This is a genomic window from Streptomyces sp. NPDC019890 (assembly GCF_044903445.1).
Taxonomy (GTDB): Bacteria; Actinomycetota; Actinomycetes; order Streptomycetales; family Streptomycetaceae; genus Streptomyces.
Genome location: NZ_JBJDQK010000004.1, coordinates 1 through 111,679 on the forward strand (window position 1 = coordinate 1; position 111,679 = coordinate 111,679).

107 protein-coding genes, 1 tRNA gene, 1 pseudogene and 1 riboswitch are annotated in these 111,679 nt (G+C 70.2%); of the genes and pseudogenes, 62 read left to right on the forward strand and 47 right to left on the reverse strand.

The window, feature by feature from the left end:
• Together ACI2LP_RS12275 and ACI2LP_RS12280 are read left to right on the forward strand one after the other, a co-directional pair.
• On the forward strand, positions 1 to 206 hold a 206-nt coding region (locus ACI2LP_RS12275), incomplete at its 5' end, for a DUF1416 domain-containing protein (RefSeq protein ID WP_404724459.1).
• A gap of 139 nt (positions 207 to 345) precedes the next feature.
• Complete coding sequence (locus tag ACI2LP_RS12280; RefSeq protein ID WP_404724460.1) at positions 346 to 606, forward strand: DUF3099 domain-containing protein; 261 nt, start codon at positions 346 to 348, stop codon at positions 604 to 606.
• Between the two features lie 23 nt (positions 607 to 629).
• Here ACI2LP_RS12280 and ACI2LP_RS12285 read toward each other — a convergent pair whose 3' ends face one another.
• Positions 630 to 992, reverse strand: coding sequence for a DsrE family protein (locus ACI2LP_RS12285; protein ID WP_404724461.1), 363 nt, complete (start codon positions 990 to 992; stop codon positions 630 to 632).
• Between the two features lie 376 nt (positions 993 to 1,368).
• Here ACI2LP_RS12285 and ACI2LP_RS12290 point away from each other — a divergent pair, with 376 nt between their 5' ends.
• From ACI2LP_RS12290 to ACI2LP_RS12305, 4 genes are all read left to right on the forward strand, one after another.
• Positions 1,369 to 1,758: a hypothetical protein gene (locus ACI2LP_RS12290; RefSeq protein WP_404724945.1), complete on the forward strand. Its 390-nt coding sequence runs from the start codon at positions 1,369 to 1,371 to the stop codon at positions 1,756 to 1,758.
• 36 nt (positions 1,759 to 1,794) lie between these two features.
• A complete protein-coding gene (locus ACI2LP_RS12295; protein ID WP_404724462.1) occupies positions 1,795 to 2,367 on the forward strand; it encodes an FABP family protein in 573 nt (190 codons plus the stop codon).
• 84 nt (positions 2,368 to 2,451) lie between these two features.
• Entirely contained in the window at positions 2,452 to 2,889 is a 438-nt protein-coding gene (locus ACI2LP_RS12300; protein ID WP_404724463.1) for a Fur family transcriptional regulator, read from the forward strand.
• Positions 2,890 to 2,899: 10 nt separating this feature from the next.
• Positions 2,900 to 3,880 carry a YgfZ/GcvT domain-containing protein gene (locus tag ACI2LP_RS12305; protein ID WP_404724464.1) on the forward strand — a complete coding sequence of 327 codons (981 nt, stop codon included), beginning with the start codon at positions 2,900 to 2,902 and terminating at the stop codon, positions 3,878 to 3,880.
• 46 nt (positions 3,881 to 3,926) lie between these two features.
• Here ACI2LP_RS12305 and dtd read toward each other — a convergent pair whose 3' ends face one another.
• A complete protein-coding gene (gene dtd, locus ACI2LP_RS12310) occupies positions 3,927 to 4,352 on the reverse strand; it encodes a D-aminoacyl-tRNA deacylase (protein ID WP_404724465.1) in 426 nt (141 codons plus the stop codon).
• A 148-nt stretch (positions 4,353 to 4,500) separates the two neighbouring features.
• Between dtd and ACI2LP_RS12315 the strand changes: the two genes are divergently transcribed.
• Together ACI2LP_RS12315 and ACI2LP_RS12320 are read left to right on the forward strand one after the other, a co-directional pair.
• Complete coding sequence (locus tag ACI2LP_RS12315; RefSeq protein ID WP_404724466.1) at positions 4,501 to 5,220, forward strand: hypothetical protein; 720 nt, start codon at positions 4,501 to 4,503, stop codon at positions 5,218 to 5,220.
• Between the two features lie 72 nt (positions 5,221 to 5,292).
• The gene (locus ACI2LP_RS12320; RefSeq protein WP_404724467.1) at positions 5,293 to 6,537 is read left to right on the forward strand and encodes a GNAT family N-acetyltransferase; all 1,245 of its coding nucleotides are present in this window, start codon (positions 5,293 to 5,295) and stop codon (positions 6,535 to 6,537) included.
• A gap of 38 nt (positions 6,538 to 6,575) precedes the next feature.
• Here the strand turns inward: ACI2LP_RS12320 and ACI2LP_RS12325 are convergent, their stop codons facing one another.
• A complete protein-coding gene (locus ACI2LP_RS12325) occupies positions 6,576 to 6,743 on the reverse strand; it encodes a hypothetical protein (RefSeq protein WP_404724468.1) in 168 nt (55 codons plus the stop codon).
• A 219-nt stretch (positions 6,744 to 6,962) separates the two neighbouring features.
• Here ACI2LP_RS12325 and ACI2LP_RS12330 point away from each other — a divergent pair, with 219 nt between their 5' ends.
• From ACI2LP_RS12330 to ACI2LP_RS12345, 4 genes are all read left to right on the forward strand, one after another.
• A complete protein-coding gene (locus tag ACI2LP_RS12330) occupies positions 6,963 to 7,850 on the forward strand; it encodes a winged helix-turn-helix domain-containing protein (RefSeq protein WP_404724469.1) in 888 nt (295 codons plus the stop codon).
• Positions 7,851 to 8,003: 153 nt separating this feature from the next.
• Complete coding sequence (locus tag ACI2LP_RS12335) at positions 8,004 to 8,726, forward strand: HAD family hydrolase (RefSeq protein ID WP_404724470.1); 723 nt, start codon at positions 8,004 to 8,006, stop codon at positions 8,724 to 8,726.
• A 255-nt stretch (positions 8,727 to 8,981) separates the two neighbouring features.
• The gene (locus ACI2LP_RS12340; RefSeq protein ID WP_404724471.1) at positions 8,982 to 9,794 is read left to right on the forward strand and encodes a GntR family transcriptional regulator; all 813 of its coding nucleotides are present in this window, start codon (positions 8,982 to 8,984) and stop codon (positions 9,792 to 9,794) included.
• Positions 9,795 to 9,885: 91 nt separating this feature from the next.
• Complete coding sequence (locus tag ACI2LP_RS12345; RefSeq protein ID WP_404724472.1) at positions 9,886 to 10,983, forward strand: phosphotransferase; 1,098 nt, start codon at positions 9,886 to 9,888, stop codon at positions 10,981 to 10,983.
• A gap of 78 nt (positions 10,984 to 11,061) precedes the next feature.
• On the opposite strand, the gene ACI2LP_RS12350 is transcribed toward ACI2LP_RS12345, so the two are convergent.
• Together ACI2LP_RS12350 and ACI2LP_RS12355 are read right to left on the reverse strand one after the other, a co-directional pair.
• Positions 11,062 to 11,568 (reverse strand): DinB family protein, encoded by a 507-nt coding sequence (locus ACI2LP_RS12350; protein ID WP_404724473.1) that lies wholly within the window; start codon positions 11,566 to 11,568, stop codon positions 11,062 to 11,064.
• 60 nt (positions 11,569 to 11,628) lie between these two features.
• Positions 11,629 to 12,636, reverse strand: coding sequence for a helix-turn-helix transcriptional regulator (locus tag ACI2LP_RS12355; RefSeq protein ID WP_404724474.1), 1,008 nt, complete (start codon positions 12,634 to 12,636; stop codon positions 11,629 to 11,631).
• Positions 12,637 to 12,724: 88 nt separating this feature from the next.
• Between ACI2LP_RS12355 and ACI2LP_RS12360 the strand changes: the two genes are divergently transcribed.
• Both ACI2LP_RS12360 and ACI2LP_RS12365 read left to right on the forward strand, forming a co-directional pair.
• Positions 12,725 to 13,588, forward strand: coding sequence for an NAD(P)H-binding protein (locus tag ACI2LP_RS12360; RefSeq protein WP_404724475.1), 864 nt, complete (start codon positions 12,725 to 12,727; stop codon positions 13,586 to 13,588).
• Between the two features lie 309 nt (positions 13,589 to 13,897).
• On the forward strand, positions 13,898 to 16,255 hold the full coding sequence (locus ACI2LP_RS12365) for a putative bifunctional diguanylate cyclase/phosphodiesterase (protein WP_404724476.1): 2,358 nt from the start codon (positions 13,898 to 13,900) through the stop codon (positions 16,253 to 16,255).
• Between the two features lie 98 nt (positions 16,256 to 16,353).
• Here the strand turns inward: ACI2LP_RS12365 and ACI2LP_RS12370 are convergent, their stop codons facing one another.
• Complete coding sequence (locus ACI2LP_RS12370; protein WP_404724477.1) at positions 16,354 to 18,747, reverse strand: hypothetical protein; 2,394 nt, start codon at positions 18,745 to 18,747, stop codon at positions 16,354 to 16,356.
• Positions 18,748 to 18,943: 196 nt separating this feature from the next.
• On the opposite strand from ACI2LP_RS12370, the gene ACI2LP_RS12375 reads away from it, so the two are divergent.
• The gene (locus ACI2LP_RS12375) at positions 18,944 to 19,453 is read left to right on the forward strand and encodes a hypothetical protein (protein WP_404724478.1); all 510 of its coding nucleotides are present in this window, start codon (positions 18,944 to 18,946) and stop codon (positions 19,451 to 19,453) included.
• 63 nt (positions 19,454 to 19,516) lie between these two features.
• Here the strand turns inward: ACI2LP_RS12375 and ACI2LP_RS12380 are convergent, their stop codons facing one another.
• The gene (locus tag ACI2LP_RS12380; protein WP_404724479.1) at positions 19,517 to 21,922 is read right to left on the reverse strand and encodes an ATP-binding cassette domain-containing protein; all 2,406 of its coding nucleotides are present in this window, start codon (positions 21,920 to 21,922) and stop codon (positions 19,517 to 19,519) included.
• A 154-nt stretch (positions 21,923 to 22,076) separates the two neighbouring features.
• Positions 22,077 to 22,433, reverse strand: coding sequence for a VOC family protein (locus ACI2LP_RS12385; protein WP_404724480.1), 357 nt, complete (start codon positions 22,431 to 22,433; stop codon positions 22,077 to 22,079).
• A gap of 441 nt (positions 22,434 to 22,874) precedes the next feature.
• Between ACI2LP_RS12385 and ACI2LP_RS12390 the strand changes: the two genes are divergently transcribed.
• From ACI2LP_RS12390 to ACI2LP_RS12400, 3 genes are all read left to right on the forward strand, one after another.
• Positions 22,875 to 23,282 (forward strand): helix-turn-helix domain-containing protein, encoded by a 408-nt coding sequence (locus ACI2LP_RS12390; protein ID WP_404724481.1) that lies wholly within the window; start codon positions 22,875 to 22,877, stop codon positions 23,280 to 23,282.
• A gap of 44 nt (positions 23,283 to 23,326) precedes the next feature.
• Positions 23,327 to 23,908, forward strand: coding sequence for a hypothetical protein (locus ACI2LP_RS12395; RefSeq protein ID WP_404724482.1), 582 nt, complete (start codon positions 23,327 to 23,329; stop codon positions 23,906 to 23,908).
• A 128-nt stretch (positions 23,909 to 24,036) separates the two neighbouring features.
• The gene (locus ACI2LP_RS12400) at positions 24,037 to 24,375 is read left to right on the forward strand and encodes a DUF2516 family protein (RefSeq protein ID WP_404724483.1); all 339 of its coding nucleotides are present in this window, start codon (positions 24,037 to 24,039) and stop codon (positions 24,373 to 24,375) included.
• A 173-nt stretch (positions 24,376 to 24,548) separates the two neighbouring features.
• Here the strand turns inward: ACI2LP_RS12400 and ACI2LP_RS12405 are convergent, their stop codons facing one another.
• The 3 genes from ACI2LP_RS12405 to ACI2LP_RS12415 form a co-directional block, all read right to left on the reverse strand.
• Positions 24,549 to 25,853: a PP2C family protein-serine/threonine phosphatase gene (locus ACI2LP_RS12405; protein ID WP_404724484.1), complete on the reverse strand. Its 1,305-nt coding sequence runs from the start codon at positions 25,851 to 25,853 to the stop codon at positions 24,549 to 24,551.
• A gap of 211 nt (positions 25,854 to 26,064) precedes the next feature.
• A complete protein-coding gene (locus ACI2LP_RS12410) occupies positions 26,065 to 27,144 on the reverse strand; it encodes an NlpC/P60 family protein (RefSeq protein WP_404724485.1) in 1,080 nt (359 codons plus the stop codon).
• 199 nt (positions 27,145 to 27,343) lie between these two features.
• The gene (locus ACI2LP_RS12415; protein ID WP_404724486.1) at positions 27,344 to 28,126 is read right to left on the reverse strand and encodes a class I SAM-dependent methyltransferase; all 783 of its coding nucleotides are present in this window, start codon (positions 28,124 to 28,126) and stop codon (positions 27,344 to 27,346) included.
• Between the two features lie 181 nt (positions 28,127 to 28,307).
• Here ACI2LP_RS12415 and mshA point away from each other — a divergent pair, with 181 nt between their 5' ends.
• The 3 genes from mshA (at position 28,308) to ACI2LP_RS12430 (ending at position 32,347) form a co-directional block, all read left to right on the forward strand.
• Complete coding sequence (gene mshA, locus ACI2LP_RS12420) at positions 28,308 to 29,648, forward strand: D-inositol-3-phosphate glycosyltransferase (RefSeq protein ID WP_404724487.1); 1,341 nt, start codon at positions 28,308 to 28,310, stop codon at positions 29,646 to 29,648.
• Positions 29,641 to 30,141 carry a YbjN domain-containing protein gene (locus ACI2LP_RS12425; protein ID WP_404724488.1) on the forward strand — a complete coding sequence of 167 codons (501 nt, stop codon included), beginning with the start codon at positions 29,641 to 29,643 and terminating at the stop codon, positions 30,139 to 30,141. Before mshA ends, ACI2LP_RS12425 begins: the two co-directional genes overlap by 8 nt.
• A gap of 532 nt (positions 30,142 to 30,673) precedes the next feature.
• On the forward strand, positions 30,674 to 32,347 hold the full coding sequence (locus ACI2LP_RS12430) for a glycosyl hydrolase family 28-related protein (RefSeq protein ID WP_404724489.1): 1,674 nt from the start codon (positions 30,674 to 30,676) through the stop codon (positions 32,345 to 32,347).
• A gap of 47 nt (positions 32,348 to 32,394) precedes the next feature.
• Here ACI2LP_RS12430 and ACI2LP_RS12435 read toward each other — a convergent pair whose 3' ends face one another.
• Positions 32,395 to 33,657: an MDR family MFS transporter gene (locus ACI2LP_RS12435; RefSeq protein WP_404724490.1), complete on the reverse strand. Its 1,263-nt coding sequence runs from the start codon at positions 33,655 to 33,657 to the stop codon at positions 32,395 to 32,397.
• Positions 33,658 to 33,816: 159 nt separating this feature from the next.
• On the opposite strand from ACI2LP_RS12435, the gene ACI2LP_RS12440 reads away from it, so the two are divergent.
• The 3 genes from ACI2LP_RS12440 (at position 33,817) to ACI2LP_RS12450 (ending at position 36,641) form a co-directional block, all read left to right on the forward strand.
• Positions 33,817 to 34,578, forward strand: coding sequence for a phosphoglyceromutase (locus ACI2LP_RS12440; protein WP_404724491.1), 762 nt, complete (start codon positions 33,817 to 33,819; stop codon positions 34,576 to 34,578).
• A 384-nt stretch (positions 34,579 to 34,962) separates the two neighbouring features.
• The gene (locus ACI2LP_RS12445) at positions 34,963 to 35,520 is read left to right on the forward strand and encodes a dihydrofolate reductase family protein (protein ID WP_404724492.1); all 558 of its coding nucleotides are present in this window, start codon (positions 34,963 to 34,965) and stop codon (positions 35,518 to 35,520) included.
• Between the two features lie 518 nt (positions 35,521 to 36,038).
• On the forward strand, positions 36,039 to 36,641 hold the full coding sequence (locus ACI2LP_RS12450; protein ID WP_404724493.1) for a hypothetical protein: 603 nt from the start codon (positions 36,039 to 36,041) through the stop codon (positions 36,639 to 36,641).
• A gap of 508 nt (positions 36,642 to 37,149) precedes the next feature.
• On the opposite strand, the gene phoU is transcribed toward ACI2LP_RS12450, so the two are convergent.
• Positions 37,150 to 37,827, reverse strand: coding sequence for a phosphate signaling complex protein PhoU (gene phoU / locus ACI2LP_RS12455; protein WP_404724494.1), 678 nt, complete (start codon positions 37,825 to 37,827; stop codon positions 37,150 to 37,152).
• Positions 37,828 to 38,026: 199 nt separating this feature from the next.
• On the opposite strand from phoU, the gene ACI2LP_RS12460 reads away from it, so the two are divergent.
• Both ACI2LP_RS12460 and ACI2LP_RS12465 read left to right on the forward strand, forming a co-directional pair.
• Positions 38,027 to 39,283, forward strand: coding sequence for an ATP-binding protein (locus ACI2LP_RS12460; RefSeq protein ID WP_360878018.1), 1,257 nt, complete (start codon positions 38,027 to 38,029; stop codon positions 39,281 to 39,283).
• Entirely contained in the window at positions 39,280 to 39,960 is a 681-nt protein-coding gene (locus ACI2LP_RS12465) for a response regulator transcription factor (RefSeq protein ID WP_206960217.1), read from the forward strand. The genes ACI2LP_RS12460 and ACI2LP_RS12465 overlap by 4 nt, the downstream gene beginning before the upstream one ends.
• Positions 39,961 to 40,032: 72 nt before the next feature.
• On the opposite strand, the gene ACI2LP_RS12470 is transcribed toward ACI2LP_RS12465, so the two are convergent.
• A complete protein-coding gene (locus ACI2LP_RS12470) occupies positions 40,033 to 40,710 on the reverse strand; it encodes a DUF461 domain-containing protein (protein WP_404724495.1) in 678 nt (225 codons plus the stop codon).
• Positions 40,711 to 41,364: 654 nt separating this feature from the next.
• On the opposite strand from ACI2LP_RS12470, the gene ACI2LP_RS12475 reads away from it, so the two are divergent.
• From ACI2LP_RS12475 to ACI2LP_RS12500, 6 genes are all read left to right on the forward strand, one after another.
• The gene (locus ACI2LP_RS12475; protein ID WP_003953493.1) at positions 41,365 to 41,847 is read left to right on the forward strand and encodes a CarD family transcriptional regulator; all 483 of its coding nucleotides are present in this window, start codon (positions 41,365 to 41,367) and stop codon (positions 41,845 to 41,847) included.
• Between the two features lie 287 nt (positions 41,848 to 42,134).
• The gene (ispD, locus tag ACI2LP_RS12480; protein WP_404724496.1) at positions 42,135 to 42,881 is read left to right on the forward strand and encodes a 2-C-methyl-D-erythritol 4-phosphate cytidylyltransferase; all 747 of its coding nucleotides are present in this window, start codon (positions 42,135 to 42,137) and stop codon (positions 42,879 to 42,881) included.
• Positions 42,871 to 43,404, forward strand: a complete 534-nt coding sequence (ispF, locus tag ACI2LP_RS12485) for a 2-C-methyl-D-erythritol 2,4-cyclodiphosphate synthase (protein WP_404724497.1) — start codon at positions 42,871 to 42,873, stop codon at positions 43,402 to 43,404. Before ispD ends, ispF begins: the two co-directional genes overlap by 11 nt.
• A gap of 230 nt (positions 43,405 to 43,634) precedes the next feature.
• Positions 43,635 to 45,035, forward strand: a complete 1,401-nt coding sequence (cysS, locus tag ACI2LP_RS12490) for a cysteine--tRNA ligase (RefSeq protein WP_404724498.1) — start codon at positions 43,635 to 43,637, stop codon at positions 45,033 to 45,035.
• 130 nt (positions 45,036 to 45,165) lie between these two features.
• Positions 45,166 to 46,116, forward strand: a complete 951-nt coding sequence (gene rlmB / locus ACI2LP_RS12495) for a 23S rRNA (guanosine(2251)-2'-O)-methyltransferase RlmB (protein ID WP_360878001.1) — start codon at positions 45,166 to 45,168, stop codon at positions 46,114 to 46,116.
• Positions 46,117 to 46,307: 191 nt separating this feature from the next.
• Complete coding sequence (locus ACI2LP_RS12500) at positions 46,308 to 48,035, forward strand: DoxX family membrane protein (protein WP_404724922.1); 1,728 nt, start codon at positions 46,308 to 46,310, stop codon at positions 48,033 to 48,035.
• Positions 48,036 to 48,135: 100 nt separating this feature from the next.
• Here the strand turns inward: ACI2LP_RS12500 and ACI2LP_RS12505 are convergent, their stop codons facing one another.
• From ACI2LP_RS12505 to ACI2LP_RS12515, 3 genes are all read right to left on the reverse strand, one after another.
• Positions 48,136 to 48,858 carry an NDP-sugar synthase gene (locus tag ACI2LP_RS12505; protein WP_404724499.1) on the reverse strand — a complete coding sequence of 241 codons (723 nt, stop codon included), beginning with the start codon at positions 48,856 to 48,858 and terminating at the stop codon, positions 48,136 to 48,138.
• 38 nt (positions 48,859 to 48,896) lie between these two features.
• Positions 48,897 to 49,322, reverse strand: a complete 426-nt coding sequence (locus ACI2LP_RS12510; protein WP_404724500.1) for a hypothetical protein — start codon at positions 49,320 to 49,322, stop codon at positions 48,897 to 48,899.
• A 247-nt stretch (positions 49,323 to 49,569) separates the two neighbouring features.
• Complete coding sequence (locus tag ACI2LP_RS12515) at positions 49,570 to 50,706, reverse strand: ABC transporter ATP-binding protein (RefSeq protein WP_404724501.1); 1,137 nt, start codon at positions 50,704 to 50,706, stop codon at positions 49,570 to 49,572.
• Between the two features lie 179 nt (positions 50,707 to 50,885).
• Between ACI2LP_RS12515 and ACI2LP_RS12520 the strand changes: the two genes are divergently transcribed.
• Together ACI2LP_RS12520 and ACI2LP_RS12525 are read left to right on the forward strand one after the other, a co-directional pair.
• Positions 50,886 to 50,959: transfer RNA gene (locus ACI2LP_RS12520), tRNA-Thr, on the forward strand.
• A 480-nt stretch (positions 50,960 to 51,439) separates the two neighbouring features.
• Entirely contained in the window at positions 51,440 to 52,366 is a 927-nt protein-coding gene (locus ACI2LP_RS12525; protein ID WP_404724502.1) for a hypothetical protein, read from the forward strand.
• A 318-nt stretch (positions 52,367 to 52,684) separates the two neighbouring features.
• Here ACI2LP_RS12525 and ACI2LP_RS12530 read toward each other — a convergent pair.
• A pseudogene (locus tag ACI2LP_RS12530) lies at positions 52,685 to 52,864 on the reverse strand (transposase); the annotation flags it as partial.
• A gap of 218 nt (positions 52,865 to 53,082) precedes the next feature.
• Here ACI2LP_RS12530 and ACI2LP_RS12535 point away from each other — a divergent pair.
• Entirely contained in the window at positions 53,083 to 54,324 is a 1,242-nt protein-coding gene (locus ACI2LP_RS12535) for a serine hydrolase domain-containing protein (RefSeq protein WP_404724503.1), read from the forward strand.
• A 39-nt stretch (positions 54,325 to 54,363) separates the two neighbouring features.
• On the opposite strand, the gene ACI2LP_RS12540 is transcribed toward ACI2LP_RS12535, so the two are convergent.
• Positions 54,364 to 55,761: an NAD(P)/FAD-dependent oxidoreductase gene (locus ACI2LP_RS12540; protein WP_404724504.1), complete on the reverse strand. Its 1,398-nt coding sequence runs from the start codon at positions 55,759 to 55,761 to the stop codon at positions 54,364 to 54,366.
• Between the two features lie 211 nt (positions 55,762 to 55,972).
• Here ACI2LP_RS12540 and ACI2LP_RS12545 point away from each other — a divergent pair, with 211 nt between their 5' ends.
• Positions 55,973 to 56,443: a GNAT family N-acetyltransferase gene (locus tag ACI2LP_RS12545; RefSeq protein WP_404724505.1), complete on the forward strand. Its 471-nt coding sequence runs from the start codon at positions 55,973 to 55,975 to the stop codon at positions 56,441 to 56,443.
• On the opposite strand, the gene ACI2LP_RS12550 is transcribed toward ACI2LP_RS12545, so the two are convergent.
• A complete protein-coding gene (locus tag ACI2LP_RS12550) occupies positions 56,440 to 57,465 on the reverse strand; it encodes a zinc-binding dehydrogenase (protein WP_404724506.1) in 1,026 nt (341 codons plus the stop codon). The two genes, ACI2LP_RS12545 and ACI2LP_RS12550, sit on opposite strands and share 4 nt — an antisense overlap.
• A 46-nt stretch (positions 57,466 to 57,511) precedes the next feature.
• Positions 57,512 to 58,042: a hypothetical protein gene (locus ACI2LP_RS12555; RefSeq protein ID WP_404724923.1), complete on the reverse strand. Its 531-nt coding sequence runs from the start codon at positions 58,040 to 58,042 to the stop codon at positions 57,512 to 57,514.
• Positions 58,043 to 58,239: 197 nt separating this feature from the next.
• Between ACI2LP_RS12555 and ACI2LP_RS12560 the strand changes: the two genes are divergently transcribed.
• Positions 58,240 to 59,646, forward strand: coding sequence for a M1 family metallopeptidase (locus ACI2LP_RS12560; protein WP_404724507.1), 1,407 nt, complete (start codon positions 58,240 to 58,242; stop codon positions 59,644 to 59,646).
• 78 nt (positions 59,647 to 59,724) lie between these two features.
• Here ACI2LP_RS12560 and ACI2LP_RS12565 read toward each other — a convergent pair whose 3' ends face one another.
• Complete coding sequence (locus ACI2LP_RS12565) at positions 59,725 to 60,300, reverse strand: TerD family protein (RefSeq protein ID WP_404724508.1); 576 nt, start codon at positions 60,298 to 60,300, stop codon at positions 59,725 to 59,727.
• 152 nt (positions 60,301 to 60,452) lie between these two features.
• Here ACI2LP_RS12565 and arfB point away from each other — a divergent pair, with 152 nt between their 5' ends.
• Positions 60,453 to 60,878 (forward strand): alternative ribosome rescue aminoacyl-tRNA hydrolase ArfB, encoded by a 426-nt coding sequence (gene arfB, locus ACI2LP_RS12570; RefSeq protein ID WP_404724509.1) that lies wholly within the window; start codon positions 60,453 to 60,455, stop codon positions 60,876 to 60,878.
• A 111-nt stretch (positions 60,879 to 60,989) separates the two neighbouring features.
• Here the strand turns inward: arfB and ACI2LP_RS12575 are convergent, their stop codons facing one another.
• Positions 60,990 to 61,544, reverse strand: a complete 555-nt coding sequence (locus tag ACI2LP_RS12575) for a flavin reductase family protein (protein ID WP_404724510.1) — start codon at positions 61,542 to 61,544, stop codon at positions 60,990 to 60,992.
• A 283-nt stretch (positions 61,545 to 61,827) separates the two neighbouring features.
• Between ACI2LP_RS12575 and cdgB the strand changes: the two genes are divergently transcribed.
• Positions 61,828 to 63,468 (forward strand): diguanylate cyclase CdgB, encoded by a 1,641-nt coding sequence (gene cdgB / locus ACI2LP_RS12580; RefSeq protein WP_404724511.1) that lies wholly within the window; start codon positions 61,828 to 61,830, stop codon positions 63,466 to 63,468.
• A gap of 88 nt (positions 63,469 to 63,556) precedes the next feature.
• The gene (locus ACI2LP_RS12585; protein WP_404724512.1) at positions 63,557 to 64,534 is read left to right on the forward strand and encodes a CBM35 domain-containing protein; all 978 of its coding nucleotides are present in this window, start codon (positions 63,557 to 63,559) and stop codon (positions 64,532 to 64,534) included.
• A 146-nt stretch (positions 64,535 to 64,680) separates the two neighbouring features.
• Here ACI2LP_RS12585 and ACI2LP_RS12590 read toward each other — a convergent pair whose 3' ends face one another.
• From ACI2LP_RS12590 to ACI2LP_RS12610, 5 genes are all read right to left on the reverse strand, one after another.
• The gene (locus tag ACI2LP_RS12590) at positions 64,681 to 65,526 is read right to left on the reverse strand and encodes a ketose-bisphosphate aldolase (protein WP_404724513.1); all 846 of its coding nucleotides are present in this window, start codon (positions 65,524 to 65,526) and stop codon (positions 64,681 to 64,683) included.
• Between the two features lie 96 nt (positions 65,527 to 65,622).
• The gene (locus ACI2LP_RS12595; RefSeq protein WP_404724514.1) at positions 65,623 to 66,549 is read right to left on the reverse strand and encodes a 1-phosphofructokinase family hexose kinase; all 927 of its coding nucleotides are present in this window, start codon (positions 66,547 to 66,549) and stop codon (positions 65,623 to 65,625) included.
• A gap of 125 nt (positions 66,550 to 66,674) precedes the next feature.
• Complete coding sequence (nagA, locus tag ACI2LP_RS12600; RefSeq protein ID WP_404724515.1) at positions 66,675 to 67,820, reverse strand: N-acetylglucosamine-6-phosphate deacetylase; 1,146 nt, start codon at positions 67,818 to 67,820, stop codon at positions 66,675 to 66,677.
• Complete coding sequence (locus ACI2LP_RS12605) at positions 67,820 to 68,734, reverse strand: ROK family protein (protein ID WP_404724924.1); 915 nt, start codon at positions 68,732 to 68,734, stop codon at positions 67,820 to 67,822. Before ACI2LP_RS12605 ends, nagA begins: the two co-directional genes overlap by 1 nt.
• Before the next feature lie 499 nt (positions 68,735 to 69,233).
• On the reverse strand, positions 69,234 to 70,127 hold the full coding sequence (locus tag ACI2LP_RS12610; RefSeq protein WP_404724516.1) for an SIS domain-containing protein: 894 nt from the start codon (positions 70,125 to 70,127) through the stop codon (positions 69,234 to 69,236).
• 283 nt (positions 70,128 to 70,410) lie between these two features.
• Here ACI2LP_RS12610 and ACI2LP_RS12615 point away from each other — a divergent pair, with 283 nt between their 5' ends.
• The 3 genes from ACI2LP_RS12615 (at position 70,411) to otsB (ending at position 72,854) form a co-directional block, all read left to right on the forward strand.
• A complete protein-coding gene (locus ACI2LP_RS12615) occupies positions 70,411 to 71,637 on the forward strand; it encodes an extracellular solute-binding protein (RefSeq protein WP_404724925.1) in 1,227 nt (408 codons plus the stop codon).
• Positions 71,638 to 71,747: 110 nt separating this feature from the next.
• Positions 71,748 to 71,984, forward strand: coding sequence for a DUF3263 domain-containing protein (locus ACI2LP_RS12620; RefSeq protein ID WP_404724517.1), 237 nt, complete (start codon positions 71,748 to 71,750; stop codon positions 71,982 to 71,984).
• A 9-nt stretch (positions 71,985 to 71,993) separates the two neighbouring features.
• Positions 71,994 to 72,854: a trehalose-phosphatase gene (gene otsB, locus ACI2LP_RS12625; protein WP_404724518.1), complete on the forward strand. Its 861-nt coding sequence runs from the start codon at positions 71,994 to 71,996 to the stop codon at positions 72,852 to 72,854.
• Between the two features lie 86 nt (positions 72,855 to 72,940).
• Here otsB and ACI2LP_RS12630 read toward each other — a convergent pair whose 3' ends face one another.
• From ACI2LP_RS12630 to ACI2LP_RS12640, 3 genes are read right to left on the reverse strand one after another with little or no spacing between them, the layout of a single operon-like run.
• A complete protein-coding gene (locus ACI2LP_RS12630; protein ID WP_404724519.1) occupies positions 72,941 to 74,341 on the reverse strand; it encodes a trehalose-6-phosphate synthase in 1,401 nt (466 codons plus the stop codon).
• Between the two features lie 53 nt (positions 74,342 to 74,394).
• Positions 74,395 to 74,571, reverse strand: coding sequence for a hypothetical protein (locus ACI2LP_RS12635; protein ID WP_404724520.1), 177 nt, complete (start codon positions 74,569 to 74,571; stop codon positions 74,395 to 74,397).
• A gap of 38 nt (positions 74,572 to 74,609) precedes the next feature.
• Positions 74,610 to 75,548 carry a glucosyl-3-phosphoglycerate synthase gene (locus ACI2LP_RS12640; protein ID WP_404724521.1) on the reverse strand — a complete coding sequence of 313 codons (939 nt, stop codon included), beginning with the start codon at positions 75,546 to 75,548 and terminating at the stop codon, positions 74,610 to 74,612.
• Between the two features lie 143 nt (positions 75,549 to 75,691).
• Positions 75,692 to 75,819: riboswitch (SAM riboswitch) on the forward strand.
• A 17-nt stretch (positions 75,820 to 75,836) separates the two neighbouring features.
• Between ACI2LP_RS12640 and thrC the strand changes: the two genes are divergently transcribed.
• The 5 genes from thrC to ACI2LP_RS12665 all read left to right on the forward strand — a co-directional run bounded on the left by thrC (position 75,837) and on the right by ACI2LP_RS12665 (position 81,713).
• Positions 75,837 to 77,117: a threonine synthase gene (thrC, locus tag ACI2LP_RS12645; protein WP_404724522.1), complete on the forward strand. Its 1,281-nt coding sequence runs from the start codon at positions 75,837 to 75,839 to the stop codon at positions 77,115 to 77,117.
• Positions 77,118 to 77,143: 26 nt separating this feature from the next.
• Complete coding sequence (locus ACI2LP_RS12650) at positions 77,144 to 77,419, forward strand: MoaD/ThiS family protein (RefSeq protein ID WP_360868126.1); 276 nt, start codon at positions 77,144 to 77,146, stop codon at positions 77,417 to 77,419.
• A gap of 430 nt (positions 77,420 to 77,849) precedes the next feature.
• Positions 77,850 to 78,053, forward strand: a complete 204-nt coding sequence (locus ACI2LP_RS12655) for a cold-shock protein (protein ID WP_005315736.1) — start codon at positions 77,850 to 77,852, stop codon at positions 78,051 to 78,053.
• Between the two features lie 386 nt (positions 78,054 to 78,439).
• Entirely contained in the window at positions 78,440 to 80,062 is a 1,623-nt protein-coding gene (groL, locus tag ACI2LP_RS12660; protein ID WP_360868123.1) for a chaperonin GroEL, read from the forward strand.
• Between the two features lie 190 nt (positions 80,063 to 80,252).
• Positions 80,253 to 81,713, forward strand: a complete 1,461-nt coding sequence (locus ACI2LP_RS12665) for a sigma-70 family RNA polymerase sigma factor (protein ID WP_404724523.1) — start codon at positions 80,253 to 80,255, stop codon at positions 81,711 to 81,713.
• Between the two features lie 30 nt (positions 81,714 to 81,743).
• Here ACI2LP_RS12665 and ACI2LP_RS12670 read toward each other — a convergent pair whose 3' ends face one another.
• Positions 81,744 to 82,136 (reverse strand): CAP domain-containing protein, encoded by a 393-nt coding sequence (locus tag ACI2LP_RS12670; protein WP_404724524.1) that lies wholly within the window; start codon positions 82,134 to 82,136, stop codon positions 81,744 to 81,746.
• Positions 82,137 to 82,825: 689 nt separating this feature from the next.
• Between ACI2LP_RS12670 and ACI2LP_RS12675 the strand changes: the two genes are divergently transcribed.
• Complete coding sequence (locus ACI2LP_RS12675; RefSeq protein WP_404724525.1) at positions 82,826 to 83,479, forward strand: DUF4232 domain-containing protein; 654 nt, start codon at positions 82,826 to 82,828, stop codon at positions 83,477 to 83,479.
• Between the two features lie 99 nt (positions 83,480 to 83,578).
• Here ACI2LP_RS12675 and ACI2LP_RS12680 read toward each other — a convergent pair whose 3' ends face one another.
• On the reverse strand, positions 83,579 to 83,929 hold the full coding sequence (locus ACI2LP_RS12680) for a DUF1036 domain-containing protein (RefSeq protein WP_404724526.1): 351 nt from the start codon (positions 83,927 to 83,929) through the stop codon (positions 83,579 to 83,581).
• Positions 83,930 to 84,401: 472 nt separating this feature from the next.
• Here ACI2LP_RS12680 and ACI2LP_RS12685 point away from each other — a divergent pair, with 472 nt between their 5' ends.
• Both ACI2LP_RS12685 and ACI2LP_RS12690 read left to right on the forward strand, forming a co-directional pair.
• On the forward strand, positions 84,402 to 85,382 hold the full coding sequence (locus ACI2LP_RS12685; protein WP_404724527.1) for a hypothetical protein: 981 nt from the start codon (positions 84,402 to 84,404) through the stop codon (positions 85,380 to 85,382).
• Positions 85,379 to 86,377 (forward strand): hypothetical protein, encoded by a 999-nt coding sequence (locus ACI2LP_RS12690; RefSeq protein WP_404724528.1) that lies wholly within the window; start codon positions 85,379 to 85,381, stop codon positions 86,375 to 86,377. Before ACI2LP_RS12685 ends, ACI2LP_RS12690 begins: the two co-directional genes overlap by 4 nt.
• Positions 86,378 to 86,497: 120 nt before the next feature.
• Here ACI2LP_RS12690 and ACI2LP_RS12695 read toward each other — a convergent pair whose 3' ends face one another.
• From ACI2LP_RS12695 to ACI2LP_RS12710, 4 genes are all read right to left on the reverse strand, one after another.
• Entirely contained in the window at positions 86,498 to 87,802 is a 1,305-nt protein-coding gene (locus tag ACI2LP_RS12695) for a hypothetical protein (RefSeq protein WP_404724529.1), read from the reverse strand.
• A gap of 112 nt (positions 87,803 to 87,914) precedes the next feature.
• Positions 87,915 to 89,378, reverse strand: coding sequence for a PTS transporter subunit EIIC (locus ACI2LP_RS12700; RefSeq protein ID WP_404724530.1), 1,464 nt, complete (start codon positions 89,376 to 89,378; stop codon positions 87,915 to 87,917).
• A gap of 43 nt (positions 89,379 to 89,421) precedes the next feature.
• Complete coding sequence (gene murQ / locus ACI2LP_RS12705) at positions 89,422 to 90,378, reverse strand: N-acetylmuramic acid 6-phosphate etherase (protein WP_404724531.1); 957 nt, start codon at positions 90,376 to 90,378, stop codon at positions 89,422 to 89,424.
• Positions 90,379 to 90,427: 49 nt separating this feature from the next.
• Positions 90,428 to 91,345, reverse strand: coding sequence for a MurR/RpiR family transcriptional regulator (locus ACI2LP_RS12710; protein ID WP_404724532.1), 918 nt, complete (start codon positions 91,343 to 91,345; stop codon positions 90,428 to 90,430).
• Between the two features lie 130 nt (positions 91,346 to 91,475).
• On the opposite strand from ACI2LP_RS12710, the gene ACI2LP_RS12715 reads away from it, so the two are divergent.
• Together ACI2LP_RS12715 and ACI2LP_RS12720 are read left to right on the forward strand one after the other, a co-directional pair.
• Positions 91,476 to 91,832, forward strand: coding sequence for a hypothetical protein (locus ACI2LP_RS12715; protein WP_404724533.1), 357 nt, complete (start codon positions 91,476 to 91,478; stop codon positions 91,830 to 91,832).
• Positions 91,829 to 92,095: a DUF4031 domain-containing protein gene (locus tag ACI2LP_RS12720; protein WP_404724534.1), complete on the forward strand. Its 267-nt coding sequence runs from the start codon at positions 91,829 to 91,831 to the stop codon at positions 92,093 to 92,095. Before ACI2LP_RS12715 ends, ACI2LP_RS12720 begins: the two co-directional genes overlap by 4 nt.
• A 20-nt stretch (positions 92,096 to 92,115) precedes the next feature.
• Here ACI2LP_RS12720 and ACI2LP_RS12725 read toward each other — a convergent pair whose 3' ends face one another.
• The gene (locus tag ACI2LP_RS12725) at positions 92,116 to 92,760 is read right to left on the reverse strand and encodes a hypothetical protein (protein WP_404724535.1); all 645 of its coding nucleotides are present in this window, start codon (positions 92,758 to 92,760) and stop codon (positions 92,116 to 92,118) included.
• A gap of 58 nt (positions 92,761 to 92,818) precedes the next feature.
• Between ACI2LP_RS12725 and ACI2LP_RS12730 the strand changes: the two genes are divergently transcribed.
• Positions 92,819 to 93,250, forward strand: coding sequence for a DUF6479 family protein (locus ACI2LP_RS12730; protein ID WP_404724536.1), 432 nt, complete (start codon positions 92,819 to 92,821; stop codon positions 93,248 to 93,250).
• 400 nt (positions 93,251 to 93,650) lie between these two features.
• Positions 93,651 to 94,340, forward strand: coding sequence for a copper homeostasis protein CutC (locus ACI2LP_RS12735; protein ID WP_404724537.1), 690 nt, complete (start codon positions 93,651 to 93,653; stop codon positions 94,338 to 94,340).
• 114 nt (positions 94,341 to 94,454) lie between these two features.
• Here ACI2LP_RS12735 and ACI2LP_RS12740 read toward each other — a convergent pair whose 3' ends face one another.
• Both ACI2LP_RS12740 and ACI2LP_RS12745 read right to left on the reverse strand, forming a co-directional pair.
• Complete coding sequence (locus ACI2LP_RS12740) at positions 94,455 to 95,252, reverse strand: hypothetical protein (RefSeq protein ID WP_404724538.1); 798 nt, start codon at positions 95,250 to 95,252, stop codon at positions 94,455 to 94,457.
• Between the two features lie 205 nt (positions 95,253 to 95,457).
• Positions 95,458 to 97,515, reverse strand: coding sequence for a HelD family protein (locus tag ACI2LP_RS12745; RefSeq protein WP_404724539.1), 2,058 nt, complete (start codon positions 97,513 to 97,515; stop codon positions 95,458 to 95,460).
• A 339-nt stretch (positions 97,516 to 97,854) separates the two neighbouring features.
• Between ACI2LP_RS12745 and ACI2LP_RS12750 the strand changes: the two genes are divergently transcribed.
• Both ACI2LP_RS12750 and ACI2LP_RS12755 read left to right on the forward strand, forming a co-directional pair.
• Positions 97,855 to 98,049, forward strand: a complete 195-nt coding sequence (locus ACI2LP_RS12750; RefSeq protein WP_404724540.1) for a hypothetical protein — start codon at positions 97,855 to 97,857, stop codon at positions 98,047 to 98,049.
• 41 nt (positions 98,050 to 98,090) lie between these two features.
• Positions 98,091 to 99,269, forward strand: coding sequence for a glycosyltransferase 87 family protein (locus ACI2LP_RS12755; protein WP_404724541.1), 1,179 nt, complete (start codon positions 98,091 to 98,093; stop codon positions 99,267 to 99,269).
• 7 nt (positions 99,270 to 99,276) lie between these two features.
• Here the strand turns inward: ACI2LP_RS12755 and ACI2LP_RS12760 are convergent, their stop codons facing one another.
• Positions 99,277 to 100,914, reverse strand: a complete 1,638-nt coding sequence (locus tag ACI2LP_RS12760; RefSeq protein WP_404724542.1) for a DNA repair helicase XPB — start codon at positions 100,912 to 100,914, stop codon at positions 99,277 to 99,279.
• Positions 100,915 to 101,138: 224 nt separating this feature from the next.
• Between ACI2LP_RS12760 and ACI2LP_RS12765 the strand changes: the two genes are divergently transcribed.
• Positions 101,139 to 101,642, forward strand: a complete 504-nt coding sequence (locus ACI2LP_RS12765) for a VanZ family protein (RefSeq protein WP_404724543.1) — start codon at positions 101,139 to 101,141, stop codon at positions 101,640 to 101,642.
• On the opposite strand, the gene ACI2LP_RS12770 is transcribed toward ACI2LP_RS12765, so the two are convergent.
• The gene (locus tag ACI2LP_RS12770) at positions 101,605 to 104,214 is read right to left on the reverse strand and encodes a helicase-associated domain-containing protein (RefSeq protein WP_404724544.1); all 2,610 of its coding nucleotides are present in this window, start codon (positions 104,212 to 104,214) and stop codon (positions 101,605 to 101,607) included. The genes ACI2LP_RS12765 and ACI2LP_RS12770 overlap by 38 nt on opposite strands.
• A gap of 93 nt (positions 104,215 to 104,307) precedes the next feature.
• On the opposite strand from ACI2LP_RS12770, the gene ACI2LP_RS12775 reads away from it, so the two are divergent.
• Together ACI2LP_RS12775 and ACI2LP_RS12780 are read left to right on the forward strand one after the other, a co-directional pair.
• The gene (locus ACI2LP_RS12775) at positions 104,308 to 105,336 is read left to right on the forward strand and encodes a hypothetical protein (RefSeq protein ID WP_404724545.1); all 1,029 of its coding nucleotides are present in this window, start codon (positions 104,308 to 104,310) and stop codon (positions 105,334 to 105,336) included.
• Positions 105,337 to 105,378: 42 nt separating this feature from the next.
• Positions 105,379 to 106,017, forward strand: a complete 639-nt coding sequence (locus ACI2LP_RS12780) for an HAD family hydrolase (protein ID WP_404724546.1) — start codon at positions 105,379 to 105,381, stop codon at positions 106,015 to 106,017.
• Positions 106,018 to 106,029: 12 nt separating this feature from the next.
• Here ACI2LP_RS12780 and ACI2LP_RS12785 read toward each other — a convergent pair whose 3' ends face one another.
• Positions 106,030 to 106,266, reverse strand: coding sequence for a hypothetical protein (locus ACI2LP_RS12785; RefSeq protein ID WP_404724547.1), 237 nt, complete (start codon positions 106,264 to 106,266; stop codon positions 106,030 to 106,032).
• 181 nt (positions 106,267 to 106,447) lie between these two features.
• Between ACI2LP_RS12785 and ACI2LP_RS12790 the strand changes: the two genes are divergently transcribed.
• Positions 106,448 to 106,831, forward strand: coding sequence for a cold-shock protein (locus ACI2LP_RS12790; protein WP_404724548.1), 384 nt, complete (start codon positions 106,448 to 106,450; stop codon positions 106,829 to 106,831).
• A gap of 3 nt (positions 106,832 to 106,834) precedes the next feature.
• Here ACI2LP_RS12790 and ACI2LP_RS12795 read toward each other — a convergent pair whose 3' ends face one another.
• The 4 genes from ACI2LP_RS12795 to ACI2LP_RS12810 all read right to left on the reverse strand — a co-directional run bounded on the left by ACI2LP_RS12795 (position 106,835) and on the right by ACI2LP_RS12810 (position 110,365).
• Positions 106,835 to 107,674, reverse strand: a complete 840-nt coding sequence (locus ACI2LP_RS12795; RefSeq protein WP_404724549.1) for a 1,4-dihydroxy-6-naphthoate synthase — start codon at positions 107,672 to 107,674, stop codon at positions 106,835 to 106,837.
• The gene (locus ACI2LP_RS12800; RefSeq protein ID WP_404724550.1) at positions 107,671 to 108,354 is read right to left on the reverse strand and encodes a futalosine hydrolase; all 684 of its coding nucleotides are present in this window, start codon (positions 108,352 to 108,354) and stop codon (positions 107,671 to 107,673) included. The genes ACI2LP_RS12795 and ACI2LP_RS12800 overlap by 4 nt, the downstream gene beginning before the upstream one ends.
• A gap of 14 nt (positions 108,355 to 108,368) precedes the next feature.
• Entirely contained in the window at positions 108,369 to 108,845 is a 477-nt protein-coding gene (locus tag ACI2LP_RS12805; protein WP_360868051.1) for a DUF2771 domain-containing protein, read from the reverse strand.
• Between the two features lie 170 nt (positions 108,846 to 109,015).
• A complete protein-coding gene (locus ACI2LP_RS12810; protein WP_404724551.1) occupies positions 109,016 to 110,365 on the reverse strand; it encodes an MFS transporter in 1,350 nt (449 codons plus the stop codon).
• Positions 110,366 to 110,667: 302 nt separating this feature from the next.
• On the opposite strand from ACI2LP_RS12810, the gene ACI2LP_RS12815 reads away from it, so the two are divergent.
• Positions 110,668 to 111,603 carry a DUF3027 domain-containing protein gene (locus tag ACI2LP_RS12815; RefSeq protein ID WP_404724552.1) on the forward strand — a complete coding sequence of 312 codons (936 nt, stop codon included), beginning with the start codon at positions 110,668 to 110,670 and terminating at the stop codon, positions 111,601 to 111,603.
• The last annotated feature ends 76 nt before the right edge of the window (positions 111,604 to 111,679 follow it).

A 111,679-nucleotide genomic window follows, 5' to 3' on the forward strand; every position in this document is an offset into this window, starting at 1 on the left:
ACGGCGAGCCCGTCACCGGCTACGTCCGCCTGCTGGACTCGACCGGCGAGTTCACCGCCGAGGTCCCGACCTCGGCGACCGGACAGTTCCGCTTCTACGCGGCCGAGGGCACGTGGACGGTGCGCGCCCTCGTCCCGGGCGCCACGGCGGACCGTACGGTCGTCGCGCAGACCGGTGGCCTCGCCGAGGTCGCCATTGCCGTCTGACGGCACTGAATACCGGCCGAAGGGCCGCACCCCAGGGGGTTGGACGCTTCCTGAAGCGGGGTGCGGCCCTTCGGTCGCTCGCGTTCCCGGCGGCCTGCGCTCGCGTTCCCGCGCGCCTTCCCGGTCGTACGCTGAAGGTATGTACGCGCGGCGCCGTCACGCCTACTTCCTGCTGATGGGCGGATGCCTGGTCCTGTTCGTGTCCGCCTGGGCATTCGTACGCCTGTGGTCGGTCCCCGCCGCCGTCGTCATGTGCGTCGTCGCGATGGTGATCCCGCCGGTTGCCGCGATGGTCGCCAATGCGCGCGGGCCCGAGGACCGCTGGTGGGACGATCCGTCGGGCGACCCGAAGTCCGACGAGTGGTGGGACGAGCTCGACGGCAAGAAGAAGCCTCAGTAAGTGTCAGTGAGCTCCGGTAAGCGTTAGTAGACGAGCGCCTGGACACCGTCCGGCATGACCTCGCTCACGAAGACCTGCGCCCCCGCGATCCGTACGCCGTCGAGCACATCCTTCTCCGTGATGTCCCGCCGCGCCGCGCACTGCGTGCAGAGCGTGATCTGCCCGGCCGCCAGGATCGAGTCGATCAGATCGGGCAGCGGCGCGGCATGCGGCAGTTCGAACGCGGCCGCGCGGCCCGGCAGCGCGAACCACGCGGACTCGCCGGTCAGCCAGAGGGACACCTCCACACCGCTGGCGACGGCGACGGCCGCCACCGTGAAGGCCTGCGAGCAGCGCTCGGGCGCATCGGCACCGGCAGTTACCTTGATCACGAGCTTCTTCGACATGCCCGAACTTTAATCCCGGGCCGCACAACCGCGTCCTCCCGTCGGTGGTCTGTGCTGTGCACAGGTAACGAAGTCTGTGCCTCATGTCCCGTGGGGGGGACCTTCGTCCCCGGCCTCAGCACCAGGGGCGACGGCCGCTGGGTCTATCCGAAGCTGACGATGCCGGTGCTTCCGGCGGGTGCCGAGCTGCCGTTCGACAAGGCCAACACCGGCCAGATCCACTACGCGAGCCAGAGCGCGCTGCTGCTTCCGGCGCCCGAGGGCGCGAAGGTTGCCCCCGCGGCGGGCGGCGGCAAGAACCTGGTGTCGGCGGACCGTTTCCTCGCGCAGTACCCCGAGGAGGACCGGGCCGACCTGAAGGAGGACCTCACCGACGGTGGTCTGCTGGACATCGCAGTCCGCACCCCGCGGCCCCCTTCACGTCCGGCACGCGTACATCACGGCGGGCGACACGATCGCGCTGATCGTCCAGTCGAAGAAGGGCACGGCCGCCGCCGTCCCCTTCCACCAGACCGTCGTCCTGCAGAACCAGCTCCTCGGCTGGAGCGCCGGCGCGGCCGAGCGCCGGCCCGCTTGCCGCACCTCACGGAGAGCGCCGGGCGCCCACCCATTAGGCTGGGCCCCGGCCCTTTACCGCCCACACTGCTCATCCGAGGAGCACCCCGTGCTTGAGGCATTCTTCGAAGCCCTGCTGGTCCTGGTCTGCGTCGGCGTCGCCGCCTTCGCGGGTCTGACCGTGAAGAAGCTGTACCAGGGTCAGCGCTAGTCACACTCGTATCTCTACAGATCGCCAGAGCTGCTCATGATCGAGATTCCGTCCGACCTGAACCCGGGCCTCGTCCCGCTCGCCTTTCTCCTGGGTACCTGGGAGGGCGTAGGCGTGTCCGACTTCCCCGGCGCCGAGAAGTGCAACTTCGGCCAGTCCGCCACCTTCAGCCACGACGGCCGGGACTTCATCGAATACGTCTCGCACTCCTGGGTCCTCGACGCCGAGGGCAACAAGGTCAGGCCGCTGGAGTCCGAGTCCGGCTACTGGCGTATCGACTCCGAGCGCAAGCTCGAGATCGTCATGACGCGTGACCAGGGCATCGTCGAGGTCTGGTACGGCGAGCTCGCCGAGAAGAAGCCGCAGATCGACCTGGCGACGGACGCGGTCGCGCGCACCAGTGCCTCGGCCCCGTACAGCGGTGGCAAGCGGCTCTACGGCTATGTGAAGGGCGACCTGATGTGGGTGGGCGAGAAGGCCACCCCGGAGGTCCCGCTGCGGCCGTACATGTCGGCGCATCTGAAGAAGGTCGTAAGCCCCGAGCAGGTCGAGGCGTGGGCCAAGGACCTCGGTGACCTCCCGGACGACGGCATCGCCTTCTTCAAGTAGTTCCGCGGGGGCCGCTCAGGGGCCTTGGGGGCTGTGCCGCTTGATTTTCAGCCCCTACGGAGACCGCCTGCCTACACTGGGGGCGTGGTGAGCACCGACTGGAAGAGCGATCTGCGGCAGCGCGGCTACCGGCTGACTCCGCAGCGCCAGCTTGTCCTCGAGGCCGTCGACACTCTTGAGCACGCGACACCCGACGACATCCTCTCCGAGGTCCGCAGGACCGCGTCCGGTGTGAACATCTCCACCGTGTACCGCACCCTGGAGCTCCTCGAAGAGCTCGGCCTGGTCTCCCACGCCCACCTCGGCCACGGCGCCCCCACCTACCACCTCGCGGACCGTCACCATCACATCCACCTGGTCTGCCGGGACTGTACGAATGTGATCGAGGCGGACGTCGAGGTCGCCGCCGACTTCACCGCCAAGCTGCGCGAGACCTTCGGCTTCGAGACGGACATGAAGCACTTCGCGATCTTCGGCCGCTGCAAGAAGTGCACGGCCGAGGCGTCAACCACCGAGTCGTAGGCTTACCCCCATGCAGCGACACTCAACGACCAGCCCTCTGTTGTCCCTGCCCGGTGCCGTGGCCGCCGAAGGCACCGACGAAGGCGTCGCCGCGCACTACGGCGATCTGTTCCGTGAACAGCGCGCCCTCGCGAACGGCACCGGCCTCGTCGACCTCTCGCACCGCGGCGTCGTCACCGTCACCGGCGACGACCGGCTGAGCTGGCTGCATCTGCTGCTCACCCAGCATGTGAGCGAGCTCCCGGCGGGCCAGGCCACCGAGGCGCTGATCCTCTCCGCGCACGGCCACATCGAGCACGCCCTCTATCTCGTCGACGACGGCGAGACGGTCTGGGCGCATGTCGAGCCGGGCACGCAGGAGGCGCTGATCGGCTATCTGGAGTCGATGAAGTTCTTCTACCGGGTGGAAGTGGCCGACCGCACCGAGGAGTTCGCGGTGGTGCATCTGCCCGCCGGCTCCATCGCCCAGGCGCCGGACGGCGTTGTCGTACGGGAGACCGCGCACGGCCGCGATCTGTTCCTGCCGCGCGCCGACCTCGAGTCGTACGCCGCCGCGAACGGCCCGGCCGCCGGGATCCTCGCGTACGAGGCACTGCGCATCGAGTCCCACCGCCCTCGCGTCGGCTTCGAGACCGACCACCGCACCATCCCGCACGAGCTGGGCTGGATCGGCTCCGCGGTCCATCTGGAGAAGGGCTGCTACCGCGGTCAGGAGACCGTCGCGCGCGTCCACAACCTGGGGAAGCCGCCGCGCAGGCTGGTCTTTCTGCACCTGGACGGCAGCGAGGTGCATCTGCCCGGCCACGGCACGCCGATCCGGCTTGCGGCGGAGGGTGCGGAGGGCCGACAGCTGGGCTTTGTGACCACGTCCGCGCGCCACCACGAACTCGGCCCGATCGCGCTGGCGCTGGTCAAGCGGAACGTGCCGCTGGACGCGGAGCTGCTGGCGGGGGACACGGCGGCGGCGCAGGAGCTGGTCGTCGAGCCCTGATCAATACGGCTGGTCAGTACGGCTCGCACCGCCGGACAGGGCCTGGCTAGACCTCGATCAGGACGGTGAACGGGCCGTCGTTGGTGAGCGAGACCCGCATCTGCGCACCGAACCGGCCCGTCTCCACCGTCGCGCCCAGCGCCCGCAGCTGCGCCACCACCTCGTCGACCAGTGGCTCTGCCACATCGCCGGGTGCCGCCGCGTTCCAGGTGGGCCGGCGGCCCTTACGGGCGTCCCCATAGAGAGTGAACTGCGAAATCACCAACAAGGGCGCGTTCACGTCCGAGCAGGACTTCTCCCCCTCCAGGATCCGCACCGACCAGAGCTTGCGGGCCAGCTGCGCCGCCTTCTCCCGCGTGTCCTCGTGGGTGACTCCCACCAGCACACACAGCCCTTCGCCGACGATTTCGCCGACTGTCCCGCCCGCCACGACGACGCTCGCGCCGTCGACCCTCTGCACCACTGCACGCATACAGACCAACCTATCTGGGGCTGAACGGGTGCAGAGCACCTGCGTCAGGACCTTCTGGGGTGGCACGATGCACCAAGGCGGTGCTTCCCCTCGGCCCTTCGGGCCCAGGGAGACCCGATGCACCGGTCGAGGGGACGGACAGAAGCACATGAGCACACCTGGCGCCGGGCAGTCGCCCGGCCCCGTATCGATTCCGACGTCGGCGATTCCTGCGTCGGTTCCCGGGTCGGTTCCCGCGTACCCGGTACCGGCGGCGGCCTGTGCCGCGCTGCCGCCCCAGCAGCGCACCGCGGGCCCGCTGCCGGAGCCCGCGCAGCACGACCTTCCTGCGCTGCGGCTGCCGGAGCTGCGCACCCTGCGCCGCGACTCGCAGCGTGACGAGGCGGATCTCAGCTATGTACGACGGCTGCTGCAGGGGCGGATCGACATCCTGCGGGCGGAGCTGGCGCGGCGTACGCCCCCAGGGGCGCCGGCCTTCGGCCGCCCGGACGGCCCGGAGAGCAGGGACGGCTCGCACCGCCTCGTTCATGCGGATCGTGCCGGGACCGCAGTGGTGGCCCGTCTTTCGGAGATTCTCGCCGACGCCCCCTCGCGGCACCGCTCGTCCGCCCGCCATGTGACGCTGTCCACGCCGCACAGCGAGGAGTACCGGCGGGTGGTCGCCGACATGCTCGCCGAGGTCGAGCTCTCGGACCTCGACGCCCGCACGGACGAGGAGCTGAACGCAGCGATGGGGCGGCTGATCCGCTACGAGCAGCAGGTCTCGCGCCGCCGCCAGCTGCTGCAGCGCACGGCGGACGACTGCAGTGGGGAGATCGCCCGCAGGTACCGCGATGGAGAAGCGCAGGTGGACGACCTGCTCACCTGAACCGAATGAGCCGTGGAGCGCCCACGGAAACTCGGATGCGGGCCGGTCGGCGCACGGCCTAGCGTGAGGCGCATGAGCGTCGAAACCCGCATCATCACCGAGTCCGAGTTCCCCGACTGGCTGCGAGCCGTGTGGACGGGATTTCTGCGGCCGCCGGTGATCTCGGACGAGGAGATCGCCGCGCGCTGGGCGAACAACGACCCGGCGCGGGTGCGTGGCGCGTTCGACGACGGCCGCTGTGTGGCGACGTACCGCTCCTTCGCCCAACAGCTCACGGTGGTGGGCGGCGCGGTGCTCGACTCGGATGCCGTCACCAATGTGTCGGTCTCGCCGACGCACCGCCGCCGCGGCCTGCTCAGCCGGATGATGAGCGAGAACCTGGCGGTGGCGAAGGAGCGCGGCGACGTCGTGTCCACGCTGATCGCCGCCGAGTACCCGATCTACGGGCGGTACGGCTACGGCCCCGCCGCCTGGACCACCGAGTGGGCGATCGACGTCCCGCGCACCGGCCTCGACCCCCGCTGGTCGGGCCCGCGCGACGGCGGCCGTATCGACCTGGTGGACGGCGAGGACATCCGCAAGATCGGCCCGGAACTGCATGCGCGGCTCGCGGCCCGGCAGCCGGGAGTGGTGAGCCGCAACGAGCGCTGGTGGCAGCTCAACACGGGCCAGGTGCAACTGCCCAGCCAGCCCTGGACGGAGCCGTTCTACGCGGTCTACCGCTCGCCGTCCGGAGAGGTCGAGGGCCTGCTCGCCTATGTGGCGGACGACAAGTGGGGCGATGCCAAGCAGCCGCTGAACACGGCGAGTGTCCGCGACCTGCTCGCCCTGACCCCGGCGGCGGAGCGGGCGCTGTGGCACTACGTCTGCTCGGTCGACTGGATAACCACGGTCAAGTCGGGCTACCGGGCACCGGACGACCTGCTGCCGCTGCTGCTGCCGGATCCGCGCGCGGCGCGGATTCTGACGCAGGCGGACTTTCTGTGGCTGCGGATCCTGGATGTCGTACGGGCGCTGGAGGCGCGTACGTACGGGACCTCGGGAAGCCTGGTCCTGGACATCCACGACGCGGGTGGCCTCGCGGGCGGCCGCTTCTGCCTGGACGCCTCACCCCAGGGCGCGACCTGCGTCCCGTCGAAGCAGTCGCCCGATCTGACGCTGGACGTAAGGGAGTTGGGCGCGCTGTACCTGGGCGACGAGTCGGCGGTGCGGCTGGCTGCGCTGGGCCTGGTGGACGAGGGAACGGCGGGGGCGGCGGGGGTGGCGGACGCGCTGCTGCGGACTTCGCGGCGGCCGTGGTGCCCGGACATCTTCTGACGTCTTTCCGATGCCCGGGCGGACGGGCGGGCCGCCGCTCAGGAACCGGCGGTCATGGCCGGCGCGACCAGCAGGACGCCACCGATGCTTGCGCAGGTGGGGTTCTCGGCCTTCACCCCGATGGTGAGGAGGGTGAGTCCCAGCGCGGCCATGAAGCCGAGACGCCATTGCACGTACTGCTCGAGAACAAGGGTGATCAAGGGCACGGCGATCCCTCCTCAGTAGAGCGGCACAGAAAGGTGCGGACAGATCCGCGTGCGGCACCCGTACGACGGTGGACGGGCGAGCAGGGGGTGCGCGATAACGCTTCAGCAGGTTGGTCAAGTTGGTCGCCAACTTCAATAAAGTTGTCCCCACTTGGTTGCGATTCATAAACAACTTCCTGAGAACTCCCGCTAGTTAGCAAGAAGTTGTAGCGTTCTGCTGTGACCCACGATCAGGCTGCAGTGAACGGCATCAGGAAGCAGCCCTCACCCGCCGAGGTGGCAGACATCCTGACCGAGCGCATCCGCACCGGCCGTCTGAGGGCAGGTGACCGGATGCCGACGCAGGAGAGCCTGGCCGATGAGTTCGGCGTGGAGCGGGCGGCGATCCGCCAGGCGCTCCAGCTCCTTGAAGACGCCGGCCTGCTGGCCGGCAGGACCAGGGGAGCCCCGGCGCGCATCGCACTTCCGCCCGAGGCGGACCCGTCCGTGGAGGAGCCTCAGCAGACGGCCGCGGGACTCGGGCCTCGCATCATGGAGGCTTTCGAGGCACCCCATGTCCGTATAGACGCGATCTGCTTGACCGCGGAGTCTCTCAACATGGCACTCGCCGAGCCGCTCCAGCTCATCCGCACGGGGCAGATCACCCCGGAAACAGTGAAGGTCCGGCTCTTGCTGCCTTCGCGCAATCTGGAGCTGGCCTTTCCCCGCCCGGTCGAGAAGTCCGGTGACGAGAGGCTGGTGCACGAACACTGGCTGTCGCTGCGCAACAGTCACGGCCAGGTACTGCGGTCCAGCCTCCGGGCCTTGCGCAGCACGCGCGGCATCGATGTCGAGGTGACGCTGAAGGCCCTGCCGTTCACCCCGCCCGTGAAGCTCTATCTGCTGAACGGCTCCGAGGCGCTGTTCGCGTACTACACGGTCAAGAGGCGGGAGGAGCAGATCGACGACACGCCTACCGAAATCTATGACGCGCTCGGCAGCGACTCGATGCTCTTCCCCTTCGAGCGGGGCGGGGGAGCAAGGGACGAGGCATTTGTGACGCAGTCGCAGGCGTGGTTCGACGGCTTGTGGGGCACCATCGCCACAGAGATCACCCTCGGGAGCTGATCGGTCAGTGGTGCCGTAGCTGCCGGGCCCGGGGAACGCCACCCCTGAGCATGGCCGCACCGCCCCAACAGAGCAGCCGACCCTCGCCATTGAGGGCAAGATGAGGGGCGAAGGCATCGGCCATTTGTTCTCTGCCCCGATGGACGGAGCGACGTGACGCATCCGCACGCGACCGAACTGCGCGACCTCCTTGCCGCCACCAAGTGCGTGCTTTTCGACTTCGACGGCCCGGTCTGCCGGCTGTTCGACGGGCACCCCGCCGCGGCGGTGGCTGCCGGTCTCAGAGCCTGGATCGCGCGACATGCCGCCTATGACATTCCTGTGCCCAACGGCTCTGTCGACGATCCCCATGCCGTCCTGATCGAGGCCGGCCAAACATATCCGGACAGTGAACTCGTTGCGCAGCTGGAGCAGTTGCTCACTGACGAGGAGCTTCGGGCGACGTCGACGGCGCGACCGACCGAGGGCGCCGACCGGCTGATAGGCCGACTCGGCACGGCCGGTTTCCGCCTGGCCATTACGACGAACAACTCCCCGAGCGCGGCGCGGCGGTATCTCGAACGTGAGGGGCTCGCGGAGTTCTTCGGTGACCACATCCACGGCCGTACGCCCGATCCCCGACTCCTCAAGCCGGATCCGCACTGCCTGAGGCGGGCTCTGGAGACCACCGGTTCGACCGCGGTGGAGTCGCTCATGATCGGGGATTCCCCTGCGGACTATCTGGCCGCCAATCAGCTCGGGGTTCCGTTTCTTGGTTACGCGCGTAACGAAGCGAAGCGCCGGCGCCTGGTGAATGAAGGGGTGGCGTCGTCGATGTGCGTCTCCTCCCTCGAGTCGCTGCTCGATGTCCTTGAGCCGGGTCTCTCGGTGGAGTGAGGGTGAGGTGTTTCGCATGACTTGTCCTCCCGTGCACTGTTTCCCTGTGGCCGAAGCTACGCCCACCCTCTGCGGTCTTGGCAGTCCTCAAGTTCCTGATACATGGCTTTTCAAGTGACCTGTCTTCGTCCGAAGTTGACTGCATCGACAGGGCAACTGACGCATGATGGACGACTGTTGTAGCTTTCTTGAATGGGTGTGAGGGAACGCCACGGGGAGCAGGACGGCGTTTCCCGCCAGCCCCGGTACTTGCGCGTGGCCGAGGATCTCCGTGGGAGAATTGGCAACGAGTACAAGGTGGACCAGCCGATTCCCACGCAACAGGCGCTGATGGCGCGCTACGGCGTATCGCGGGTCACCGCTCAACGTGCCATGGAGACCCTGCGCTCCTGGGGGCTGATCGACGAGGGCGGCCGTGGCAGGCGCTCGCGCGTCATCGTCATGAATATGGCTCCTCCGACACTGGCTGAGCGGGTCGCAGTCGCATTCACGGCCCCGCATGTGTCACTTGATGTCTGGTCCCTGACTACCGAGAAGCTGAGCAAGGTCGTCGCTCAGCAGGTGGAGCTCATCGAGCGGGGGGAGGCCCGGGCACCCGAGTCGATCAAGGCCCGAATCCTGTTGCCGAGTCTCGATGTGGACTATCCGGTGCCGTGGTTGATCGGCGATCGCGCGGATCCGCGTCCCTTGAGGAGACTCCGGAGTCTGATCAAGACATTCGCGCGGCAACTGGAGCACTCGCTGCTCGTTGCGGGGGAGTACCAGCGGGAGGCCAGTGTGCGAGTGGAAATACGCTGCGTGCGGGCACTACCGCTGCAGAAGTGCTACATCCTCAACGGATCGGAGGCGCTGACCAGCCTCTATCGCGTCAGAAAGGAGCAGGTGCGGGAGCGCGCGGACAGTGCACCCATGTCGATCTTCGACCTGCGAAGCGGTTCCGAAGTCTTCATGTGGGTGCCGTCGGCCGACGGCGGCAGCGAGCGCGAGGGCGCCTACTTCGAGGAACTGCGACTGCTGTTCGAGTCATGCTGGTCGGATGTTGCCGAGCCTATGGATTTGGGCGAGTGACATCGTCGTAAAGCTTCACCCTCCGCACCGGCAGGAGCGGTAACTTCCTCAGTCAGTTCTTGATCCGGGCAGACCACCGAGGGCACGCGAAATGACAGTCGAGGCGACATCCGAGGTTCGCCGGCGTGCAGCCGAGTTGAGCCGGGACGACCGGTTCGTGGAGGGGCCGCTCAAGGGCTACCACCATGAGACGTACGCCTTTCCGGTCCCGCAGGAGAACCCGCTGGCCCCTCGCTTCAAGCGCGGCAAACTGCGCTCGCCGCGCGAAGGGCTGCTCTGGTTCGACCGGCGGTACTTCGCCTCGGAGGATCGTCTGCTGATTGCCCTGCGCGGTCGGATCACACGTATTCCGGAGTGCCTCGAGATCGCGGAAGGCCTCTGTCTGCAGGGTTTTATCGAGGGGCGGACGCTCGGTAGCCGGTCACTTACCAACAGGCCGCTCGCCGCCCATCACGTCCATCAACTCGGCCGGCTCTTCGAGGAGCTCGTGGCAATCAAGCCCGATGAACTCGAGGCGGTGGAGCGGATCTGCGCAAGCGAGGACCGGCCGGTGGACGGGGACTCTTCCGCCTTCCTGCGGAGGTTGATCCACTTCACCGAGCATCAGGTGTACCGCAGCCTTGCCGACAGGTTCGGGACCCTCTTCAGTGAACTTGGTATCCGCGACAACGCGTTGGACGGGCTGAAGACGGCGTCGGCGGATCTTGTGGCACGTCCGTCCGCGCTCCTCCACGGCGATCTCCACCGGGAGAACTTCATCGTCGACTCCGCGGGCGACCTGTGGACCATCGACTGGGAGCTCGCCATGATCGGCGATCCGCTCTATGACCTCGCGACACACCTTCACCTGATGCGTTACTCGAAGATGGAGGAAGGCCGAATCGTCGATGTGTGGCGGGCGGCCGTGGAGAGCGCGCGGCCCGGCAGCTCCGAGGGGTTGGAGCGGGACCTCCCGGTGCTCGTCTCGTACAAGAGGGCGCAGTCCCTCTACACGGATGTCATCCGCACGGCTGTGGCACTGGCGCCCGGCTCCAAGCCGAACTGGCAGTTGCTGCCCCGAGCCGCGTGGCGGATCCATCACGTACTCAAGGCAGCCGCCGAGCCGCTGGACCTGCACGCAGTGCCGACGCCCTGGCAGATCGCGGCGGTCTACCAGCACTGGCTCCGCACCCAGCTCAGGTCGCCTTGACCCCGAACGGCACCCGCGACAACCCCATGCCTACCGAAACATGCATTTCGTTCACTCCCCACGACGCATGCTTGCGCTTCACGCCCCGACAGTCCCGTCGATCGCCTCACGGAGGAAGTCTGCGTGACCGTTGTGCCGGGCGTACTCGTGGATCATGTGCAGCATCACCAGCCGGAGCGAGACGTCCTCGCCCCATCTGGGCTGGTGGCCGGTCACATCGAGGGACTCCGCCTGTTCCTCGATGCGGCGCGCGTGCTCGACCTCGGCCTGCCAGGCTTCGAAGGCCTCCGCGCGCGTGGACTCGCTTGCGTCGTACGCGACTTGATAGTCGCCCTCGTCCGACCAGACGAGCGGGATGTCCTCCCCGTTGATCACCCGCCGGAACCAGGTGCGCTCCACCTCCGCCATGTGCCGCACCAGGCCGAGCAGGGAGAGCGTCGACGGCGGCATGGACTGCAGGCGCAGCTCCTCGTCGGACAGGCCTTCGGCCTTCATGGCGAGCGTGGCGCGGTGGAAGTCGAGGAAGGCACGCAGCGTCTCGCGCTCGCCTCCGGTCAGGGGCGGGCCTATTCGTTCGACGGTCACTGCGGATTCCCTCCGGCGGTCGGTCGGTCGGTTGGGCGGTCGTTTGGTTGGTTGGTCGGTTCAGGTGTCCTGGTCGGTCTGACGGTCCCATTGATACTCCGGTTCTTGATCGGCGGGGGACCGGTCGGGCCCATAGAGAGCGGCCAGTTCGGCGGCCAGTTGCGCCAGCCGTGCCCTCGCCTCCGGTGGGGACAGGATCTCGACACGTCCTCCAAGGCCCGCCAGCTGCGCGGCCACGATCTGCGGTGACGGGCCGTCGATCTCCACCTCCAGCCAGTCGGCGGCGAGCGGCCGGCCGATCCGCAGCCGCCCGCCGAACAGGCCCTGAAGGAGCGGCTCGGCGCTTCGCTCGGCCCGGGCCCGTACGGTCGCGGCAAGCAGGCGGTCCTCCATCCGCGCGGCGAGCGAACGCCAGGTGGTGGCGAGGTCGAAACCCTCGGGCCGTACGACGGGTTCGCCGGTCGCCTCGACCGAGGTGACGCGGCTGAGGCGGAAAGTCCGCAGGCCGTGCGCGGTGCCGGCGACGAGATAGCCGACGCCTGCCTTGGACGCGAGGCCGAGCGGATGAACCGTCCGCTCGCCCGCGGGCCTGCCGGGCCGTTCGTACCCGAGCCGGATCTGCGTGCCGTCGACCACGGCACGCTGGAGTGCTTCGAGGTGGGGCGTGGCGGCCGTGACGGGGGAGCGTGACCAGTCCGTGCCGTCGGTGACGCGGGCTCGCGATGCGGCCTCGGCCTCGGACCGGAACGTCGCCGGCAGGGCCTTCACCAGCTTGCGCAGTGCCGTCCGCAGCTCCGGGCCGGCCGATGCGGGGCCCGCGACGAGGAACAGTGCCCGGATCTCGCCGGCGGTCAGCCCGGTGAGATCGGTCCTGGCCCCGCCGACCAACGACCAGCCGCCGCCGCGGCCGCGCTGCGAGTAGACGGGGATGCCGGCAGTGGCCAGCGCCTCCAGGTCGCGTCGCGCCGTGCGTTGCGACACTTCGAGCTCGGCGGCCACCTCGCTCACGGTCACGCGTCCGCGGGATTGCAGGAACAGCAGGGTCGCCACCAGACGATCGGCTCTCATGGCGGATCATTCTCTCCCGGAAACTGGCCAGGAGATGGCCAGTTAAGTCTCCAGCATGGGGTCAGACACCTCGGAACGGGAGCTGACCATGATCGTAGTAACTGGAGCCACCGGAAACGTCGGACGGCCGCTCGTGCAGGCCCTTGCCGCCGCGGGCGAGCAGGTGACGGCGGTTTCCCGACGCCCTGCGGACGTACAGGCGCAAGCGGATGTACTGACGCCGGCGGGCGTACACCACCGGAAGGCCGACCTGGCCGATCCCGCGAGCCTCACCCCCTTCCTCGACGGAGCCGACGCGCTCTTCCTCCTCGTCGCCGCCGGCGGCGAGACCCTGAACCCGCACGACATCGTCGACGTCGCGAAGGCCGGCGGGGTCGGGCGGATCGTGCTGCTGTCCTCCCAGGGCGCCGGGACGCGACCCGACTCCCCTGCCCATGCCCACCTCCGGGCGTTCGAGGACGCCGTCCGGCAGTCCGGCCCGGACTGGACGGTTCTGCGGCCGGGCGGCTTCGACTCCAACGCCCTGTGGTGGGCGGAGCCGATCCGCTCGTACGGTTCGGTCGCTGCGCCGTTCGCCGACATCGGCCTGCCGACCGTCGACCCGGCGGACATCGCGGAGGTCGCGGCCGCCGTCCTGCGCGACGGCAGCCATGCGGGCCGTACGTACGAACTCACCGGCCCTGCGCCGATCTCGCCGAGGCAGCAGGTCGGGGCGATCGGGGACGCGTTGGGGACATCTGTACGGTTCGTCGAGCAGAGCCGCGAAGAGGCCAGGTCGCAGATGGTCCAGTTCATGCCGGAGCCTGTTGTGGACGGCACGCTCGCCATCCTGGGCGAACCGTCGGCCGCGGAGCAGCGGGTGAGCCCGGACGTGGAGCGGATCCTGGGGCGCGCGCCCAGGACCTTCGCCGAGTGGGCGGCACGCAATATCGCTGCCTTCGGTAAGGGGTGAAGGAGTATTCGGGTAAGGAGGGAGTGACGCCGGTGGCCGGGCCGGGCCACCGCCTCGTCACCCGCGAGGCGCTCCACGCTGCCGTCGCCGCATCCGCTGCCGTCGCCGCATCCGCCCCATCCAGGCGCTCCGGCGGCGGCAGCATGGCAGCGGTTGCGGCACCCGAGTCGATTTGCGATCTTCCGTGGTCCGGTCTTCGCTGGAAGTGACCGTCTGAGGCCCTGGAACGAACCGCTCACCCCTCTGTCTGCCCCAGGCCAGGCGCGCGGCACCCGCACGTCGCGCGTGCCGGTGCCGCATAGGAGGCTCATGGACGAGGTTCACGGCCAGGTAAGGGCCGGTCGTCAAGCCGCATGGTGGCTGTACCTTGCAGCGGGTGCGGCGGTGATCGTCGTCTATCTCCTCATCACCGCCGACGTTCGTCACCTGTTCTCCCCGCTGGTGTCTGCCTCGGCCACCGTCGCCATCGTGGTGGCGGTTTTCAGGAAGCGGCCGCGGCCGGCCGCTCCGTGGTATCTGTTCGCCGCGGGGATGGCTCTGTACACCGCGGCGGACTCGCTCTTCGGCATTTACCAGGTCGAGGGCACAGCGGTGCCCTTCCCCTCCCCGGCCGACGCGCTCTACCTGGCCGCCTACCCCTTTTTCACCGCGGGCCTGATCGCCCTGACAACGGTGCAGAACCGTGGCCTGGGCTGGGCGGGCCTGCTGGACGCGGGCATCATCACGTTGGGTGCCACCACGCTGGCCTGGGTCTTCATCATTGGCCCCTACCTGTTCAGCCAGCTGTCCGCGCTGCCGCTGACGGTCTCCTTGGCCTACACGCTGGTCGACCTGGTGCTGCTGTGCATGGCCGCCCGGCTGGTGCTCACCACCGGCACGCGCACCCCGTCCTTCCTGCTGATGACCGCCTGGTTGTGCGCCACGCTTGGCGCCGACGGCCTCTATTACTCCACCCTGGCCACGACTGGCGCCCCGATCGCACCGGAGGTGTCCTACGCCGTCTGGATGGCCTCCTACCTCTTCCTGGGCGCAGCCGCCCTGCACCCGTCGCTCGGCAGAACGCCACGGTTGGTGGAGGGGGGCCAGGCGGCCCTGTCCGGCCCTCGCCTCGTGCTTCTCATCCTGCTCGCCCTCATGGGGCCGGTACTGCTGATCGTCGACGCCGGTCATGTCCGCGACCGGCCCGCGCACGTAGGGATCATCTCCGCCATCGTTGGATGCCTGACCCTGCTGCTGGTCCTGCGGGTCACCCTCCTCGCCCGGTACGCCCAGGGCCAGGCCGCCCAGGCGCGCACGCGTACCCAAGCCCTGGAGAGGTCCCTGCGTGACCAGACGTCGCTGCAGAAACAGCTCAGCCATCAGGCGTTCCACGACCCGCTGACGGGCCTGGCCAACCGGGCACTGCTGGCCGAACGGCTGGAGCACGTCCTCAGCCGCCCTTCGGCAGTCGGCACCACGGGCCTGATTCTGATCGACCTCGACCGTTTCAAGGACATCAACGACAGCCTGGGCCACCCGGTCGGTGACGAAGTGCTGATCGCGGTCGCCCACCGGCTGCTGGGCGGGGTGCGTCAGCAGGACACCGTCGCCCGGCTGGGCGGGGACGAGTTCGCCGTACTCGTGGAAGACCTGCCGTCCGACGGCGTCCGCGACTACGCCCAGCGGCTTCTCGGCCGGTTCAAAGACCCCTTCGCGCTCTCGGGCGAGCGCTCCGTGTACGTGGCGGCCAGCATCGGCATCGTCGCGATAAGGGAGCTGATGCCACCCTCCGAAGCGCTGCGCGACGCGGATCTCGCCCTCTACGTCGCCAAGGACCAGGGCCGCAACCGTGCGGTCATGTTCGAACCGAGCATGAGCACCGCCCAGCAGGACCAGTCGCGCATCGCCCAGGATCTGCGCTACGCGCTCACCCGGAACGAACTCTCCGTCTACTACCAGCCCGTGGTCGAGATGGACACCGGCGAGACCACCGGGGTGGAGGCACTGCTCCGCTGGAGGCCGCGCGGCCGCGACCCGATCCAACCCGAGCAGTTCATCCCCATTGCCGAGGAGACCGACCTCATCCTCCCCATCGGTGCCTGGATACTGCGCGAGGCCTGCCTCCAGGGACGGCGTTGGCACGACCAGACTCCGGACCGACGGGCGCTGACCATCGCCGTCAACGTCTCCGGCCGTCAGCTCAAGGACCCCGACTTCCCCGAGACCGTCACCCGGACCCTGCTCGAGACCGGTTTCCCCGCCTCCTCACTGGTCGTGGAGATCACCGAGAACGTGCTCATCGCCGACGCCGAAACCACCACGGCCCACATCTCCTCCCTGCGCGGTCTCGGTGTCCGCATCTCCATCGACGACTTCGGCACCGGCTACTCGTCGCTCTCCTACCTGCGCAACCTGCCCGTCGACATCGTCAAGATCGACCAGAGCTTTGTGAACACCGCCGCCGCGAAGGACAACGGCATCATCCAGGCCATCCTGTACCTCAGCCGCGCCCTCGGCGTGGACACCGTCGCCGAAGGCATCGAAACCTCGGCGCAGGCCGACCGTCTCCGCACCCTCGGCTGCCCCCACGGCCAGGGCTTCTACTACGCGGAGCCCATGAGCGCACAGGCACTGGAGGAACACCTCGCCGCCCACCCCGTTCCGGAACTGCGTCACCCCACCGGGTAGGCACCCCACCGGGTAGGCGTGGCGGCGCCGGAGCGGTGCGGCCCCGTCCCCCGGTGGGGGACGGGGCCGCTGCCGTTACCGGTCGGTGGGGTGGAAGGTCAGCTTCCGGCGTTCTGGCGGCGGCGCCACCAGACCAGGGCTCCACCGGCAGCGGTGAGGGCTGCCGCAATGGCGGCGATCATGCCGACCTGGGCGCCGGTGTGGGCCAGGCCGCCACCGTCAGCGTTGTTGTCGTTGGGCGGCAGCGGGCTGCTGCTGCCGTCCGGCGAGGGGCTGTTGCCCGGCTCGGGCGTATGGCCGGCCGGAGGAGTGGCCGGGTCGGTCGGCTTGCCGGTGTGGGTCGGGGTCGGCTTCGGGTCGGGGCCGGTGTCGACCTGCCCGGATCCGTTGCCGCCGAGGAGGGCGGTGTTGGTGTTGCGGTAGGTGACCTCGGTCTTCACCGACGTCTTGGTGGTGGTGTCCAGGCGCGGGTGCTCGGCGTTGAAGGCGACCTTGCTGATGTTGCGCTTGGGGGCCTTGGAGAAGTCGACGCCGCCCATGATGCAGATCTTCTGCTCCCCGGCGTACTCGCACGGGTAGCTGTAGTCGCCCTTGGTGTAGGACGTCATGTAGTCGTCCCAGGTCTTACGCGGGGTCCAGCCCTTGTTGCCGTCGCGCAGGGGCCACCGGCTGATCTTGTTGCTGTTGATGATCGGCCGGAAGTCGGTGGCGTGGTGCTGGTCCTGCTGGCGGATGTACTCGGCCGCCACGCGGGAGTTGTAGACGCGGCGCAGGTCGGAGTAGGCCGGCGCCGTGTTGATCTTCTTCTCGACGTCGGGGATGGCGTACTGGTTGACCAGCCGCTGGGAGGTCTGGATCTGGGCCTCGGTCAGGGTGCAGTTGCCGTTGGGGTTGGGGTGGTTGACCTTCAGCGGCTCGGACTGGACCTTGAGGGGGGCATCCAGGATGTAGATGCCGCCGTCGTCGAAGCGGACCTTGGCGGTCTTGGGGGTGATCCACAGGCGCAGGCTGTGTCCGCACGGGATGCCCGCGGCCTTCATGGCGTCCCAGTACTGCTTGCCGATGCCCTGACGGGGGTCCATGTCCTTGGCGTAGTCGTGCTTCATCTCCAGGTCGGCCTGGAGCAGCACGCGGCCGGCGTCGGTCTTGCCGAACGTCTTGTCCATGATCTTGTCGGGCTGGTCCGGGTTGAGGTTGACCCAGAACTTGTCCGGCGTCAGGGCGAGCCAGGTGAACATGGCGTCGGAGGCGAGCTGGAGCTTGGCCTTGCCGCCCCAACCGGGGTTGTTGTCCGGGTCCTTGGCGTAGTCGGCCTTGAACGAGTAGTCCAGGCCCCTGCCCTTGACGGGGTTGCCGATGTACTGGAGTTCCAGCGTGGAGAAGTCGATACCGCCCGGCCCTCCACGGCCGAAGACGCCGTTGCCGTTGTAGCGGGCGTAGTCGTGCTGGATCTGCCGGGCGTTGCCGGGGGTGGATCCGGAGCGGAAGGCGGCGTCGCTGATCGGGCCGACCGAGCCGACCCTGCGGGGGTCGGGGTTCATGATCGGGTTGTAGCGGGTGTACTGGTTGGGCTTCCAGCGGGGGGCGCCGGTGGAGCGGTGCTCGCGGATGGTGGCCTGGGGGCGCCCGGGTGTGCCGCGCTCCTTCTCCAGTTGCTCGTTGAGCTTGGCGTACTGCTCGACCGTGCCCTTCTTGGTCTCGGTGCCGGTGATCAGCCGCAGCTTGTGGTCCCGGTAGTCCGGCATCCGCATGACGTGCTGGTCATGGCGGAGCTGCTTGGCGATGTGAGAGCCGGGCGACTTGAACTCGACGAGCTCTTTGGTCTTGGCGTTGTAGGCGTCGTACTTGCGGACGGCCTGCTTGGGGCGGCCCTGGCTGTCCTTGCCGTCCATGACCGGCTTGCCGTTCTTGTCGAAGACCGGCACTTCCTTCTGGCAGATCCAGTCCGGGCCGACGAGCTTGAAGTCACGGATGACCTTGGCTTCGTAGCCGTCCCCCTTGAGCCGGTTGGCCTCGTTTCCGATCAGCCGCTGGTCCAGCCAGGTGCCCCAGTCCTTCTTGCCCGAGGGCTTCTTGAGCTGTGCGCCGTAGCGGGCGTAGATCTCCAGGACCCGGTACTTGGTGTCCCCGGTCTTCTCGTAGAGCTTCTTCCACTTCTGGGCGTCCTTGTCGGTGTCCCCGGCAAGGTCGCGCTGCGCCTGGCTGGGCGCATTCAGCCCGTCGAAGGCGTGGGAAGGGTTCTCGTACCAGTAGTCGTCCCACTGGCTTTCCGGCCGCTGGCTGAAGGGCGCGTTCTTGCCCGGGATGCCGCGGGCCTCGTCGACGTTGTACTTCTTGCCCAGCCACTTCTCGTCGCACCGGATGGGCGCGGGCGCGGCGTCGGCCTCGCCCTGGAAGACGGGCAGGCCGGTGATCAGCAGCCCGGTGGCCGCGGCGACGGCGAAGCAGGCTGCCAGCCGTCCGCGGATGCGTGCGCGTATGGACGTACTCATGCGTGTCCCTCGTGGGGGGCGCGTGGGACATGGGTGTGGGCGGTGTGGGCCCCCGTGACATGTCACCGCCAGAACGCACACATTAGAGGTTCCTGTGCCGACCGGGACAACAGGTTGTTGACGCGGCGTGTCTCAACTGGCGTGGAAGGAGAGTCAGTTCGGCCCGCTGTCGGCAGCCCTCTCTACAGTGGCGGCCATGAACACAGCGATTGAAGAGTGCGAGGCGCATCCGGAGCTGCTGGCGTGGCTTCGGGAGATGTCCGCGGGGTTTGCGCAGTGGGCCGGGGAGACCGGGACGCCGGAACGCTGGGACTTCTCTCCTGAGTCGCTGGATGCGCTGGAGGACTTGGTGCGGGCGCGGTTCGCCGACGAGGAGGACGTCTTGGCGGCGAAGGGCAGCGCGTTCGTGCACGGGGCGACCTGGTACATCGGGGAGGTGATGAGGCGCGAGCGTCCGGAGATGACGTGGGGGTACGACCCGACGCCACCGACCCGCCATGCGCCCTCGGCGTTCTTCGATCCGGCCACGCGCATGGTGGTCGATACCCCGTTTCTGGGCCTCCCGGGTTCGGTGGACGGCGAGTGGCTGTACCCGATGGGTGCGCTGAACGAGCTGTACGCCACGGTGGATGAGTTCGATGAGCCGGTGGAGTGGCATCTGCGCCAGGTGCTGGGCGATGACGACGAGGACGCAGACGACGACTGAAGGCGCCGCTCAGCACCCCTCTACAGGCTCAACACTCCTCTACCGCAACAAGTTGAGCGATTGTCAGGTGCCGACGTAGGCCGCGAGGTGCTCGCCGGTGAGGGTGGAGCGTGCGGCGACGAGGTCGGCGGGTGTGCCCTCGAAGACGATCCGGCCGCCGTCGTGGCCGGCGCCGGGGCCGAGGTCGATGATCCAGTCGGCGTGCGCCATGACCGCCTGGTGGTGCTCGATGACGATGACCGACTTGCCGGAGTCGACGAGCCGGTCGAGCAGGCCGAGCAGCTGCTCGACGTCGGCGAGGTGGAGGCCGGTGGTCGGCTCGTCGAGGACGTAGACGCCGCCCTTCTCGGCCATGTGGGTGGCCAGCTTGAGCCGCTGCCGCTCGCCGCCGGACAGCGTGGTGAGCGGCTGGCCGAGGCTGAGGTAGCCGAGCCCGACGTCGGCGAGCCGGTCGAGGATGCGGTGCGCGGCCGGCGTGTGCGCCTCGCCGGCGCCGAAGAACTCCTCGGCCTCGGTCACCGACATCGCGAGGACCTCGCTGATGTCGCGGCCGCCGAGGTGGTACTCGAGCACCGATGCCTGGTACCGCTTGCCCTCGCACTCCTCGCAGGTGCTGGCGACGCCGGCCATCATCGCCAGGTCGGTGTAGATGACGCCCGCGCCGTTGCAGGTGGGGCAGGCGCCCTCGGAGTTGGCGCTGAACAGCGCCGGCTTCACATCGTTGGCCTTCGCGAACGCCTTGCGGATCGGGTCGAGCAGTCCGGTGTACGTCGCCGGGTTGCTCCGTCGCGAGCCGCGGATCGCGCCCTGGTCGACCGACACCACACCCTCGCCGGCGGCCCCCGGCTGGTGTGGCAGTGACCCGTGCACGAGTGAGCTCTTGCCGGAGCCGGCGACACCGGTGACGACGGCGAGCACGCCGAGCGGGATGTCGACGTCGACGCCCCGCAGGTTGTTCGCCGTCGCGCCGCGGATCTGCAGCGTGCCGGTGGGCTTCCGTACCGTCTCCTTGACGGCGGCCCGGTCGTCGAAATGGCGACCGGTGATGGTGCCGCCGGCCCGCAGCCCCTCGACGGTGCCCTCGAAGCAGACGGTGCCGCCCGCCGTACCGGCGCCGGGGCCGAGGTCGACGACGTGGTCGGCAATCGCGATCGTCTCCGGCTTGTGCTCCACGACGAGCACCGTGTTGCCCTTGTCCCGCAGCCGCAGCAGCAGGTCGTTCATCCGCTGGATGTCATGGGGGTGCAGGCCGATGGTGGGCTCGTCGAAGACGTAGGTGACGTCGGTGAGCGAGGAGCCGAGGTGGCGGATCATCTTGACGCGCTGCGCCTCGCCGCCCGACAGCGTGCCCGACGGCCGGTCGAGCGCGAGGTAGCCGAGGCCGATCTCCGCGAACGAGTCGAGGGATTGCTGCAGCGCGGTGAGCAGCGGCGCCACCGACGGCTCGTCGAGGCCGCGGACCCACTCGGCCAGGTCGCTGATCTGCATCGCGCAGGCGTCGGCGATGCTGATCCCCTTGATCTTCGAGGACCGGGCCCCCTCGCTGAGCCGGGTGCCATCGCACTCGGGGCAGGTGCTGAAGGTGACCGCCCGCTCCACGAACGCCCGGATGTGTGGCTGCAGCGCCTCCTTGTCCTTGGACAGGAACGACTTCTGGATCTTGGGGATCAGCCCCTCGTAGGTGAGGTTCACGCCCTCGACCTTCACCTTGGTCGGCTCCCGGTAGAGGAAGTCCTGCATCTCCTTCTTGGTGTACTCGCGAATCGGCTTGTTCGGGTCGAGGAGGCCCGACTCGGCGTAGACCCGCACGGTCCAGAAGCTGTCCGACTTCCAGCCGGGGATGGTGAACGCGCCCTCGGCGATCGACTTGGAGTCGTCGTAGAGCTGGGTGAGGTCGATGTCGGAGACCGTGCCCCGGCCCTCGCAGCGCGTGCACATGCCGCCGGTGCGGCTGAAGGTCGCCTTCACCGCCTTCTTCGCACCGCGCTCGACGGTGATCGCACCGCTCGCCCGGACCGAGGGGACGTTGAAGGCGTATGCACTGGGCGGGCCGATGTGCGGCTTCCCGAGCCGGCTGAAGAGGATGCGCAGCATCGCGTTGGCGTCGGTGGCGGTGCCGACGGTGGAGCGGGGGTCGGCACCCATCCGCTGCTGGTCGACGATGATCGCGGTCGTCAGCCCGTCGAGGACATCGACCTCGGGCCGCGCCAGCGTCGGCATGAAGCCCTGCACGAAGGCGCTGTAGGTCTCGTTGATCAGCCGCTGCGACTCCGCGGCGATCGTGTCGAACACCAGCGAGCTCTTGCCCGAGCCGGAGACGCCGGTGAACACCGTCAGGCGTCGCTTCGGGATCTCGATGCTGAGGTCCTTGAGGTTGTTCACGCGCGCGCCGTGCACGCGGATCAGGTCGTGGCTGTCGGCAGCGTCCACCGCAGGCGACTGGGTGCCCGTCCTCTTGGCCGTGCTCATCGTCTCTCCATCTGTTGCGCGGGGCCGCCTTCGCGGTCTCCGTCGGCGTCGCCCGGCTCGATCTGGCCGGCTTCGAGCAGTACGTCGGATTCTTCTTCGCTTCGGCCCGTGAAGCCGGTGGGCCACGACCCGCGGTACGGGGTGGCCGGGGCACTCATCGGTCCTGAAGCAGCCCGAGGACGTTGCCGTCGGGGTCGGTGACGGTGGCCACCAGGCGACCGCCACCGACGTCGTGCGCGGGCTCCTTCACGGTGGCACCCGCGGCGGTCACCTCGGCCAGCTTCGCCGCGAGGTCCGGCACGTGCCAGTAGGCCACCGGTGAGGTCATGCCCTGCGTTCCACCGCCCGGCACCAGCCCGATGTGCTGGCCCGCGGCCTCGAAGCCGACGTAGTAGGACTCGTCGGTCTGCGGCGGTACGCCGAGCAGGGCGGCGTACACCTCCTTGGCCGCCGCCAGGTCGGAAACGGGATGCAGCACGGTCTTGATTCCCTGGGTGGAAGAGCCGGTCATGGTCGCTCCTGAAGTTGTGGGTCCGGTCGGGATTGTCTGGCTCAAAGATGAACGGGACGTCCGGAAATCGACAGCCTGATCGCTCGGGACGGCGATTTCGCCGTTGGCCGTTGGAAGAAGCTCGCGTGAATGGCGACGTCCATGGCAGTCACGCTAGGTGCGGCTCGGGGGCCGGCGCTTCTCGATTCCTGATCAGTCTGTGTCCCGGCTCGCTGATGCTGAGGCAGGGTAGAGCTCTGACCTGGGGTGCATCGGGGATCATGAAGCGTGCGCCCGGATGACTGGTACGCCTCGGCATCCACCAGTCACTCCCCACTCGGCGCTGACCAGGTAAGACGACCGTAGGTGCGGCGGATGTCCGGGGGCGGTGGGCCTGTTGCGTGGAACACTATTGCAAGCGGGTGCTTGCAATAGTTAGCGCCGACAGGGCACCATCGGTACATGGCATCACTCAACGTCGGCAATCTCGGCGAGTACCTCCGCGAGCAGCGGCGTACCGCGCAGCTCTCGCTGCGGCAGCTCGCCGACGCCGCCGGGGTGTCCAATCCGTATCTGAGCCAGATCGAGCGCGGCCTTCGCAAGCCGAGCGCGGAGGTTCTGCAGCAGGTCGCCAAGGCCCTGCGGATCTCCGCGGAGACGCTGTACGTACGGGCCGGGATTCTCGACGAGCGGGAGCGGGACGAGCTGGAGACGCGCGCCGTCATACTCGCCGACCCGTCGATCAATGAGCGGCAGAAGCAAGTGCTGCTGCAGATCTACGAGTCCTTCCGCAAGGAAAACGGCGTGGACACCCACGATGACGGCCCCCGCACGGCCGACAGCAGTGATGCAGAAACACCCTCAGTCTGACCCTCAGTACCACCTCTGACCTGCGATCCGGGAGGACCACAGTCATGGCCATCACCGATGACCTGCGTAAGACCCTCACCGACCCGACCCCCCTCTACTTCGCGGCCGGCACCGCGGACCTCGCCGTTCAGCAGGCGAAGAAGGTCCCCGCGCTGATCGAGCAGCTCAAGGCCGAGGCTCCGAGCCGTATCGAGGCCGTGCGCAACACCGACCCCAAGTCCGTTCAGGAGAAGGTGACCATCCAGGCCAAGGAGGCCCAGGCCGCCGTCCAGGCCAAGGTCACCGATGTGATCGGGAACCTCGACACGGATCTCAAGAAGCTGGGCGAGACCGCTCAGGATCTGGCGCTGCGCGGCGTCGGCGTGGCCGCCGAGTACGCCGTCAAGGCCCGTGAGGCGTACGAGAAGGTCGCCGAGCACGGCGAGCAGACCGTGAAGGCGTGGCGTGGCGAGGCGGCCGAGGAGATCGCCGAGATCGCCGTTGCCGTCGAGCCCGAGCCGACGACCGCGGAGAAGGCGGAGCCGACGACGGAGGCCAAGGCCGAGCCGAAGAAGCCGGTCCCGGCCACCCGCAAGGCCCCCGCGCGCAAGCCCGCGGCGAAGAAGAGCACCCCGCCGGCCAAGTAGGCAGGCAAGCAAGCACGCCGCGGACGGGCCGGGCACCTTTTGGGGTGCCCGGCGCGTTCTCCCGGTGCCTCATCGGCCGGTACCTTGGCCGCGAGGCGCTACAAATCACTCACTAGGCGGTGCTCAGCATGTTGCGCGCGGGATTCGACTTCACACTCTGGCTGGTGCTCGACCTCGTCTTCCTGGTCACCTCCGTGACCGCGCTGTTCATGGCCGCGTTCGCCCGCGAGGACGCCTACCGCGCGGCCGACAAGCAGACCAAGGCGTTCTGGCTGATCATCCTGGGCATCACGGTCGCGGTGAACCTGTTCGTCTCCGTGCTGTTCCTGTCGATCGCCGGGCTGATCGCCAGCATCGTCTTCTTCGTGGATGTGCGGCCCGCGCTCAAGCAGGTGTCGGGCGGTGGACGGCGCGGCGGCGGCTCCAGCAGCGACGGTCCCTACGGTCCGTACAACGGCGGCCGGTAGGGCATCCGCCGGCATCCCGGCTGCGAGCCCCCGGCATACGGGCGCCCCTGCCTCCCATCCCGGCATCTGCGAGCCGCCGTGCGCCCCGGCATCTGCGAGCCCCCGAATCCGCCCGCCCGGCAGGCGCGAGCCCCGCAGCCGCGCACCCCAGCGTCCCGGCTTCGCGGCATCCGCTAGCTTCGTGAACCGCTTCTGCTCAGCAGCAGCACCGCCACATCGTCCGTGAGCTCCCCGCCGTTCAGCTCGCGCACCTCCGCGACCGCCGACTCCAGCAGTTCCTCGCCCTCAAGACCCGCCGCCAGCTGCCGGTTGATCATCTCGACCATCCCGTCCTGGCCGAGGCGCTGCTTCGTATCCGGTCCCGTGCGCCCCTCTATCAGCCCGTCCGTGTACATCATCAGGCTCCACGCGCCGCCCAGCTCGACCTGGCGGCGTGGCCAGCGGGCGCGCGGCAGCAGGCCGAGCGCCGGGCCGCCGTCGTCGTACGGAAGCAGCTGTGCCGCCCGCCCCTGCCGGGCCAGCAGCGGCGCCGGGTGGCCCGCCAGGCACAGCCCCGCCCGCCGGCCGTCCGGCGCGATGTCGACCGTGCAGAGCGTCGCGAAGATCTCCTCGCTCTCCCGCTCGTGCTCCAGAACCCGCTGGAGCGTCGACAGCAGCTCGTCACCGCACAGTCCCGCGAAGGTCAGCGCCCGCCAGGCGATGCGCAGCTCCACGCCGAGCGCCGCCTCGTCCGGGCCGTGCCCGCAGACGTCGCCAATCATCGCGTGGACCGTGCCGTCCGGGGTGCGGACCGTGTCGTAGAAGTCGCCGCCGAGCAGCGCCCGCGAGCGGCCCGGCCGGTAGCGGGCGGAGAAGCGCAGATTGGAGCCCTGGAGCAGGGGAGTGGGCAGCAGGCCGCGCTCGAGGCGGGCGTTCTCCTGGGCGCGCAGTCTGGACTCGGCGAGTTTCACCTGGGCCCTGTCGGCGCGCTTGCGCTCCACGGCGTAGCGGATGGCGCGGCTCAGCAGCCGCTCGTCGAGCTCGTCGCGGAAGAGATGGTCCTGGGCTCCCACCCGCACCGCTTCCGCGGCGCGCTCGGCGTCGCCCGATGTGGTCAGGGCGAGGACCGCGTGCCGCGGCGCAAGGCGCAGTACGTGCTTGAGCGGGCCGAGCTCCTCGTCCCCGGCGCCGGGCAGCGCGAGGTCGACGAGGATGCAGTGGACGTCGTCCGTCAGCAGTCGCTCCGCCTCGGTGAGATTGCGGGCGGTGCGGATGCGGATCCGGGTCCCGGCCGCGTCGAGCAGCTGGGGGACGGAGAAGGTGCCCGCCGGGTCGTCCTCGATCACCAGAAGTGTGAGATCACCACTGCTGACGCCGCCGCTGACGCCGCGAGCGCCGACGCTGCTCACGCCACCGCCACCGGCGGCGTTGCCGTCGGCGCCGTCGCCGGTGGTCTCCACGGCCGGCGCATTGCGCTGCCGCGGTACGGGTACGGGCATTCGTCTGGTTCCTTCCCTCCCCCCGAGGGCGCGGCGGGACGCCGATCGACGTCCTACCAGACGGGGACCATAGCGGTAGCTCCTGGTGTTGCGGAATGCCGAACGACGAACAGCCGATGGCATATGCCGCGCATAGGGAGGTAGTTGCCCGCCGAGCCATGACGAACATCACCCCCGGCGGGGATTTCAGCCGGTCCGGTTGTGGGCCCGGTCACTTGTCGGGGCGTACGACTCCGAGGATTGCCATCGAACCCGCGCCCGTAATCGTCACATTGCGCCCGGGACGCGGCGCATGCACGATCGCGCCGTCGCCGATGTACATCCCCACATGGCTGGCGTCCGCGTGGTAAATGATCAGGTCCCCGGGCCGCATGTCCTTGATGTCGATATGCGGCAGCAAGCGCCACTGCTCCTGCGAGGTACGGGGGATGCCCTTCCCTGCGGCCGCCCACGCCTGTGAGGTCAGTCCCGAGCAGTCGTACGACTTCGGGCCCTCCGCACCCCACACATACGGCTTGCCGATCTGCGCCGTCGCGAACTGGACCGCACGCTTGCCCTGCACGCTCGCCCTGCCGTTGATCTCCTTGAGCACGCCCGAGCTCAGCCAGGCCGTCTGCGCCTTGTACTCCGCCTGCCGCTCCAGCGCGACGAGCCGCTCGAGCTCCTCCTTCTGCAGCCGGTCCTCTATCTTCTTGGCCGCGGCCAGTTGGGCGTTGATCTCCTTCTTGGCCTTCTCCTGCTTGACGCGGTTGGCTTCCAGCTTCTGCCACTGGGCGCTCGCGTCCTTGGTGTACGAAGCCAAGTCGGCCTGCGTCCTGCTCAGTTCGCCCAGCAGATCCCTGGTCGCCTTCTGGCCCTCGCGGATCCGGCCCGCGCTGTCCAGGAAGAGCTGCGGATCGCCCGTGAGCATCAGCTGGGCCTCGGGCGGCAGTCCGCCGTCGCGGTACTGGGCGCGGGCGGCCGCGCCCGCGCGGTTCTTGAGCGTGTCGATGCGCGCCTGGCCCTTCACTATCTCCTGCGCCAGCCGGACGATTTCGGCCGATTGCTTGTCGGCCTGCTCCTCGGCGAGGTTGTACGCGTCGGTCGCGGACGCCGCCTTGCGGTAGAGGGCCTCGATCTCCAGGCGCACCTCTTCCAGCGACTTCTTGGGCACGTCCCCCAGGGCGTCCTTGGGCGCGCCGGGCCGGGCACTTGGCGGCTCGGGGGCGGCGAATGCCTGGCCGGGTGACGCCAGCACGGTCAGAGCGCAGACCAGAGTGATCGCGGCAGTGGCACAGCGGCGTCGGTTCACGACTCCCCCTTCGACTCCGGGCGAACGCCAGATCGCCTAAATGTGATTTACCGTCAGTAACTTACGGACGACGTCGCGATGGTGCCACGACGTCCGCAAAAGCGACAGGGTCAACGGGTGTTGATCTGCCGACTGGAGGATCAATCCCACCCGTCAGGGACGAACAACGCGCCCTCTGCGTTCCCTTGTGCGCACCTGTTCATCGGGAATTGGGGGCGAGCGCCGCCCAGTTCACCGTGACTTCCCCCTGCCGCCACCGCCGCGGGCCGTCCGTCAGCGGCCAGTCGCCGGCCAGGTCCTGTGCCGCCCGGATCCAGCGCTGCCGGGCGCCCAGTGAGGCGTACGGAGCCGCCGCAGCCCACGCCCGGTCGAAGTCCCGCAGGAACGCGTGCACGGGCTCGCCCGGCACATTGCGGTGGATCAGCGCCTTGGGCAGCCGTTCCGCCAGGTCGGAGGGGCGCTCCAAGGAGCCGAGCCGGGTCGCGAAGGTGACGGTGCGCGGACCCTCGGGGCCGAGCGCCACCCAGACGTGCCGCCGTCCGATCTCGTCGCAGGTGCCCTCGACGAGGAGCCCGTCGGGGGCCAGTCGCGCGCACAGCCGCGCCCAGACGGCCGCGACCTCGTCCTCGTCGTACTGGCGCAGCACATTGGCCGCCCGGATCAGCGCCGGCCGCGTCGTGAGGGGCACCTCGAAGCCGCCGTGGCGGAAGCTCAGCCCCTCGCGCTCGTACGGCTTCGCTGCCGCGACCCGCGCCGGGTCGATCTCGATGCCGACGACCGCGCAGCGGGGGTCGGCGGTGCGCAGCCGCTGCAGCAGCTCCAGGGCGGTCCAGGGGGCGGCGCCGTATCCGAGATCGACGGCGACCGGCGCGTCACCGCGGCGCAGCGCGGTGCCGTGGGTGGCCGCGATCCAGCGGTCCATGCGGCGCAGCCGGTTGGGATTGGTCGTCCCGCGGGTCGCGGTGCCGACGGGGCGAGTCATAGCAGCGAGGGTATGTGAGCGCCGGGCGGCGGTTGAGCCAGCATGACACGGTGCACCTACGGTAATGGTTTGGCAAAGTGGCGGTCCGATGGAAATGGAAGTGGCGACTCCGCTGTTGAGCGCCTTGGTGGGTTGCTAGCGCCCGCAGTTTGTTGTGCCCGGAGCGAGGAGGACCTTCGACGTGAGCCAGTACGTCTCCCGCCTCGGCAGTGGTCTGGTGGCTCCGCGCCTCAGGTTCCCCGGCGGCCATCGCAAGCCCCGCCGGATCGCCATGCTCAGCGTCCACACCTCCCCGCTGCACCAGCCGGGCACGGGCGACGCGGGCGGCATGAACGTCTACATCGTCGAGCTGGCCAAGCGCCTCGCGGCGATCAACATCGAGGTCGAGATCTTCACGCGGGCGACCGCGGGCGGGCTGTCGTCGGTGGTGGAGCTCGCGCCCGGCGTGCTCGTACGGCATGTCGACGCCGGGCCTTACGAGGGCCTCGCCAAGGAGGACCTACCCGGCCAGCTGTGCGCCTTCACGCACGGTGTGATGCAGGCCTGGGCCGGCCACCGCCCCGGCCACTACGACCTCGTCCACTCCCACTACTGGCTCTCCGGTCATGTCGGCTGGCTCGCGGCCGAGCGGTGGGGCGTCCCGCTCGTGCATGCCATGCACACCATGGCCAAGGTCAAGAACGCCGCGCTCGCCGACGGCGACACTCCCGAGCCCGCGTCGCGCGTCATCGGCGAGATGCAGATCGTCGCCGCGGCGGACCGGGTGATCGCCAACACCGCCGAGGAGGCGGACGAGCTCGTACGCCACTACGACGCCGATCCGGCGAAGGTCGCCGTCGTCCACCCCGGCGTGAACCTGGACCTGTTCCGGCCCGCCGACGGCCGCGCCGCCGCGCGGGCCCGGCTCGGGGTGCCCCAGGACGCCTTCGTGCCGCTCTTCGCGGGCCGCATCCAGCCCTTGAAGGCTCCCGACATCCTGCTCCGCGCGGTCGCGCTGCTTCTCGAAGAGGATCCCTCGCTGCGCTCCCGGCTCTATGTGCCGATCGTCGGCGGCCCGAGCGGCAGCGGCCTCGCCAAGCCGGAGGGCCTGCAGAAACTGGCCGCCCGCCTCGGCATCGCGGATCTCGTCCACTTCCAGCGGCCGGTCGGCCAGGACCGCCTCGCGGACTGGTTCCGCGCGGCCTCCACACTGGTCATGCCCTCGTACAGCGAATCCTTCGGCCTGGTGGCCATAGAGGCGCAGGCGGCGGGCACACCGGTGGTGGCGGCGGCGGTCGGCGGCCTTCCGGTGGCGGTACGCGACGGGCAGACCGGCATCCTGGTCCCCGGCCACAACCCGGCGCACTACGCGGACGCGCTGCGCCGCTTCGTGGCCGACCCCACCCTGACCGACCGGATGGGCGCGGCGGCGGCCCGGCACGCCGAATCCTTCGGCTGGGACACGGCGGCGTCGGCGACGGCGGACGTCTACACGGCCGCGATGCACGAACACCGCCGCCGGGTACGCTCGCACCATGGCTGACGTGGACGTACAGCAGATTTCGCAGGTCATCGAGGAGACCCTCAAGGACGCGGAGCTCGAGTGGGAGAGCCCGGAATCCGGCTCGTACGTGGTCAAACTCCCCGGCACCCGCAAGCTGTCGACGACCTGCTCACTGCGGGTGGGCAAGCACTCGTTGTCGGTCAACGCCTTCGTCATCCGCCACCCGGACGAGAACGACGCGGCGGTGCACCGGTGGCTGCTGGAGCGGAATCTGCGTCTGTACGGGGTGAGTTACGCGATCGACCACCTCGGCGACATCTACCTGGTCGGCCGCCTGCCGCTGTCGGTGGTGACCCCGGAGGATCTGGACCGCCTGTTGGGGACGGTGCTGGAGGCGGCGGACGGGTCGTTCAACACGCTGCTGGAGCTGGGGTTCGCGAGCGCGATTCGCAAGGAGTACGCGTGGCGGGTGTCGCGGGGTGAGTCGACGCGGAACCTGGACGCGTTCACGAATCTGACCGGCGGCAGCTGAGCCGGGGGCCTGTTCCCCACCCCGCCCGTTCCCTCAACCGGGCTCGGCCCCGGACCCCGTGCGGGGCCCCGGACCCGCCCCCTGCGCCCTGCGGGCGGGGGACCCTCACGGGGCTTGATTTGCCCGGGCCGTTGTCGGGGCTCTGCCCCGAACCCCGCGCCTCAATCGTCGGCGGGGCTGAATTTCGCACCCGGGACAGTGCCTCAAACGCCAGTGGGGCTTGACTTGCCCGGGCTGGCTGCATGTTCCGGACGGGCGGAAATTCAAGCCCGTCCGGCGATTGAGGACACTCCCCTACGCCCTGGGGGCGTGGGGCGACCCCCAGCGGGCGTCCGGGGTCTGGGGCGAAGCCCCCAGTTGCGGGATGGGGGTACATCCCGCGGCCGCCGAGCCGTAAAGGGAGGGCGGGGTGGGGAAAACCCGCCCGCGCCACGAACCCCCGCACAAACCCTTCCCGCGCCCCGCAACCCATGGCATGCTCGCCCGCGACGCACACCTGAACACCGTTCACATCCATGGAAAGGGCGGGCTCATGGACACCGGTCGACGCGCCATCAGCAGACGCACTCTGCTCGGCAGTGCCGCAGCCGTCGCGGCGGCCTGCGTCACAGGGACGGGCACCGCAGGCGCCGCCGCGAGGACAACCCCCGCGTCCCCCCTCTGGGCCGAGTTCCGCCGCAACCCCTACGACCACCCCCAGATCCCGTACGTCGGACGAGCAGGCCGCCGCGGCGGCGCCGCACACTTCCCCCGGCGCCCCGTGCTCGCCAACGTCCTTGCCTACGGCGCCGAACCGGACGGCTCCGCCGACGCCGCCCCCGCGATCAACCGTGCCGTCGCCGCTGTGGGCGAACGCGGCGGCGGCACGGTCCACATACCCCCCGGCACCTACCGCATCGACGACCTCATCCGCATCGGCCACAGCAACGTCGTACTCAAGGGCGCCGGCAGCACCCGCACCAAGCTGTACGCCACCAAGAACCTCACCGAGCTCATCGGCCCCTACGGCAGCCGCTACGGAGGCGACAAGTCCTCCTGGTCCTGGGCCGGCGGACTCATCTGGCTCTGCCCGACGGACCGTTGGTACAGCCTCACCGCCGCCATCAAGGCCAAGGCCTGGCCCTTCGAGGGCTGGACCGGCAACAAGCGCGACGAGTGGCGCACCCTCGCCACCATCCGGCCCGCCAAGCGCGGCGACTGGTCCGTCACCGTCCCCGACGCCTCACAGCTCCGCCGCGGCGACCTCGTACTCCTCCGTCTCGCCGACGACGCCGACCACACCCTCCTGGAACACATGGCCGGCGGCGGCCCCGGCCCCGAGGCGTATCTCTGGGCCGACAAAACCAAGCTGACCAGCTACGTCCCGTACGAATGGCCCGTACGCATCGCCCACATCAAGAAGAACCGGGTCACCTTCGAGCGTCCGCTGCCCCTCGACGTACGTCCCGAATGGGACCCCCGCATCGTCACCCTCGTCACTCCGCTCACCGGCTCCGGCGTCGAGGGGCTCACCCTCGAAGCGATGGAGACTCCGCAGTCCCAGCACCTCCTCGACAAGGGCTACAACGGCGTCACTTTCCAGTGTGCGTACGACTGCTGGGCCGACGACATCACCGTCCGCCATGTCGACAACGGCTTCGGCCTGGTCGCCGCCTCCGCCTGCACCCTGCGCCGCACCCGCGTCGAGGGCCGCGGCTCCCACCACCCGTACTTCTGCCGCGAGGGCTCGCACGACAACCTCATCGAGGACTTCACCATCGCGCAGCGCAGCGTCCCGGCCCCCGCGAACACCCAGCTCCACGGCATCAATGTGGAGGGCCTGTCCAGCTACAACGTCTGGTCGCGCGGGCAGATGGAGATGGGCACCTTCGACACCCACCGCGGTATGCCCTTCGCGAACGTACGCACCGAGATCACCGTCAACAACAACGGCCGCCACGGCGGCGACGCCAGCGCCGGCCCGCTCTACGGCGCCCGGTTCACCCACTGGAACGTCATCGTCGCCAATGAGCGCGCGGGCCTGATCAAGATCGACGAGATCGCCCCGTACAGCGCCACCGTCGGCATCTCCACGGTCCGTGAGTTCGACCAGACCGATGTGCCGGACTTCAGCGGGGCGCTCAACTCCCGGCTGGAGGCGTACGGTTCGCCCGGCGACGTATGCCCCCGGAATCTGTACGAGGCCCAGCGGGCGCTGCGCACCTGAGCGCCGCGGGCACGGCGTGGTGAGTCCGGATCAGTGGTGAGCGCGGATCAAGCGACCTGTTCCGCCCGGCTCGTGGGCGCGGCCATGTCGTCCTTCTCCACGGCCTCGGTCGGCAGCCCCCGCATCAGCAGCCAGTATCCGAGCCCGGCCACCGTCCCCAGCACCGCGCACATGCCCCACAGCCACTGGGCACCGAACCGGTCGATGACGAAGCCGGCCAGCAGCGGGGCGACCAGCGCCGCCACCGACCAGGACAGTGTGTACATGCCCTGGTAGCGGCCGCGCCCGTGCAGCGGCGAGAGGCGCACCACAAGTCCGGTCTGGGTGGGTGCGTTGACGATCTCGGCCAGTGTCCAGACGCAGACGGTCAGCGCGTAGACGGCGATCGACCCCGCGAAGGCGGTGAGCCCGAAGCCGTACCCCGCGAGCAGCGAGGAGATGATCAGCAGCCGGCGCGGGTCGCGGTGTTCGATGAAGCGTGTGACGGGGATCTGCAGGGCCACGATCAGTACGCCGTTCACCGCGATCGCCATGCCGAAGTCCGCGCTGGAGAAGCCGTCCGCGCCCATCGCGAGTGGCAGTCCGACATGCCCCTGCATAAAGATCAGCGCGATCAGGAAGGAGAGGCCGACGACGCTCATGAACCGCCCGTCGCGCAGGACGGTCCCCATGCTGATGTGGGGCTCCACCGGCGCGCCCTTTGTCTCCACCCGCTCGGGCCGGGACTCCGGAAGCTTGACGAAGATGACGATCGCGCAGATCAGCGTCGTCGCGGCCTCGCCCAGGAAACCTGCGAGATAGCTGTACTCGGCGATGAAGCCCGCGCCCGCCGAAGAGAGAGCGAACCCGAGGTTGATCGCCCAGTAGTTGAGCGAGAAGGCCCGCACCCGGTCCTCGGGCCGGACGATGTCCGCCATCATCGCCTGCACGGCGGGCCGGGACGCGTTCGACGTCATGCCCACCACAAAGGCCACCGCGGCGATGGCCACCGGATGCTGCACAAAGCCGAGCACCGCCACGGAGACGGCCGTCGAGCTCTGGGCGATCAGCAGGGTCGGGCGCCGTCCGAGCCGGTCGGCCATCACGCCAGCGCCGAGCGAGGAGACGACGCCGCCGAGCCCGTGGAGTGAGGCCACGAGTCCCGCGTACGAGGCCGAGTACCCCCGCTCGACGGTCAGATACAGCGCCATGAACGTCGCGACGAACGCCCCGAGCCGGTTGATCAGCGTGCTCGTCCACAGCCACCAGAACGCACGGGGCAGCCCCGCGACGCTCTCCCTCGCAGCACGGCGCAGACCGGCTATGGACATACGGATTCCCCCACGGAGTGCATGTAAGTGGCTGAACAGGCATACGCAACTTACAGACGGCCGGGCCCGGGCCGCCAGTCAATTGACGGCGACCGTCAAACGAGTCCGCTCTGCGGGCACCAGAGCGGCGCCCGGGGAACGTCGATTAGTCTCGTACGCATGGCCGACGCACCGTACAAGCTGATCCTCCTCCGCCACGGCGAGAGCGAATGGAACGCGAAGAACCTGTTCACCGGCTGGGTGGACGTCAACCTGACGGAGAAGGGCGAGAAGGAGGCAGTCCGCGGCGGTGAGCTGCTGAAAGACGCCGGCCTGCTCCCCGACGTACTGCACACATCGCTCCAGAAGCGCGCCATCCGCACGGCGCAGCTGGCCCTGGAGGCCGCGGACCGCCACTGGATCCCGGTCCACCGCTCCTGGCGGCTGAACGAGCGTCATTACGGGGCGCTGCAGGGCAAGGACAAGGCACAGACGCTGGCGGAGTTCGGCGAGGAGCAGTTCATGCTCTGGCGCCGCTCCTACGACACCCCGCCGCCGCCCCTCGCGGACGGCGCGGAGTTCTCGCAGAGCGACGACCCGCGCTACGCCACGATCCCGAGCGAGCTGCGCCCGCGCACCGAGTGCCTCAAGGACGTCGTCGAGCGGATGCTGCCGTACTGGTACGACGGCATCGTCCCGGACCTGCTGACCGGCCGCACCGTCCTGGTCGCCGCCCACGGCAACAGCCTGCGCGGCCTGGTCAAGCACCTCGACGGCATCTCCGACGCCGACATCACGGGCCTGAACATCCCGACCGGCATCCCGCTGGTCTACGAGCTCGACGCCGACTTCAACCCGGTCAAGCCGGGCGGCACCTACCTCGACCCGGACGCGGCCGCGGCGGCGATCGAGGCGGTCAAGAACCAGGGCAAGAAGAAGTAAGAATGGCGATCAGGCCCCTGACCTGCGCTTACGGTGCAGATCAGGGGCTGTCGTTTGCTCTGGGCCCACGCTGGGCCCTCAGCGCGGAGGTTCGTCCGGCCGCAGAGCCTTGCCGAGAGCCATCCGCGCGCGGTTGCTGCTGCTGGGCATGAGGTGGGCGTGCACCTTCAGCGTCAGCCCCGGGTCGGAGTGCCCCAGGTACTCACTGTCGGAGCGCAGTGTCAGGCCGGGTGTCAGTACGGAGCCGCCCGTCGGGGTTACTGAGGTTTTCTCAACGGAATGATCTCGTGTGGTGACTCGGCCCAGGGGGTCCCGCGAGCCGCGATGAGTCCTGCGGCGTCCGGCGGTCGTACTGTCGAAACCCGTTACCGAGGAGGGCTTCTGATGCGCAGCGTGACCTATGCGATGAACGTCTCACTTGACGGCTACATCGTCGGGCCGGACGGCGACTTCGACTGGACGGCGCCCGACGAGGAGGTCTTTCGCTTCTGGATCGACGAGATTCGACAGGTCGGCGTCCACCTGTTGGGACGACGGCTGTACGAGACGATGCTGTACTGGGAGACCGCCGACCAGGATCCATCGCTCGACGACCTCGAGTGGGCCGCGCTCTGGAAGCCGCTGCCAAAGGTGGTGTTCTCCACCACGCTGTCGGCGGTGCAGGGCCATGCCCGCCTGGCCTCCGGCGGCCTGGCGGAGGAGATCGAGCGGTTGCGAGCCGAGCCGGGGGAGGGCGACATCGCGATCGGCGGCGCGACCCTCGCCGCCGAGGCGGCCGCGTTGGGTCTGATCGACGAGTACCGGGCCATGGTCTACCCGGTGCTGGTTGGCGGCGGCATCCCGTTCTTTCCCCAACGCGAGCGCCGGGTGGATCTCGAACTCGTCGAGACCCGCACCTTCAGCTCGGGAGTCGTCTATCTCCGCTACCGCGTGGCGCGTTAGCCGGCTCGTCCGCCGAGCCCTGGGAAGAACGGGCCAGTCTGGCTACCGGCTAGTGGCTACCGGCTACCGGCTAGTGGCAAGGCGAGGCGCCTTCCTCAAGGCGGAATACCGGCTGGTGAGCCCCTTCTACTGGCCAGTGGCAAGGTTGCCAGTAGCCAGTAGCCAGTAGCCAGTAGCCCGATCCGGGAATCCGGCCAGCGGCCGGACGAGAGACGGCATTGATGAGGATCTCTGAAAAGGGCCAGTGCTGCTCTTCACTGCCCAGACGGTCGTCGCAGGCAACGGGGGCGGGCTGCCTGCCCCCCGGCCGGTCGGGCACAGTGCAGTCTTAGGGTTCTGGCATGCCTTTCTCTGCTGCTCCGAAGCAATCCACGTCTGGGGGCGTGTTCTCGTCGCTGCCGCGACAGCGCACACGCCGGCGGCGGCTCGCCACGGCTACCGGAGCTGGTCTCGTCGTGATCGCCGAAGGCATATGGCTTCTGTTGGGCACCGGGCCCAAACCAGGCGACCATGCACCCATGGCCATATGCGCCGTCGACAGCAGCACCCTGCGCGCCGACGTAGACGCGGACGGACAACTGGACGAGATCCACGACCCATACGGCGACGGCACCAGCTCAGTGGTCTTCCAGAGAGACGATCACCGCACCACTGTCAGCGTTGGCGATGCCCGCGGGTTTTGGCAGAAGCTGGGAGGCGCATCGAAGGAGGACATGGAGACACGGGGAACCTTCGGCGACTTCGACGGCGACGGGTACCTCGATCTGGCCCTCTTCTACAGTCAGCGCGACGAGGGCGACACTCCGCGGGACAACATGGTGGTGCATGAGGTGCACTACGGGCCTCTCGCCCGCGACCTGAGCAGTGACCAGACCGGCACCATCCGTATGAAGCACTCGACGTTCGTATACGGGGTGCGGGCCACCGACACCAATCACGACGGCCGCGCCGAGCTCCAGGTCTTCCAGTCAGGCGGGGATGGCTCCGTTTCCCGCTATATCGGTCGGCAGTACGGCGGCGGGGTCTCTGTGAGCCATGAGGAGACCGACTTCTACGGGGTGTCGGACTGGCCCGAACTCAAGCTCGGCTGGCTCGACTTCGGTGCCTGCGCAGATCGCTAGTGCTCCAGTGCGCGGCAGCATCACGGGCGGCTGCACAACCGCCCGACCGCAGGGCAGTGGGGGTACGCGGTCGGCTGACCAGGGACGAAAAACGGGCCCGCCAGACCCAGGGCAAGAAGTAACCCGCTACGTAGCCGAAAGGGCCCCGTCCTTCGTGGACGGGGCCCCTCTCGCATACGTACGAAGGATCGGCTATCCGCAGCAGCCGCCGCATTGGCAGGGCGCGCCCGACTGGCAGCCGCAGCCACAGCCCGAGCCGCAGCCGCAGGCGCCGAGCACGGGCAGGAGCACCACCCCGACGGGGTTTTCCTGCTGGGCGTCGGTCGTGGGGGATTCGGCCATGGGTCCCTCCTCATCGGCGTACGAGATGTACCGCCTCTGCCCATTGCATGCCCGCTTCTGCGGGCGCATCAACAGCGCGTAGAGGCACGCCGCGAGTCGCTCCACGACGGGCGGCCGCCGGCCGGGGTGCGGTCGGCCCGCACCCCGGCACCTGCCCGGTGGCGCCCTACGCTCCCTCGACCGTCGTCGGCGGCTGGATCTCGTCCGCGTGCTCGCCCGTCACCAGGTACACGACCCGCTTCGCCACCGACACCGCGTGGTCCGCGAAGCGCTCGTAGTAGCGGCCGAGCAGGGTCACGTCCACCGCCGTCTCGATGCCGTGCTTCCAGCGGTCGTCCATCAGGTGCTGGAACAGCGTCCGGTGCAGCAGGTCCATCTCGTCGTCGTCCGTCTCGAGCTGCAGTGCCAGGTCGACGTCCTTGGTGATGATCACCTCCGCCGCCTTCGCCATCAGCCGCTGCGCCAGCTGCCCCATCTCCAGGATGGTGGCGTGCAGATCGTGGGGCACCGCGGTGTCGGGGAAACGCAGCCGGGCCAGCTTGGCCACATGCTGGGCCAGGTCCCCCGAGCGCTCCAGGTCCGCGCTCATCCGCAGCGAGGTCACCACGATCCGCAGATCCGTCGCGACCGGCTGCTGCCGCGCCAGCAGGGCGATCGCCCGTGCCTCCAGGTCGTGCTGCAGATCGTCGACCTTCTGATCGGCGGCGATCACACTCTCGGCCAGCTTCAGGTCGGAGTCGAGCATGGCCGTGGTGGCGCGCCCGATCGCCGATCCGACCAGCCGGGCCATCTCGACCAGGCCCTCGCCGATCGAGTCCAGTTCCTCGTGGTACGCGTCCCGCATGGGGTGTCCCTCTCTTGATGCGACCGGGGTCCGGGTGGGGCTTCGGACCCCCACGCTCCCACGTTCTGTCCGTTACGCGTCCGGCTCCTCCCCCGGAAGTGAATCAGCCCTATCCCCTTGGTGAACTCTGAGCGACGAGTGTTCGAGGTGCCACCCGTATGGCTGGGAGCATGTCCCTGGCCACGCATAACCTGGGTGCATGGACGTGAACGCGGCGGTCGCCGCAGCGGCAGCGATCGCCGGGCTGTGCACCGGTGTCATCGCCATGCTGGCGTTCCGCTGGAGCGAGCGCGACCAGAAGAGACCCACCCGCACCTCCCTGCACACTGCTGCCGTGCTGCCGCCCGGTGTCGACACGGTCCTGTCCGTGCTGCGCTCCTCCGCGGTCGTCCTCGACGAGAGCGACTCGGTCGTCAAGGCCAGCTCCGCGGCGTACGCCCTCGGTCTGGTGCGCGGCGGCAAGCTCGCCGTCGAGCCGCTGCTGCACATGGCCCGCGACACCCGGCGCGACGGCGAGATACGGCAGGTCGAACTGGACCTGCCCCGGCGCGGCACCGGCCGCGGAGAGGCGCTCGCAGTCTCCGCCCGGGTGGCCCCGCTCGGCTCCCGGCTCGTTCTGCTGCTGGTCGACGACCTGACCGAGGCCCGCCGGATCGAAGCCGTACGGCGCGACTTCGTCGCGAACGTCAGCCATGAGCTCAAGACCCCGGTCGGCGCACTCTCCCTGCTCTCCGAGGCGGTCAAGGACGCCTCGGACGACCCCGAGGCGGTGGAGCGCTTCGCCGGCCGGATGCAGATCGAGGCGACCCGGCTCACCAATCTCGTACAGGAACTGATCGACCTCTCCCGGGTCCAGAACGACGACCCGCTGGAGGACGCGGAGCCGGTACGAGTGGACGAACTGGTCGCCGAGGCGATCGACCGGTCCCGGCAACCGGCGTCCACCAAACAGATCACGATGGCCGCGGGGGGCACCGCCGACCTGCGCATCTGGGGCAACCGCGGCCAGCTCGCCGCCGCCCTCGGCAATCTCGTCGAGAACGCCGTCAACTACTCGCCGGCCCGCACCCGGGTCGGCATATCCGCGCGCCGGGTGGCCGCGCCCGGCGGGGATCTCATCGAGATCGCCGTCACCGACCAGGGCATCGGCATCTCCGAGAAGGACCGCGAGCGGGTCTTCGAGCGGTTCTACCGCGTCGACCCCGCGCGCTCCCGGGCCACCGGGGGCACCGGCCTCGGACTGGCCATCGTCAAGCACGTGGCCGCCTCGCACGGCGGGGAGGTCACGGTGTGGAGCTCCGAGGGACAGGGCTCCACCTTCACCCTGCGGCTTCCTGAAGCGGGCGCCGTACGGGACCGTTCATCCACCGGACCGGATCGCGTCGACGAGGACGACGACCGGCCTTACGACACCGATCCGAACACCGAGATCCCTGCCCCGGAGGTCCTTCCGTGACCCGAGTGCTCGTCGTCGAGGATGAGGAATCATTCAGCGACGCCCTGTCCTACATGCTCCGCAAAGAAGGCTTCGAGGTTGCGATCGCGGCCACGGGGCCCGAGGGGCTCGACGAGTTCGAGCGCAATGGCGCCGACCTCGTCCTCCTCGACCTGATGCTGCCCGGGCTGCCGGGCACCGAGGTGTGCCGCCAGCTGCGCGGCCGCTCGAATGTCCCGGTGATCATGGTGACCGCCAAGGACAGTGAGATCGACAAGGTCGTCGGGCTGGAAATAGGAGCCGACGACTACGTCACCAAGCCCTTCTCCTCGCGGGAGCTGGTCGCCCGCATCCGCGCGGTCCTGCGCCGCCGCGGCGAGCCGGAGGAGGTCGCCCCCGCGGCGCTGGAGGCGGGCCCGGTCCGGATGGACGTGGACCGCCACGTCGTCACGGTCTCGGGCGGCAAGGTCGACCTCCCGCTCAAGGAGTTCGACCTGCTGGAGATGCTGCTGCGCAACGCGGGCCGGGTGCTGACCCGCATGCAGCTGATCGACCGCGTCTGGGGCGCGGACTACGTGGGCGACACGAAGACCCTGGACGTCCACGTCAAGCGCCTCCGCGCCAAGATCGAGCCGGATCCGGGTGCGCCGAGATATTTGGTGACGGTGCGCGGCCTGGGCTACAAGTTCGAGCCGTAAACCGCCTCCCGTACCCGTACATGCACGCAGGCGCCCCGCCGGACTGGTCCGGCGGGGCGCCTGCGTTGTGCGTCAGTGGTCGGCGCTCTGCGACGCCGAGTCGGACGGGGTGCCCTCGCCCGGGTCGCCCGCCTGACCGGTGGCGGACTGCGACGGGGTGCCGGACGGCGTGCCCGACGGCGTCCCGGACGGAGAGCCGGAGGGCTTGGTCGACGGCTCCGCGGGCGGCTTCGGCAGCGAGCTCGGGCCGTAGCCCTCGAAGTAGCTCGTCGCCGGCTCCACGAGCGCCGGCACCTTCACGTCGCCCGTCTCGCTGAAGCGGAAGGCGACCTCCTGCACGCCACCCGCGTTCGTCGACAGCTCGCGGCCGTTCTCGATGACCGCGGACGGGTTGCCCGCGCCGCCGAGGAGGATCGAGCCCTGCGCGGGCACGGTGACCGGGCCGGAGCCCTCGGCCACGGTCAGCTTCACCTCGCCCACGCCCGCCACGGTGATCGACTCGATCGTCTGCTCCGTGGAGCCGGTGTTGAAGACCGTCGCGGAGACGACCGCGGGACCCTCCGCGTCCGTCTTCGGCTGGGTGATGACCAACGCGTTCTGGATCTTGATCTCGTCCACCGTCACCGCGGCGTTGTCCGGCCTCACCTCGAGGGTCTGCGCGTTGTTGCCCGCACCGCAGGCGGAGAGCGAGGCGATCGAGAACACGATGGCAACGGCGGCGAGGGCGCCGCGTCGAAGGCTGCGGCTCACGGCGGCGGCATCTCCTTGGACGTATGGACTGGCAACGGACGGTCTACGGACAAACTGTTGAACCGGCGTGCCCAGGCGCAGCAGAAGTACACAGATCACCAAGCCCGCGTCAGTTCGCGCTCAGGTTACCGATCGCCCGCACCGGCCCCGCACCCGACCCGCCCCTTCACCGGACAGCCGCCTCCCGCCGCCACTCCCGTCACACCCCACCGCGCCGCCACCGCACCCCTCGCGCTCCCGTCGCACTCCGGACCGGGTCGTTTCGTACGCCGTTCACATAACCCCAGTGATCAATTTCCCGGGCCACCGCACATTCCTTACCGAATACCTCTCGGTGATCAATTCAGGATTCGACCGCGGATCCGTCCGGGCGGGTGACCGAGGGCTGAACGGAGTACGGGAAGTTCACCACCGGGAATCAGGCAAATCGGGACGTTCAGCCTCTTCGGAGGGGCTTGTGCGGGCTGTAACGTGCGCGTTTCTGTCCGCCTTCGCAGCCGCTCCGACCTGCGAATACCCCCCTCCGGAAGCCGCCCGCAGCACGTTCGTGTTGCTGTTGTCAAGCCCCGAGATATGCCCTGACCTGCGAAAACGCCATTCAGAAGAAGCCGTATCCGTGTTACTCTGGATAGCCACGGAAGGGGTACCTGTCACATGACGTTCAAGGTTGGCGACACCGTGGTCTATCCCCATCACGGGGCCGCGCTGATCGAGGCCATCGAAACTCGCCAGATCAAAGGCGTGGACAAGACCTACTTGGTGCTCAAGGTCGCCCAGGGCGACTTGACGGTTCGCGTGCCGGCGGACAATGCGGAGTTCGTGGGCGTACGCGATGTGGTCGGTCAGGACGGGCTCGACCGGGTCTTCGAGGTGCTGCGCGCACCGTATGCCGAAGAGCCGACGAACTGGTCCCGTCGCTACAAGGCAAATCTCGAGAAACTCGCCTCGGGCGATGTCATCAAGGTCGCCGAAGTGGTGCGTGACCTGTGGCGTCGTGAGCGAGAGCGTGGGCTTTCCGCAGGTGAGAAGCGGATGCTCGCGAAGGCGCGCCAGATTCTGGTGAGTGAGCTCGCTCTCGCGGAGAACACCAACGAAGACAAGGCCGAGGCTCTCCTCGACGAAGTCCTCGCGTCCTGAGTCCTGACGCAACGGCGTTGGATTCAACAAAGTGCCGCGGTGCCCGCTGACATGCTGTGACTACAGTTCTGTCGCCGGGCGCTGCGGCATGTTCACGTCTGTTTGACCACAGCATGTGCTCGCATCGCGCATGATCTCCGTACGCACAGCACCTGCTGCTGGTGTGCCGGGCCCGGGCGGCTGGCGCAGACCAGTTGTCACGGAAGGGTCCGGTCAAGGCGTCGCGCCCGGCACGCTGTGGCCATACCCATGTCGGCCGAGGAAACAAACCTGCCGGAGTGCAACCGATGTCAGACGAATCGCGCCCGTACCGCACCGCAGCGGTGATCCCGGCAGCCGGCCGGGGCGTACGGCTCGGCCCGGGCGCCCCCAAAGCGCTCCGCACGCTGAGCGGCACGCCCATGCTCATCCACGCCGTACGAGCCATGGCCGCCTCGCGCGCCGTCTCGCTCGTCGTCGTGGTGGCCCCGCCCGACGGCGCTCCCGAGGTGAAGCACCTCCTCGACGAGCACGCGCTGCCGCAGAGGACGGACTACCTCGTCGTGCCCGGCGGCGACACCCGCCAGGAGTCCGTACGTCTCGGCCTCAAGGCCCTGCCCGACGACATCGGCATCGTCCTGGTCCATGACGCGGCCCGCCCGCTCGTGCCCGTCGACACCGTGGACGCCGTGATCGAGGCGGTACGGGACGGAGCCCCGGCGGTCGTGCCCGCGCTGCCGCTCGCGGACACCGTCAAGGAGGTCGAGCCGGGCGACAAGAACGCCCCCGAGCCGGTCGTGGCCACACCCGCGCGGGCCCGGCTGCGCGCCGTACAGACCCCGCAGGGCTTCGACCGGGACACTTTGGTCCGCGCGCACGAGACGGTCGTGCTGGACGGCGACGGTGCGACGGACTGCGCCGGCATGGTCGAGCGGCTCGGCGAGCCGGTCGTCGTCGTGCCCGGCCACGAGGAGGCGTTCAAGGTGACCCGCCCCCTCGACCTCGTACTGGCCGAGGCGGTCCTCGCCCGAAGGAGGGCCAACGATGGCTTCTGAGCTTCCCCAGGTGCCTCCTCAGGTCCCTCCCCAGAGCCTCCCTCAGCTCCTTCCCCGGATCGGCATCGGCACCGACGTCCACGCCTTCGAGGCGGGGCGCGAGCTGTGGTGCGCCGGACTCCTGTGGGAGGGCGAGGACGGACTGGCCGGGCACTCCGACGGGGACGTCGCCGCGCACGCCGCCTGCGACGCGCTCTTCTCCGCGGCCGGCGTCGGCGACCTCGGCGCCCACTTCGGCACTTCCCGTCCCGAGTGGTCCGGCGCCTCCGGCGTCACCCTGCTCGCTGAGGCGGCACGGATCGTCCGGGCCGAGGGCTTCGAGATCGGGAACGTCGCCGTCCAGGTCATCGGCGTACGCCCGAAGATCGGCAAGCGGCGCGACGAGGCCCAGAAGACGCTTGGCGCCGCCGTCGGCGCACCGGTCTCCGTGTCGGGGACCACGACGGACGGCCTCGGTCTCACCGGCCGGGCCGAAGGACTCGCCGCCATCGCCACCGCCCTGGTGTTCCGCACGAACGCCTAGTCCATTTCTCCGGGGGACGATCCCCGGAGAAATGGCGGGAAAAGCAGTCCGGCCGCGCCGGCCGGCGAAGACACGGCGGGGCGACCTGACTGAAATGCCGGGTGTCGGCGGCGAGTTGTCGCCAAAAAAACCGGGGTCATGCTCGTATCCCACTCGGACTACGTCACAAAGTTGTTCCCGCGCCCCACAAGGGTCGCGGGGCACTGGCATCGGGCCACTACCCTTGTTGCGTGACCATTCGCCTGTACGACACCAGCGCCCGGCAGATCCGTGACTTCACCCCGCTCACGCCGGGCTGCGTCTCGATCTACCTCTGTGGTGCGACCGTGCAGGCCGCTCCGCACATCGGACACGTCAGGTCCTACCTGAACTTCGACATCATGCGCCGCTGGTTTCAGTACCGCGGCCATGAGGTGACCTTCATCCGCAATGTGACCGACATCGACGACAAGATCATCGCGAAGTCGGCCGAGCAGAATCGTCCCTGGTGGTCGATCGGGTACGAGAACGAGCGCGCCTTCAACGAGGGCTACGACGCCCTCGGCTGCCTGCCGCCCACCTACGAACCGCGCGCCACCGGCCACATCACCGAGATGGTCGAGATGATGCGTGGCCTCATCGAGCGCGGTCACGCCTACGAGGCCGACGGCAACGTCTACTTCGACGTGCGCTCCTTCCCCGGCTACCTGAAGCTGTCCAACCAGGACATCGACGACCTTCGCCAGCCGTCGGGCGAGGGCGAGACCGGCAAGCGCGACCCGCGCGACTTCGCCATGTGGAAGGCGGCGAAGCCGGGCGAGCCGAGCTGGGAGACGCCCTGGGGCCGCGGCCGGCCCGGCTGGCACCTGGAGTGCTCGGCCATGGCCCACAAGTACCTGGGCACCGCCTTCGACATCCACGGCGGCGGCATCGACCTGATCTTCCCGCACCACGAGAACGAGATCGCCCAGGCCAAGGGATTCGGCGACGATTTCGCGAAGTACTGGGTGCACAACGCCTGGGTCACCATGAGCGGCGAGAAGATGTCCAAGTCGCTCGGCAACTCGGTGCTCGTCTCCGAGATGGTCAAGCGCTGGCGTCCCATCGTCCTGCGCTACTACCTCGGTACGCCGCACTACCGCTCGATGATCGAGTACAGCGAGGAGGCCCTGCGCGAGGCCGAGTCCGCGTTCGCGCGGATCGAGGGCTTCATCCAGCGCGTGGTCGAGAAGGCAGGGGGAGTCGTCGAGCCCACGCCCGAGGTGCCGCCCGCCTTCGCCGAGGCGATGGACGACGACCTGGGCGTCCCGCAGGCGCTCGCCATCGTCCACACCACGGTCCGCCAGGGGAATTCCGCCCTGGCCGCCGACGACAAGGAAGCGGCCGTCGCCCGGCTCGCCGAGGTGCGCGCCATGCTGGGCGTCCTCGGCCTGGACCCGCTCGACGCGCACTGGGCGGGCGAGGCCGACCGCGGCCAGGACCTGCACGGTGTCGTCGACACCCTGGTCCGGCTCGTGCTGCAACAGCGCGAGGCGGCCCGGGAGCGGAAGGACTGGGCCACGGCGGACGCCATCCGCGACCAGCTCAACCAGTCCGGCCTGGTCATCGAGGACGGCCCGCAGGGGCCCCGCTGGACTCTCGGCCCGCGCTAGCGCGTCCGTGAGCCCTGCGGAGCCGGTGGGTCCGCGGACCCCGACGAATCCTCCGGAATGTGCCGCCCGGACCGCCGGGCGGCACACTTTCATTACGTACGTACTTCTGAAGCAACGAAACAGGTAGGTCATGGCCGGGAACAGCCAGCGCAGGAACCGCCGCACGTCCAACAAGAAGGGCGCGCAGGTCGGCAGCGGTGGCAAGCGACGCCGCGGGCTCGAGGGCAAGGGCCCGACGCCGCCCGCCTCCGCCCGCAAGGGACACAAGAAGAACCGGGTCGCCAATGCCCAGGCCAAGCAGGCCGCGCGCCGCCCGGTCGCCCGCCGCGGCGGCAAGGGCACATCCGAGATGGTCGTCGGCCGCAACCCTGTCTTCGAGGCGCTGCGCGACGGCGTGCCCGCCTCCACGCTGTACGTACAGCAGTTCATCGACAACGACGAGCGGGTGCGCGAGGCGCTCCAGCTCGCCACCGGGCGCGGCAACATCAACATCATGGAGGCCCCGCGCCCCGAGCTCGACCGGATGACGAACGGACTCAACCACCAGGGTCTGGTGCTCCAGGTCCCGCCGTACGAGTACGCGCACCCCGAGGACCTTGCGGCCGCGGCCTTCGACGACGGCGAGGAGCCGCTCATCGTCGCGCTCGACGGCGTGACCGACCCGCGCAACCTCGGCGCGGTCGTCCGCTCCGTCTCCGCCTTCGGCGGGCACGGCGTGGTCGTCCCGGAGCGCCGCGCGGCCGGTATGACGGCCGGCGCGTGGAAGACCTCGGCCGGCACGGCTGCCCGCACCCCGGTCGCCCGCGCGACCAACCTGACCCGCGCGCTGGAGTCGTACCAGAAGGCGGGCCTCGTGGTCGTCGGCCTCGCGGCGGACGGCGAGCACGAGGTCGGCGACCTCGAAGCGCTCGGCGGCCCGGTCGTCATCGTGGTCGGCAGCGAGGGCAAGGGCCTGTCGCGGCTGGTCGGCGAGACGTGCGACTACCTGGTCCGCATTCCCATGCCGGGAGGCGCGGAGTCGCTGAACGCCGGCGTGGCCGCGGGAGTGGTCCTGTACGAGGCGGCAAAGCGCCGCGTCTGACGGTTCGCCCGACCGCCGGAGGGCGGGGCGTGTGACGCCGTAACCCCGCTTTTCGGCCGTTTCAAGATCTTTGACGGGTCTCGGACAGATAGGGCCCGTCGGGGCAGTGTCCTAATTACAAGTCACTCGGTTAGATGAGTGTGGACACCAGAACGCCCCGGCCCGGGTTCGATGATCAGCCTGCGCTGAGCATGGTCAAGGTGGACTGCGATCCCGCGCAGGTCATCGTCAACCACGCCAGCTTCCGGGTGCAGCTCGCCCAGAGCTCGCGCCCCGCACGTGCCTCGGCGGACACCGCATGGATCCCCGTCGTCAGCGGAGCCGGGACGGCGGTGCGGCGGCGGACGCCCGTTGTGTGGAGCGGCAGATCGGCGCCGGGGGACGCAGGCGCGACCGGCCTGCTGCAGGCCGTGCGCAATTCCACCGCGCAGAGCGATTCGTACGGCAACGATTCGTACGGCAGTGACTCGTACGGCAGTGACTCGTACGGCAGCGACACGTACGGCAGTGACTCGTACGGCAACGGCGCCTACGACAGCGGTACTTACGGCGACCGTGGTAATTACGGCGACCGCGGCGCGTACGGCGACCGCGGTGCCTACGACCGTGGTGGTTACGACCGCGGTACCTACGACAGCGGCGCGACGCAGGTCATCCCGCGGATCGACGTGGCCGCCCAGACCGCGCAGACACCCCTGGCCGCCCCGCCCGGCTCGGGCGGCCCCACCCCCGACAGGCCGCTGCTGCCCCCGATGCGGCAGGCCGTCGGCGCCTACGACTCGTACCGCTCGTACGGACAAGAGCCGCCCGCGGACGAGGAGTTCGACGAGTTCGAGGACCGCGGCGACGGGGCGCACATCCAGCGGCACGGCGCCGACGCGGTCCGGCACGCCTACTACCCCGGCCGCCGGATGAACCTCGGTGTGGTGCTGCTGCCGCTGCGGGTGTTCCTCGGCTTCATCTCCATCTACGCGGGCATGGGCAAGCTCTGCGACCCCGTCTACTTCGACGGCGGCGAGCGCGGCTCGATGGTGAAGTGGCTCACCTCCCTGCACCCATGGGCCCTCGCCGAGCCGCTGCGTGACTTCGCGCTCTCCCACCCGGTGGGCGCGGGCCTCACCGTCGCCTTCCTCCAGGTCGTGGTGGGTGTGCTCACCGTGCTCGGGCTCTGGCAGCGGGTCGCGGCGGTCATCGGCGCGCTGCTGTCGGCGGCCCTGATCCTGACGGTGACCTGGAAGACGGTGCCTGCGTACGACGCGCCCGACATCATCTACCTCGCTGCCTGGTCCCCGCTGATCATCGCGGGCGCCCCCGTCTACTCGATCGACGGGCGCCTCGCGGGAGAGGCCTGGCGCAAGCTCGGGCCGCGCTCCCAGCTGTGGGAGCTGCGGCGGCGCGTGCTGCGGCGCGGCGGCATCGTGGCCGCCGTCGTGGTCGGCCTCACGCTGCTGACCGGCTCGGTGCTCGGTGGCGCGGTGCGTTCCACGGACATGGTGACCGTGCCGGGGCCGAACCAGGACCCGACCAACCACCTGCCGGGGTCCCCGCTGCCGGACGAGCCCAGCAGCGAGCGCAGCACCGCGGGCGCATACGGCGAGGACGGCAGTCCGTCGCCGTCCGAGAGCCGTTCCCCCGAGGCCGAGAAGTCGACGCCTTCCGAGGACGCGGCCAGCCAGAGCGGCACGATCGGGGACCGGCCCAGTGAGACGCAGGGCACCGGACAGCAGCCGCCCGGGCACTCGGAGCCGGTGCAGCCGCCGTCCAGCAGCTCGGGCCCCTCGTCGAGCGGCGGGACGGGCAGCGGAGGCGGCTCCAGCGGTGGCGCCTCCAGCGGTGGCGGCGGAGGCGGGGACAGCTCCGGCGGGGGTTCGGGCGGCAGCTCCGGCGGCGGCCGGGTGATCGGCGGCCTGCTCGGCTGAGTGACGGCACGTACGCCGGCACGTAGGCCGACGCGTACGACGGAAGGGGCGGCCACCGCGATGGCCGCCCCTTCCGTCGTGAGCCATTTACTTCGGCCCGTCAACGGGCCTGCGCGGCAAGCTCCTTGGCGGCCTCGGTAAGGTCCTTGGCGGTGTCGATAGCCCGCCAGTACGCGCCCTGCGGCAGCGGGTAGCCGGCCAGTCGGCGCTCTCGCGCGAGACGGGGGAAAGTGGTCCGCTCGTGGTCGCCCCGGTCGGGCAGCAGCCCCGTGAAGGCCGCGGAGAACACGTACACACCAGCGTTGATGAGATACGGCGACGGCGGGGACTCGACGAAGTCCGTGATGTGCCCGAAGGTGTCCGTCTCAACGGCTCCCCAGGGGATCCGCGGCCGCGCGAGGGCGAGCGTGGCGGTGGCGTCCCGCTCGCCGTGGAAAGCGGCCATCTCGCGCAGCGAGAAGCGGGTCCAGATGTCGCCGTTGGTGGCGTACCAGGGCTGGTCCGGATGCGGGAGGTGAGCGGCGGCGTACTTGAGGCCGCCGCCGCGGCCCAGTGGCTCGGTCTCGACGACAGTGGTGACCCGCAGCGGCAGGTCGGCGCTCTCCAGCCACTGCTGGAGGACCTCGGCGAGATGGCCGCAGGAGACGACGGCGTCGGTCACACCCTCGTCGGCCAGCCAGGCAAGCTGATGGCCGATGATCGGGGTCCCGGTTCCCGGGATCTCGACCATCGGCTTGGGGCGGTCGTTGGTATACGGGCGCAGCCGCGAGCCCTGGCCGCCCGCCAGGACCACGGCCTGCGTCGGATACGTAGGCGTATGCATGCCGTGAACGATATGCGGCGCAGGCCGGAGCCCGCCGGTCAGCTCCCCTGAGTCTGCTGCGAGACACCCGTTGCGAAGGATGTGTCGCAGACCGGGCGGGAGAAGCTCTGGGCGCGGGTGGGGCCGTACCGGTCGACGGCGGCGCGGCCGAGCGCGCGGGCGATCGACACGCAGTGCTTGGCGAGCGACGGGCGCTCCTCGACCGCGCGCTGGAGGTGGGTGAGGGCGGTGCCCGCGTCCTTCTCCTGGAGTTCGGTGAGGAGCTTGTCGCGCAGCACGTCCTGCGGGGCGCGTGACGTGGCGCGGACGGAGACGTTCTCCGAGGAGGCGGTGAGCATCTGCGACTCGGTGGTGGTGTGCCCTGCCCACGGGACGCTGGTGACTGCGAGGGTTCCGGAGAGCACCAGGACGACGGGCAGAACGAGGGCGAGAGAGCGGCCGATTCGGCGGGCTGTGTGGGTCACGCGAGCGAGCGTAGCGGTCAGTGATGATTTGGCGACATTTAGTCACTCGCGCGGGGGATGGTTCGATACCGCTTTTCGAATCGGGCGTTGACGTACGGGCTCGAATGGGCCTGAAATGACCGATGTGCCGGGGTATTTGTCGACATACGGAAACGGCCCCGCAGTGAAGTGCGGGGCCGTTCCGGCGCATTGGGCCTGTGCGGCCTGTGCGGCCTGCGGCTGCTGTCCGGGCCCTGTGCCGGCCTGGTCAGTCGCTCAGGCGCTCGCCCGTCGAGGTCGAGAAGACGTGGATCTCGCCCGGACGCGGCACGACATGCAGCTCGGCGCCCTTGTCCGGTACGGAGCGGCCACCGACGCGGACGACGAGGTCCTTGTGCTCGCCGCTGACCTGAGCGGAGCCGTACACATAGCCGTCGGCGCCGAGTTCCTCGACGACGTTCACCGAGACGGCGAGGCCGGCCGGGGCGTCCTCGGTGCCCTTGGAGAGCGAATTGGCCGCCGAGCCGTTGAGCTCGACCACGTCGAAGTGCTCCGGGCGGACGCCGACCGTGACCGTGGTGTCGCCCCTGTCGGCGGCGGCGCTCAGGGCCTCGCGGGAGACCGGCACGACGCTGTTGCCGAACTTCACACCGCCGTCGGTGATCGGGACCTCGACGAGGTTCATGGCCGGAGAGCCGATGAAGCCGGCGACGAAGAGGTTGGCCGGGCGGTCGTACATGTTGCGCGGCGAGTCGACCTGCTGCAGCAGCCCGTCCTTGAGAACGGCCACCCGGTCGCCCATGGTCATGGCCTCGACCTGGTCGTGCGTGACGTACACCGTGGTGATGCCGAGACGGCGCTGCAGGCTCGCGATCTGCGTACGGGTCGAGACACGCAGCTTGGCGTCGAGGTTCGACAGCGGCTCGTCCATGAGGAAGACCTGCGGCTCACGCACGATGGCGCGGCCCATGGCGACGCGCTGGCGCTGACCGCCGGAGAGCGCCTTGGGCTTGCGGTCGAGGTACTCGGTGAGGTCGAGGATCTTCGCGGCCTCCTCGACCTTCTTGCGGATCTCGCTCTTGTTGACGCCGGCGATCTTGAGGGCGAAGCCCATGTTGTCGGCGACGGACATGTGCGGGTAGAGCGCGTAGTTCTGGAACACCATGGCGATGTCCCGGTCCTTGGGCGGCAGGTGCGTGACGTCGCGGGCACCGATGCGGATGGAGCCGGCGTTGACGTCCTCGAGGCCGGCGAGCATGCGCAGGGAGGTCGACTTGCCGCAGCCGGAGGGTCCGACGAGTACGAGGAATTCGCCGTCCTCGGTCTCGATCTCGAGCTGGTCGACGGCGGGCTTCTCGGAGCCCGGGTAGATCCGGGTTGCCTTGTCGAACGTGACAGTGGCCATGGTTGATCTTCTCCTTCACCGGCAGGAACGTGCCGGACGATCCGAGTAAGGGAGTGGTCTGGTCCACCCTGGGTGGACCTCCCGCGACGCTACCTGGCGTTGTCTGTTCTGTCAGTAGCCGGACGGCGATGAAATATTCGACCGGGGCGGGGTGGGGTGTTGGTTACACTGCTACGGCTGCCTCCTTAGCTCAGCTGGCCAGAGCAACGCACTTGTAATGCGTAGGTCGTCGGTTCGAATCCGACAGGGGGCTCCGCAAAGCCCAGCCCAGATGCGCTCTGAGCTGGGCTTTTTCGTTCAGCGGACCCTGCGGCGGCGCCGCGCACGTGCTGCTCGGCTGTCTGCGGTCTCAGACGTGGGTTCGGGCTGGGGCATGAAGGTGTCTCCCAGGCGGCGCATGGCGTCCTTCGACGTGGTCGTAGCCGCGGTCCCCGAGCAGTTGTGTCGGGCCGCCTTCGCGGGCGTCCGACGAGGCCAGGGACCGAGGGAATTCTCTTGAGCAGGGGTATCAGCTGGGTGATGTCGTTGCGATTCCCGCCGGTCAGCGACACCGCGAGCGGGATGCCCTGCCCGTCGACGAGGAGTTCCTGCGCACCTGATGGCGGCCCGCCCCGCACATGGCCCGGAACATCCTCTGGGGTGGTGCCGGGCAGCTTGCCGACCGGTGGCGGCCTCCCATGGGCGGTGGAAGGATCGGAAAGATCCCTTTACGTACGCGTTCTCGAGGAGCGGCATGGACGACGAGGGCACCAAAGATGTGACGGAAACCGACGTCGATGACATCGATGACTACGTCGAGGAACCCGTCGGTGCGGGGCTCGCGGAGCCGGACGTTCTCCTCGACGTCCCCCTGCTGAAGGTGGACGAGATCGCCCTGGACGTCGAGGATCTGCGCGCGAGGGTGTCGCTCCAGGCGGACGTGCTCGACCTGCTCCGGCTGAACGTGGGGGCGTACGTGGAGCTGGGTGCCGTCCACCTCGACATCAAGGGCGTGGAGGCGCAGGCGCTGCTGAAGGTGCGTCTGGACAACGTCGTGGAGGTCATTGGGAGGGTTCTGACGACCATCGACCGCAACCCGGACATCCTCAGGGACGTGACCTCGGGCGTCGGGACCGCCGTACGTGAGGTGGGCACGGGGGCGGGCCGAACGCTCGACGAGGTCGGGCGTGGTGCCGGCAGGGCGGTGGAGGAGGTGGGGCGCGGGGCCGGGACCGCGGTCGAGGACGTGGGGCGTGGTGCCGGCGGGGCGGTGGAGGAGGTGGGGCGCGGGGCCGGGACCGCGGTGGAGGACGTGGGGCGCGGGGCCGGGACCGCGGTCGAGCGCCTGGGTGACGACACGGGCAGCGCGGTCGCGGGGCTCGCGGAACGGACCGGGGACACGGTGGAGGGAGCCGCCGCGGGGGTCGGCGAGACGCTGCCGGACACCGCAGAGAAAGTGTCCGACGTCCCGAAGGCCGCGAGTGGCGGCGCCACGCGCGCCAGGAAGGCCGGGGGCGCGACAGGCCGCGCGGAACGGAAGCTCGCGCGCGAAGAACCCGCGCGCAGGCGACGGGCCGCCGAAGGTGGCGAGGGGCGGGCGCGACGGGGCGCTGAAGCGCCTCGTCGCAAGGTGAAGCGTGTGCGGGAGCAGCAGCCGGAGGACGGCGGCCACCCTCCGTGAAGGCCTGAATACCGGCACGCGGACATCGAGTTCACCTCCACCGTGGCGGCCGACCGGCTCCGTTTCCGCGAAGCGCCGCGGGCGGACGTCCGTTTCAGCGGGAGCCCCGGCGCCCGCTCGGCCACGGTGAGCACGAGGACGAACCTGGCCGACCCGGTCGACGTCGGCGTGGAGCACCGGAACGTGCAGGTCCGGTACGGGCTGTCGAACACACTCGGCACCGAGGGCCGACAGCGCTCTTGAAACCGTCGTGGCATCGACGCCACCGTGGGGCTCAAGCGCTCACGCCCTATGGTGATCCGATTCAGGCACGGGTGGGCCGCGGTCACCGAGCAGGGTGTCGGGCCGTCTTCGTGGTCGGCCCACCAGGCCGGCGACCGCTGGGATCTTCTTCAGCAATGGCAGGAGCTGAGTGACATCGTTACGGTTCCCGCCGGTCAGCGAGACGGCGAGCGGGATGCCCTGGCCGTCGACGATGACGTGGTGCTTGCTGCCCGGTACGTGCGCACCGCCTGACAGGCCGTACCCAAGCGCGGGTATGAGTGTCTAACTGCGTGACAACGCCGACGCACAAGCGTGGACAAACTGCTCTGCACCGGATGTAGCGCCCTTCCCGCCTCCAGCAGCGCCGGGGTCAAGGGCCCCGAAGAGTGATCCCTGTGGCGTTTGGGGTGTTATGTCCTGGTTCGTCGGTCTCGCTCACCCATAGTGCGGGCATGAGACGCACACGCATGACGACGCTGCTCTGCGTCGCGACGCTCATCGCCGCGAGCACCCAGTTCACGGTCTCCGCCGCCGCCATTGACGGGCACGGGAAGAGCCGCCCGTGTGTCAGCTCCCCTCCGCCCAGGGGCGGCCCGGCCCGCGAGGTGCTGCGGATCGCCCAGCAGGTCAAGAGCGAGCTGGACCTCAAGTCCGTGCTGCTGCGCGTCACCGTGGACGGCAGGGAGGTCATCACCACCGCGCTCGGCGAGTCGATGACCGGCGTACCGGCCGAGCCCGGCATGCACTTCCGGGCCGGGTCCATCGCGATCGCCTATATGGGGACCGTTCTGCTGCAGCTCGTCGACGAGGGGAAGGTCAGTCTCGACGACCCCGTCTCGCGGTGGCTGCCCGATCTCCCGGACGCCGACCGGATCACGCTGCGCATGCTTGGCAGCTCCACCACGGGGCTCGCCGACTACGTCACCGACCCCGACTTCATCGCCGCCCTCGAGGCCGACCCCTTCCGCCAGTGGACCGCGGAGGAGCTGGTGGGCATTTCGACGGCCCTGCCACGCTGGTACGAGCCGGGCACCAACTGGAGTTACTCCCACGCCAATTTCGTTCTTCTCGGCGCCGCTCTGGAGAAGATCACCGGGACCCCGCTCGACGTCCTGCTGAAGCGGCGCATCACGGGCCCGCTCGGGCTGCGCGACACCCGCAACAGTTTCACGCCCGACATCCCGCCGCCCGTTCTGCACGCCTTCACCGCCGAACGCGGTCTGTACGAGGAGTCCACCTTCTGGAACCCCTCGTGGACCACGGCCCCCGGCGCGGTCGTGACCACCCATATCTGTGACCTGGCCCGCTCGGCGCAGGCCATCGGCTCCGGTGAGCTGCTGTCCCGGAGCGCCTTCCGGGAGCAGCTGGATCCCGGCACGGTCGGCCTGGGCGGACCCACGGCCACCTGTCCTGCGACCGTGTGCCTCGTGAATACCGAGGCCACGCACTACGGACTCGGCGTTCTCGTCCTGAACGGCTGGATCGTGGCGAACCCGTCTTTCTCCGGATATGCCGCCGTCCAGGCCTATCTCCCCGCCGAGCGGCTGGCCATCGCGGTCGCGACGACGAAGGGTGAAAGCACCCCGGACGGCAACACCGCCGAGACGATCACGAACCGGATCGCCGCGGCGCTCGCGCCCGGCCACCCCGTGCCGTTCAGCGAGGTGCCCTTCGCACGGTCCAGCCGTCTTTGACGCCGGGGCAACGCTCAGGGGGCGTCTTGGTGGCGGCCGTCAGTGGCGGCCGGCGATCCGGTCCGCGATCTGGGCGATGCGGTCCGTCTGGGCCGAGCGGGCGGCCGACTCGCGGCGGTCCGCCGTGCGGTAGGCCGCGTACATGCCTTTCACGCCGAGCCAGCGCAGCGGCTCCGGCTCCCATGGACGGACCTTGTGGTTCACCCAGGGGAGCGCGGTCAGTTCGGTGCCGCCCGCCTGGCCCGAGTCCTGTTGGATCAGGTCGCGCAGGGTGCGGGCCGCCAGGTTGGTGGTGGCCACGCCGGAGCCGACGTAGCCGCCGGCCCAGCCGAGGCCGGTGGAGCGGTCCAGGGTGACCGTGGCGCACCAGTCGCGGGGCACGCCGAGGACGCCCGACCAGGCGTGGTCGATGCGGACGCCCGCGGTGGTCGGGAAGAAGCGGACCAGGATCTCGCGCAGGGCCTCGATGGTGGCGGGCTGGGTGCGGCCGTCGTTGTCGGTGCGGGAGCCGAAGCGGTAGGGGACGCCGCGGCCGCCGAGTGCGATGCGGTCGTCCGCGGTGCGCTGGGCGTACATGTAGGCGTGCGCCATGTCGCCGAGGGTTTCGCGGCCCTCCCAGCCGATGGTGTCCCAGATGGACTGAGGGAGGGGCTCCGTCACGATCATGGAGGAGTTCATCGGGAGCCAGGCGCGTTTGTGGCCCTTGAGGTTCGCGGTGAAGCCCTCGGTGCAGCGCAGGATGTACGGGGCGCGGACCGTGCCGTACGGCGTGATGGCGTGTTTGGGCTTGATCTCTGTGACGGGGGTCGATTCGTGGATCGTCACGCCGAGTGCCTCGACGGCTGCCGCGAGTCCCGTGACCAGCTTCGCCGGGTGGAGGCGCGCGCCGTGCGGGGTCCAGGTGGAGGCGACGGCGCCGCTGACGCGGATCCGTTCGGCACTCTCGCGGGCGCCGAGCAGCATCCGGTCCTTCTCGCCGAAGGCGATCTCGACGGCATGGAAGGCCTTGAGGCGGGTCAACTGGGCGGGGGTGTAAGCGACTTCGAGTACGCCGCCCTGGTGGATGTCGGCGTCGATATTTTCTTCGGCGGCGATGCGCACGACTTCGTCGACGGTGTCGTTCATGGCCTGCTGGAGGCGGACGGCGGCGTCGTGGCCGTGGAGCTTGGCATACCGGTCGCGGCCCGCGATGCCGTTGTAGAGCCAGCCGCCGTTGCGGCCGGAGGCGCCGTAGCCGCAGAACCGTTCCTCGAGAAGCGTGATGTTCAGGAAGGGGACGGCCTTCTTGAGGTAGTACGCCGTCCACAGGCCGGTGTATCCGCCGCCGACGATGCAGATGTCCGCGGTGGCGTCGCCGGGGAGCGGCTCCCGGGGGACGGGGGTGCCCTCCTGCGCGTACCAGAACGATATGCCGCCGTTGACGGTGCTCGTGCTCATGATGCCCCTGCTGCTTGATCCGGCCGCCACTGTGCGCCTGTTGTGGCGGGAGGGTACTCGTTGGCCCTTTCATGGTCGTACGCAGGACTGGTCGGCGCGCGGCGGTGGGATCCGGGCGTGAGCGGTGACCGGCCGTCGATCGACGCGGTGCGGGTGTCCATCGGGCGGGCACTGCTGGCACGGCAGGCGGCTCAGCGGGCACCCTGGGCCCATGATTCGTCACGCCACTCCCGCCGATGTCCCCGAGATCCACCGCATGATCCGCGAGCTCGCCGAGTACGAGAAGTCCCTGGACGAGGCCCGCGCGAGCGAGGAGCAGCTGCACGAGGCGCTCTTCGGCGAGCGGCCGGCCGCCTTCGCGCACATCGCGGAGACGGGCGACGGGGAGGTGGCGGGCTTTTCGCTGTGGTTTCTGAACTTCTCGACGTGGCGCGGGGTGCACGGCATCTATCTGGAGGATCTGTATGTACGGCCCGGGCTGCGGGGCGGCGGATACGGCAAGGCGCTGCTGACTGAGCTGGCGCGGATATGTGTGGAGCGCGGGTACGAGCGGCTGGAGTGGTCCGTTCTGAACTGGAACACCCCGTCGATCAACTTCTACAAGGCGCTGGGGGCGAAGCCGCAGGACGAGTGGACGGTGTACCGGCTGACCGACGAGGCGCTGACGCAGCTCGGTTCTTAGGGGATCAGGACGACCTTGCCCACCGTGCCCCGCGTCTCCAGGGCGCGGTGGGCGGCCGCGGCCTCGGCGAGTGGGAAGCGCTGTACCGCCGGGCGCAGCCGGCCGGCCGCGGCCTCGGCCATCGCGCGCTCTTCGAGGACCCGGATGTCTCCGCCCGCCTTCTGGATCATCCGCGGGCCGAGTACGCCCTCGGAGGTGATGCCGCGTTCCGCCAGCTCCTCCTCCGTGAAGGTCAGTGGGCCGCCGTCCCGCAGACCCTGGGACGACCAGCCGAAGACGATGTGGTGACCGCCCTTGCCGAGCAGGTCGACGGCGGATCGTGCGGTCCTCCCGCCGACCGAGTCGAAGACGACGGTGGCCGTGGGGGTCTTCCCGGACGGAGTGCGGGGGAGGCCGCCGAGGTAGCCGCGGACCTGGTCCGGCCAGTCGGGCTGCTTGTAGTCGACGGCCAGGTCGGCGCCGTTCTCGACGACCCGTCCCACCTTCCCGGGGCCGCCCGCGAGTCCGACGACCCTCGCGCCGGCGTTCTTCGCGTACTGCACGAGGAGGGTGCCGACGCCGCCGGCCGCGGCGGGGACGATCACGATGTCGTCGGTCCCCAGGTCGGTGAACTGCAGGATGCCCATCGTCGTCCGGCCCGTCCCGATCATCGCGACGGCCTCGCCCTCGTCGAGTCCGGCCGGGATCTCGTGAAGTCTGGCGGCGTCGGCCACCGCGAGCTCGGCGTAGCCCCCGGGGGCCATGCCGAGGTGGACGACCACCTTCTTGCCGAGCCGGCTCGGGTCCGTGCCGTCGCCGAGCCGGTCCACGGTGCCCGCGACTTCGCGGCCGGGGATGGTGGGCAGCTCGGCGGGGGCCGGGGTGGGGCCGGTCATGCCCTGGCGCAGGGCGGTGTCGAGGAGATGCACGCCGGCCGCGGCGACGGCGATCCGCACCTGGCCGGGGCCGGGTACCGGGTCTTCGGTCCGCTCGTACGTGAGGTTCTCGGCGGGTCCGAAGGCATGGAGGCGGACGGCGTGCATGGTGGGCTCCCCTGTGGTTGTGGGCTACGGGGAACACCTTCCAACCTCAAGTTTGCTTGAGGTCAAGGCCGCCGGAGGGCTGGAGCCGGGGGAAACGGGCCTGGAGATCCCAGACGACGGGGTTGTCGGTGAGGCCCTCGTGCATGTCGGACAGGTCCGCGATCAGGTCGTGCAGGAAGTCCCGGGCCTCGCGGCGCAGCTCGGCGTGGTTGAAGCTGAGCGGCGGCTCGTCGCCGTGCATCCAGTCGGCCTCGACGTCGACCCAGCCGAAGCGGCGCGCGAAGAGCATCCGGTCGGCGGACTCGGTGAAGTCCAGCTCGGCGTACTGGGGTTTGGCGGCGCGGCTGCCGAGGGGGTCGCGGTCCAGCTGCTCGACGATGTCGCACAGCGCCCAGGCGAAGTCGAGCACCGGCACCCATCCCCAGGCTGTGGATACCTCGCGGTCCTCCTTGGTGTCGGCGAGATAGACGTCACCGCAGAAGAGGTCGTGCCGCAGGGCCTGGACGTCCGCGCGGCGGTAGTCGGTCTGCGGGGGGTCCGGGAAGCGACGGGAGAGGGAGTAGCCGATGTCGAGCACGTGGTCGATGGTGTCACGGGCCGCGCGGCGCGGTCCCACGCGGGCGGGGGCGGGGCCCAGTCGCGGCGGGCCGGCGCCCGGATCGCGGGCGGGTCGCGCGAGGCGTCGAGAGGCGGGCGGCGCGAGGCGTCGAGGGGCGCGCGGCGCGCGAGCGAACCACAGTGGGCAGTCGGCCGGCCCCACATAGGATCGACCGCGTGGACCGGCGAACTCTCGTACGCATACTGACGCCCGCTGTCGCTCTGCTCCTCCTCGGCGGCTGCACCGGCGGCGGCATCGACGTTCATGGGAAGCCGGGCGCCGCGGGCGTACGAGACCCGCTGTTCCACAAGCTCGGCAACGGCGGTTACGACGTCCAGCACTACGCCCTGACCCTCCACTACGACCCGGCGACGAACCGCCTCGAGGGCACCGCCGAGATCACCGCCCGCGCCACCCAGGACCTGAGCGCCTTCAACCTCGACCTCCATGGACTGACGGTCGAGAGCGCCGCCGTCGACGGGAAGAAGGCGGCGGCGAACCGGGCGGGCGACGAGCTGACCGTGCGGCCGCACCGCGATCTGGACAAGGGCAAGACCTTCCGTACGGTCGTCCGCTACTCCGGCACCCCGGAGGTGATCGTCGACAAGGACAAGGACGAGTCCGAGGAAGGCTGGCTGACGACCGCGGACGGCGCGCTCGCGGTCGGCGAGCCCGCCGGGTCGATGGCCTGGTTCCCGGGCAACAACCACCCGAGCGACAAGGCCACGTACGACATCACGGTCACCGTTCCGAAGGGGCTGCAGGCGATCTCCAACGGGGAGCTGACGAGCCGGCGGACGGCCGGCGACCGCACCACCTTCGCGTGGAAGTCGAAGGAGCCGATGGCGAGTTACCTGGCCACGCTGGCGATCGGCAAGTACGACGTAAAGCGCTCGAGCCCCGCCTCCGGCCCGCAGGTCCTCACTGCCGTGGACAAGACCGTCGCCGACGACAGCGCGGAAGTGCTCGCGCAGATTCCCGAGATCATGGAGTGGGCCAAGGAGAACTTCGGCACGTACCCCTTCTCCTCCATCGGCGCGATCGTCGTCCCCGACGGCGAAGTCGAGTACGCCCTGGAGACCCAGACCAGGCCGGTCTTCCCGCAGAAGTACTTCGACACCGAGACGCTCGTCCATGAGATCGCCCACCAGTGGTACGGCAATTCCGTGACGCCCAAGTCCTGGAAGGACATGTGGCTCAACGAAGGTTTCGCGACCTATGCGGAGTGGATCTGGGCCGAGGACTTCGAGGGCACCCCGGCCCAGGAGAGCTTCGAGGCGGCCTTCGACGCCGAGGAGAACTGGGAGTTCGCGCCCGCCGATCCGCCGTCCGCGGCGCAGGTCTCCGATGCCCCGGTCTACTACCGGGGCGCCATGGTCCTGCACAAGCTCCGCCAGGAGGTGGGCAACGACGTGTTCTACGAGATCATGCAGGGCTGGGCGGCCGAGCACCGCTACGGCAACGCCTCGACCGCCGACTTCACTTCGTACGTGGAGAAGAAGGCGAAGAAGGCGGGCAAGGACCTCGACCGGGAGCTGTGGAACACCTGGCTGTACGGCAAGGACAAGCCGGCGCATCCCTGAGCGCAGGAAGCGGGAAGCCCCCTGCCGGCCGGGCAGGGGGCTTCCCGCGTTTGAATCCTGCAGTGAAGAAGGGGTACGTCAGATGTTGACGCCGAAGTCGCGGGCGATGCCCTCGAGACCCGCGGCGTAACCCTGGCCGACCGCGCGGAACTTCCACTCCGCGCCATTGCGGTAGAGCTCGCCGAAGACCATCGCGGTCTCGGTGGCGGCGTCCTCGCTCAGGTCGTAGCGCGCGAGCTCGGCGCCGCCGGCCTGGTTGACGATGCGGATGTAGGCGTTGCGCACCTGGCCGAAGTTCTGGCTGCGGGTGACGGCGTCGTAGATCGAGACCGGGAAGACGATCTTGTCGACGTCGGCCGGCAGACCCGCCAGGTTGACGTTGATCTGCTCGTCGTCGCCGCCGCCCTCGCCGGTGCGGTTGTCGCCGGTGTGGACGATGGTCTGGTCCGGCGTCGCCTTGTTGTTGAAGAAGACGAAGTGCGCGTCGGATGCGACCTTGCCGCCGGCGTTCACACCGATCGCAGAGGCGTCGAGGTCGAAGTCGGTGCCGGTGGTCGTACGGACGTCCCAGCCGAGGCCGACCGTGACGGCGGTCAGGCCCGGTGCCTCCTTGGTGAGCGAGACGTTGCCGCCCTTGGACAGGCTTACTGCCATTGGGAAGTCCCCTTCGTGATCGAGTCTGCGGGCTTCGAGCGCTTCCGAAGCTACCGTCACCCGTCATAACGCAGGCAGGGGACTGTCAGGTTCCATGCCCGGGAGCGGAAAAGTGGGTGACGGGAGCGCGGTGGGCACGCGACCATGGACACATGTCCGGTCCATACATCATCCGCGGTTCGGTCTCCCTGCCGGAGGCCGAGCTCATGTGGCGTTTCTCGCGGTCGTCGGGGCCGGGCGGGCAGCACGTCAACACCAGTGACTCGCAGGTCGAGCTGCGTTTCGACCTCGCGAAGACGGAGGCGCTGCCGCAGGTCTGGAAGGACCGTGCGCTTGACCGGCTGGCGGGGCGGCTGGTGGGCGGGGTGATCGCCGTACGGGCGTCGGAGCACCGTTCGCAGTGGCGCAACCGCGAGACGGCGGCGGTGCGGCTGGCGGCGCTGCTGGCGGAGGCGACGGCGCCGCCGCCGAGGCCGCGGCGGGCGACGAAGATTCCGCGGGGCATCAATGAGCGCCGCCTGCGCGAGAAGAAGCAACGAGCCGAAACGAAGCGCGGCCGCACGGGCCGCGACTGGTAGTCCTCCGGGGCTCCGCCCCGCGCCCCCCGGCGCGGGGTTCACGGGGCGGACGCCCCGCGCGCCCCCGGCCCGGCCGCGCCCCGACCGCCGCGCGGCGCCCCGCCGTGCGGATCAGCCCAACTGCCGGTAGCGGCCGCGGAAGTACGCCAGCGGTCCGCCGTCCGCGCTCGGCAGGCCCACCGACAGGACCCGGCCGATCACCAGCATGTGGTCGCCCGCCTCGATCCGTTGTTCCGTACGGCATTCCAGCGTCGCCAGCGCGCCCCGCACCAGCAGCGCCCCGCTCACCTCGCCCCTCGTGTACGGGATGTCCTCGAACAGCAGCCGGTCGCTGACCCGTCCCTTCATCGCGAAGCGGCCCGCGATGTGGCGCTGGCTCTCCGAGAGCACCGAGACGCCCCACAGCGGCTGTTCGGCCAGCAGATCGTCCATGCGTGAGCCGTTGCGCAGGCTCACCAGCACCAGCGGGGGGTCCAGCGACACCGACATGAACGCCGTCGCGGTCATGCCGACGTCCTCGCCGCGTGGGCCGGCGTCGTCGTCGTGCGCGGTCACCAGCACCACACCCGCGGCGAGTCGGGACATGGCGTCGCGGAACTCCTCGTTGCTCACCCCCTCAGCATGGGGGATGGCGACAGGGTCGGAAGCGGGGGTCGTCTGCAACACACGAGGAACGCTAGTGTCGTCCGTCCCGCGCCCGCATCGGGCCAGGGGACCAGCCGAGTCCTAGGACCGACGTCGCGGATTTGCGTTCAAGAAAGCTATGGGCGGCCACCGCCCGTACCCATAACCTTTCATCATCTGATGTGACTTGAGTCACAGAGTGCAGTATTTGTTGACCCTGTGTACCGAGTGGGCAGCTCGCTGTGATTCAGTGGCCGTGATACCGCACCAAGAACACCGATGAGAACCCTGGAGTTTGCTGTCGAGGTCTCGGGGAGAGCGAGCAATGGAGACCGAGTCGGAGCCCTACGTCCGTCTTGCGACCCTGAGGCAGCTGCACCAGGTCGTCGCGGACCTCAACACGGCCCGGAGCTTGGCCGACACCCTGCAGACCGTCGCCGACGGAATCGTCGCAGGACTCGGCTACGAGCTGGCCTGCGTCAATCTCGTACGCCCCGACGGTGACCTCGTCGTTGCCGCGTTCGCCGGCAGCGCCGCCGCAGAAGCCCTGATCACCGGGCGGGTCGGCTCGCGTCCCTCCTGGGAACGCCGGCTCTCCATGGGCGAGGCCTGGGGCGAGCTGCGCTTCATACCGCACACCGAGGGCTGGGTGCTCATCGAGGACGACGTCCCGCAGTGGCACACCGAGGGGCCCGATCCGCGCTTCGAGGACGAGTGGCACCCGCAGGACCGTCTCTACGCCCCCATGTACGCGTCGGGCGGCGGCCGTGAGCTCCTCGGCGTCATCTCCGTCGACCGGCCGCGCAACGGGCGGCGGCCGGGCCCCTGGGGCCAGGAAGCGCTCCAGATGTACGCATCGCAGGCGGCGATTGCGATCAGTAACGCTCGGCTGAGAGCAAACATGCAGCGCGCCCTGGTCCGCCTGGAGCGCGAGCAGCAGGCCCTGCGAGCCAGCGAGGAGTCCTTCCGGCAGGCCTTCGAGTACGCGCCCAGCGGCATGGCCATAGCCGAGATGGGCGGCGACCAGCACGGCCGGCTGCTGCGGACCAACGACGCGCTGTGCCGGCTCCTCGGCCGCCCGGCGTCCGCGATGCGCCGGTACTCCTTCGCCGATCTCGTCCACCCCGAAGATGTCGGCACCCTGCTGCGTACGTCGGCCGAGGGCGGCCGGGCCGAGATCAGGCTGGGCCGCCGGGACGGGACGTACGTCTGGGTCTCGCTGCGCAACTCCGTCGTCGCCGACACCGCGGACGGCCCCAGGTTTCTGCTCACCCACGTCGAGGACATCGAGGAGCGCAAGCGGAACGAGCTGCAGCTTGCGCACCGGGCCAGCCATGACGCGCTGACCGGTCTGCCCAACAGCGCCGAGCTGCGCGCCCGGCTCAGCGCGCGGCTGTGCGAGCGGCCGCAGACGGCGCGGGAGAGCGCGATCGAGGCGCTGGACGCGGCGTACGAGAGTGACAGCGAGCACATCTTCGGCAGCGACGGCTTCGACTTCGAGAGCACCGGCGTTCCGTACGACCACCATGTGCACACCATCGCGCCCGACAGCGAGATCGACGACGGGACGAAGGGGCTCGCGGTCCTCTTCTGCGACCTCGACGGCTTCAAGTCGATCAACGACAGGTTCGGGCACCAGACCGGTGACGCGGTGCTGGTGGAGGTCGCGCGCCGGCTCACCACGGGGGTTCGGGAGGGAGACACCGTCGCCCGGCTCGGCGGTGACGAGTTCGTGGTGCTCGCCGACGGCCTGGGCGCGGCGGACGCCGCCGACCTGGCCGTACGTCTGCGGAACGCGATCATCCTGCCGATCCGGGTCGGCGGCCGCGGGGTCCGGGTCGGGGCGAGCTTCGGAATCGGCTGGGCGAGCTGCGGGATGTCCGTCGAGGAGGTCCTGCAATCCGCCGACCAGCGGATGTACATCGAGAAGCGGTCCCGCGCGAAGGTGCACCGGCGGGCCGGCTGAGGCCAACGACACCCTATGGGCTACTGCGAACCGGGTAGGCTCGCCCGCGTCGGCGTTGTGCTGACGAGATGGTAAGGAGTGACCAGGGATGACGGCCGCGAACACCGGCGCGAGCACGCCCGAGGACGACGATCCGTTCGGCTACCTCTACGCCGACGGTCAGGCCGCGGGTGCCACACCGCCCCGCCAGGGCGGCGGCTACGGCTACCCGGGGCCCGTGGGGCCCGCGCAGCCGGGAGTCCCCAGAACCTCGTACAACCAGGTGCGGACGGTCGGCGAGCGCCAGTACGGCCAGCAGGTCCCGCAGCAGCAGGCGTACGCCCCGCAGGGCCAGCCGACCGCGCAGTACGCGGCCCCGGAGACGTACCCCGGCGGCGCCCCCACCCGCTCGGTCCCGCTCCCGCCCCAGCACTCGGCCGGCCACGGCGGTGGCCGCGGCGGCGGCCCCAACACCAAGGGCCTGCTGATCGGCGCGATCGCGGTGGTCGCGGTCGTGGTGATCGGCATCGCGGCGGCACTGATGTCGGGCGGCGGTGAGGACGACAAGGCGGGCGGCCAGACGGGCACGAACGGTGGCGCGAACGCGGGCCAGTCGGTGAAGCCGAGCGACGAGCCGTCCGACAAGCAGAAGGACCCGAAGGAGCCGCTGCCCAAGCAGGACGCGGCAACGCTGCAGTTGGGTGCGCCTGCTGCCCTGGCCAAGGACATCAAGGGCGCGCAGGGCGCGGGCGGCGCGTTCGTGACCGGCTTCAACGCAGTAGGCGCCTCGGTCACCTGGAAGGCGAACATGGCCGCGCCCGGCGACTACAGGCTGTATGTGCGCTACGCCATCCCGGCGCAGGACGCCAACGCCACCCTGACGGTCAACGGCAAGGCGAACAGCAACCCGCTGGGTCTGAAGAACTTCATCGGATCCACGGACCCGGCCTGGGAGAAGAACTGGCAGACCACTTGGGCTCCGGTCACCCTGAAGAAGGGCGACAACGAGATCAAGATCTCGTGTGAGCAGGGCAACCAGTGCAACGTCATCCTTGACTGGCTTCAGGTCAGCGATGGGGCGCTCTGAGGGCTGCCCGGGATGTCCGGCGACGCGGGCGCGTCACGGCGGAGAGTGAATCCGCTGTGGCGCGCCCGCTGCTGTCGGCCGCTTGACGGGCAGGCCGGTTGACGGGAGGTCAGGCGACCCGGCCCCACGAGGCGCAGTGAGTGGTGTCAGAGCAGGTTGAGGAAACCGGCAACCGTCGCGGTCATCGCAGCGCGAGCCGGGACCAGGTACTTCCGCGGGTCCACCGTCGACGGGCTCGCGTCCAGGAATGTGCGGACCGCGCCCGTGAACGCCGTGTTCAGCGCCGTGCCGACGTTGATCTTGGTCATACCGGCGGCGACGGCCGCGCGGATCTCCTCGTCCGGGACGCCCGAGGAGCCGTGCAGGACCAACGGCACCGGGACCGCGTCCCGTAGCCGCGTGATCAGGCTGTGGTCCAGGGATGCCGTGCGCTGCGTCATCGCGTGGGAGGAGCCGACCGCCACCGCCAGCGCGTCCACGCCCGTGGCGGCGACGTAGGCCGCCGCCTCGGCCGGGTCGGTGCGGACGCCGGGCGCGTGGGCGTCGAGCGGGGGTTCGCCCTCCTTGCCGCCCACCCGGCCCAGTTCCGCCTCGATCCAGATGCCGCGCTCGTGGCCCCAGCGCACCGCTTCCGCCGTGGCCTTGACGTTCTCGTCGTACGGGAGCTTCGAGGCGTCGAACATCACCGAGCTGAAGTCCTCGTCGGCCGCCGCCCGCAGCAGCTCCGTGGAGACGACATGGTCCAGGTGGAGGGCGAGCGGGGCGGTGGAGGCGTGGGCGATCGCGGACGCCGCGGCGGCTATTGCGGCGAGGCTGCCGCCGTGGAACGTCACGGCGTTCTCGGATATCTGCAGGATCGCGGGCACACCCGCCTGCTCCGCGCCCGCGGCGATCGCCTCCGCGTGCTCCAGGGTGATGACATTGAACGCGGCGATGCCACGGCCGTCGGCCGCCGCGGCCGAGACGAGTTCACCGGTGCTGACGAGTGGCATGGTGTATCCCAATTCCCGGGCACCCAGGCCCGTTTGTGCGGTCCTCACGTGTGCTGTTGTCGCGGCCGGGACGGTTCACGCCACAGCCGGGGCGGCTCACGCCGCTGCCGCGCGCTCGGTCACCGCTATGCGCGGCAGCAGCTCTTCGTACGCCGCGGTGTCGAACTCGCCCGCCGCCGGGGCCAGCACGGTCGCCGCCGACAGGGCCACCGCCCGCGCGAGGCGCTCCGGCCACGGCAGCCGTTCCACCAGGCCCGACAGCAGCCCGGCCACCGCCGAGTCGCCCGCGCCCGTCGGGTTGCCCTTCAACGGCGTCGGCGGGGTCGCCTGCCACACCCCGTCCGGCGTTGCGGCGAGCACGCCGTCCGGGCCGAGCGAGGTGACCACGGTGTGCGCGCCCCGGCGGCGGGCGTCGCGCGTGGCGCGCAGCGGCTCGCGGGAGCCGGTGAGCTGGGCCAGCTCGTCGGCGTTGGGCTTGACCACGTCGGGGCGGGCGGCGATGCCGCGGCGCAGCGGCTCACCGCTGGTGTCCAGGAGTACGGGGACGCCCACGGCACGGGCCCGGCGGACCAGTTCGGCGTACGCGCCCACATGGATGCCGGGCGGCAGGCTGCCGCACAGGGCCACCGCGTCGGCGTCCCGCAGCAGCGATTCGTACGAGGACAGGAACGTGGTCCACTCGGCGGCCGTCACCGTCGGGCCCGGCTCGTTCAGCTGAGTGGTGTCGCCGCTCGCGTCGTCCACGACGGCGATGGTGCGCCGGGTGGTCCCGGCGATCGGCACGAGCGCGTCGTGGGGGCCGAGCGGGGCCAGCAGATCGCGCAGCACGGCGCCGACGGGGCCGCCCGTGAAGCCGGTGACGACGCTTTCGTGGCCCAGCGCGGACAGTACGCGCGCGACGTTGAGGCCCTTGCCGCCGGGGCGTTCGCGGACCTCGGTGACGCGGTGGCCGCTGTGCGGGGTCAGGGCCGGGACGCGGTATGTGATGTCGAGCGCGGTGTTGAGCGTGACCGTGAGGATCACCCCGCCGCACCCCCTCAGAACGCGCTTGCCGTGCTCGTACGCGCCCCGATCATGCCAAACGGAAGGCGGTTGGCCCAGACCCCCTGGGCAACCGCCTTGCGTAAGTTACGTGGAAATCATCCTAGTTAGGGCAGTTGCGGCTCAATCAGCCATTCGCCCTTGCGCATCACGCCCTTGAGCGTGAACGCGGCGTCCAGTACCACCAGGTCCGCGTCCTTGCCCGGCTCCAGCGAGCCGACCCGGTCGTACAGGCCGAGCAGCTTCGCGGGATTGGCCGAGATGGCCTGGACGATGTCCTGAACCGGCAGCCGGTCGACAGTGGCCGCGCGCTGGAAAGCCGTGTCCAGGGTGAGCGTCGAGCCGGCGATCGAGCCGCCGTCGACCAGGCGCGCGACCCCGTCCTTGACGTCGACCGCGAGCGGGCCGAGCTCGTAGCGGCCGTCGCCGAAGCCGGCGGCGTCCATGGCGTCGGTGATGAAGGCGACCCGGGCCGCGCCCGCGCGGTGGAAGGCCAGCTCCAGGGCGGCGGGGTGCAGATGTGTGCCGTCGTTGATCAGCTCGACGGTGATCCGTTCGTCCTCCAGGAGCGCGGCGATGGGTCCCGGCGCGCGGTGGCCGAGGGCGGGCATCGCGTTGAACAGGTGCGTCGCCACCGTCGCGCCCGCGTCGACGGCCTCGACGGTCTGCTCGTACGTCGCGTCCGTGTGCCCGATCGCGGCGATCACCCCGTGCTCGGCGAGCAGGCGTACGGAGTCGATGCCGCCGGGCAGTTCGGTGGCGAGGGTGACCATCTTCGCGGTGCCGCGGGCCGCGTCGATCAGCTTGCGCACCTCCGCCGGGTCGGGGTCGCGCAGCAGCTCCTCGCTGTGCGCGCCCTTGCGGCACGGCGAGATGAAGGGGCCCTCGAAGTGGATGCCTGCGAGGTCGCCCTGCTCGACCAGCTCGGACAGGAAGCCGGCCCGGTGGGCGAGGAAGTCCATCTCGCCGGTGACGGTGGAGGCGACGAGGGTGGTCGTGCCGTGCTCACGGTGCGTCCGTACGCCCTTCAGCACATCCTCGGCGCTGCCGGAGGTGAAGGAGGCGCCGCCGCCGCCGTGGTTGTGGATGTCGACGAAGCCGGGCACGACCCAATGGCCGGTCAGATCGACGGCGGGGGTGTCGGCGAGGACGGCGCCGGTGATCTTCGCGCCCTCCACGATCACCCGTCCGTTCTCGACGATCCCGGTCGGCAGCACCACCCGGGCACCCGTGAGAACCATGCGGTCGGCCATCAGGCGGTTACCTCCGTGTCGGTGGCGAGCGGGTCGGTGGCGAGCAGATCCCAGGCGAGCAGCCCCGCGCCCAGGCATCCGGCGGTGTCCCCAAGGGCTGCCGGGACGATGGCGGGCAGCTTCTGGAACGTGACTCGCTCCTCGACCGCGGCCCGTAGTGGTGTGAACAAGGTTTCCCCCGCCTCGGCGAGACCGCCACCGATGATCAGGGTGCGGGGGTCCAGCAGGGTGAGCGCGGTGACGAGGCCGGCGGCGAGGGCGTCGATGGCGTCGTGCCAGACGGCGACGGCTTTCGGGTCGCCCGACTCGACGGCCTTCGCGCAGTCGGCGGCGTCGGCGGCGGGGTCGCCGCTCGCCTCGGCCCAGGCGCGGGTCACCGCGGCGGCGGAGGCGAGTGTCTCCAGACAGCCGCGCTGGCCGCAGCCGCAGTCGGGGCCGTCGGGGCGGACGACGATGTGGCCGATCTCGCCGGCGTAGCCGTGGGCGCCGGCTTCGATGGACCCGTCTATGCCGATGGCTCCGGCGATCCCGGTGCCGAGCGGCACGAACAGGAACCGGTCGGCGCCCTTGCCGGCCCCGATCCGGCCCTCGGCGAGGCCGCCGGTGCGGACGTCGTGGCCGAGGGCGACGGGTACGCCGTGCAGCCTGCGGCTGAGCAGCTCGCGCATGGGTACGTCGCGCCAGCCGAGGTTGGCGGCGTAGACGGCGATGCCGCGGTCGGCGTCGACGATGCCGGGGACGGCGACGCCGGCGGCGAGGGCGCCCTGGCCGAGGTGCGTTTCGCCGTACGCGCGCAGCTCGCCGGCGAAGGCGAGGATCGACTCGACGACGGCATCGGGCCCACGATCGCGCCCGGTGGCGCGGCGTGCCTCGTGGAGGAGGGTGCCGTCTGCCGCGACGAGGGCGGCTTTCATGCCGGTGCCGCCCACATCGAGGGCGATGACGTGTTTCACGTGGACAGTTTGGCGGGTGGGCGGGCGAAAGGTCTAGTCCACTACGCCGGATTGTTGCGCCGCCATACAAAAAGACCGGTGTGTTTCCCCCACCCCGCCCTCCCCCTACGGCCTGGCGGCCGTGGGAGGTACCCCCATCCCGAACCGGGGCTCCGCCCCGGACCCCGGGAGGGGTACGCGGGGGCCGCGCCCCCGCACCCCCGGGAGCGGCAGCTTCGCGCCGCGACGTGTCCGCGCTCCGGGGTACGGCGGCTTCGCGCCGCGATGCGTCCGCGCTCCGGGGTACGGCGGCTTGGCGCCGCGATGCGTCCGCGCTCCGGGGTACGGCGGCTTGGCGCCGCGATGCGTCCGCGCTCCGGGGTACGGCGGCTTGGCGCCGCGACCGGTGTGCAGGGGCGTGCACGCGGCGGCGCGAGGCCCGCGCACCTTGGGGGCCGGGGCGCAGGCCGGCTGAACCCCCTCAGCCCAGAATCACGCTTCGCGTCAGATTCCTCGGGCGGTCCGGGTCGAACCCCCTCGCCTCCGCCAGCGTGACCGCCAGCCGCTGTGCGCGGATCAGGTCTGCCAGGGGGTCCGCCTCGGCGCGGGAGACCAGCGTGCCGCCCACCCGGGACACGTCCACCGACAGGCCCTCCGGCAGGGCGCCGAAGACCCAAGTCACCCTGCCCGGGGCGGTGATCGAGATCGGGCCGTGGCGGTACTCCATCGCCGGGTACGCCTCCGTCCACGCGCCCGCCGCCTCGCGCATCTTCAGGCCCGCCTCCAGCGCCAGACCGTACGTCCAGCCGCGGCCCAGGAACGTCCACTGCTCCGCCCCCACCACCGCCTCCGGCAGCGGCTCGGTCACCGCGAGTTCCGCGTCGACCGACGCCTCGGTGATCGACTTGACGCCCGGCAGCGACCCGAGCCCCGCGCGCAGAAACGCCAGCGCCGTCGTCGCGAAGCGCGTCTGGACCACAGACTCCTCGTCCGCCCAGTCCAGCACCGCCACCGCGTCCGCCGACTCCATCACCGGAGTCTTCGGGTCCGCCGTCAGGGCCAGCGTCGGCACCTTGCCGCGCAGTTCGGACAGCAGGTCCAGGACCTCCGTCGTGGTGCCGGAGCGCGTGATCGCCACGACGCGGTCGTAGGAACGACCCGACGGGAACTCGGACGACGCGAACGCATCCGTCTCGCCGAGCCCCGCCGCCTCCCGCAGCGCCGCGTACGCGATCGCCATGAACCAGGACGTCCCGCACCCGGTGACGGCGACGCGCTCACCCGGCTCCGGCAGTCCGTCGAAGGCGGCCGCGGCCTCGGCCGCTCGGCGCCAGCACGCGGGCTGGGTGGCTATCTCTGCTGCGGTGCGGGACATGCGGCATGGCTCCTAGCGAGGTAGACGTACGCACAACTCCGGGTCGTGCTTAGCAGGCATCGGCACACCCGGGCAACGCTCAAGGCCTCAGGGACAGACGTTGTCGAAGTGATATGCAGTGGAGTAGACCTCCGGCGGCACCATGGGGGAAAATCGCACCTCATCTCAGCGGACAGCACGGGGGAACTGACTGGGACAAGTCTGGCAACCAACAGCAGAGGGTGGGGGAAGAGCTGTGCAGCAGCGCTTCTTGGGTCTGACCGCGGCGCTCGCCGCACTCGGTATGACGGTGGCCCTCTCGGGCTGTGGCAGTTCCAGCGGTTCCAGCGATGTCACCCTCAAGCTCGTCGCGGCCGACTACGACGTCGACGGCGGCCAGAGCAGCAAGAAGTACTGGTCCGACCTCGCCGCGGCCTTCACCGCCAAGAACCCCGGCATCAAGATCGACGTCCAGATCGAGTCCTGGAACGACGTCGACCGCAAGGTCGCCGAGATGGTCAAGGCCGGCAAGGCCCCCGACGTCGCGCAGATAGGTGCGTACGCCGACTACGCCGCGGCCGACAAGCTGTACTCCGCCGACCAGTTGCTCTCCATCCCCGTACAGTCCAACTTCCTCGGCCCCCTCATCGACGCGGGCGAGATGAGACGTGTCCAGTACGGCCTCCCCTTCGTCGCCTCCACCCGCCTGCTCTTCTACAACAAGAAGCTCTTCAAAGAGGCGGGCATCAAGGAGGACCCGAAGACCTGGGACGACCTCAAGGACGACGCGAAGAAGCTGAAGGCGAACACCAACGCCAAGTACCCCTTCGCCCTGCCGCTGGGTCCCGAAGAGGCCCAGGCCGAGACCATGATGTGGCTGCTCAGCGGCGGCGGTGAGGGATACACCAACCAGAGCGGCAGCTACTCCATAGATTCCGAGCAGAACATCGCCACCTTCGAGTGGCTGAAGGAGAACCTGGTCGAGAAGGGCCTCACCGGACCGGTCGCCCCCGGCAAGCTGAACCGCAAGGATGCCTTCGCCGCCTTCACCCGCGGCGAGGTCGGCATGCTCAACGGCCACCCGTCCCTGATGCAGGCCGCCCAGAAGGCCAATATCCAGGTCGGCAAGGTGGCGCTGCCCGGCATCACCGGTAAGCCGAAGTCCGCGATGGGCGTCGCCGACTGGATCATGGGCTTCAAGCAGAACGGCCACCGCAGCGAGATCGGTAAGTTCCTCGACTTCGTCTTCAGCGACAAGAACGTTCTCGACTTCGCAGGCCAGAACGACCTGCTGCCGGTGACGGTCTCCGCGTCCGAGGCGATGGAGCAGAACCCGAAGCACCAGGACCTCAGGGAGTTCCTCGAGGAGCTCCCCACCTCGGTGCTTCCGCCGGTCGGCAAGACGTCGTGGGCGAAGGTCAGCGAGAGCATCAAGAAGAACATCGGCACCGCCATGGAGCAGGGCACCGAACCGAAGGACGTCCTCGGCCGCATCGGCCGCGACGCCACCGTCGCCGAGCGCTCCGAATAGCGCGGGCGGCGCGGACAGCGTCGAACAACGTTCCACGGCGCCGAGCAGCCGGGACACCGAGCCGGCGCGAGCAGACCCGTGCCCGGCGCCTCGCCGATATGTTGGATCGTATGACCCACGACGAGGCGCTTTCCGAGCGCGACCGCGCCGTACTGGCCATGGAGCGCCACTCCTGGCCGGGGCCCGGCGCCAAGGAGCGGGCCATCAGGGAGCAGCTCGGCATCTCCCCGGTCCGCTACTACCAGCTCCTCAACGCCCTCATCGACGACGAGCGCGCACTCGCCCACGACCCTGTCACTGTCAACCGGCTCCGCCGTGTCAGGGACGCCAAACGCAGTCGCCGATAGGGTCGGGGCATGGGCTCCCCGTACGCGCACTCCCTGCCGACGCCGTCCACCCCCGCCGGCCGTGAAGGCCTGGCCGCGCTTCTCGCCCGGCCCGAGAAATCCGTCGTCGGCCTCGACTTCGACGGCACGCTCGCCGAGATCGTGCCCGACCCCGAGCAGGCCCGCGCCCACCCCGGCGCCGTCCTCGCGATCGCCGCCCTGGCGCCCCGGGTCGCCTCCGTCGCCGTGGTCACCGGCCGGCCCGCCGGGGTCGCCGTTCGCTACGGCGGCTTCGCCGGAGAGCCGGGCCTGGACCACCTCGTCGTCCTCGGCCACTACGGCGCCGAGCGCTGGGACGCCGTCAGCGGCACGGTCAAGGCCCCCGCCCCGCATCCCGGCGTCGCCGCCGTCCGCGCCGAACTGCCCGGATTCCTCGACCGCATCGGCGCCTGGCACGGCACCTGGATCGAGGAGAAGGGCCGGGCGGTCGCGGTCCACACCCGCCGTGCGTCCGACCCGCAGGCCGCGTTCGACGCGCTGCGCGAGCCGCTTGCCGAGCTCGCTTCCCGCCACGGGCTGATCCTGGAGCCCGGCCGCATGGTCCTGGAGCTGCGCCCGCCGGGCATGGACAAGGGCGTGGCCCTCGCCGAGTACGTACGCGAAGTGGGGGCCGAAGCGGTCCTGTACGCGGGCGACGACCTGGGCGATCTGCCCGCCTTCGCGGCCGTCGAGAAGCTCCGCTCGGACGGCGTGCCCGGCCTGCTGGTGTGCAGCGGCAGCGCGGAGGTCCCGGAGGTCGCGGGCCGCGCCGACCTGCTGCTGCCGGGTCCGGCGGCGGTCGTGGAGTTCCTGGGCGCGCTCGCGCAGCGGCTGCAGAGCCGGTCGGAGTAAGGCCCGGGTCCGGGGTTCTCAACCGGGGCCGGCGCAGGTCCGGGTTTCCCACGCGCTCTCACGTGCGCCGGTCCTGGCCCGGAATCTCACGCTTCGCGCAGCGCCCGCAGCTGGTCCAGGAACCACTTATGCGGCGGCAGCGCGGTCGCCGCGGCCGCCAGGCGCTTCGTGCGCCGGGCCCGTTCGTCGTCCGGCATCGTCAGGGCCTCGTGGAGCGCGTCGGCGGTGCCCGTCACGTCGTACGGATTGACCGTCACGGCGTCGTCGCCCAGCTCCTCGTACGCGCCTGCCTCGCGCGAAAGCACCAGCACGCAGCCCTCGTCCGAGACGACCGGAATCTCCTTGGCGACCAGGTTCATTCCGTCGCGGATGGGGTTGACCAGTGCCACGTCCGCGAGCCGGTACGCGGCCAGCGACCGGGCGAAGTCGTCCTTCACATGGAGCACGACCGGGCTCCAAGTCGCCGTCCCGTACGCCGAGTTGATCTCGTCGGCGACGCGCTGGACCTCTGCCGTGTAGTCGCGGTAGACCGCCAGGTCCTGCCGGGACGGGTAGGCGAAGGCGACATGGACGACCCGCTCCCGCCACTCGGGACGGGTCTCGAGGAGGTGCCGGTAGGCGAGCAGCCCGCGCACGATGTTCTTGGACAGCTCGGTGCGGTCCACCCGCACGATCGTCTTCCGGTCCGTCCCGCCGACCTGCTCGCGCAGTGCCACCAGGCGCTCATGGACATCCGGCCGGTCCGACCGCTCCCGCAGGAAGTCGGCGTCCGCGCCGAGGCCGTGCACCCCGATCCGGGTGCCGGACGGGATGCCGGGGCCCAGCACGCTGTGACAGCAGTCGGTGAACGCGTCCGCCCAGCGCTGGGTGAGGAACGCGGCCCGGTCGGCGCCGAGGATGCCGCCGAGCAGCTGGGCGGCGATGTCGTCGGGCAGCAGCCGGAAGTACTCCGGCGGGGCCCACGGCGTGTGCGAGAAGTGGCCGATGCGCAGGTCGGGACGGTGGGCGCGGAGCATCCGGGGCGCCAGCGAGAGGTGGTAGTCCTGTATCAGGACGGCGGCGCCCGGCGCGGCCTCCTCGGCCAGTGCGTCCGCGAAGGCGCGGTTGTATGCCTCGTAGGACGCCCACTGGCGGCGGAACTCCGCGTCGAAGACCGGCTCCAGCGGCGTCTGGTAGAGCATGTGGTGGAGGAACCACAGCACCGAGTTGGCGATGCCGTTGTACGCCTCGGCGAACACGGTGGTGTCGATGTCGAGCATCCGTACGCCGGGCTCGGCCACCCCGCGCCGTACCGCCTCGCGGTCGCCGTCGCCGAGGGCGGCGCAGACCCACAGCGCCTCCGCCTCGGAGCCGATGGCCGAGAGGCCGGAGACCAGGCCGCCCCCGCCGCGGCGGGAATCGAGGCTCCCGTCCTCGTTCAGGGTGTACGAGACCGGGCCGCGGTTCGACGCGACGAGTACCTGGGCGGCAGCCTGCTCGGAGACCATGTCGCGAAACCTAGCCCGTCCCTCAGACGCTCAAACGTGAGTACGGCACGGCATCAATGATGACGCCGTCCCCGTGTCGCGGCGACCGCGACCACCCCGGCGGCGGCCAGGCTCAGCGCCAGGCCGCCCAGCAGCCACAAGAGCTCGCTGTTGTGATTGCCACGGTGCGCGGGAGCGATGGTGTCGGCCACCGCCTGTCCGAGAAACGCCACTCTGTGTCCAAAGCTCATACATAGGAAATTTAGACAAGATGGCCGGTTCTTCGTGGTTATGCCGCGCGACGCGCCGCGTACTCACCGATCTCGCGCATCGGCGGCCGCTCTTCCGTGTCCACCGTGTACGTACGCGGTTCAAAACCGCCCACGCCCCGCTCGAACTGCGTGAGCGCAGGCCGCACCAAGTGGCCCCGCGAAAGCCGGAGTTGCGCCGTGCGGTAGATCGCCGCCGCCATCCGGCCCAGCGCCTGTCCGTCCTGGTGGCGGTGTTTGCGCGAGCCGACGTCCACCTGCGCCAGCGCGTCCAGGCCCACCGTGTGCAGCGCGTCCACGAGAAGGCCCAGCTCCACGCCGTATCCCACAGGGAAGGGCAGCCGCTCCAGCAGCGAGCGCCGTGCCGCGTACTCCCCGCCCAGCGGCTGGACGAAGCCGGCCAGCTGCGGCCAGTGCAGATTGAGCAGCGGGCGCGCCACCAGCTCGGTGACCCGGCCGCCCTGACCCGGCGTCTCACCCAGCGGACGGTCGTACATCGCCTTGACGAACTGCACCTCGGGGTCGGTCAGCAGTGGCCCCACGATCCCGGAGACGAAGTCCGCGGAGAACTCCCGCAGGTCGGCGTCGACGAAGCAGACGATGTCGCCGCTGGTCACCATCAGTGAGCGCCACAGCACCTCACCCTTGCCGGGGACGGCCGGTATCCGTGGCAGGATCGCGTCCCGGTGCACCACCCGCGCGCCGGCCGCCGCGGCCACCTCGGCCGTACGGTCGCTGGAGCCCGAGTCGATCACGACCAGCTCGTCGACCAGCGCCGTGGCCTCCATCAGCTCGCGCCGGATCACGGTGACGATCTCACCGACGGTCGACTCCTCGTCGAGCGCGGGCAGGACGACGCTGATGGTCGTACCGCGCTTGGCGGCCATCAGCCTGCCGAGCGTGCGGTCGGCTGCCGACCAGGAACGCCTGGTCAGCCAGCGCTCCACCTCTTCCAGCACGCTCGTTACTCCCTGGCTAGTGATCGCTAGTGATCCATCTCGCGGTTCGGACGACTATCTCAACCGTCTCCGCCTTCGGTTACAGTCTTGAACAACGCGGATGACCGTGGCATGCCGGGGTCATCACGCTGACAATCGAATACCGCTCATCCAGAGGGGCAGAGGGAACGGCCCGTTGAAGCCCCGGCAACCCTCCCGCCGACCGCGAGGTCACGGTGGGGAAGGTGCCAATTCCGTCTCGTGGCGAAATGCGTCACGAGGAAGATGAGGAGAAAGGGCCTCGCCACCATGGCTGTGCAGACTGTCGCAACCACCCCCGTGAACCTCGGTCCCGCCGCGGCGCTCTCGTGTCGCGAGTGCGGAGAGCGTTTCGAGCTCGGTCCGATCTTCGCCTGTGCCTCCTGTTTCGGGCCGCTGGAAGTCGCATACGACCTGCCGGTCGGTGACCCCGAGGCGCTGAGGAAGCGGATCGAAGCGGGTCCGAACAACATCTGGCGGTACGCCCCGCTGCTGCCCGTCCCCGCCGACGTGGCCGAGAAGCCGAACATCAACCCCGGCTTCACCAAGCTCGTCAAGGCCGACAACCTCGCCCGTGAGCTGGGCGTCACCGGCGGCCTGTACATCAAGGACGACTCCGGCAACCCGACGCACTCCTTCAAGGACCGTGTTGTCGCCATCGCCGTCGAGGCCGCGCGCGCCTTCGGCTTCACCACCCTGTCCTGCTCCTCCACCGGCAACCTCGCGGGCGCGGTCGGCGCCGCCGCCGCGCGGGCCGGCTTCCGCTCCTGCGTGTTCATCCCGCACGACCTGGAGCAGGGCAAGGTCGTCATGGCCGCTGTGTACGGCGGCGAGCTCGTCGGCATCGAGGGCAACTACGACGACGTCAACCGCTTCTGCTCGGAGCTCATCGGCGACCCGCTCGGCGAGGGCTGGGGCTTCGTCAACGTCAACCTCCGCCCGTACTACGGCGAGGGCTCCAAGACGCTGGCGTACGAGATCTGCGAGCAGCTCGGCTGGCAGCTGCCGGACCAGATCGTCATCCCCATCGCCTCGGGCTCGCAGCTGACGAAGATCGACAAGGGTCTGCAGGAGCTGATCAAGCTCGGCCTGGTCGAGGACAAGCCGTACAAGATCTTCGGCGCCCAGGCCGAGGGCTGCTCGCCGGTGTCGACCGCCTTCAAGGCCGGACACGACGTCGTACGCCCGCAGAAGCCGAACACCATCGCCAAGTCGCTGGCGATCGGCAACCCGGCCGACGGCCCGTACGTCCTGGACATCGCCCGCCGCACAGGCGGTGCGGTCGAGGACGTCAATGATGAGCAGATCGTCGACGCGATCAAGCTGCTCGCTCGCACGGAGGGCATCTTCGCGGAGACCGCGGGGGGCGTGACCGTGGGCGTGACGCGGAAGCTGATCGAGGCGGGCGTGCTCGACCCGGCGCTCTCCACGGTCGTCCTCAACACCGGCGACGGCCTCAAGACCCTGGACGCGGTGGCGCCGACGACCGGCCCGTCCGCGACGATTCGCCCGAGCCTGGACGCGTTCCGCGACGCCGGCCTGGCCGGCTGATCCGACTCCCGAGAAAGGCACGCACCATGAGTGTCAACGTCCGCATCCCCACCATTCTCCGTACCTACACGGGCGGTCAGGCCGAGGTCTCGGCTCAGGGCGCGACCCTCTCCGAGGTGATCGCCGACCTGGAGAAGAACCACGCGGGAATCGCCGCCCGGGTCCTCGACGACCAGGGCAAGCTGCGCCGCTTCGTGAACGTGTACGTGAATGACGACGACGTGCGCTTCGAGCAGGGACTCGAGACGGCGACACCGGATGGGGCGGGAGTTTCGATCATCCCCGCCGTCGCCGGAGGCTGATCGTCAAACGCCGTGTCGGACGGCACACAGAGTTATGCGTATTGCCCTCTCCGCAAGAGAAGCGGAGGGGGCAATTCTGTATGGTTGAGCGCGGTACAGTTGGGGAAGCCCCCCTCCGCTGCGTGTGCCGGGCGCATATGAGAATGCGCCCGAGCGTGACAAGAAGCAGCCAATATGGTCGATCGAATTGCCTCTCTTAGGTGTGATTTGCCGGGCCCGACTTGCCCCGTAATTTCTTGAATTCGGGTCAATTTTCCGTTCGCGCGCGCTCAGAATTCTCGTCCGATTGACCTGTTGCAGAGGGCAGTTGGGCAGATACATTCAGCCGCGGTCGACGCGTTCCGGCGCACACCCCTCCTGTCGGGGTGAGGTCTGACCCGGGTCCGCGAAGTGCGGTCCTGCGCAAGGGCCAGTAATAGGGGAGTTAGGCATGGCTCAGGGCACCGTCAAGTGGTTCAACGCGGAGAAGGGGTACGGCTTCATCGCGGTCGACGGTGGTGCGGATGTTTTCGTCCACTACAGCGCGATCCAGATGGACGGCTACCGCACCCTTGAAGAGGGTCAGCGAGTTGAATTCGAGATCTCGCAGGGCCAGAAGGGGCCGCAGGCGGACATGGTCAAGCTCGCCGTCTGATCGGCGCGATCGACCACCGACGCACTCACGCTCACGCCGAAGGGCCCGCATCCCGCGAGGGATGCGGGCCCTTCGTGCGCGTCCCCGCGCGGCGGGGACTGCGCGCACGGTCGCCTGCGCCCGACCGGCTCCTCTCACGGAGCCCGAGGGCTTGCGCCCTCGCGTCGCCCGACCACCCCTCACGGAGCCCTTCGGGCGCTTGCACTCTCCGGGGTCGAGTGCTAATCATTGGCGTTAGCACTCTGACAGTGAGAGTGACAACGAGGACCGGGTCGGTGAGGTCCGCAAGCCGGGTGGGGCAAGGAACCACAAGGCCTGCAGGCCGTCCGTCGCGGGCGCCAGGCGCGGTCCGGAGAATCCACCCCAGTCCGGGAGGACCACTTCACATGGCCAAGATCATCGCGTTCGACGAGGAGGCACGGCGCGGTCTCGAGCGCGGGATGAACCAGCTCGCCGACGCCGTCAAGGTCACCCTTGGCCCCAAGGGCCGTAACGTCGTCCTCGAGAAGAAGTGGGGCGCCCCCACGATCACCAACGATGGTGTTTCCATCGCCAAGGAGATCGAGCTCGAGGACCCGTACGAGAAGATCGGCGCCGAGCTGGTCAAGGAAGTCGCCAAGAAGACGGACGACGTCGCCGGCGACGGTACGACCACCGCGACCGTTCTCGCCCAGGCCCTGGTTCGCGAGGGCCTGCGCAACGTAGCCGCCGGCGCCAACCCGATGGCCCTCAAGCGCGGCATCGAGAAGGCCGTCGAGGCCGTCTCGGGTGCCCTGCTCGAGCAGGCCAAGGACGTGGAGACCAAGGAGCAGATCGCTTCGACCGCCTCCATCTCCGCCGCCGACACCCAGATCGGCGAGCTCATCGCCGAGGCCATGGACAAGGTCGGCAAGGAAGGCGTCATCACCGTCGAGGAGTCCCAGACCTTCGGTCTGGAGCTGGAGCTCACCGAGGGTATGCGCTTCGACAAGGGCTACATCTCGGCGTACTTCGCCACCGACATGGAGCGTATGGAGGCGTCGCTCGACGACCCGTACATCCTGATCGTCAACTCGAAGATCAGCTCGGTCAAGGACCTGCTGCCGCTCCTCGAGAAGGTCATGCAGTCCGGCAAGCCGCTGCTGATCATCGCCGAGGACGTCGAGGGCGAGGCCCTGTCGACCCTGGTCGTCAACAAGATCCGCGGCACCTTCAAGTCCGTTGCCGTCAAGGCCCCGGGCTTCGGCGACCGCCGCAAGGCGATGCTCAACGACATCGCCATCCTCACCGGCGGCACGGTCATCTCCGAGGAGGTCGGCCTCAAGCTCGAGAACGCCGGCCTGGACCTGCTGGGCCGCGCCCGCAAGGTCGTCATCACCAAGGACGAGACCACGATCGTCGACGGTGCGGGCGAGAGCGACCAGGTTGCCGGTCGCGTCAACCAGATCCGTGCCGAGATCGAGAACTCCGACTCGGACTACGACCGCGAGAAGCTCCAGGAGCGCCTCGCGAAGCTGGCCGGCGGCGTGGCCGTCATCAAGGCCGGCGCCGCGACCGAGGTCGAGCTCAAGGAGCGCAAGCACCGCATCGAGGACGCGGTGCGCAACGCCAAGGCCGCCGTCGAGGAGGGCATCGTCGCCGGTGGTGGCGTGGCGCTCATCCAGGCGTCCGCCGTCTTCGAGAAGCTCGAGCTCGAAGGTGACGAGGCCACTGGTGCCGCCGCTGTGAAGCTGGCCCTGGAGGCCCCGCTGAAGCAGATCGCGGTCAACGCCGGCCTTGAGGGCGGCGTCGTTGTGGAGAAGGTGCGCAACCTGACCGTGGGTCACGGCCTCAACGCCGCGACCGGTGAGTACGTCGACATGATCGCCGAGGGCATCATCGACCCCGCGAAGGTGACCCGCTCTGCCCTGCAGAACGCGGCCTCCATCGCGGCGCTGTTCCTGACCACCGAGGCCGTCATCGCCGACAAGCCGGAGAAGGCCTCTGCGGCCGCTCCGGGCGGCATGCCGGGCGGTGACATGGACTTCTGAGCCTCATCGGCTCGGACCCGGTCCTGACCGAGGGCGGTACCCCCACTCCCAGGGGGGTACCGCCCTCGGGCGTTTCAGGATCCGGGCCGGGGAGGGCGAGTCGGTTTCTGTTATCCGATCGGCGCCCACAGGTCTCCTCCAGGCAGGACTCTGAGCGACGGGGTCGAACAGGCAAGGGGCGAGGGCACGTATGCACAGGGACGACAGACACAGTCCGGAACTGGTGACGGAGGCGAGGGCGGGGGACCAGCAGGCCCGGGAGCGGCTGGTCGCCGACTACCTTCCCCTCGTCTACAACATCGTCGGCCGGGCACTGGACGGCCACGCGGACGTCGACGACGTGGTGCAGGAGACCATGTTCCGTGCACTCGACGGACTCGGCGGGCTGCGCGAGCCCTCCCGCTTCCGCTCCTGGCTGGTCGCGATAGCGATGAACCAGATACGTCGGCGCTGGACGCTCCAGCAGCAGACCCCCACAGCCCCGCTGGACCGCGTGGCGGAGACCGCCGACCCGACCGGTGACTTCGTGGATCTCACCATCCTGCGTCTGGGGCTGTCCGGACAGCGCCGCGAGGTCGCCGAGGCCACCCGCTGGCTGGACGAGAGCGATCGTGAACTGCTGGCCCTGTGGTGGCAAGAGGCCGCAGGGCAACTGAGCCGTGCCGAGCTTGCCGGGGCGCTGGATGTCACTCCGCAGCACGCCGCGGTCCGCATCCAGCGGATGAAGACCCAGCTGGAACTGGGCCGTGTCGTGTCCCGTGCGCTGGCCACCGAGCCGCGCTGCGTCGAACTGGCCGCCGTCTCCGCGGCCTGGGACGGGCAGCCCTCGCCGGTGTGGCGCAAGCGGATGGCCAAGCACGTGCGCGTGTGCGCCCGCTGCTCGGGGCACTGGTCGAATCTCGTACCCGCAGAGGGACTGCTGGCCGGCATGGCGATGGTGGTCCCGCTCGACGGCCACCCTCCCGTTCCGCCGAGCCAGTTCGGCACGGCCGGCCAGGGGGACCTCGCCGGGACGGGGCAGCCCGGGGACCCGACCGGCGCAACCGGCGGGGGGCTGAGCGTACCCGTGGCGGCGACAGTCGGAGGGATCGTGGTCGTGGTCGGCGTACTCCTCGCCCTGGTGTGGCCCACCGCGAAGCCTTCGGCCGACCGGGCCCCGGTGGCGGCTCCGCCCGCTGCGAAGCCCACTCGCACCCCCAGTCCGACACGCATGCCGACCCCCACCGCCTCACCCGTCGTGAAGCCCCCCAAGCCCTCTCCGTCCGCGGCGAGCGTTGAGGAACGTCTCACCGCCCTGGTCAACTCCCGGCGAGCCGAGGCCGGCTGCGCCCCGCTGCGGATCGATCCGCGACTCAGTGCCGCGGCCCGCAAACATGCCAAGGACATGGTGGCGCGTGGCTACTTCGACCATGCCGACCCGGAGGGACGGCATGCCGACGCCCGGATCTCGGCAGCCGGATACGACCTGAGCCGGTGGGCCGAGAATCTGGACCAGGGTCCTGGCAAACCCGCAACGGTGGTCGATGACTGGATGGACGGCTCGATCCATCAGGACAACATGCTCGACTGCCGGTACCGGGACACCGGCGTGGCAGCCGTACCCGGTCCCGACGGGACGGTGTGGGTCCAGAACCTCGCCACGCCGGCCTGAGCCCGCACCGTCCGTCGGGTGCTCTGGCGGTCAGCCGCCGAAGTTCTGCACCCACCAGGGGCCGTTCGCGCTGAAGTTCACGCCGACGCCCAGGTCCTTGAACCCGCAGTCCAGTATGTTGTCGCGGTGCCCGGGGCTGTTCATCCAGTCACGCATCGCGGAGACGGGGTCCTTCGGCCCTTTGTGTATGTTCTCCCCCCACTTGCCGACGGGATAGCCGGCGGCGTTCATCCGGTCGTCGGCATGCCGCCCCTCCGGGCTTGTGTGCTCGTAGTAGTTGCGGGCTGCCATGTCGTCGGCGTGCGCCTGGGCGGCGGCCTGCACTCGGCCGTCGACGCGCAGGGGCGAGCACCCGGCCTTGGCGCGTTCGGCGTTGACCAGCGCGGCAATCCGCTGGACGTAGTCGGCGGCCTTGCCGGTCACAGGATTTCCCGCGGTGGGGACGCTCGCGCCCGAACCGGCAGGGGCGGACTGCTGCCTGCGCTTCGCCGGAGCAGTCCCGGGCCTGGGCGCCCGGCGGGCCGGGGCACTGGGCGTGGCGGTAGGACCCTTTGTTTTCACGGAAGTGGCCGACGGAGTGGCAGAAGGCGGGGCGGATGCCGTGGGGGTGGGAGAGGCTTTCGAGAGGCCGTCGAGGGAGGCATCCGCCGGCGCCTGCTGCACGGAAGCTGCGCCCCGGGTACTGGCGGAGTCTTCGTCCGTACCGCTCAGGACGAAGACTCCGCCGGCGACGACCGCGACCGCGACGGTGCCGGCCACCGCGATTGCGGCCATCGGCCGCCCGCCTGCCCGGCCCCGACGCCCGTGGCGCCCCGCGCCCGCAGCTCTCCGTCGTCCGCCCCGGCCCTCGGCGCTTCCGCGGCTGGTCGCCGGGTCCAGGAACTGGGTGTCCTCGTCACGGTGGTGCATGGATTCTCCGCTCTCATCCGTACTCTGCCGGTCGGTCCGGCACGTGGGAGAGCGGATGAGGACGCCGCCATAACGGTTTTCGAGAACCCTCGGGCTTTTCCGTGGTGGATTCGGCAAGACACCGTCACCAAGCTGTGAAGGTTGTACGGGAAGCTCGTGCTCTGCCCAGCGCATGCGCGCTTCTCACTCGGGGGGAACATCAGATGAGGACCAACGTTCACAGAGCCGCCGTCGTGCTCGCCGCCGTATCCGCACTGGCTCTGACGGCCTGTGAGCCCAGCGGGGGCTCGGACGCCAAGCCGAGCGGCACGGACAAGGCGACCGCGAGCCCGTCGACCGCGAAGCCGTCGACCGGCAGTCCCGCGACCGCGAAGCCGTCGCCCGCGAAGCCCTCGCCCGCGAAGTCGTCGGACTCCACGGGCGGCGGCTCGTCCCCCGACCCCGAGTACGACCTGTTCCCTTGCAGCACCTATGACGTGACGTTCACCGCGACCCTGGCCGAACCCACCACGAGCAGCTACCTGCTGAAGATCACCAACAAGAGCGGCAAGCCGTGCAAGGCCCTCACCTCCCCCATCGTGACCTTCGGTGACCTGGACGGGCAGGCGAACGAGCGCAAGGAGACGCTCCCCGGCAAGGACCTCGTGCTCAAGCCGGGCGAGTCGGCCTACGCCGGCCTGATGGGCGGCAAGAAGGACGGCAAGGGCAAGACCGTCAACTACATCCGGATGACGATGAACACGGCGTCCGACCTGGAGCAGAAGCCGCTCAAGGCATCGACTCCCGGTCTGTACGTGTCGCCCACGAACTCCGTGACGGCCTGGCTGAACAACTCCGAGGACGCCCTCAGCCTGTGAGCCCCGCGATGAACGCGGACCGGGCTGCGTCCGCGGTCGGCCGACGGCAGCACCTGACCGATGTCACGCGTCAGGTGCTGCTGCAACGCTCAGCTGCGGCTATCCCGTGAGGTTGAGGGTGAAGTCCTCATTGTCGCCGACATGGAGTTCGCGGAAGCCTCGTGCGTACCCGCCGGACACCCCTGGTTTCTCGCACCGGTTGAATGCCTGGTTCGGAATCTGGACGACATGCGATCCGGCCCAGACCGGGCCGTTCGCGGCCTCGGCGAAGTAGAACCACATGGGGCTGTACTGGTTCACATCGTTCGCGTAGACCAGCGACCCTCTGCCCGGGTCTATGCCCCACCACCCCATGAGGTGCGGCCCTGTGTTGTAAGGGCAGGAGTTGTCGTAGAACCCGATCGCGACGTATAAGCGCGCTGAATACTGGTTGCGGATGGTCAGGCCCACGGTCTCATCCCTCCGACTGCGGGTCCGGAGTGTCCACGACACCCGGCGAGTGCGTCGCTTCCCCGTGGGAACGCCCTGGAGTCCGTGCCGGGGATACTGCGGCGCCGCGGCGGACGGGCTCTTCGCCCAGCGCCACGCGCGGATCGGCGCCGGTCCCCGAAGGGTCCGGCAGTTCGACGGCCCCAGGTTCGTTCTCGGCTTCCTCTTTCGCCATCGATCAACTCCTCTGTGCGGCAGTTCGAGATGTGCGGCGACAGTGAGCATGGCCTATCAGCCCTTTTTGGCGTGCTGCCGGAGAGGCTGGAGTTGCGCGGGAAACTGCCGCGCAGAATGGTGGGGGATTTTCTCGGACGCGGGCTGTGCGCCATCTTTCTCGCGGCGGGCTCACCTGGCCATGATGAGTAGCCATCGGGCATGTACGGGGGGGGTCCCATGGCTGGTCGAACTGTGCGGGGCAGGCTGCGGAGTGCTGGTGTCGGGGGTGCTGGCCGCGGCTTTGATGCTGACGGGCTGCGGTGGCGGAGGCGACGGGGAGAGCGCGCCGCCGCGGGGAAGCGCGGGAGCGGACGGCGGTGAGTGGAGCTCGGGCCCGGACTCCGGCGGGCCCACCTGGAATCCCTCCGACGACGACGGGTCCGGCGGCTCGGGGAATGGCGGTGGGAATGGCGGTGGGGACGGTGGCGGGGGCAAGGACGCGGAATTCGCCTGGTTGCCATGGGGGCCGGACTCGCCCAATACGAACGCCGGGATCGACCCGGAGGACGTCTACGACCAGTTGTGGGTGTTCAAGTGTTCCGACGCTCGCGATGCTGTCAGGCAGCACAGCACCGGGAGCAAGTCTTGGAACCTTGTTCACGCCCTGACGCTCGCCTGCCTGGCGGCGAAGGGTGACACCTCACAGTGGAACGAGGCAGTGCGGCTGTACGACTCGTTGCACGGGCCCGGATTCACCCACGGCGGCTGCCGCGAGACGGCGGCGTACCGGATGCTGAAGCAGGTGGTGAACTGGCATCGTCAGCATCCGCGGGGGAAGGTCACGCTGCATCCGAGTTCGCGCGGCACCACCGCATGCCCGCTGGGTATCGCGGCGGTGATCCCGGGGCCCGAGGTCGTGTTGAAGCCGCCGTACTGGGGGTTCCGGGTGGAGGGCACCTGGCCGAGCGAGGTCGTGAACGTGGACCTCGAGGTTGAGGGGGCGGCCAAGGTGCTGACGCTGGAGCCGCGCCATAAGCAATGTTGCGAGGGCGCCGCGGTCGCGATCGAGCTACCGGAGTCCTTCACGGGAGCCGGGCTGGTGGATCTGACGCTTCATTTCGAGGGGGGTGGCTCAATGACCAAGCGTGGCGCGATCAGAATTGACGGATCGACGAACCCGGGTTCGGGCGGGGAATCTCCGTCCCCGAACTCCTCGTCCACGGACTCCCCTTCGCCTTCCTTCCTCTCGGTGCCGTGACCGCCCCGGACCCGGCACCGCCTGCCGCCGGCAGTCCACCAGACCCGGACGCCGACCCCGAGCCGGACCCCGGTGGAGACCCCGCACCGGATCCGGTCCCGGACCCCGGTGGGGACCCCGCCCCGGACCCCGAGCCGGACGGTGGCGCCGCGCCTCGGCCCGAAGCGGCCGGGCGTGCCGGGCTCACCGAGTTCATCGGGACCGTCGGGTCGCTCATCTCCCTCTTCACCGCCGTGCTCTTCTACTTCGGCTGGTCCAGCTCCGACGCCGAAGCCAAAGCCCTCGGGCTGCGCGACACCGTGTTCCACTTCTCCACCAGCGACTATCTGCTCCGCAGCGTCGACGCCCTCTACCTCCCGGTGCTGCTCGGCGCGGCCGCCGCGTTCGCCGCCCTCGCGGCGCACCGTCGCGTACAGCGCGACCCCGGCGCGGCGGCGACCCCGCTGCGCCTACTGCGTCATGCCTGGGTGCCGCCGCTGCTCCTGCTCCCTCTGATGCCCCTCCACCCCGCGCTCTTCGATCTGCTGGTGCCGCTGGCGACGATCGCCGGGTTCCTGCTCACCGGCTATGCCCGCACGCGCGAGAGCCGGGATCTGCGCATGTGGACCCTCTGCCTCCTGGTCGCCGTACTCGCGCTGTTCTGGGCAGTGTCCTCTTACGCGGGCATCGTCGGCCGGGGCCGCGCGGCCCTGACCGCGAGGACTGTCGACACCGGGATGCCGGCCGTCGCCGTGTTCAGCAAGGACGATCTGCTCATCCACGGCCGCGGCAGTTGTCGCTTCACGATCGCCGGCAAGGCGAGCGCCTTCCGCTACCGCTATGCCGGGCTGCGGCTCTTCCATGTGTCGGGCGACCGTATCTTCCTGGTCTCCCGGGGCTGGAGTCCCGCCCGGGGCACGATGTTCGTCGTGGAGGAGAGCGAGGGGCTGCGGGTCGAGTACGTGAGCGGGGACGGGCCCCGGGCTGCGGAGTGCCCGGACGCGGGGACGGCGTAGGGGCGCGGCGGGCCGGGGCGAGGGCCGGGGGCTCCTCCCCCGCACCCCCGCACCTCAATCGCCGGCGGGGCCTGAGTGTCCGCCGGCCGGGCTGGAACTTCCGTCGGCGGAAACGGGATTTCAGCGCACGTCGACGTAGTCCGGCGTCGCCGTGCTCGCAAAGTGCGTCGCGTCCGGGACGTAGCGGATCAGCCACGAGCCGTCCTTGTACGCCTTCGCCCTCAGCGTTGCCCTGCCCTTGGCGTCCGTGCGGCCGGACGCCGCCACGGACCAGGTCTTCGTGCCCTTCGCCTGGAAGCAGAGCTGCACCGGCTGTGACGCGTACGTCTTCCAGCCGCCCGCGTTCTGCTGGAGCACGCCCGTGACCGTGAGCGTTGTGCCCGACTTCACCGGCTCGGGCGCGGCGTTGACGGACAGCACCCGCGTCTGGGTACGGACGAGGTGGTGCACCGGGCCCACGCTCTCGGTGAACCTGTCGCTCAGCACATGACGCACGCGGTAGTAACCGCCGGTGGTGGTCGTCGCGTTCAGGGTGAAGTTCGCGGATTCCAGGCTCGCCTGCGCACTCGCGACCTTCTTCCAGCCGGTCTTGCCGTCCGCCGAGAGCTCCAGCTGGACGGGCTCGTAGTCGTGGCGGTTCTCGTGGTCGTACGGGTTGCGGAACCGGCCCGTGACCGTGACCTTGCCGTCCGCCGTGAGCCTGGAGCTCACCCTGTCGATCCGCGACTCGTCGGGCAGCGCGAGCGGTCCGGTCACCGGCGTGGCCCAGACGTAGAACTCGGTCGCCTCCGCGACCCAGCCGCTCAGCCGGATGCCGGGCGTGCCGGTCAGCTTCGCGGTGAACCTGCCGTCGGCGTCCGTCGTGACGGTCTCGCCCCACGTGGTGCCGCGATCGTCGTCGCCGAGGCTGACGCGGACGGTGGTGCCGGGCTCCGCCGCCCCGTCGTGCGTCGCGCGGCCGGTGACGGTGACCGTCTCGCCGGGCAGCGCGCGGGTCTTGTCCGCCTGCGCGGTCAGGACGACGTTGTACGCGGTGATCGAGGGGCGTTCGTAGTTGCTCGCCGAGCCGTGCGCCACGTCGCTGTCCTCGGAGTAACGGGCCTCGAAACTGGCCCAGTTCTCCATGGCGAACTCGGGGCTGGTGACCTCGCCCCCGGCACCGGTGACCGCCGTGAGGGTGGTGTCCGGCTCGGGCTTGGCACCGTCGTACGTGCGGGTGAAGCGCACCTCGCGGCCCGGCAGCGGTACGAGGTCGCCGCTGCCCGGCTGCACGCCCATCAGCTTGGTGTTCAGCCGCAGTGCGCGGTCGTCCCTGCTGGTCTGCGCGTCCGGCTCCATCTCGGTGAACTGCGGCCTCAGCGTGAAGTCGAGTACGCCCGCATCCTGGCGGGTGGCGGTGGCGCCCTTGCTGTCGGTGACCGTCACGTCGAGGGACCCCCCACAGGTCATGAAGCGGTCGCCGGGGTCAGGTCCGGCGGTCCGCGAGCGATGCTGAGTGATCGCGTAAGACCGCACCATAACCTGTGAGGCGTACGCGTCACACGCGGGTGGTGGCCGGTGCCTTCGCGGGGTCCGCGGAAGCCGTCGCTCCGTGCTCCGGGGCCACGTTGAAGTCCGCCAGCAGCTGCCTGCTGAAGCCGAAGAAGTACGTGGCGAAGAAGCCCACCAGATAGCCCGTCAGCAGGCCCCCCGCGTAGATCGCGACCGTCCCGCCCAGGCCCCTGTTGCCGTCGAGCAGTGGGAACAGCGCCCAGCCCGACGGGCCGATCGCCGTTGAACCCACCGTGTCACCCAGCATGTTGAACAGGCCGACGAAGCCGCCGCCGAACGCGCCGCCGACGCAGGCCGTGACGAAGGGGCGGCCCAGGGGGAGCGAGACACCGTAGATCAGAGGTTCGCCGACACCCAGGAGGCCTGTCGGGAGTGCGGACCTGATGGTGGCGCGGATCGCGGTGTTGTGGGGCAGGCGGAAGTACACCGCGGTTGCCGCCCCGACCTGGCCCGCGCCCGCCATCGCGAGGATCGGGAGCAGGACGGTGTAGCCCTGCTGCTCGATCAGCGTGGTGTGGATGGGGATCAGCGCCTGGTGCAGGCCGAGCATCACCAGCGGGAGGAAGAGGCCGCCGAGTACGAAGCCCGCGCCCGCGCCGCCGTAGGCCAGCAGCCAGTTGGCGAAGTCGCCGATCGCGGTGGAGACCTCGCCGGCCACGACCATCAGGCCGAAGATGGTGACCAGGCCGGAGACCAGCACGGTGAGGGCCGGGGTCACCAGCACGTCCAGGGACTCCGGGACCCAGCGGCGGCACCACTTCTCGACGTACACGGCGAGGGCCGCGGCGCCCAGCGCGCCCAGTACGCCGCCCTGACCGGGGGAGAGCGTCACGCCGAAGGCCGTCACCTTCGCGACCCCCGCGTACACGATGATCGCGGCGACCGCGCCGCCCAGAATCGGCGTACCCCCGAACTCCTTCGCGGTGTTGTAGCCGACGAAGACGGCGATCAGCGACATGAAGCCGGACGCGATCGCGGCGAGCGCGGGCACGACGGACGGCAGCCAGCCGAGGTTGGTGAGCAGGCCGTTCAGTCCGGCGATGATGCCGCAGCCGATGAGGGCAGGGATCAGCGGTACGAAGATGTTCGCGATGCGGCGCAGGAAGAGCTTGAACGGCGTTGCGTTCCGGGCCTGCTGGGCGGCCTTGATGGCGGCGCCCTGCGCGGTCAGGTCCGAGGCCGTCCGGGGAGGCGCCGTCAGCAGCGCCTCGAACTCCGGCGTGACCCGGGCGACCGTGCCCGGCCCCAGCACGATCTGGTACGTGTCGTCCTCGACCACGCCCAGGACCGCGGGGAGCGCCTTCAGCGCCTCGTCCTGTACGAGGGAGCGGTCGTGCAGGCCCAGGCGGAGGCGGGTCATGCAGTGGGCGACGGACGAAATGTTCGCGGCGCCGCCGACGAGGGGGAGGATCTCGGCGGCGGTGGCGGCGTGGTTCTTCTCTGGTGCCATGGTGCGCGGTGCCTTGCTGTGGGGGGTGGGGGTGCACTGCGTGTCAGGGGTGCGCGTCGGCGAGTGCGGCGCGCAAGTGCCCGTTCGCGTCGGTGAGGAGACGGTTCGCGGTGGGGGCGTCGACCTCGGCCAGCACGATGAGGATCGCGGTCTTCACCTCTCCTTCGGCCGCGGAGAGTGCGGCCTCGATGACGCTGTCCGACGCACCCGTCGCCAGCGCGACGATCCGGTGCGAACGGGCGCGCAGTTTCTCGTTGGAGGCGCGGACGTCCACCATCAGGTTTCCGTACGTCTTGCCGAGCCGGATCATCGTGATCGTCGAGATCATGTTGAGGACGAGCTTCTGCGCCGTGCCGGCCTTCAACCGCGTCGACCCGGTGAGCAGTTCGGGGCCGACGACGACCTCGATGCCGTGCTCGGCGGCCGCGCCGAGCGCGCTGTCGGCGTTGTTGGACAGGCCGACGGTGAGCGCGCCGAGGGAGCGGGCGTGCTCCACCGCGCCGATGGCGTACGGAGTACGGCCCGATGCGGATATCCCGACCACCGTGTCGTCCACGGTCAGCTTCAGCGCTTCCAGGTCGGCGGCGGCCAGCTCCTTGCTGTCCTCGGCGCCCTCGACCGCGGTGACCATGGCGGTGGGGCCGCCCGCGATCAGGCCGACGACCTCGGCCGGGTCGGTGTTGAAGGTGGGCGGGCACTCGCTCGCGTCCAGTACGCCGAGGCGCCCCGCCGTGCCCGCGCCCGCGTATATCAGCCGGCCGCCGCGGGCCATCCGCTCGGCGGTGGCGTCGATCGCGGCGGCGATCCGCGGCAGCTGCGCGGCGACGGCGGCGGGAACGGTCCGGTCCTCGTCGCTCATGATCCGGGCGATCTCGAGGGTGGGCAACCGGTCGATCTCGGCGAGCTCGGGCCGGAACGCCTCCGTGGTGAGGGCGGCCAGCTGAGCGCGGAGCTCACCATGCGCGGACGGCGTGGACGACGCGGACGGCGTGGAGGTCATGAAGAACGGCTCCGCTTTCTCATGTGTGGGGGGACTGGGAGCTCGGGGCTCAGCGGGTGCGGGGGCTGTGCCGGTGCGCCAGGGCCTCGTACGAGGCGGCGAGGGCAGGGGCCGCCGTCTCGTACGTACGCTGCGCGATGCCTATGAACAGGCAGTCGACGACGAGGAGTTGACTCGTGCGGGACGACATCGCGGCCGGGCGCAGCTCGCTCTCGCGGGCGGTGGACGTGGTCAGCACATGGTCGGCGTATTGCGAGACGGGACCGTCCGGGCGGCCGGTGATCGCGACCGTCGTCGCGCCGCGGTCGAAGGCGACACGCAGCGGCTCGATGACGTCGCCGGTCGACCCCGAGTGGGTGATGGCGATGGCCACGTCCCCGGAGCGCAGCTGCACGGCGTTGGTGACGGCGAGGTGCGGGTCGGCGTGGGCGTGCGCGATGAGGCCGATGCGCGCCAGCTTCTGCGCGAGGTCCATACCGACGAGGGACGATGCGCCGACGCCGTAGATGTCGATACGGCGGGCGGTCGCGGCGGCGGCGACCGCCGCGCCGAGCTGGACGGTGTCGAGGCCGGATGCCGTGTCTGCGAGGGTCTGCTGCTCGTCGTACGCGAGCTTGGCGACCACGTCCGCGATGGGGTCGTCGACGGCGATGTCGGCGGTGACGGCGGGTGCGCGGCCGGACTGCTGGTGGGCGGCAAGGCCGGCGAGCGCGAGGCGCAGATCGCGGTAGCCGGGGTAGCCGAGGATGCGGGCGGTGCGGACCACGGTGGCCTCGCTGGTGCCGGTGAGCTCGGCGAGGCCGGTGACCGTGAGGGCCGCGCAGCCGGCGGGGTCGTCGGCGACGGCTTCGGCGACCCGCTGCATGGAGCGGGTCATGGACGGCGCGAGGGTCCGTACCTTGGCCGCGAGGGCGGCGGGGGCGGGTGGGGCCTCCCCGCTGAAAATTTCCTTCACTGGATTGGTCACACCTGAAAGATATTTTCGGCATTCCGTCATCGTCAACCCCTCCAGGTCCCGGAGAGTCGCCCCCCAGGTACTGGAGAGTCGCCCCCCAGGTACTGGAGATCGTCGGGGTCGATTGGGCGACAATGGCTCCATGGACCACCCGAACCCCCTGGAGCAGGCACTGCACGCGGCGCGCGCTCTGGTCCTCGCCGACCTGGCCGCACGCGATGTGGCGGACGCCGGGGTGGTGTCGCTGGTCGAGGAGGCGGTGGCGCACCGCCGCTGGTGGGTGGAGCAGTGGCCGGAGGGCGCGGAGTACGTCGCGGGCCTGGTCGCCCAGGACGTCCAGGACGCACTGCTCGAACGGTACGGCCGCTGGCCGATCTGCCCGGTCTGCGACGCGGGCGACCCGCACGCACTGGACGTCGAACCGGAGCTCGGCCCGGATCCGCACTGGGTCTGCGCGAAGGCGGGCGTGGTGGTGGCACGGGTCGGCGGTCTTGCATGACCGTGTACATCGATCCGCCGACCTGGCCGGGGCACGGCCGGATGTGGTCGCACTTGGTCAGCGACGTCTCGTACGAGGAACTGCACGCCTTCGCCGCGTCGATCGGCTGCCCGCCGAGGGCCTTCGAGCGGGACCACTACGACGTGCCGTCGCACCGGTACGGGGACGCGGTGGCGGCGGGCGCGGTGGAGGTGTCGAGCCGCGAGGTGGTCGTGCTGCTGACGAAGGCGGGCCTGCGGAGGCGCAAGGGACGCCCCGCATAAGGTCCTGTCCCAGCGAGCCGTCAGGCCAGCAGCTTCAGCTCTGTCGCCAGGTTGTGCCGCGCACGCGACTCCCATTCCCGCTCCCCGTGCGGCGTACGGAACAGTCGCGGCAGCCCGAGCAGCTGGCGCAGCACCGCCGCGCGGCCCGCGCGGAAGGCGTCGTCCGGGACGAAGGCGTACTCCTCGCGCACGGCTGCGGTGTACGCGGCGTACGGCTCCGGGGGCGCCGCAAGGATGGCCAGGTCCGCGTCGCACAGGACCTGGCCGTTCAGGTCGTCGGCCGCAGGCGCGTGGGTGACTGTGAGGCGGACCAGTCGGGCGACCTCGGCGGTGGCGGCGGGGGCCAGCCCCGCCTCGGCGAGGGCGCGTTCGGCCAGATGGGCGGAGCGTTCCTCGTTTTCGGAGCGGTCCGGGAGGTAGACCGCGTCGTGGAACCAGGCCGCGAGACGGACCAGGTCCGGATCCGCGGCGTGCTCCTCCAGCACGTCGATGTGGTTCAGCACCGCCGTCAGGTGATCGACCGTGTGGTAGTGACGCTGCGGCTCCGACCAGCGGGCGAGCAGGTTGTCGGCGTACGGCAGCGGGTCCGGTCCGCCCGCGCCGTGGCGGGCGGCGAGGAGGGTCTGGGTCCAGCGTGCGCGCAGGTCCACGAAGTCGTCGGTCATGGGGCGACTCTAGAGCGGAGCCCCTCGAGTGCGGTACGGCTGCTGACGGGCACGCGCTATGAGCTCGGCGGGGCGAACGAGAAGGAGCTGGTCTTCTTCGACTAAAACGGCTCAACCGGGCGATAATGCCTGTAAGGCATCTGCGTCATCCCCGTGTGCGGAGGCAGAAACCATGATCGCATTGGCCTTCATTCTTGGATTCATCATCGTGGCTCTCCTGGCGGCAGCCATGTGGTGGGACGGAGTGCGACGGGAGCAAGAGGTGCCACCGCGCCCCGAAGAGCAGCCGAAGCTGCCCGACCACCCCCATGAGCACATCGAAGAGGTCCGTGAGTCGGACGAGGATCTCTTCCCGCAGGACGGGGGGCGGCTCCTGCCCTACAACATGAAGACGCACACGACGCACAGCACGGGCAAGGGGCGCGAGGAGCGGCCCCAGCACGGGGAGCGTGGCGGCGGGTCGTTCGGGAGCGGCGCGCTGGGCGGCTGAGAGGACCCGCGTCCGCGATCGCCCGCACATCGGGTTGGTGACTGCGGCCGCGGGTTTGTGCGCGCCCTGAGAGCGGGCGCCTCGACCGTCGCGATCAGGTCGTGTGCGGAGGAGCCCTCCCCGCGGCCTTTTCGTCATGCGGTGGAGCTTCTTTTCCCTGCGCGCCGCGCAGTCGGCGCAGGTCATGCCGCCGACGCGAGCTCGACCCCGGTGAGGGGGCTTGGTTCCTCCCGGGCGGTCTGCATACCCCCCACCAGTATGCAATGCGCGATGTGATCCGGACGCGGCAGCTCCTGGTGGCTGTGTTTGCAGTACATCCGCATTACGCTGGGATTGGACTAGACCTGTTTGGACTAGACCTGTTTGAGCCGTAGCAGTCTCCCTGGAGGAATGGGGTCACATGAGCAACCGTGCAGTCCTGGAGGTGATCGCTCTCGACGCGGAGGACGCGGTCGCGGCCCGGTCCGGAGGGGCGGACCGACTGGAGCTGGTCACCGACATGGCGGCGGACGGGCTGACGCCGTCCCGGGAGACCTTCGCCCGGATCCGCGCGGCCGTCGACATCCCGCTGCGCGTGATGCTGCGACTCGCCGACGGCTTCGAGGCGGGTGACGTCGATGCGCTGGTACGTGCGGCACGGGAGCTGCGCGCCGAGGGTGCCGACGAATTCGTACTCGGCTTCCTGGACGAGGACGGCTCGCCCGACCTCGTCACGATCGAGCGGCTCGTCGCCGAACTGGACGGCTGCCGGTGGACGTTCCACCGCGCGATCGACCGGGCGGCGGACCGGGACGCCCTGCGCAAGCAGCTCGCGGACCTCCCCGGTCTTGACACCTATCTCACCGCAGGCTCGGCGGCCGGTGTCGACGACGGCCTGCCGACCCTGCTGGCGGAGGCGGGGCGCCGGGGCGAACCGGCGTACGAGCCGCGGATCCTGGTCGGCGGCGGGCTGCGGCTGGAGCACGTGGCGGTGCTGCTGGCGGCGGGAATCGACGGCTTCCACATCGGGGGCGCGGCGCGGCCGCGGGGGTGGGGGGCGCCGGTCGAGGCGTCAGCGGTACGGGAGTGGCGGGGGGCGCTGGACGCGTAGGCCTCTGATCAAGGCCTGGCTACTGGCTACGCGCCGGGCCTCATCCTCGCAGCGGAACCGGCCCCCACGGCCGAAGCCGTGGCGGCCGGTCGGATTCAGCCGGGTGGTCCGGTGTCAGTACCAGATGACGGCGTACCCGTCGCCACCGGGCGTACCGTCCTCGCCGTGGAGTTGGACGCCGCCACCGTTCCCGCCGTCCCCGCCCTGGGCGGCGTTGTCGGGCGGGCTGACGATGCCGTCGGCGGGGTGGCCGCCGGTACCGTTGCCGGGGTCGCCGGGCCGGCTCACATGGGGAAAGCCGGAGCAGGTGCCGGCCGTGCCGCCGGTGCCCGGGGCGCCCGCGACGCCGGTGCCGCCCTCGCCACCCCCACCGCCGCCGCCACCACCGGCGTGGAGCAGCCCGTTCCCGTCGTGGGCCAAGGTCGTCGCGCCACCGTCGTCACCGTCGTCACCGTGCTCGCCCGCCGCGCCGCCTTCGCCGCCGTTGCCGCCGGTGCCGAGGTCCACCGCGATTTCGTCCCCTTGGATCTGCGAGGCCACATTCAGCACGCAGTAGACGAAGCCGCCGGCGCCGCCGCCGCCACCGTCACCACCCTCGGCGCCCTGAGCGGCGCGGCCGGTGCTCAGCGGGAGGCCGCCGCCACCGCCGCCACCGCCGCCGCCCCCGGCGCCCCATGCCTGGACGTAGACCGTCTTGACGTCCCTGGGGATCCTGAACGTCCCGTCCTCGGTGAACTCCTGCAGTCCGTGCTGGACCTTCTTGCCCGAACTTCCCGTCTCGGTGTCTTCGCCGTCTGCCTGAGCCGCGGGCGCTGCGATCAGCAGCTGACCGGTCAGCGCCGCCGCCGCCATCACGGCAGCGAGCAGTATCCTGCGGCGAGCGGAGCGTGGGGGCTGGCTGTTCCCGTTCATGTCTTCCTTCCCGCGTGGCCCGTCCGGCCAGGCGAGTGCGATGAGTCGAATGGTCGGACCGAGTGGTCCGCAGCCCAGCCCACAGCCACCCCCGTCGTTCCGCCAGCAGGGGCGCCCTTGCCTGGGCCAAGTGAGTGGCGCCATGCCCCGCTCGGGCTACCAGCGCGGTCACCGCGCGCGCGAAGGGCGCCCCGCCCCCCGCAGGTCAGGCCAATTGCGCCGGCAGCGGCGACTCGTGGACGACCGTCAGGCCCGAGACCGCTCGGGTCAGGGACACGTACAGGCGGCGCAGGCCCGTTCGTTCGTCCGGTTCCGCCGCCACCACCGCGGCCGGCTCGTCGAGTACGACGTAGTCGTACTCCAGACCCTTCGCGAGCGACGCCGGGACCAGCGTGAGGCGGGACTCGGCCGTCGTCTCCTCGCCCGGCGAGAGATACGCATGGCCCGCGGCCGTCAACGCCGAGGCCAGCGCCGGGATCCGGGCGTCCGCCGCGATCAGGCCGATCGAGCCCTCCCGCCGCAGCGACTCCTCGCACGCCGACACCACCGCCGCGTCCAGGTCCCGCACCTCACGGACCGACAGCGAACCCGGCGTCTCGCGGACCGACGTCACCTCCGTCAGGCCCGGTGACATGTGCGGCAGCAGCCGGGACGCGTACGCGATGACCTCCCGCGGGACGCGGAAGCCCGCCGTCAGTTCCTCCACCGCAGCGTCCGGCTTGCCCAGATGCCTCAGCGCTTCGGCCCAACTCCCCGTCGCCCACGGCGTTGTGCCCTGCGCCAGGTCGCCGAGGACCGTCGCCGAGCCCGTGGTGCAGCGTCGGCCCACCGCGCGGTACTGCATCGGGGACAGGTCCTGCGCCTCGTCCAGTACGACATGGCCCAGCGAATGCGTACGCTGCACCAGATCGTTCGCCTCGTCGATCAGCACCGCGTCCGCCAGGGACCATTTCGCGGACCGGACGCCGCGCGGCGGCTTCTCCCACAGGATCGTCCGCTGCTCCTCCTCGCTCAGCACGCCCTCCGCGTGCGACGCGAGGAAGTCCGGGTCGGACAGCAGCCGCAGCACCAGCTTCGCCGGATCCACCGGGGGCCATGCCGCCTTCACGGCCGCCTTCACCGCGGGATTGCGCGCCACCGCGTCCTGCACCCGGTCGTCGGGCGCCTCGCCCGCCTGCTCCATGCGGACCAGCACCGTGTGCGCGATGCGCTGCGGAAGGGCGTCGCGTGCCGCGCCGTAGCGGATGTCGCGGTCGAGCAACTCGCGCACGATCTCCTCGAGTTCGTACGCCGGGACGCGCCACCGCCGCGAGCCGCGCACCACCATCAGTGGCTCCGTGGGGATCGTGACATGGGAGCGCACGGCCCGCCGCAGCACCTGCGCCATCCTCGCGTCGCCCTTGACCACCGCGGCGTCCGCCGGGTCCGCGCCCTGCACCTCCACATGGGCCACCAGGTCGTCGACCGTCGCCTGCTTGACCTCCAACTCGCCGAGCGCGGGCAGGACTTGCTCGATGTAGTGCAGAAAGGAACGGTTCGGCCCGATCACCAGCGTGCCGGTCTTGGCCAGCCGCTCGCGGTGCGCGTACAGCAGATACGCGACCCGGTGCAGGCCCACCGCCGTCTTCCCGGTGCCGGGACCGCCCTGCACGCACACCGTGCCGCCGAGCCCGGACCGTACGATCTCGTCCTGCTCCGGCTGGATCGTGGCGACGATGTCACGCATCGGGCCCACGCGCGGCCGTTCGATCTCCGCCTGGAGCAGCCTGCTGGTCCGCTCTTGCTCGGCGGGGTCGGTGAGGTGCTCGTCCTCGTACGCCGTGAGGTCCCCGCCCGTGTAGCCGAAGCGTCTGCGCAGGCCGACGTCCAGCGGGTCCTTCCGGGAGGCCCGGTAGAAGGGCTGCGACACGGGTGCGCGCCAGTCGACGACCATCGGGTCGCCGTCCCCGTCGTGGACGTGCCGGCGGCCGATGTAGAAACGCCGGCCTTCCAGCCCGGTGTGCAGATAGTCGAGGCGGCCGAAGAACAGCGGGGTGTGCGAGAGATCGGCGAGCGCCTTGATGCGCTCCTCGATCTGCGCCTCCAGGACGGCGGCGTTGACCCAGTTCGCGGTGACATCGCGGATGTCGAGTGCCTGGACGTCCTCGCGCATGGCGCGGAGCGCGGCACGCGAGGCGGTGAGGTGGGCCCGCTCACGCGACAGCGGATCGGGGTCGGAGTCGGGTTGCAGGGATTGCAGGGGTTCAGGGGCGTGCGCGGGCACGGGGTTGCCTCCGGCGGCTACGGCATGGATCGGGGCGGCATGACGAACCGGCCGGATTCCGTCCGGCCGGCGGCGCTCCGCAGAGGGAGGCGGGCAAGACGGGCGATTGTAGTCAGGGGCGGGGACGCGGGCGACCGAATTTCTGGGAGCGGTGTACGGGGGGCTTTCCGAGCCGTACGCCCGGATTTGCCGGGGTCGTGCGCTGGGACTTGCCCCACGTCGTACGCCCGGACATCCTCCCCGTAGGGGACGACCTATGCCTGGAGTCGTACGCGCGCATCCGCGCAGCTCAGTCCGCAGGTCGATGTGCTACCCGGCGCGGAGATCCATCATGGAGATATGAGCACAGCAACCTTCACCCCCACCCCCCGTGTCCCCCATCCACGCCGCGGCGCGACCGCCACCGGCGCCACCCAGCATCCCCCCCACCGCCTCGGCAACGCCCTGCGCGCGGTCAAGGTCTTCGCCGGCGCCGCGTTCAGCGTCGCCGTGCTCGGGGAGTACGGCGAGGAAGCGGGCATCCACCGCCGCTGACCGGCGCAGAGACCTACTGATCCACTAGTAGGGTCGCGGCCGTGACGTACCGGAACGTGACCCCTCGTTTACTCACCGCAGTAGGCGCCCTCGCTCTCGCCCTCTCGATCACCGCGCTCGTCGCCCTCTGCATCGCGCAGCGCATCCCCATGGTCGACACCCTCGTGTACCGGGCCGAGGGAGCAGCCGTCGCGAACGGCACCGATCTCTACGGGTTCACCGTCACCCAGTGGCGACTGCCCGCCACATATCCCCCCTTCGCCGCGATCCTCTTCGTACCGACCACCTGGCTGCCCGTTCCGGCGCTCAAGGTGGTCTTCGTCGTCGGGAACGCGCTGCTGCTCGCGCTGCTGGTGCGGCTCTCCTGCCGGTTCGCCGGGCTTCCCGCGCGGCAGCCGCTGGTGCTCGCCGCCGTCGCCGTGGGCCTCTGGCTCGAACCGGTCTTCCAGACGCTCCTCTTCGGCCAGATCAACCTCGCCCTCGTCTGCCTCGTGCTGTGGGACCTGTCCCGGGACGAGGAGGCCATCGGCAAGGGCTTCGCGCTCGGCGTCGCCGCGGGCGTCAAGCTGACGCCCGCCGTGTTCATCCTCCATCTGCTGATCACCGGTCGGGTACGGGCGGGGCTCACCGCGCTCGCCTCCTTCGCCGGGACCGTGCTGCTGGGCGCGCTCGTACTGCCGGGGGCCAGCCTCGACTTCTGGACCCGGCGGATCTTCGAGACGGACCGGGTGGGCAAGGTGTGGGTCATCGACAACCAGTCCCTGCAGGGCCTGTTGGCCAGGGCGCTGCACACACCCGACCCGGGGCCGGTCTGGATGCTCGCCGCCGTGGTCACCGCCGTCGCCGGCCTGTGGATCGCCCGCCGGGCGGCGAGCGCGGCCCGGGGTGTCCTGGTCGTCGCGTTCACCGGGCTGCTCGTCTCGCCGATCAGCTGGTCGCACCACTGGGTGTGGTGCGTACCGCTGCTGGCGGTGCTGCTCGCGGAGGGCCGGACGCGTACGGCGGCGACGGTGGCGGTGGTCTTCCTGGCCCGCACGATGTGGCTGGTCCCGCACGAGGGCGACCTGGATCTGCGCCTGTCGTGGTGGCAGCAGGTGCCGGCGTCTCCGTATCCGCTGCTGGTGCTGACGTTGGCGCTCACGATGCCGGCACTGGCGCCTGCCGCGGCGCCGGCCCCGGGCCTGGTACCGCACCCGGAGCCCGACCCCCGCGCTCCCTGAAATGCGCTTATGCCAGCAGCTCGTCCGCGTCGACGATCCGGTACGCGTACCCCTGCTCCGCCAGGAACCGCTGGCGGTGTGCCGCGAAGTCCTGGTCGATCGTGTCCCGTGCGACCACCGAGTAGAAGTGGGCCTTGTGGCCGTCCGCCTTCGGCCGCAGCACACGTCCCAGCCGCTGCGCCTCCTCCTGGCGGGAGCCGAACGTGCCAGACACCTGGATCGCGACCGTCGCCTCCGGCAGGTCGATCGAGAAGTTCGCGACCTTCGACACGACCAGCACCGAGATCTCGCCCTGCCGGAACGCCTCGAAGAGCTTCTCGCGCTGCGCGTTCGACGTCTCGCCCTTGATGACCGGCGCGTTCAGATGCTCGCCCAGCTCGTCGAGCTGGTCGATGTACTGGCCGATGACGAGGATCTGCTGGCCCGCGAACCTCTGTACCAGCGCCTCCGTCACCTTCCGCTTGGTCGCGGTCGTGGCGCAGTAGCGATACTTCTCCTCCGTCTCGGCGGTCGCGTACGCCAGCCGCTCGGAGTCGGTGAGATTGACCCGCACCTCCACACAGTCCGCGGGCGCGATGTAGCCCTGCGCCTCGATCTCCTTCCACGGCGCGTCGAAACGCTTCGGCCCGATGAGCGAGAAGACGTCCGACTCGCGGCCGTCCTCGCGTACGAGCGTCGCGGTCAGACCGAGCCGCCGCCGCGCCTGCAGGTCCGCGGTGAACTTGAACACCGGCGCGGGCAGCAGATGCACCTCGTCGTAGACGATCAGGCCCCAGTCGCGGGAGTCGAAGAGCTCCAGATGGGGATAGATCCCCTTCCGCTTCGTCGTCAGCACCTGGTAGGTGGCGATGGTGACGGGGCGGATCTCCTTCCTCGTACCGCTGTACTCGCCGACCTCGTCCTCGGTCAGCGAGGTGCGCCGGACCAGCTCGTGCTTCCACTGCCGCGCCGAGACCGTGTTGGTGACGAGGATGAGGGTGGTCGCCTTGGCCTGGGCCATCGCACCGGCTCCCACCAGCGTCTTTCCGGCGCCGCAGGGGAGTACGACCACGCCCGAGCCACCGTGCCAGAAGCCCTCCACGGCCTGCTTCTGGTACGGGCGCAGGGCCCATCCGCTCTCGTCGAGGTCGATACGGTGCGCCTCGCCGTCGACGTATCCGGCGAGGTCCTCGGCGGGCCAGCCCAGCTTCAGCAGCGTCTGCTTGATCTGCCCGCGCTCGGAGGGATGCACGGCGACCGTGTCCGGGTCGATCCGGGGCCCGACCAGCGGCTGCACCTTCCTGGACCGCAGGATCTCCTCGAGCACGGGCCGGTCGGTGGTGGTGAGTACGAGCCCGTGGACGGGGTGCTTGGAGAGGGTGAGCCGGCCGTAGCGGGCCATCGTCTCGGCGACATCGACGAGGAGTGCGTGCGGCACGGGGTAGCGGGAGTACGCCACGAGCGCGTCGACGACCTGCTCGGCATCGTGCCCGGCGGCCCGGGCGTTCCACAGGCCGAGCGGGGTGACCCGGTAGGTGTGGATGTGCTCGGGCGCGCGCTCCAGCTCCGCGAAGGGGGCGATGGCGCGACGGCACTCGTCCGCCAGCTCGTGGTCGACTTCGAGGAGAAGCGTCTTGTCACTCTGGACGATGAGGGGTCCGTTCACACCTGCGCCCTTTCGGTAAGGCCAAACCTCCAGTGTGCCGTACTGAGCCCGGGGGTGGAGTGGACGAGCGGCCGCACCTCGCCGGCCTGCCCCTTCGTCGTGGCGGCGGCCCCCGGCAACGTCCAGGGCTGACCGGAGGCGGCGGGGGTACCCGGACCCCCATGACAACGGGAGCACAGCCCCGTACTTCGAGGGGCAGAACAGCACTGCGCGTGGGTGCCGTGGTGGTGGCTTTTCTGGCGCTGGTGGCCTTCTCGGCCGTACTGGCCAGACTGACCCTCGCCCCTTCGCACGCCTCCGCGGACATCGCCACGGCCAACCTCCGGCCCGGCTCGTCGCTGCGGCAGTACGCCGAGGACTACACCTTCCTCGCCGCGTGCAAGCAGATCGGCGGCAACCTGCTGCTGGGGGTGCCGTTCGGCGTGCTGCTGCCCGTCCTCGTACCGCGCTCGATGCGCATGGTGCGGGTGATCGCGCTCACCGTGGTGGTGATGGCGCTGGTCGAGCTGGCGCAGGGCGCACTGGTGGAGGGGCGGGCCTTCGACGTGGACGACGTCATCCTCAACACGACGGGTGCGCTGTTCGGCTATCTGCTGCTGGGGCGCAGGTTCGCGCATGCGACAGTCGCGAGGCCCGCCGGGCCCGCCAAGCCTGCCCGGCCCGTCAAGCCCGTCAGGCGCGTGAAGCCCGTCAGGCGGGGTCGTCCGCGAGTTCGGCGACGCCGGTGATGCGGTGCAGCGGATACGTGCGCACCTCGTCCGCCGTGTGGTCGTAGGCCGTGACGAAGCCGCCCTCCACGCGCACGGGCGCGATGACGCGCTGGCTGGCCGCGCCGTCCGCGTTGACGTAGCCGATCCAGAGCGCGGCGCCGGTCATCGCCGCGGCCTGGACCGTGGCCAGGGTCTCGGCGGAGGTCGTACGCGGGAGCTCGCCGTTGCGTGCCGGTTCCGGGACGGGCTTGCGCACGACCGTGGACGCGAGGTCGCCCGCGCGGATGGCCTTCACCGCCGCGCCGAGCAGCGTGCCGTCGGGCACCGGCGGGCCGTCCGGCACCGGGGCGGGCGGGGTGCGGGGCGGGGTGCGGCGGGCGTGGGCGCGGGTGATCAGGACATCGCCCTCCGCGGACTCGGCGGCGGGCGCGTACCCCATGGCGCGCAGGCCCTCGAGCAGTGTCGCCGGATCGGCCTGCGCGGCCAGGACGGTGGGCGCGAGTCGGCGCAGGCGCAGGCCCTGGGACCGTTTGTCCGCGAGGATTTCGCCCAGCAGCGCGTCGTCGTCGCAGCGTACGTACGCGGATGCGGCGCCGATCCGCAGATGGCCGTGGCGGCGGGCCACGTCGTCGATCAGATAGCTGAGCGGCTGCGGCACGGGGGTGCGGGAGTGCGTGGCCAGGAAGGTGTGCAGTTCGGAGGCGGACCGCCCGGCGTCGAGCGCGCGGCGCACGGAGCCGGGCGTGAAGCGGTAGACGGTCGCGCCGCCCTTGGACTCGACGTCGGCGAGCACGGCGAGGGTCTCGGCGAGCGGCCGCTCCAGGGGCCCGGGGGCGACGGCCGTGAGGTCGGCCTGGAGGAGGACATGGTCGAGGGGCTCGGGCAGCAGCGGCGCGAGTGCTGCGGCGGCGCGGGCGGCGAGCTCCGCGCAGTCGGGCGGGACGAGCTCGTCGCTGAGGGGCCGCGAGGCCGGTGCGACCCCGGCCGTCGAGGCCGCGGCGTCGGCGCCCAGCAGCGCACGCGCGTGCGTCGACAGCGCGCCCCGGCCCGTGATGCCCAGCACCTCCGCCTCCGTCAGCGTCCACGCCGCGATCCGCGAGCGCAGGTCCGTCGGGGTGCCCGCCGCATTGCGGGCCGCGTTCGTATCGGGTGCCGCCGCGCCGCCGCGGAGCGGGCGCTCCCAGCGCAGCCGGGCCAGCACGGTCTCAGGGGCGGGGGCCGTGGCCGACGGGAGCGCGGCCAGCAGTTCCAGGACCCGGCGGCGGACCTCGGCGGCCGACGAGCGGTCCAGCTCCGGGCCGAGCGCAGAGAGCGTACGGCCCTTGGCGTCCTGGCTGCCGATCAGGCCGGGGGTGCGGGTCGCGCCGAGCCACGCCGTCGCGAGATGCGCCCACCGCTCGGCCGCCGGGAGCGTGAGCCAGTCGTCGTACGCGGGCGTCGGTGCGTACCGTTCGTCCGCCTCGCCGTCCGACGCCAACAGGCCTGCTGCATAAGCGAGTTCGAGCCAGAACCCGGCCATCTGCTCGTTCGTGTCCAGCGCGGCCGCGGTGCGCTTGAGGTCGCGTACCGAGAGGCCGCCCGACCGCATCACCGCGGGCCCGCCCTCGTGCCAGTCCTTCAGCAGGTCCTCGACCGTGGTGAGCGCGGTGTACGCCTGGGCCGCCGCCGCACTGTCCACAACCTGTGGACGGCCCGCGGTCATCGACGCCGCCGCGGCGGGTGCGACCGCCGGCGGCACCGGCTCCGGTGCCCGGTGCGCGCGGCCCGCCCGCAGATGCAGTGCGGCCTCGCGCGGCAGCACAACCGTCCGCGGTGACGCGGGCAGCAGCAGCCCGCGGTCGCGCAGCCACCGCACGGGCGGGGCGGGGGTCGCCGTCACCTCTCCGTACGGCGGACCCCAGACCAGCCGGTCAAGTACCGTCAGCGCCTCCGGCGGTGCGGTGTCCAGGAGCGCCGCCATCCGCTCCCGGTCGGTGAACAGCGAGGTCAGCGCCGCGACCGCGGAGACCGGGTCGTGCGTCGTCGGCAGCCCGGCCGCCGCCAGGATCTCCTGCAGCCGGGTCGGCGACATCCCCGCGGTGGCCTCGGCGACGGTCGGCCCGAGACCGGTCGGGGACGGACGGGTCGGGGACGGGGCGAGCAGTTCGCGGGCGGTGCGCACCAGCCGCAGCCGGTCGTCGCCGCCCCAGACCAGCGCCTGCCCGCGCAGCACGTCCACCGCGTGCGGCAGCGCCGCCTCGATGGTGAGGTCGCCCTCGTCGCCGGTCAGCAGCGCGAGCAGTGTTTCGTACGGGGCGGGGTCCGGGGCCACGGCCAGTGCCTCGGCGGTCTGCAGCGTGAACCGGTCGAGCCGTTCGAGTGCGCGTACGACGGAGGCACGCGTGCCCGCCCGAGTCGCCAGCTGCGTCAAATCGTTGGGCACGGGGGTCAGCAGATCGGGGCGGGCGCGCAGCAGTGCGGCCAGCTCGTCGTCGGCGCGGGTGCGCAGGGCTTCGGCGAGGGTGCGCGGGCTGCTCGGGCCGGCCGCGCCGCTTGGGCCGGCCGGACTGCTCGGGCCGGCCGTACTGCTTCCTTCGGGCATGGTCCCCATCCGCCCCACGGTAGTCCCTGGAGCGCTACGGTCGGGGACAGGGCGGGCCCGGGAAGACGGAGCGGCCGGGCAGGGAACGTCAGGGGAACGCCGGTGGGGATCGAGAGCGACCAGCTCGTCTACGACTATCTGAGCCGGGTCGGCGACCTGGCCCAGCAGTGCCAGCTGCCGTCCGGCGACCGGATGCGGCTGGTGTCGGGTCTGCGGAACGAGATCGACCAGCAGCGGGCGAAGTCGGGTTCCGACACCCCCGCGTCCGTACGCCGCATTCTGGGGCGGCTCGGTACGCCGGACGAGGTCGTGGCGGCCGCGTCGGCCGACGGCGGCCAGGGGGTGTCGCCACCCGCACCCCGGGTCGCCGTGCCGGAACAGCGCGTACGCCGTCGGATCCCGCGACCGCGCAAGACCGCGGCCGTCGATCGGCCCGAGCCCCCGCGGCCCTCCCTCGGCGCGTCCCCGCCGCACCTCGCCGGGATGGACGAACTCGGCCCGTCGGGCAGCGAGCCCGACTGGTGGCGGGTCGAGCCGGGGCCGTTCGGGGCGGGCGAGAGCGTGGCCGGGTTCGTCGGCGGCGTCGAGATCCCCGAGATACTCAAACCCCCGCCGACCAAGGAGGACTTGGCGGCCGCGGAGGCAGCGGCGGCAGTGGAGCGCGTGTACGTGGAAGGGGAGGCGGGCGAGGAGGACGAGGACGAGGACGAGGACGATCCGGTCGAGGCGGATGCCGTTCCGCCACGCGGCCTGCGTCCGCGGCTCATCCGTCGTACCGCAACGGCCGAGCCGCTGCCCGCCTTCGCCAACCCTTTCCTGCTGCTCGCCGCCGCTCTACTGCTCGCCGGCGCCGTGCTCGGCTCCTGGCTCGCCCTCGGCGTCGGATGGCTCCTCGCGTACGCCTCGCGCCGGCTCTCCCGCGCGGAGGCGAAGTGGGCGGTCTTCGGCCTGCCCGGCGCGGTCGTGACGGCCGGCCTGGTCTGGCTGTGGGGCCGGGTCAACGGCCGCTGGGGCGAGCCGATCCCGCAGGACGGGATGCGCGACGCACTGGCCGGCACATGGCCGTGGGTGGTGAAGGGGGCGGCTGTCGCCTCCGCGCTCTACCTGCTGTGGCGGGCCCGGCGACGCTGACGCACACCCGCACGGGCGGGTCCACGCGGCCGGATGGGCACAATGGCCCCCATGGCATCGCATCCCCTGACCGTCGGCTTCGACCTCGACATGACCCTCATCGACTCGCGACCCGGCATCCACGCCGCCTACCGCGCGCTCTGTGCCGAGACCGGCGTGTGGATCGACGCCGACCGGGCCGTGACGAGGCTCGGTCCGCCCCTGGAGCAGGAGCTGGCGCTCTGGTTCCCCGCGGATCGGATCCAGGAGATGGCCGACCGCTACCGCGAGATCTATCCCGCCTACGCGATCGAGCCGACGCTCGCCATGCCCGGCGCCCGCGAGGCCGTGGCCGCCGTCCAGGACCTCGGCGGCCGCGCGATCGTCGTCACCGCCAAGCACGAACCGAACGCCAAGCTGCACCTCGCGCACCTGGGGATGGCACCGGACGAGGTCATCGGCTGGCTGTGGGCGGAGGCCAAGGCGGAGGCGCTGCGCGAGCACGGCGCGAGCGTGTACGTCGGCGACCACATCGGAGACGTACGGGGCGCGCACACCGCCGGGGCGCTCTCGCTCGCCGTGCCGACAGGACCGTGCGACGCGGGGGAGCTGCGGGATGCCGGAGCGGACGTGATCATCGACGATCTGACCGCGTTCCCGGCCTGGCTGCGCGCATACCGCGAGAGCGACAACCAGAACTAGCGACAACCAGAACTAGAGAGCGGATTTGGCCTCTCGGCGCTGTGCCGCGATCGAGCGCAGCACACCCGCCGCGGCGATCAGGAACCCGACGCCCATCAGCATGCACACCGCGTAGGCGATCGGCGGAAACGGTTCGGTCCCCAGAAACAGCGGGGCCACGGTGACCAGTGTGGCCACGGCGCCGACGATGAAGACGATCACGCCGACGCGCACCAGCCCGTCACCCGGGGCGGGAGGAGTAGCAGTCATCCGGCCAGGGTAGTTCCCTGCGCATAGGAACCGCTCGGCGACGTCTTGTCACCAGCCCCTGGACCATTAGCCTTGGGGGTGGCGGGTCAGGCGACCCGCTGTAGTGCTATCCAGAGCCGTTTTTTCGGTACCCCAGTTCCGGTGCCCCAGCGCCCCAACGAGTACGAGGACGAGGACAGACGTGCCTACCGGCAAGGTCAAGTGGTTCAACAGCGAGAAGGGCTTCGGCTTTCTCTCCCGCGACGACGGCGGCGACGTCTTCGTTCACTCCTCGGTGCTCCCCGAGGGGGTGGACTCGCTCAAGCCGGGCCAGCGCGTCGAGTTCGGCGTGGTGGCCGGCCAGCGCGGTGACCAGGCGCTTTCGGTGACGGTTCTTGACCCGACCCCCTCGGTGGCGGCGGCCCAGCGGCGCAAGCCGGACGAGCTGGCATCCATCGTGCAGGACCTGACAACGCTGCTGGAGAACATCACGCCGATGCTGGAGCGGGGTCGCTACCCCGACAAGGTGCACGGCGCGAAGATCGCGGGCCTGCTGCGGGCGGTGGCGGACCAGCTGGACGTATAGCGCCTACACGAAACTGAGCGCATCGCGGCCGAGGGGCGGAACGAGCCCCTCGGCCGCGGCGCGCGTCAGCAGTCCCCGTACCGCCGCATAGCCGTCGTCCCCGAGGTCCGCGGTGAACTCATTGACGTAGAGGCCGATGTGCTGGTCGGCCACCTTCGGGTCCATCTCCTGGGCGTGCTCCAGGACGTACGGCCGGGAGGCCTGCGGGTCGTCCCATGCCATGCGCACCGACGTCCGGATGGATTCGGCCAGCGTCCGCAGCGTCCCGGCGCCCAGCGAGCGCTTGGCGATGATCGCGCCGAGCGGGATGGGGAGCCCGGTCGTGGACTCCCAGTGCTCGCCCATGTCGGCGAGGCAGTGCAGTCCGTACTGCTGATAGGTGAACCGGGCCTCGTGGATGACGAGTCCGGCGTCCACCTTGCCGTCGCGTACCGCCGGCATGATCTCGTGGAAGGGCATCACGACGATGTCGCCGACGGCGCCGGGGACGGCGGCCGCGGCCCAGAGCCGGAACAGCAGATACGCGGTGGAGCGCTCGCTGGGCACGGCAACGGTCTTCCCGTTCAGTTCCACACCCGCCTCGCGGGTCAGCACCAGCGGACCGCAGCCGCGGCCGAGTGCGCCGCCGCAGGGCAGCAGGGCGTACTCGCCGAGGACCCACGGCAGCACGGCGTACGACACCTTGAGCACGTCCCATTCCCCGCGCTCCGCCATGCCGTTGGTGATGTCGATGTCCGCGAAGGTCACATCGATGGCGGGCGCACCGGGGACACGGCCGTGTGCCCACGCGTCGAAGACGAAGGTGTCGTTCGGGCAGGGCGAGTACGCGATCTGCAAGGTCACGGCGTTTCCTCGAGGACGGGGGTGAGCTGCTGGAAGGCGTGCCGCAGCGAGTCCAGGGCCTGGCCGATGCGCCAGGCGGCGCGGTCGCGCGGCCCGACGGGGTTCGAGACAGCGCGGATTTCGAGGACGGGTACCCAGTGGGCCGCGGCGGCCTCGGCCACTCCGAAGCCCTCCATCGCCTCGGCGGCGGCGCGGGGATGACGCCCGGTCAGCTCGGCGGCGCGGGCGGCGGTGCCCGTCACGGTGGAGACGGTGAGGACGGGCGCATGCACGGCGTCCAGGATCTTGGCGACGCGGGCGGCGAGCTCGGTGGGCGGGAGGTGGACACAGCGTCCGAAGCCGAGTTCGTCGACGGGGAGATAGCCCTCGGGGGTCTCGGCGCCGAGATCCGCGGCGACGATGGCGTCGGCGACGACGATCGCGCCGAGGGGCGCGAGTGGCTGGAACCCGCCGCCGATCCCGGCGGAGACGACGAGATCGTACGCATCGGTGGCGAGCGCGGTTGCGGTGCCCGCGGCGGCGGCCGCGGGGCCGACACCGGCGGCGAGTACGTCCACGTCACCGTGGCGGGCGAGTGTGTACGAGCCGGGCAGCTGCCGTGTCTGCGGTACGGGAGCGGTGAGCCCCGCGGCGACGGATTCGGCCTCCGCCGCCACCGCGGTCACCACCAGTACGCGCACAGGAGCCTCCGGGGTTATTCCTTCTCGAACTGGAAGTGCCAGATGCCGATGACCTTCTTGCCGCTGGTCTCCATGATGCTGACCGGAGTCTTGCTGGTGGTCTCGCCTGTCTGCGAAGAGAAGAAGGCGTTGCCGGGGATGGTCCGGTACGACTTCTTGTACGGCTCCTGCTCGACGGGCTGACCGCTGAACAGCAGCGTCCAGCCGTGGTCCGCGATCTCCGGGTCGACGCCCATGCGGACCTTGTCGTCCAGGGCGACCTTGATGGTCTTGGCGGGCTTCTCGGTCAGGCAGCCCTGCAGCAGCGATTCCTTGATCGGCTTGCCGTCGTTGTAGCAGGCCGCCTCGGTGTGGACCGAGTCCGTGCCGACGGTCACGGTCGCGAGCGGGGTCGGCTTGTCGCAGGCGGAGAGTACGAGGAGCCCGGCGGAGACGGCACCGAGAGCGGCAGCGGCCCGGCGGCGCTTGCCCGAGAAGAACGCAACGGTCATGGCTCGAAGGCTATCGGTCGCACCGTCTCCCGCCACGCGGGGGTCACCGTGCCGCGCGTCACGCCGGGCGGCCCGCCCCGGCGGCGGGTTCGTCCTCAATCGCCGGACGGGCTTGAAATTCAAGCCCCGCCGGCGATTGAGGCGCAGGGTCCGGGGCGGAGCCCCGGTGGCTAGGCGACCCGCGTGCGCGGTTGGCTGCCGTGCCGCGCTGCCACCAAAAGGCCCCGGATCGACACACCCGCCCCCACGCCCACGATCCCCGCCGCCACCGACATCCCCAGTACCCCGTTCAGCGGGAGCGCGATGCCGATCGCGCCCCCCACCACCCAGGCCATCTGCAGCAGCGTCTCGGAGCGGGCGAACGCCGAGGTGCGGACCTGTTCCGGCACGTCGCGCTGGATCAGCGCGTCCAGGGACAGCTTCGCCAGGGCCTGGCACAGGCCCGCCGTCGCGGCCAGGACCGCGACCATGCCCGCACCGAAGAACACCGCCGCGGTGATCGCCGCCGCCAGCACCACCGCCTGCACTGTCGCGATGATCATCTCCGGGCCGCGCGCCTTCAGCCAGGCCCCGACCGTCGTGCCGAGCGCATTGCCCACGCCCGCCGCCACGCCCACTATCCCCAGCGAGACCGCCGCGCTCTGCCCGCCCAGCGGATGGTCCCGCAGCAGGAACGCGAGGAAGAAGATCAGAAAGCCGGAGAGGCAGCGGAAGGCGGCATTCGCCTGGAGTCCGTGCAGGACGGACGGACCTACCGTCCGCAGACTGGGCTTCGTCTCCCCGTGCGTCAGCATGTGCGCCTTGCGCTCGCCCTTCGCCGAGTCGACCTTGTGCGGCATCGTGAACGCCCAGTACGCGCCCAGCAGGAACAGCGCGCACGCCCCGTACAGCGGCCACTCGGGCCCCACCTTCTGCAGCCCGATCCCGATCGGCGCCGCGATGCCCGTCGCCACCAGCCCCGCCAGCGTCACCCGGGAGTTCGCCTTCACCAGGGAGAACCCCGGCGGCAGCAGCCGCGGCACGACCGCGCTGCGCACCACTCCGTACGCCTTCGACGCGACCAGCACCCCGAGCGCCGCCGGATACAGCTCGAGCCTGCCCGTCGCCACCGCCCCCGACATCGTCACCGCCAGCACCGCACGCGTGAGCATCGAGCCCGCCATCGCCGCACGGCGGCCGTGCGGGATGCGGTCCAGAAGTGGTCCGATGACGGGAGCCAGCAGGGTGAAGGGCAACATCGTGACCGCGAGGTAGAGCGCGACGCGGCCGCGTGCCTCGTCCGTCGGTACGGAGAAGAAAACCGTCGACGCGAGCGCGACGGTGATCATGACATCGCCCGCGCCATTGACCGCGTGCAGCTCGATCAGCTTGCCCAGGCCCGACTCGCCAGCACCATGCGCGTGCGTCGCCTTGCGGATGCCGCGCGCCGTCCCGGTGAAGGGCAGATGCAGGGCGCGGCCGACCGACCGGCCGGCTCTTCTGAGCTGCCCGGCTCCGTCGGACGACCTCGCGGCTGTCACCCCGTCATAGTGCCCCAAGCCCCGCCCGGGCGAACCGTGATGCGGTGTTGTTAGCCCCTTGTTGGGGCAGGCAGGTGGGCGGGGAGCGGCAGAGGGGGTAGCGTGCGTAGCGCGCCACCGGCGGTTGTTCTTGGCCGCGCGCCTCTCCGGCATCCCGCAGAATGGATGACGGTAGGTGTGCCCGAGACAACTTGGTCCGGGCGCGGACGTCGATGCGGCCCTCCGGTCCGCTCCGCCTGCGGCCCGTACCTCACGTCTCGGCCGGCGCACCCGTGAGACGGCGTAGGAGAGAAGCGAGACCTGTGAGTGCTGCGACGCGAAGCCGTACCCCCGACCGCCTGTGCGCCGAGGCGGTAGATCTAGCCCGGGCGGCTGCCGAGGAGGCCGCGGCCCCGGGAGTGGTGGGCGAGCATGTGTCCCTCGTATCGGAGGGTGACCGGGTCGTCACGCACTTCTTCGAGTGCAAGGAGATGGGCTACCGCGGCTGGCGCTGGGCCGTCACCGTTGCCCGGGCCTCCCGCGCCAAGGTCGTCACCCTCGACGAAACCGTCCTGCTCCCCGGTCCCGACGCTCTCCTGGCGCCCGAGTGGGTGCCATGGAGCGAGCGGCTGCGGCCCGGCGACATGGGCCCGGGCGATCTGCTGCCCACGGAGGCGGACGATCCGCGCCTGGAGCCCGGCTACACCGGCGAGGACGAGCCCCTGCCGAACTCGGTGCTCGCGGACCAGCCGTCGCACGACCTGGCCGAGCGCGTCGAGGCGGAGGACGCGGAGCTCACCGACCGCAGGCCCGCGGATGCCTCCGCCGACAACGCCCGCGGTTCGATCGCGTCGCTCGCCGAAGAGCTCGGCATGCGCCGGGCCAGGGTGCTCTCCCGGTACGGGCTGCGGCTCGGGGCGGAGCGCTGGGAGGACGCCTTCGGACCCAGCACCCCGATGGCGCAGGCGGCCCCCGCGGCGTGCGTGAGCTGCGGCTTCCTGCTTCCGCTGGCGGGTTCGCTGCGGCAGGCGTTCGGAGTGTGCGCGAATGAGTTCTCACCGGCCGACGGCCGGGTGGTGTCCTTGGCGTACGGCTGCGGAGGGCACTCCGAGGCGGCGGTGATGCCGAAGACGCCGAAGCCTCCGCCGCCGGTGCTGGACTCGATGGGCGCGGACGAGTTCCCGCTGCGACCGGTCCGCGACAGCGGCTCGGTCTCGCCGGAACCGGACGGCGAGTCCGAGGATCTCGGCCACTCGTAAGTTTTCGCTGTCCTTCATCGGTCCTCGATGGCCCGCCCGCCGGGGCGGGCCGGTTCGGCGTCCGCCCGACAGGCCT

Coding starts and splice junctions, on each gene's coding strand:
- cdgB (WP_404724511.1), top strand. CDS start 61,828: ATGGAGACCGAGTCGGAGCCCTACGTCCGTCTTGCGACCCTGAGGCAG.
- ACI2LP_RS12440 (WP_404724491.1), top strand. CDS start 33,817: ATGGCCGACGCACCGTACAAGCTGATCCTCCTCCGCCACGGCGAGAGC.
- ACI2LP_RS12380 (WP_404724479.1), bottom strand. CDS start 21,922: ATGAGCACGGCCAAGAGGACGGGCACCCAGTCGCCTGCGGTGGACGCT.
- ACI2LP_RS12360 (WP_404724475.1), top strand. CDS start 12,725: ATGATCGTAGTAACTGGAGCCACCGGAAACGTCGGACGGCCGCTCGTG.
- ACI2LP_RS12750 (WP_404724540.1), top strand. CDS start 97,855: ATGAGCACAGCAACCTTCACCCCCACCCCCCGTGTCCCCCATCCACGC.
- murQ (WP_404724531.1), bottom strand. CDS start 90,378: ATGACCTCCACGCCGTCCGCGTCGTCCACGCCGTCCGCGCATGGTGAG.
- otsB (WP_404724518.1), top strand. CDS start 71,994: ATGGGCTCCCCGTACGCGCACTCCCTGCCGACGCCGTCCACCCCCGCC.
- ACI2LP_RS12735 (WP_404724537.1), top strand. CDS start 93,651: ATGAGCAACCGTGCAGTCCTGGAGGTGATCGCTCTCGACGCGGAGGAC.
- ACI2LP_RS12400 (WP_404724483.1), top strand. CDS start 24,037: ATGTTGCGCGCGGGATTCGACTTCACACTCTGGCTGGTGCTCGACCTC.
- ACI2LP_RS12715 (WP_404724533.1), top strand. CDS start 91,476: ATGGACCACCCGAACCCCCTGGAGCAGGCACTGCACGCGGCGCGCGCT.
- ACI2LP_RS12450 (WP_404724493.1), top strand. CDS start 36,039: ATGGCCATATGCGCCGTCGACAGCAGCACCCTGCGCGCCGACGTAGAC.
- ACI2LP_RS12665 (WP_404724523.1), top strand. CDS start 80,253: ATGCACAGGGACGACAGACACAGTCCGGAACTGGTGACGGAGGCGAGG.
- ACI2LP_RS12525 (WP_404724502.1), top strand. CDS start 51,440: ATGGACGACGAGGGCACCAAAGATGTGACGGAAACCGACGTCGATGAC.
- ACI2LP_RS12515 (WP_404724501.1), bottom strand. CDS start 50,706: ATGGCCACTGTCACGTTCGACAAGGCAACCCGGATCTACCCGGGCTCC.
- rlmB (WP_360878001.1), top strand. CDS start 45,166: ATGGCCGGGAACAGCCAGCGCAGGAACCGCCGCACGTCCAACAAGAAG.
- ACI2LP_RS12295 (WP_404724462.1), top strand. CDS start 1,795: ATGATCGAGATTCCGTCCGACCTGAACCCGGGCCTCGTCCCGCTCGCC.
- ACI2LP_RS12500 (WP_404724922.1), top strand. CDS start 46,308: ATGGTCAAGGTGGACTGCGATCCCGCGCAGGTCATCGTCAACCACGCC.
- ACI2LP_RS12650 (WP_360868126.1), top strand. CDS start 77,144: ATGAGTGTCAACGTCCGCATCCCCACCATTCTCCGTACCTACACGGGC.
- ACI2LP_RS12805 (WP_360868051.1), bottom strand. CDS start 108,845: ATGACCGTTGCGTTCTTCTCGGGCAAGCGCCGCCGGGCCGCTGCCGCT.
- ACI2LP_RS12550 (WP_404724506.1), bottom strand. CDS start 57,465: ATGCACGCCGTCCGCCTCCATGCCTTCGGACCCGCCGAGAACCTCACG.
- ACI2LP_RS12770 (WP_404724544.1), bottom strand. CDS start 104,214: ATGGGGACCATGCCCGAAGGAAGCAGTACGGCCGGCCCGAGCAGTCCG.
- ACI2LP_RS12365 (WP_404724476.1), top strand. CDS start 13,898: ATGGACGAGGTTCACGGCCAGGTAAGGGCCGGTCGTCAAGCCGCATGG.
- ACI2LP_RS12445 (WP_404724492.1), top strand. CDS start 34,963: ATGCGCAGCGTGACCTATGCGATGAACGTCTCACTTGACGGCTACATC.
- ACI2LP_RS12655 (WP_005315736.1), top strand. CDS start 77,850: ATGGCTCAGGGCACCGTCAAGTGGTTCAACGCGGAGAAGGGGTACGGC.
- ACI2LP_RS12700 (WP_404724530.1), bottom strand. CDS start 89,378: ATGGCACCAGAGAAGAACCACGCCGCCACCGCCGCCGAGATCCTCCCC.
- ACI2LP_RS12720 (WP_404724534.1), top strand. CDS start 91,829: ATGACCGTGTACATCGATCCGCCGACCTGGCCGGGGCACGGCCGGATG.
- ACI2LP_RS12320 (WP_404724467.1), top strand. CDS start 5,293: ATGAGCGTCGAAACCCGCATCATCACCGAGTCCGAGTTCCCCGACTGG.
- thrC (WP_404724522.1), top strand. CDS start 75,837: ATGGCTGTGCAGACTGTCGCAACCACCCCCGTGAACCTCGGTCCCGCC.
- ACI2LP_RS12415 (WP_404724486.1), bottom strand. CDS start 28,126: ATGACTCGCCCCGTCGGCACCGCGACCCGCGGGACGACCAATCCCAAC.
- ACI2LP_RS12460 (WP_360878018.1), top strand. CDS start 38,027: ATGGACGTGAACGCGGCGGTCGCCGCAGCGGCAGCGATCGCCGGGCTG.
- ACI2LP_RS12305 (WP_404724464.1), top strand. CDS start 2,900: ATGCAGCGACACTCAACGACCAGCCCTCTGTTGTCCCTGCCCGGTGCC.
- ACI2LP_RS12370 (WP_404724477.1), bottom strand. CDS start 18,747: ATGAGTACGTCCATACGCGCACGCATCCGCGGACGGCTGGCAGCCTGC.
- ACI2LP_RS12730 (WP_404724536.1), top strand. CDS start 92,819: ATGAGCTCGGCGGGGCGAACGAGAAGGAGCTGGTCTTCTTCGACTAAA.
- ACI2LP_RS12545 (WP_404724505.1), top strand. CDS start 55,973: ATGATTCGTCACGCCACTCCCGCCGATGTCCCCGAGATCCACCGCATG.
- ACI2LP_RS12540 (WP_404724504.1), bottom strand. CDS start 55,761: ATGAGCACGAGCACCGTCAACGGCGGCATATCGTTCTGGTACGCGCAG.
- ACI2LP_RS12675 (WP_404724525.1), top strand. CDS start 82,826: ATGAGGACCAACGTTCACAGAGCCGCCGTCGTGCTCGCCGCCGTATCC.
- ACI2LP_RS12390 (WP_404724481.1), top strand. CDS start 22,875: ATGGCATCACTCAACGTCGGCAATCTCGGCGAGTACCTCCGCGAGCAG.
- nagA (WP_404724515.1), bottom strand. CDS start 67,820: ATGGCCGACCGCATGGTTCTCACGGGTGCCCGGGTGGTGCTGCCGACC.
- ACI2LP_RS12630 (WP_404724519.1), bottom strand. CDS start 74,341: ATGGTCTCCGAGCAGGCTGCCGCCCAGGTACTCGTCGCGTCGAACCGC.
- ACI2LP_RS12285 (WP_404724461.1), bottom strand. CDS start 992: ATGTCGAAGAAGCTCGTGATCAAGGTAACTGCCGGTGCCGATGCGCCC.
- ACI2LP_RS12585 (WP_404724512.1), top strand. CDS start 63,557: ATGACGGCCGCGAACACCGGCGCGAGCACGCCCGAGGACGACGATCCG.
- ACI2LP_RS12565 (WP_404724508.1), bottom strand. CDS start 60,300: ATGGCAGTAAGCCTGTCCAAGGGCGGCAACGTCTCGCTCACCAAGGAG.
- ACI2LP_RS12375 (WP_404724478.1), top strand. CDS start 18,944: ATGAACACAGCGATTGAAGAGTGCGAGGCGCATCCGGAGCTGCTGGCG.
- ACI2LP_RS12405 (WP_404724484.1), bottom strand. CDS start 25,853: ATGCCCGTACCCGTACCGCGGCAGCGCAATGCGCCGGCCGTGGAGACC.
- ACI2LP_RS12740 (WP_404724538.1), bottom strand. CDS start 95,252: ATGAACGGGAACAGCCAGCCCCCACGCTCCGCTCGCCGCAGGATACTG.
- ACI2LP_RS12615 (WP_404724925.1), top strand. CDS start 70,411: ATGACGGTGGCCCTCTCGGGCTGTGGCAGTTCCAGCGGTTCCAGCGAT.
- ACI2LP_RS12475 (WP_003953493.1), top strand. CDS start 41,365: ATGACGTTCAAGGTTGGCGACACCGTGGTCTATCCCCATCACGGGGCC.
- ACI2LP_RS12430 (WP_404724489.1), top strand. CDS start 30,674: ATGGACACCGGTCGACGCGCCATCAGCAGACGCACTCTGCTCGGCAGT.
- ACI2LP_RS12345 (WP_404724472.1), top strand. CDS start 9,886: ATGACAGTCGAGGCGACATCCGAGGTTCGCCGGCGTGCAGCCGAGTTG.
- ispF (WP_404724497.1), top strand. CDS start 42,871: ATGGCTTCTGAGCTTCCCCAGGTGCCTCCTCAGGTCCCTCCCCAGAGC.
- ACI2LP_RS12280 (WP_404724460.1), top strand. CDS start 346: ATGTACGCGCGGCGCCGTCACGCCTACTTCCTGCTGATGGGCGGATGC.
- ACI2LP_RS12505 (WP_404724499.1), bottom strand. CDS start 48,858: ATGCATACGCCTACGTATCCGACGCAGGCCGTGGTCCTGGCGGGCGGC.
- ACI2LP_RS12605 (WP_404724924.1), bottom strand. CDS start 68,734: ATGAAAGCCGCCCTCGTCGCGGCAGACGGCACCCTCCTCCACGAGGCA.
- phoU (WP_404724494.1), bottom strand. CDS start 37,827: ATGCGGGACGCGTACCACGAGGAACTGGACTCGATCGGCGAGGGCCTG.
- ACI2LP_RS12315 (WP_404724466.1), top strand. CDS start 4,501: ATGAGCACACCTGGCGCCGGGCAGTCGCCCGGCCCCGTATCGATTCCG.
- arfB (WP_404724509.1), top strand. CDS start 60,453: ATGTCCGGTCCATACATCATCCGCGGTTCGGTCTCCCTGCCGGAGGCC.
- ACI2LP_RS12725 (WP_404724535.1), bottom strand. CDS start 92,760: ATGACCGACGACTTCGTGGACCTGCGCGCACGCTGGACCCAGACCCTC.
- ACI2LP_RS12535 (WP_404724503.1), top strand. CDS start 53,083: ATGAGACGCACACGCATGACGACGCTGCTCTGCGTCGCGACGCTCATC.
- ACI2LP_RS12435 (WP_404724490.1), bottom strand. CDS start 33,657: ATGTCCATAGCCGGTCTGCGCCGTGCTGCGAGGGAGAGCGTCGCGGGG.
- ACI2LP_RS12395 (WP_404724482.1), top strand. CDS start 23,327: ATGGCCATCACCGATGACCTGCGTAAGACCCTCACCGACCCGACCCCC.
- dtd (WP_404724465.1), bottom strand. CDS start 4,352: ATGCGTGCAGTGGTGCAGAGGGTCGACGGCGCGAGCGTCGTCGTGGCG.
- ACI2LP_RS12780 (WP_404724546.1), top strand. CDS start 105,379: ATGGCCCCCATGGCATCGCATCCCCTGACCGTCGGCTTCGACCTCGAC.
- ACI2LP_RS12425 (WP_404724488.1), top strand. CDS start 29,641: ATGGCTGACGTGGACGTACAGCAGATTTCGCAGGTCATCGAGGAGACC.
- groL (WP_360868123.1), top strand. CDS start 78,440: ATGGCCAAGATCATCGCGTTCGACGAGGAGGCACGGCGCGGTCTCGAG.
- ACI2LP_RS12385 (WP_404724480.1), bottom strand. CDS start 22,433: ATGACCGGCTCTTCCACCCAGGGAATCAAGACCGTGCTGCATCCCGTT.
- ACI2LP_RS12610 (WP_404724516.1), bottom strand. CDS start 70,127: ATGTCCCGCACCGCAGCAGAGATAGCCACCCAGCCCGCGTGCTGGCGC.
- ACI2LP_RS12590 (WP_404724513.1), bottom strand. CDS start 65,526: ATGCCACTCGTCAGCACCGGTGAACTCGTCTCGGCCGCGGCGGCCGAC.
- ACI2LP_RS12620 (WP_404724517.1), top strand. CDS start 71,748: ATGACCCACGACGAGGCGCTTTCCGAGCGCGACCGCGCCGTACTGGCC.
- ACI2LP_RS12635 (WP_404724520.1), bottom strand. CDS start 74,571: ATGAGCTTTGGACACAGAGTGGCGTTTCTCGGACAGGCGGTGGCCGAC.
- ACI2LP_RS12355 (WP_404724474.1), bottom strand. CDS start 12,636: ATGAGAGCCGATCGTCTGGTGGCGACCCTGCTGTTCCTGCAATCCCGC.
- ACI2LP_RS12785 (WP_404724547.1), bottom strand. CDS start 106,266: ATGACTGCTACTCCTCCCGCCCCGGGTGACGGGCTGGTGCGCGTCGGC.
- ispD (WP_404724496.1), top strand. CDS start 42,135: ATGTCAGACGAATCGCGCCCGTACCGCACCGCAGCGGTGATCCCGGCA.